This is a genomic window from Eubacterium sp. Marseille-QA0814, assembly GCF_965119675.1.
In the GTDB taxonomy this organism is placed as follows: Bacteria; Bacillota; Clostridia; order Lachnospirales; family Lachnospiraceae; genus Eubacterium_G.
The window spans coordinates 849,898-965,240 of record NZ_CBCPMG010000001.1 but is presented as its reverse complement, the minus strand read 5'-3'; the positions used below and the strand labels follow the sequence as shown (position 1 = coordinate 965,240).

Below are 115,343 nucleotides of genomic sequence, written 5' to 3'. Positions count from 1 at the left end.
CAAAAGATAAAAATAAGCAAAATAAAACGCCGGTTAAAAACCGACGTTTTATTTTGTTTGCTTAAAATTAAGCAATTGTGTTTACTAATTTTGTTAATCTAGAAACTTTTCTAGCTACGTTGTTCTTGTGGTAGATACCCTTTGAACCAGCCATTGTAATAGCCTTTGTAGCTGCCTTTAAAGCTGCTTCAGCTGCTGCCTTATCGTTAGCTGCTACTGCTGCTTCAACCTTCTTAATTGAAGTCTTAACTGCTGACTTAACGCCTTTGTTTCTTTCGTACTTTGTCTGATTAACTAAAATTCTTTTCTTTGCTGACTTAATGTTAGCCATTTTTCTTACCTCCGCGATAAATAAAAATTATAAAATTTGATTTCCGTTGAGAGAGATTGGAAATCAGTTTCATAGTCTGTATCCTTTGGAATATGCGGACTAGATACAGACATCAAGATTTATTCTAGTAAAAAAGCACAATGTTGTCAATACTATTTGTAGATAAAAACAGAATAAAAATAAAATAACAAATGACAGAACAAAAAAGGTAAAGCAAAAAGGAGATTAACCATGAAAAATATTTATACAGATTTAGCGCTGGAAGAAAGAGAAAAATTTAACAGGGATATTCAAATAGAAGGAGTTGAAAGTTATCAGAAAAAAGAAAATAGCGTAAACATGCTGACCACAGTTGTAAAAATTGTTAATGAAAAAGGAAAAGAAACCATGGGCAAACCAATTGGAAGCTATATTACAATGGAATCTCCCAAAATCAGATATTCTAAAGAAGCCCATAGAAGAGAGCTGGGAAAGTTTTTATGCAATTATTTAAAAGAGATTACATCAAAAGAAAATATCAAATCAATCCTTATAGTAGGTCTTGGAAATTCAATGGCGACCCCTGATGCATTAGGTCCCAAAACTGCAAGGGATATAATATGCACTAAGAACATATATTGTATGGCACCAGGGGTTTTATCACAAACAGGCATGGAAACTTACGACATTATAAAAGGTGTGGTGTCCCAAATTGATCCAGATTTAATTATTGCAATAGATTCTTTAGCAGCAAGAAACGTTAGAAGAATTACAACAACAATTCAAATAACAAACACAGGTATTACCCCAGGCTCAGGAATCGGAAATCACAGAAAAGGTCTAAACGAAGAAAGTCTTGGAAAAAAAGTAATAGCCATAGGCGTGCCAATGGTTGTAAGTGGTGCAACAATTGTAAATGACACAATGGAAAATTTAATAAGAATACTTTCAAAAATAGAAAACAATCCCATTGGAAATGCTTTTAAAGACTACACACCACAGGAAAAATATCAATTGTTTGAGGAACTACTGTCAGAAGAAACAGAGGACTTGTTTGTGACACCAAAAGATGTAGATGAAATTGTTGACAACTTAAGTAAAATAATTGCACATGGCATTAATGATTTTTGCAGGGAAGTGTTGTCATAACCTAAAGTTTTTCCACATATATTATATAAGTGGGACAAAGGTGGGGGAAATATGTGTAAAAGTACTTTTTTTCAAAATCTCATGAAAATAATAATCGTAATATTATGTGTATATATTGGAGTAAGGTGCGTAAGCATAATGACTAAAGAGGATATAAAAGACCAGACAGGCAATGTTATAAACGATGCATCGGACATAATTGCCAAGGAACTTGTGGAAAATGGTGATGTAATGAAACAATATATGTTATATGTTGAAAATCACAAATCTTTATCAACAGCAGCAAAGAAAAAAGTCCTTAACGAAATAGTTTCTGAGTATATTGCAAAAAGTGAGTACACTTATAATATTGATGATCCAGGTTACAAACAAGTAATTAATCTGGTGTATGAAAATGCCAAAAGCACGGAAACAGAAGAAAATCCCACAACAAAGAAAAATATAGATAAGACAAACAAAACAATAAAGAAAAACAAAAAAGATAAAGTTGTTAAAACAGCCACAAAAACAATTGTACCAAAGCCAAAAATTAATGGAAAAGTTTATACGGCAAGCAATATTGGAAGTTTCAACAACATTCTTAGCAAGTATTATATTGTAACGTCTGCCACAACATTTAAAGAAGCGGATATGCCTTTAAAATCAGCCATTAATGAAAAATTCAAAATAAAGGGAAATAATAAAAAGCCCCAGATTCTAATATATCATACTCATTCAAGGGAGGAGTTTGTAAATAGCAACGGAAATGATGACACCACAATAATCGGAGTAGGTGACAGACTTTGCAAAATCCTAAAGGAGCAGTTTGGTTATAATGTAATCCACGACAAAACTTATTATGACATTGTAAATGGAAGACTGGACAGAAATGAAGCTTATGACCAGTCAAGAGTAGGCGTAAGAAAAATTCTAAAAAAATATCCGTCTATAAGTTTGATTTTAGATGTTCATAGAGATGGTGTAAATACAGGGACAAAACTTGTAACTGAAATAAATGGTAAGTCTACAGCACAGGTTATGTTTTTTAATGGAATGTCAAGATTTAAGACAACTGGAGATATAGGATATTTATACAATCCTTATTTATATGAAAATCTAGCTTTGGCATTTCAAATGAAACTTAACGCGGAATGTTATTATCCGGGTTTTGCAAGGCATAATTATGTAAATGCATATAAATACAATTTAGATTTGTGCAAACAATCCATGCTTATAGAAGTGGGTGCACAAACTAATACATATCAGGAGGCAAAGAACGCAGCAGAACCGTTAGCCTGGTTAATAAATATCGTCATGGGAAAAAAATAAGGATAATAACTAAAAAAGTTACTATCCTTAAAAACATTATAAAATCCATATTATATATTGATTTATAAGTTATTTACTATTAATTAATAAATAGTTGATTTGATTATAAATAGTTAATAATCAAATAATCATTAATCAACTGTTATTTGTTTCCTGTAGAACCAAATCCGCCAACTCCACGAACTGTTTTTGAGAGTTCACCAACTTCTGTAAAGTCAACTTTTAAAAATGGAGCAATTACCATCTGGGCAATTCTGTCACCAGGTTCAACAGTTTTGGCCTCGTTAGAGTGATTGTATAATGCGACAGTGATTTCACCTCTATAGTCAGCATCAACAACTCCGACTTTATTTGCAGGGGCAAGTCCTTCTTTACATGAAAGACCGCTTCTGGCATATACGAAACCTGCATAGCCCATAGGAATTTCCATTGCGAGTCCTGTGCCAATGAATTCAGTTGCTCCGGGAGCAATTGTAACAGGATTATCAATTGCAGCATATAAATCTGCACCTGCTGCGTATTCAGAACCGTATGTTGGTATTACAGCGTTTTCCTTTAATTTTTTTATGTTCATAAAATACCTCGTCTATTAAATGTAAAATAATTTTTTAAACAATATTGCAAAACTACAGTTGCTTTTCCCACAAGACAATTTTCTTCTCTTTTAGAGTTTCAGGAATTTTAATTAATCTCTGATTCTCTGAGCCTCTAAATGTAAGAGAAATGTTTCGTAAGGCTTCAATGTAAGGCCCGTCAACTAAAACATCTATATAAGATAACAACTCTCTTGTTTCAGGATACTTAACATACATGTTTTCCATAATATCCTTTTCAAAAACATAACCTGTAAAACACCAGATGGTTTTGTTGGGATAGACTTCTTTTATTTTGCGTGCCAATGGTAAAAGACCACGCTGGTTTTCAATTTCCAATGGTTCGCCACCAAGAAAAGTAACGCCGGCATAAGCACCAAAACTTAAAGTGTCAATAATGTAATCAATAGTTTCCTGTGTAAACTCTTTCCCGTAATTAAAATCCCAAGCCTGTTCATTAAAGCAACCGGGACATCTATGATTGCATCCGCTGACAAAAAGGGAAAGTCTGATTCCCGGTCCATTTGCAATATCATATGTTTTTAATTCAGCGTAATTCAAAAAATCACTCCTTAAATATTGTCTCTGACAGCTTTACTTACAACATCTGCAACATCAGGATTAAATGCTTCAGGTAAAATATTTTCATCATTTAATTCATCATCAGGAACAAGTGATGCAATTGCAAGAGCAGCAGCTAATTTCATTTCTTCTGTAATCTGCTTTGCACGACCTTCTAAAGCACCCTTGAAAATTCCAGGGAATGCTACAACATTGTTTACCTGGTTAGGGAAGTCAGAACGACCAGTTCCAACAACTCTTGCACCTGCAGCCTTTGCTACATCAGGCATAATTTCAGGAACAGGGTTAGCCATTGCAAAAATAATGGCGTCCTTATTCATTGTTTTAACCATTTCTGCTGAGACTATGTTTGGAGCAGAAACACCAATGAAAATATCTGCACCAACTAAAGCGTCTGCAAGTTTTCCGTTTTGGCCTGAAAGGTTAGTAACTTCTGCCATTTCTTTCTGAGCCCAGTTTAAATCTTCAATATCTTTTGAAAGAATGCCGTATAATCCACAGATAGTAACATCCTTAAAACCGTAAGTTAAAAGAAGTTTGCAAATTGCAATTCCTGCAGAACCGTCGCCATTAATTACAACCTTGCAGTTTTCCTTTTCTTTTCCAACAACCTTAAGAGCATTAATAATTCCTGCTAAAACAACGATAGCAGTACCATGCTGATCATCGTGGAAAACAGGTATATCAAGTTTTTCCTTAAGTTTGCTTTCTATTTCAAAACATCTTGGAGCTGAAATGTCTTCTAAGTTAATGCCACCAAAGCCGGGAGCAATTCTTGCGACTGTGTGGACAATTTCATCAGGATCCTGTGTGTCAAGGCAAATAGGAACGGCATTTACACCACCAAATTCCTTAAACAAAACAGCTTTTCCTTCCATAACAGGCATTGCTGCTTCAGGACCAATATTTCCAAGACCAAGAACTGCGCTGCCGTCAGATACAACAGCTACAGTGTTTGCTTTCCATGTATATTTGTAAACATCATCAGGGTTTGCAGCGATTTTTCTGCAAGGTTCTGCAACACCTGGTGTATAAGCTAAAGATAAATCTTCGCGGGTTTTTACGTGACATTTAGCTTCTGTGCTTAATTTTCCATTTAATTCTTCATGCAATTTTAATGCTTTTTCATTAGTTGTCATGATAAACCTCCATATATATTTAATTTTACGTGTTATGAAACTACACAACTCAGATAAGTATACCATAATTTAAAAATTAACACTATGATTTTTTGGTGGTGTGTGTTAGAATATGTATCTAATGAATTTAAAAAGTCTTTAGGGAAGTCCCCTAGTGAATCCCATGTGAATTATAAATCAATATTACTTTTTATATTTACAATATGAAAATCAATTTATTTACTACGGACAGAAAATTTGGCTCTGTTTGTGAAAGGAGATTATTAGTAAAATGAGAGAAAAATTGCAATCATTACCAGTGGGAGAGTTAAGAAAAATTGCAAAAGAAAATGGCATAAAATCTGTTACAACATTAAGAAAGCAACAGTTAGTTGACATGATTTTAGAAGTTACACAGAGAAAAGAAAAAGAAGCTTCAAGCAGTGAACCGGAAACAGTTGAAAAAAATGAAGCAGAAACAGCCACAAACAGTGAAGCAGAAACAGTCACAAACAGTGAAGCAATACAGAGTGACGATAATAATGAAAAGAATATAGAAAAAGAAAGTGGAAAATCTCATCCTACAGCAGAATATGGTACGGGAGAACATAGAGTTAGAAGAAGAGTTGTTCATAAGTCAAAGGAGGAACAGATAGAACATAAAGATGAAATTCCAAATGAACAAGGCAAAATGAGAACAGGTATTTTGGAAGTTATGCCTGATGGATTCGGCTTTATAAGATGTGATAACTTTCTACCGGGAGATGATGACGTTTACGTTGCGCCATCTCAGATTAAAAGATTCAGACTTAAAACAGGAGATTATGTAACAGGTAGAGTTAGAGAAAAAAGAGAAAATGAAAAATTCGGTGCTTTATATTATTTAGAAAAGGTTAATGACGAACCACTGGATAAAGTAATGAACCGCCCTAATTTTGAAGATCTTACGCCGATTTTTCCAAATGAAAGATTACACTTAGAAACAGATGGTCACAGTACAGCAATGAGAGTTGTGGACTTGGTAAGCCCTATTGGAAAAGGACAAAGAGGAATGATAGTTGCCCCACCAAAGGCAGGTAAAACAACATTACTTAAAGAAACAGCAAAAGCTGTATTAAAAAATAATCCCGAAATGGAAATCATAATTCTTTTAATAGATGAACGTCCTGAAGAAGTAACAGATATTAAGGAAGCAATCAGAGGTGACAATGTTGATGTTATTTATTCAACATTCGATGAATTACCGGAACATCATAAGAGAGTTTCAGAAATGGTAATAGAGAGAGCTAAAAGATTAGTAGAACATGGGAAAGATGTAATTATTCTTTTAGACAGTATTACAAGACTTGCAAGAGCCTATAACATGACTGTTCCACCAAGTGGAAGAACTTTATCAGGTGGTTTGGATCCGGCAGCACTTCACATGCCAAAAAGATTTTTCGGTGCAGCTAGAAATATGAGAGAAGGTGGCAGTCTTACAATTCTTGCAACTGCGTTAGTTAATACAGGAAGTAAAATGGATGACGTAGTATATGAAGAATTTAAGGGAACAGGTAACATGGAACTTGTACTTGACAGAAAATTATCAGAGAAGAGAATATTCCCTGCAATTGATATTGCACAGTCAGGAACAAGACGTGAAGATTTATTGTTAAGCAATGACGAATTAGGTGCTTCATATATAATAAGAAAAGAAATGAACGGCATGAGAAAAGAAGATGCAGTAGAGCAGATTCTAAATTTATTTGCCAGAACCAAAAATAATGATGACTTTATTAAGCAAATCGCTAAAATTCGAGTAAGCCATAGCAGAAGATAAGGTTTTTTATAAAAAAATGAAATCTTTTTGCTAAAAGGGTTGTAAACTATGAAATGCTATGTTATAATGGCTAGGCTATTGAGTAAAAACGGATTGGCGTTGCCAATATGCATAAAAAATAATTCAAAGAGGTGAATGTAATGAGAGAAGGAATCCATCCAGATTACCAGGAAGCAACCGTTACATGTAACTGTGGTAACACATTCGTAACAGGTTCAACAAAACCAGAGCTTCATGTTGAAATTTGTTCAGCATGTCATCCATTCTACACAGGACAGCAGAAAGCTATTTCAGCTCGTGGTAGAATTGATAAGTTCAACAAGAAATATGGTATCAAATAATTTTTAAGGATAACAGGTTGAGAAGCAATTCTCAACCTATTTTCGTAATTAGATAAATTTTTGTTACAAAAGGTGAATTATATATGAGAAATAACAAACTAGGCTCTTCCGGCATTGGCGGTCAGGCTGTCATGGAAGGGATTATGATGAGAAATAAGGAACACTATGCTGTGGCAGTAAGACAGTCAGACGGTTCCATAATTGTAGATACACAGGAATATAAAGGCGTAACAGGAAAGAGTAAGAAATTTCAATTACCATTCATCAGAGGAATTTTTAGTTTTGTGGATTCTTTAGTATTGGGAATCAAGACACTAACATATTCCGCACAGTTTTTTGATGATGATGAAAACTTTGACGAGGAACCGGGACAAATTGAAAAATGGCTTTTAGGAAAAGTTGGTGATAAAGCTGAAAAAGTTATAATGGGACTTACAGTGGCGTTTTCCGTTATAATTGCAGTAGCTTTATTTATGGTTTTGCCATTATTTATTGCTGACTTAATGGAGAAATGTATTCCATGGGTTAAAACTTCTTACGTGCCAGCTATTGAAGGCGTGGTAAAGATTCTTATTTTCATAGGATATTTAATATTAATTTCTTTAATGAAGGATATTAAGAGAACGTTTATGTATCATGGAGCAGAGCATAAATGTATTAACTGTATTGAGAACGGTCATATACTAACAGTCAATAATGTAAGAAAAAGTTCACGTTTTCACAAAAGATGTGGTACAAGTTTTCTTTTAATTGTTTTGGTTATTAGTATTATATTTTTTATGATTATAAGAACAGATGTTGTTTGGTTAAGATATTTTCTTAGAATTCTGATGGTGCCTGTAATAGCAGGCGTGTCTTATGAGTTCATTAGAAAAGCAGGTACATCTGATAACAAAATCATCAATGCTTTAAGCATGCCGGGCCTTTGGATGCAGAAAATAACAACAAAAGAACCTACTGACGACATGATAGAAGTTGCCATTGAGGCTGTTGAAGCTGTATTTGATTGGGAACAGTATTTAATTGATAATGGAATTGCTGCAAGAAGACCAAGAAAAGTTAGAAAGCAGGTTTCAAAAGAAAATATAGCGGATATTGATCCGGATGTTGATAGAGTGTTAAATAAGTCAATAGATAATGCATTAAAGAGAACATATGTTGATAATTCTGTGAATCCTGAAAGGGATAACATTGGAGATAATGACTTTGAAACATACAATCAGGGAGTTAATAATCAGCAGGAAGAAAAGAAAGTTAAAACAGGTTCAGGATATAATTGGAAGTTTTAGTTATTGAACTGATAAAAGATGCCATACAACAGTTAGAAAAAGCAAACATAGCAGAAGCAACGGTTGACAGTTGGCTTTTATCAGAGGAAATATTAAATGTAAAAAAACAAAATTATTATATGAATATGGGTATTACTGTTAATGAAGAATTAGCAGCAAAATACAAAGAAGCTGTTAATAAAAGAGCAGAGCATATACCTTTACAGCATATTATTGGGTATCAGCAGTTTTTGGATTATAAGATTTTGGTTAATGAGAATGTTTTAATCCCAAGACCTGAAACAGAACTTTTGGTTGAAAAAGTTACTGATTTTATAGGTAATAATGAAATGAAAGTTCTTGATATGTGTACAGGTTCAGGTTGTATAGCAATAGCTGTTGATAAAATGTGTGACAAGGCATCAGTTGTTGGAGCAGATATTTCAAAAGATGCCTTAGAGGTTGCTGTAAAAAACAACGCCTTAAATCATGCAAATGTTGAATTCACAAAGAGTGATATGTTTTCAAACATAGAAGGAAAATATGACGTAATTGTTTCCAATCCACCGTACATTCCAACTAAAGATGTTGTGGAATTAGAACAGGAAGTAAAGGAGCATGATCCACTTCTTGCGTTAGATGGAAGTGATGACGGATTAAAATTTTATAGAATTATTAGCAAAAATGCTGTAGAATACTTAAGGGAAAAAGGAATGCTTTTTCTGGAGATTGGATATGACCAGGGAAAAACAGTTCCTGATTTGCTAAAAAACAATGGATTTACAAATATAAAAGTTTTTAAAGATTTATCGGGGCTTGACCGTATGGTTGTTGCCGGAAAGGAATAAAAATGTTTGATAAATTAGATGGTATACTTGAAAGATATGACGAAATATTAGAACAGTTAAATGATCCTAACGTTGTTAGTGATCAATCAAATTTTAGAAAACTTATGAAAGAACAAAGCGACTTGGCTCCTATTGTTGAATTGTACAAGAAATATAAAGAAGCTAAGCAAACTATTGAAGACAGCCTTGCAATTCTTGATGAAGAATCAGATGAAGATATGAGAGAACTTGCAAAGGAAGAATTAAACGAAGCAAAGGCATCTATTCCGGAAATGGAAGACCAGTTGAAAATTCTTCTTTTACCTAAAGATGAAAATGATGACAAAAACGTTATTGTTGAAATCAGAGGTGGTGCAGGTGGTGATGAAGCTGCTTTATTTGCCGCTGAATTATACAGAATGTATTGCATGTACGCTGAAAGCCAGAAGTGGAAAACAGAAATGATTTCTGTAAATGAAAATGGTCTTGGAGGTTTCAAGGAAGTTGTATTTATGATTAACGGTCAGGGAGCTTACTCAAGATTAAAATACGAAAGTGGTGTACATCGTGTACAGCGTATACCTGTTACTGAATCAGGCGGTCGTATTCATACATCAACTGCAACAGTTGCAATTATGCCTGAAGCAGAAGAAGTTGACGTAGAAATAGATATGAACGATTGCCGTTTTGATGTATTTAGAGCATCAGGTAACGGTGGACAGTGTGTAAATACAACAGACTCTGCTGTAAGACTTACACATATACCAACAGGAATTGTAATTTCATGTCAGGATGAAAAATCACAGTTAAAGAACAAGGATAAAGCTTTAAAGGTACTTCGTGCTAGACTTTACGAATTAGAATGTCAGAAGAAACAGGACGCAGAGTCAGAAGCAAGAAGAAGCCAGATTGGTACAGGAGACCGTTCTGAAAAAATCAGAACATACAATTTCCCACAGGGACGTGTAACAGATCACAGAATTAAATTTACTACACATAGACTTGAAAACATTATGAATGGTGACTTAGATGAAATCATCGATAATTGCGTAGCAGCAGATCAGGCTGCAAAATTAGCACAAGTAGAAGATGAATAAAGTGGATTGAATAATTTATCTTTTCCAGTAAAAATAGCTACAGTTAGAAATACACCTTGTTCTAACTGTAGCTATTTTTTTATTGTGAAAAGCAAATAACATAATTTTCTATACTGAATAGCATGGTGTGCCTAATATTGTTTCGTAGGATGAACAAATCTTGTCTGCCAGACTTACAATGTAGCTTTCTCTGTATTTTGGTGGCTTAATGTTTAATGGAAACATATGCTTGGCAATAATGTCCATTTCAATGTTTGTTAATTCAAAATCTTTACTTGCATTATTTAAGGCTGTTTCCGCGTGACTAAAACCATGCCATTTGTGGGAATCGTCTGCCACGTGCCAATCATAAAGGAAATAATCGTGTAGCAGTGCACCACGAATTAAACTGTTATAGTCGCATCTTAAATGCATTTTCTTTGCAATGTAAAAACTAACGTAGGCAACAGCTACACAATGATCTAAAGTTGAAGTGTCGCCATGTTGAATGTATTTATCCATTCTTTTTACTTTTTCATTTTCAATTATAGGTTTTGCAATTTCTGCAAACTCAATTCTAATAATTTCCTTATTCATATCAACCTCATTGTAAAAAACTCTAACTATTTAATTATATTGTAAAAAAACTGGATTTGCAATTGTTTACTTATTATTCTTAGGTTATAATTTAAATATGTAAAATTTGTGAAAATACTAAAGTGAATTATTTTTAAACGAAAGAGATTAGAAGGTTATTTGCCTGCTTATATGCAGACAAAGGTAAAATAAAAATTTTTAACTCTGTAGTTTAAAAAGCTTTTTTAGTATTTCAGAAAAGGAAGAATATGCCAAATATTATTGAAATACAGGATTTAAACAGTGAAGAATTAGATATATACGGAAGATTTTCAGAGAGCAGATTATTAAATTTATATGCACCTAATGGCGGGATTTTTATTGCTGAAAGCCCAAAAGTTATTGAGAGAGCATTGGATAGTGGTTACAAGCCTGTGTCTGCTTTAATTGAAAAGAAACATATTGAAACACAAGGTCAGGAAATCATAAAGAGATTAGGGGATGTACCAATTTATACAGGAGAGTTTGATTTGCTTACTAACCTAACAGGCTTCAAGCTGACCAGAGGAATGCTTTGTGCAATGAAGAGAAAAGAACTTCCTACGGTAAGTGAGGTTTGCCATAATGCAAAAAGAATAGCTGTGCTTGAAGATGTGGTAAATCCAACAAATGTGGGGGCAATTTTTCGGTCGGCGGCAGCTTTAAATATTGATGGAATAATACTTACATCAACTTGCAGCAATCCTCTGTACAGAAGAGCAATAAGAGTAAGCATGGGGACGGTTTTTCAGATAAAATGGACAATTGCCCACACTAAGAAGAAAAACATTAACGAAATTTTACACCAATTAGGCTTTAAGACGGCAGCAATGGCTTTAAAGGAAGAAAGTGTAAATATTGATAATGATGCTTTAATGAATGAAGATAGGCTTGCAATAATTCTTGGCACTGAAGGGGAAGGTCTTACAGAAGAAACAATAAATGGAAGTGACTATACAGTGTGCATACCAATGTCTAACGGCGTGGATTCGTTAAATGTTGCGGCGGCAAGTGCAGTTGCGTTTTGGCAGTTGGGAAATAAATAAAAGGTATTGATTTTATAATGAAAGAACAAAACAACAGAATAGTTCGAAAAGAAAAATATAATATAGCCGGGTTGAAAGTTTTAATGACAACTTATTATGAAGAAACATACAAAAGAGCAAAAAAATATATTGCTAAAGCTGAGAGCTGGGATGAAAAGGAGGCTGACATTGTCATAGACTTGGGTAATGAGACCTATGAAAAAATCCATGATGAATATATGCCTTATTTAAACTGTGAAGCCATAGAGTATATATATACAGGAAGTTATTTTCATCATAAATTGTTAAAATACAATGGGTGTATGCTTCATTCATCAGGTGTGGTTGTGGATGGATATGCATATTTGTTTTCGGCAAATAGCGGCACCGGGAAATCAACTCATACAGGGCTGTGGTTGGAACATTTTAAAGATAAAGCTTATATAATTAATGATGACAAACCGGTGTTGAAAAAAGAAAATGACAGTTGGTACGTTTATGGAACACCATGGAGTGGTAAATATGACATTAATGCAAATAAAAAAGAACTTCTTGGTGGGATAGTTTTTTTGGAAAGGTCCAAGACAAATTATATAGAGCCATTGCAGGTAAAAGATGCAATTCCGTTATTCTATAATCAGACAGTAAAAAGTTTCAAAAAAGTTGAAAGCATCGAGTTAGTGTTAAAAACTTTAGAACAGGTATTAACGGAAAATCCCATATACAAAATGGGCTGTGACATATCAGATAGTGCAGTGGAAATGGCTTATAATACAATCAAAATAATGGAGGCTAGGATGAAAATAAAACAGGGATTTATTTTAAGAAATGTTGCCGGGAACAATGTTGTTGTGCCTGTAGGTGAGGCAACAATAGATTTTAATGGCATGATGAGTTTAAATGAAACAGGCGCGTTTTTGTTTGAGAAAATGATAGAGGGAACAACAAAGGAGCAGTTAATTGAGCAATTAATGAGCCAGTACGAAATTGATGCAGATACTGCAAAAAATGACGTTGAAGAATTTATTGAGAAGGTAAAGAAGGAGAATTTGTTTGAATAAAATAGTTCAAATAGAAGATATAGTTCCCATTATTGAAGAACAGCTTAAATCAGGCGGCAAGGTTAGTTTTACGCCAAGAGGAACAAGTATGTTACCTTTGTTTCGGGACAATGTGGATACGGTTATTTTGGCAACACCGGAATTTACATTGAAAAAATACAATATTGTATTTTATAGAAGAAATAACGGTCAGTATATTTTACATAGAATTGTTAAAGTACAAAAAGACAGCTATAAAATACGGGGAGATAATCAGGTAGTTAATGAGTACGGCATATCAAAAGATAACATAATTGCTGTGGTTGTGGGATTTAAAAGAAATGGAAAAGAATATACAACAGCTAATATTTTATACAAAATTTACAGCATTATATGGGTTAAAACGGTTCTGCTTAGAAAATGTTATAGGAAGGGTAGAAGAATTCTGTCCAAAATAAAAAGAAAAACATTAAGAAAAGACGATTAAAACGATAAATGAAATGAGTAACAGAGATAATATGAATAAAAATTCAGGGTTAAAATGGACAATAAAAAATAGTAAAAAACAAATGCCATGGATTATTACACTAAGTGTTTCTAATATAGTGTTGGCTTTGATTGGCACTATATTAGCATTGGCAAGTAAGTTTGCAATAGATACCGCTCAAAAAGCAGCTACGTCAAAGACGAATGTAGAATTTGTGCATTACAAAAATTTAATTATTATTTATGGCATTATAATTTTCGGTATAATAGCCGGAAGAATGATATTAAGAATTTTTGCACAAAGTCTGTCTGTGAAAATACAGGCAAAATTGGAAATGAGTATGAGAGAAAGCCTATTTGCAAACATTATCAGCAAGGAATATGACAAAATAAATGTTTATCATAGTGGCGAACTAATGAACAGATTAACAGGTGATGTGGCAATTGTGGCTGGGGGAATAGCAAATATTGTCCCACAGTTTTTATATTTTGCAGCACAGTTTATGGGCGCTTTTGTTATTTTAATTATTTTTGATTGGAAATTTACACTGGTATTTTTAATAGCAGGCATAATAATCTTTGTGGTTACTTTATTTTTTAGAGGAAAATTAAAAAATCTTCACAAGAGAGTTCAGGAAACAGATGGCACTGTAAGGTCTTTTTTTCAGGAGACAATTGAGAGTATATTAGTTGTTAAAACTTTTGGCGTAGAAGAACAGTTTGAAGCAAATGGTAGAATTTTACAGCAGGAAAATTACAATACAAAAATGAAAAGACGTACCATAAGCATACTGGCAAACACAGGCTTTTCCTTTGTATTTAACGGTGGTTATTTATTAGGCTTAATATGGTGTGCCATGAAAGTTAGCATGGGGGTGATGACCTATGGAACCCTTACGGCGGTGCTACAGTTGATTTCACAGGTGCAGACACCTTTTGTAAATATTACGAAAGTCGTACCACAGTATTACTCAATGATAGCCTCAGCTGAAAGAATACAGGAAATTGAAAAAATTCCAAGTGAAGATGTGGAAGAAACAAAGATAGACACGCAGGAAATTTATAAAAAATTAAAAGAAATAAACATTAATAATATTTCATTTAGTTACGGTAGGTCTGCTATTATAGAAAGTGGCAATGGTAGGATTGCAAAAGGAGATTTCGTTGCCATTAGGGGCATATCAGGAATTGGAAAAAGTACATTAATGCGAATACTTCTAGGTGTTTTTAAGCCAACAGAAGGTTCAATTGATTTAGAGCTTGATAATAATAGTATAATGGAAATAAGTCCTAAAACAAGACCGTTGTTCTCTTATGTACCACAGGGAAACTACCTGTTTAGTGGAACTTTGCGTGAGAATATAATGTTAGCAAACAACAAAGCTACACAAGATGAAGTGGAAGAAGCTTTAAAAATTAGCTGTGTAAAGGATTTTGTAGACAAACTCCCTAAGGGATTGGATACAGTTATAGGCGAAAAGGGATTAGGCATTTCAGAAGGACAGGCACAAAGATTTGCAATAGCAAGAGCGTTAATCAGCGACGCGCCGATACTTCTGTTAGATGAAGCAACATCAGCATTAGACATTGAAACAGAAAAAGAAGTTCTAAAAGAAATAAAGAAATTAACTGAGAAAACGGTTATAATAATAACACATAAAGAGGCTGCACTGGAAGTGTGCAATAAAGAGATAATAATAAAAGATAAGATATTACATGTGAAAAATATTTAGACAAAAAAAGTCCGACATAATAAGTGTCGGACTTTTTTGGAGCTGTTTATGTATATTTCGTTGTTACTTTAGCTGTAGTTGTAAGTTGCTCCCATAGGGCATCGTGGAATAACATTGCAAGCTCCTCCCAATGTTTGTGTTGTTGCTTTTCGAAAAAAAGTTCTTTTTTCAAATTATCAACTTCCTGTTGCAACTTCATTGTTTCTTGTAATAAAGACGTATCTTCGGCAAAATTCACACTATCACCTTCCCCCAAAAGTTATATGTAATTACCCTCCACAAGATTATAGCATTTAAAGTGAAATTTGTGGAAAATTTTCATCGACTTTTAGCGACATAAAAATACAAAATAATATATATGGTCATAAAAACTATTCAAAACATTGTAAATAAATAGTTAATATTATATAATTGAAAGGATAAAATTCTGATGGAGGAATTACAAATGGGAAAATATTTTGGAACAGATGGATTTAGAGGGGAAGCAAATGTGAACCTCACAGCAATGCATGCATTTAAAGTAGGAAGATTTATTGGATGGTACTATGGAAGATTTCATAAATGTTCTGTAGCCATTGGAAAAGATACAAGAAGAAGCAGTTACATGTTTGAAGATGCTTTATCAGCAGGTTTAACATCAACAGGAGCCGACGTATACCTTTTACACGTAACAACAACACCTAGTGTTTCATACGTTGTTAAGACAGAAAACTTCGACTGTGGAATTATGATTTCTGCAAGTCACAATCCTTTCTATGATAACGGAATCAAACTTATTAATGGTAAGGGCGAAAAAATGGAACAGGAAGTTATTGATGAGGTAGAAAAATATCTTGATGATGATTTCGATTCTATACCATATGCAACAGGTGATAAGATTGGTAGAACAGTTGATTACTTTGCGGGAAGAAACAGATATATGGGTTATTTAATGACTCTTGCAAAACATTCATACAGAAACATAAAGGTTGGACTTGACTGTTCTAACGGTAGTGCATCATCAATTGCCAAAGGTGTTTTTGATGCATTAGGCGCAGAAACTCATGTAATTAACAATGAGCCAAATGGAACAAACATTAATATGGATTGTGGTTCAACACATATTGAAGTTTTACAGAAATATGTAAAGGAAAATCATTTAGACGTAGGTTTTGCATATGATGGTGATGCAGACAGATGTTTGTGCGTAGATGAGAATGGTAATTTAGTTGATGGTGACTTGATTTTATATGTTGCCGGAGTTTATTTAAAACAAAACGGAGAACTTGATAATAACACAGTTGTTACAACAATTATGTCTAACATTGGTTTATATAAGGCATTTGATGCAGTGGGAATTAATTATGAAAAGACAGATGTTGGTGACAAGTATGTATATGAATGTATGAGAAATAATGACTACAGACTTGGCGGAGAACAGTCAGGTCACATTATTTTTAGCAAACATGCTACAACAGGTGATGGTATTTTAACTTCAATTAAGTTAATGGAAGTTATGATTTCATCTAAGAAGAAAATGTCAGAACTTACAAGTCCTGTTTCAATTTATCCACAGTGCTTAAAGAATATTAAGGTTATCAGCAAACCTGAAGCAAGAGCAGATGAGGATGTACAGGCAGAAGTAAACAAGGTTGCAGAGGAACTTGGTAACGATGGAAGAATTCTTTTAAGAGAAAGTGGTACAGAACCTGTTATCAGAGTAATGGTTGAAGCAAAATCAGACTTACTTGCAGAGAAGTATGTAGACCAGGTTATTGATGTGATTAAGAAAAAAGGTCATGCGGTATAAATGAATAAGAAAAGAACACTATGGGCAGTAAGAATTATTCTTATTGCTCTTATAGTTTGCTGGATGATGACTATATTTGATTTTTCAGCTGCAAATGGTCAACAGTCCCAGTCTTATAGCGATGGGATTACAATTAAGATAATAAGACTTATAAAAAAAGACTGCAATATGTTATCTAAGGACAGGCAGCAGGAGTATTTTAATCAGGTTAGTTTTTTTGTGAGAAAGACAGGGCATTTTGGTGAATATGGAATATTATCACTTTTATGGTCAGGTTTTTTACTTTCATTTGAATCAATAAGAAAAATAAAAAAGAAAATATTTATATTAATACCAACAGCAATTTCATTGGTATATGCGGCTACTGATGAGTTTCATCAGGGATTTGTTGATGGAAGAAGTCCTGGAGTAAGGGATGTATTTATTGACACTTTAGGAGGATTTACAGCTGCAGTTTTTATAACGGTAATTACATGGCTGGTATTTAGGAGGAAAGATGAACGCTTGGGAAAAAAATGTTAGAAAGGTAACACCGTACACACCGGGAGAACAGCCAAAGGTTGATGACGTAATTAAGTTGAACACAAATGAGTGTCCTTATCCACCATCATCTAAAGTTGTGGAAGCATTGGAAAACATGAACAAGGATAAATTAAGATTATATCCTGATCCTGATGCTACAGAGTTAGTAGATGCAATTGCAGAATACTACAATGTAAACAGCAATCAGGTTTTCGTTGGAGTAGGTTCAGATGATGTAATAGGAATGGCTTTCCTTACATTTTTTAATTCTAATAAACCCATATTATTCCCGGATATTACATATTCTTTTTATGATGTGTGGGCTGATTTGTTTAAGATTAAATATGAAACAAAGAAGTTGGATGATAACTTTAATATAAAAGTTGAGGATTATTTCGAACCAAATGGTGGAGTGATTTTTCCAAATCCAAATGCACCAACATCAATTGAAATCTCTTTAGATTCCATAGAAGAAATAATAAAAAATAATCAGGATGTTGTTGTAATTGTTGATGAAGCTTATGCTGATTTTGGCAAAGTTACAGCCCTTGATTTAGTAAACAAATATAATAATCTTCTTGTAGTTAGAACATATTCAAAATCAAGAGCAATGGCAGGAATGAGAATAGGCTATGCAATTGGAAATGAAGCTTTAATAAGTGCAATGAAAGCTGTTAAATTCTCTTACAATTCATATACAATGAACATGCCAAGCATTGTTGCCGGTGTGGCTGCAATTAAGGATGATGAATATTTTAAGGAAATTGTAGGCAAGATTATAAAAACAAGAGAAAACGCTAAGGAAAAATTAGCAGATTTAGGCTTTGAATTTGCTGACTCTCAGGCAAATTTCATATTTGCAAAACATAAAAATGTTAGTGCAAATATAATTTTTGAAAAACTAAAAGAAAAGAAAATATATGTGAGATATTTTAATAAACCACGTATAGATAATTATCTTAGAATAACTATTGGAACTGATGACGAGATGGACAGGCTTTTTAAGGCGTTAGAAGAAATAGTTAAATAAAAAGTATATTCAGGAGAAGTTATGGGAGTTATTGATATCTTATTTATTGGAATAGGACTTTCCATGGATGCCTTTGCAGTGTCTATATGTAAAGGACTTAAAATGAAAGTTGTAGACCTAAAACAGTGCCTGATGATCGCTGGGTTTTTTGGAATATTTCAGGCTATTATGCCCACCATTGGTTATGTGTTAAGTTCAAAGTTTGTTGAATACATTAATGCGTATAGTCATTGGGTAGCATTTGTACTTTTAACAATTATCGGTGCAAACATGATAAGAGAATCAGTGGGAAATGAAGAAGAGGAAACTGATGGAAAACAGGTTGTAGGAATTAAGGAACTTTTTGGACTGGCTATTGCAACAAGCATTGATGCGTTGGCAGTTGGAATAACATTTGGTACAATGGGAAGTCAACTTCACTTATCCATTTGGCTGTCAGTTACATTAATAGGAATTACAACTTTTATTATTTCAATAATAGGAGTTTTTATTGGAAATATATTTGGTTCCAAATACAAAACCAAAGCTGAAATAGTAGGTGGTATAATTTTGATTCTTATAGGAATTAAGGTTGTATTAGAATATTATTTATAAAACACAATTAAGGAGGAAATATGCCATACACAGAAGCAAGTAAAAGAGCAACTCTTAAATACATGAAGAAGTTAAAGAGAATACCTCTTGATATGCAAATACCCCAGTATAGTCGACTTAAGGCATATTGCGACCATAAAGGTAAGCCGGTAAATACTGTAATTAAGGAAATTATTTTTGAAAAAATAGATTCTGAAATGGGTGAAGACTGGAAAAAATAATTAAATAACATAAATTAAGAATGTCTGAATACCGGGTGTGTTCAGACATTTTTACATAACAAAAAAGTAACAAAATATTAAATTTATGAATAATGATTTATAAAAAATAAGTTGTATATTAATAAATAGTTCAAGAAATGGACTATAATAAGTATGGAATGCCACTGAACAAAACGGGAAGGCGTTTCATACTTATATAAGGAGGTAGGTTGTATGAACATAAGTAAGTTTACACAAAAATCAATTGAGGCCATACAGAATACTGAAAAGATAGCAAATCAGTATGGTAACCAGGAAATTGATCAGGAACATTTAATATATGCGTTAGTGAATTTAGAAGATAGTTTAATTCTTAAACTTATTGAAAAAATGGAAATTCAGCCTGAACACTTTAAAAATAGAATTGAGCAGGCAATTGAAAAACGTACGAAAGTTCAGGGCGGAAACATGTACATGAGTCAGGCTTTAAATGATGTATTGATTAATGCAGAAGATGAAGCAAAAAGAATGGGTGATGAATATGTTTCAGTTGAACATTTATTCTTAATGCTTATTAAGAAACCAAACAAAGAAGTTAAGGAAATTTTTAGAGAATATGGAATTACAAGAGAGAGATTCTTAGGTGTTTTGGAACAGGTAAGAGGTAATGTAAGAGTTACATCAGATAATCCTGAAGGTACATACGATGCTTTATCAAAGTATGGTGAGGATTTGGTTGAAAAAGCAAGAAACCAGAAACTGGATCCTGTAATTGGACGTGATTCTGAAATAAGAAATGTAATTAGAATTCTTTCAAGAAAAACAAAGAATAATCCTGTACTTATTGGTGAACCCGGTGTTGGTAAAACAGCAGCAGTTGAAGGCTTGGCACAGCGAATTGTTAAAGGCGATGTGCCTGATGGCTTAAAGGACAAAAAGATTTTTGCCCTTGATTTGGGAGCCTTGGTTGCAGGTGCAAAGTACAGAGGTGAATTTGAGGAAAGATTAAAGGCTGTCCTTGAAGATGTTAAAAATAGTGAAGGTGAAATCATTTTATTTATTGATGAGCTTCACACAATAGTAGGTGCTGGAAAAACTGATGGTGCAATGGATGCAGGCAATATGTTAAAACCTATGCTTGCAAGAGGTGAATTGCATTGCATCGGCGCAACAACTTTAGATGAATATCGTCAGTATATTGAAAAGGATAAAGCTTTGGAAAGACGTTTCCAACCTGTTATGGTTAATGAACCAACAGTTGAAGACACAATTTCAATTCTTCGTGGATTAAAAGAAAGATATGAAGTTTTCCATGGTGTAAAAATTACTGATGGTGCCTTAGTTAGTGCAGCAACTTTATCTGACAGATACATTACGGACAGATTTTTACCTGATAAGGCAATTGACTTAGTAGATGAGGCGTGTGCCCTTATTAAAACTGAAATGGATTCAATGCCAACAGAGGTTGATGAATTAAGACGTAAAGTAATGCAGTTAGAAATTGAGGAAGCTGCCCTTAAGAAGGAAACAGATAATCTAAGCAAAGAAAGATTAGAAGAACTTCAAAAAGAACTTGCAGAGTTAAGAGATGATTTTAACAATAAAAAGGCAAAATGGGAAAATGAAAAGAATTCTGTAAACAGATTGCAGGAGTTAAGAGAAAAAGTTGAATCAGTTAAAAAAGAGATTGAGATGGCTCAAAACGAATACAATTTGGATAAGGCAGCTCAGTTACAGTATGGTACTTTACCTGAACTTCAGAAACAGTTAGAAGAAGAGGAAGCAAATGTTAAAAATAAAGATTTGTCACTTGTAAGGGAAAGTGTAACTGATGAAGAAATTTCAAGAATTATTTCCCGTTGGACAGGTATCCCTGTTGCAAAATTAACAGAGACAGAACGAAACAAAACATTACATCTTGATGAACAACTTCACAAGAGAGTTATAGGTCAGGACGAGGCTGTAACAAAAATTACAGAGGCAATTATACGTTCTAAGGCAGGAATTAAAGACCCAACAAAACCAATTGGTTCATTTTTATTCCTTGGACCTACAGGTGTTGGTAAAACAGAGCTTGCGAAAGCATTGGCTGAAAACATGTTTGATGATGAAAGTAATATTGTCAGAATCGATATGAGTGAATATATGGAGAAGTACAGTGTGTCAAGATTAATAGGAGCGCCTCCGGGATATGTTGGCTATGATGAAGGTGGTCAGTTAACAGAGGCAGTTAGAAGAAAACCATATTCAGTTGTGTTGTTTGATGAGGTTGAAAAAGCACATCCTGATGTATTTAATGTACTTTTACAGGTTTTAGATGATGGTCGTATTACAGACTCACAGGGTAGAACTGTAGATTTTAAGAATACAATTTTAATAATGACTTCTAACATTGGTTCACCATATTTGCTTGATGGCATTGACGACCAGGGTAATATTAAAGAAGAAAATCAGGAACTTGTAATGAATGACTTAAGAGGTCATTTCAGACCTGAATTCTTAAACAGACTAGATGAAATAGTAATGTTTAAGCCACTTACAAGAGAAAATATTGGTGGAATTGTTGATTTAATTATTAATAATTTAAATGAACGTTTAGCTGATAAAGAATTAAAGATTAGCCTGACACCGGCAGCTAAAAAGTACGTTGCTGATAACGGCTATGATCCGGTATATGGCGCAAGACCTTTAAAGAGATATTTGCAGAAAAATGTTGAAACATTGGCAGCAAAAGTAATCCTTGAAGGAAAGGTAAGCCTTGGAGATACAATTGTATTTGACGTGGAAGGTGATAAATTAGTAGTTAAATAAAATAATTGAGAATCAGATTAAAGAGAAACATTCTTATTGCTGAAAATGCAATGGGAATGTTTCTTTTTGTTTAATTGGAGATTGTTTTGAAACTAATAAAGAAAATTTAAGTATATATGAAAATAAGCCGATAAAATGACATATATTTAGATTCTATAATATGGAATTTTGAGAATTTGCAATAATTAAAAATATGTATTGACAGATTAAATATAAATGAGTATCATAAACATATGAACAATCATTCATATGTTTACGAAAGAAAGGAAGATATATGAAAAAAGAAGACAAATTAGATGTAGAAGTGAAAGAAGAAATAGACCACTGTTGTAATAAGAAACATGCAGAAGATATAGAACATTTAGATCATAATATGCCTGACGAAGGAACTTTATGTGACTTGGCGGAATTTTTCAAGGTGTTTGCAGATTCAACAAGAATTAAAATCCTATACGCATTATCTAACAAGGAATTATGTGTGTGTGATTTGTGGCAGGGATTGGGACTTACTCAATCTGCTGTATCTCATCAGCTAAGAATTTTAAAGCAGATGAGATTGGTTAAGTACAGAAAAGAAGGAAAGACTATATATTACTCATTAGATGACGATCATATCCAATCGATTTTAAATGGTGGATTAGAGCATGTAATGGAATAGTTATTCTTTTAATAAAATGCCGCTGACCAAAGGGAGGGCAATACATATTTTTTAGGAGAAAACAAAATGAACGAAGTTTATTTTTAGAATGTTTTCGACGAAATGCCGATAATCAAAGGAAAGGAACAATACATATAATAGTAGGAGGAAAAGAGATGAGATTGCAGGAGAATATAAAAAACAGAAAAATGATGCATCATGACGATACTGCAGGACATGGACATAATCATGAACATGATGGCTGCTGTTGCGGACATGAACATGATCATGAGCATCATCACGACCACGATGATTGCTGTGTAAATGACCATGACCACGATGGCTGTTGTTGCGGACATGAACATGGACACAGTCATGGACATGGATGTGATTGTTGTGAAGATGGTGTAGAAATTGAAAAGAATAAAACAATAGCGGGAGTTGCAGTATTCCTTGTGGCTTTTGTGGTTTTCCATATACCGGGACTATTTAAGTCATTTAGTGATACAACAATGGAAAACATAGAATTAGTAGCATTTTTACTTATTTACTTAGTTACAGCAAAGGACATTGTTTTAAATGCCATTAAAAACTTATTTAAGGGCAAGGCATTAGATGAACAGTTCCTTATGTCAGTTGCAAGTTTAGGTGCATTTATTGTAGGCGAATATCCTGAAGCCTGTGCCGTTATGTTGTTCTACATGGTTGGGGAATTGTTTCAGGATTATGCAGTAGATAAGTCAAGAGATTCTATTACAGAATTAATGGATATCAGACCTGATTATGCAAACATATTAAAGAAAGATGGAACTATTGAAAAGGTTGATCCTAACAAGGTAAAAGTAGGAGATACAATTATTGTAAAACCTGGTGAAAAAGTTCCACTTGATGGTGTAATTATTGAAGGTCAGGGAACGCTTGATACATCAAGTCTTACAGGAGAAAGCCTTCCAAGAGAAGTAGGCACGAAGGAAGCTGTTATTAGTGGTTCAATAAGTGTAAGCGGTGTTCTTACAATTAAAGTTACAAAAGCATTTGGAGAATCAACGGTTTCAAAGATTCTTGAATTAGTAGAAAATGCAAGTAGCAAAAAGGCAAAAACAGAAAGATTTATTACAAGATTCGCAAAAGTTTACACACCAATAGTTGTTGGCCTAGCGATTGCATTGGCAATTGCGCCACCACTTATAATGGCAACAACAGGTTCAAGCATTACTGATTTCTACGGTGTATGGAGCCCATGGATTTATAGAGCACTTACATTCTTAGTAGTTTCATGCCCTTGTGCGTTGGTTATTTCAGTTCCACTTAGTTTCTTCGCAGGAATTGGAGCCGCTTCAACAAAAGGTGTTTTAGTTAAGGGAAGCAACTATTTAGAGTTAATCTCAAAATGTGACACTGTAGTATTTGATAAGACAGGTACATTAACAAAGGGTGTTTTCAAAGTAAGTAAGATTAATGCTAATGTAGACGAAAAGAAATTCCTTGAAATGGCAGTTGTTGCTGAAATGTATTCTAATCATCCAATTGCAAAATCATTAAAGGATGAATTAATTAACAAAGACAAGAGCGTATTTGATGGCATTCAGGCAAGACAGAAAGACATTAAGATTGAAGAAATTCATGGTAGAGGAATTAAGGCAGAATTAGATGGTAGTGAAATTTTAGCCGGCAATGGCAAATTATTGGATATGTTCAAGATTCCTTACGAAAAAACCGGGGAAATAGGAACTATTGTTTATGTTGCTGTTGATAACCAGTATTTAGGATATGCCGTAATAGAAGATACAGTAAAAGAAACATCATTAGAAACAATTAGGCAGTTAAAGTCATTAGGTGTAAAAAACACTGTTATGCTTACAGGTGACAGAAAAGAAATTGCTGAAAAAATAGCAAAGGAATTAAATCTCGACAGTGTTTATTCAGAATTACTTCCTGAAGATAAGGTAAGACATGTTGAGGAACTTCTTAAAACAAGTGGAGTTTTAGCGTTTGTTGGTGATGGTGTAAATGATGCTCCTGTACTTGCAAGAGCTGATATCGGTATTGCCATGGGCGCAATGGGAAGTGATGCGGCAATTGAAGCAGCAGACATTGTTTTGATGGATGATAATCCTAAAAATATTGGCAAAGCAATTAAGATTGGCCGTAAGACAATGGGCATTGCTAAACAGAACATTATATTTGCTTTAGCTGTTAAAGTTTTAGTATTAATACTTGCAGCAGTTGGTATTGCATCAATGTGGGCAGCTGTTTTCGCAGATGTTGGTGTATGCGTGGTTGCTATTTTAAATGCAATGAGAGCAGGAAAATTAAAATAGAAAAACATATTCTGTAAGAAATGTTCATAAGATAAATAATAATATGTACAGAAGGTTTTTTATGAAAAAATTATATGTATTAGTAATTTTTGCATTAGTTGTGCTAAATGTTTTTCTTTGGGGCGTTTTGGTCATTAATAATCTAAATGAAAAAAACAACAGGCTTAATGAAACTACAACTTATAAAAAACAACCAAAAGTTAAAAACAATGGTATCAAAAAAACAGATTCAAAAATATCGAAACCAAAAGTAGCAATTACTTTTGATGATGGACCAAGCACAGTTTACACAAAAATACTTTTAGATGGTTTAAAAGAACGTGGCGTTAAAGCTACGTTCTTTTTGACAGGTCAGGAAATACAATACAGCAAAGCAGTTGTTAAAAGAATGGCAAGAGAAGGGCATATAATTGGTAATCACACCTATTCCCATATTGATTTGAAAAAGGTAAACTATGCTCAGGGAAAAGATGAAATAGAAAAAACAAATAACATTATTAAGGATTTAACAGGAAAAAAGCCGGAATATATAAGACCACCTTACGGCGACTGGGACAAAAGGCTAATGAATGAAACAGATATGTCAATTGTGTTATGGAGTGTGGATCCTGAAGACTGGAAAGACCAAAATGCCAATATAGTTGCCAACAGAGTGATTAAAAACACCTCCGATGGTGACGTGATTTTGTTACATGATATTTTTAAAACTTCAGTGGATGCAGCGTTTATTATAATTGATGATCTACGGGAAAAAGGCTATGAATTTGTTACAATAGATAAAATAGACAGTGTAAAAGTAATAAAAAATAAGAACATTAACAAATAAAATATTGTTAAAAACATACACGGATGTTATACTGTCATAGATGTAAAAAAACAAGAAAAGAGGATAGTATGATTAAGTATTTAACAATTTTTTTAATATCAATGGTACCTATTGTTGAGTTAAGAGGGGCACTACCATACGCAGCAGTATTCGGTTTGCCAATGGTTCCATCTTACATAATCTGTGTAATAGGGAATATGCTTCCGGTACCATTTATTTTCTTTTTTGCAAGAAAGGTATTAATATGGGGGGCTGATAAGAAAGTTATAGGAAAGTTTTTCACATGGTGTCTTGATAAAGGAGAACGTGGTGGAGAGAAATTAAAGTCAAAAGCAGGAAAAGGTTTATATGTGGCATTACTTCTTTTTGTAGGAATTCCACTTCCGGGAACAGGCGCCTGGACAGGAACATTAGCCGCAAGCTTTTTAGACATGGACTTTAAGAAAAGTGTTATTGCATGTATGGGAGGAGTACTACTTGCAGGTGTAATAATGGGAACATTAAGTGCATTGGGAGTAACAGCTTTTTCAGTAGCATTTTAACGTAAGAATAGAGATTACAACAATGTTTGAAGTTTTCAAACGTGGAAATTGGAGTAAATAATGAGCAAAAAACAAATGAATTATGATTATATGTATAAGGGCAAAAAGAACGGTTCCCCAATGAGAACAGGTTATGAAAAATATACACCTGGAATTGTTGGGAAAATCGCTCTTGGAATTACAGTTCCTTCAGCATTAATTGCCTTAATATCTGTTTTAATAGCAGCTTTTGGAATGATACAGGCAATAGTAGTTACATTCTTTACTTTTATTATTGCTTTCGTAGGAAGTGTTGTTATTGCCATAGATATTGTCAGATTTAACAGACAGCAGAAGAAAGCAACAGACAAAAGGGAAGGCCCAAAGGAAATGGATATTATGAGAATAGTTCATTTGCTTATTGGTGTTGCCGCAGGTGTTATTATAGGTTATTTAATCTGGGGTGTTAAACATTAATTATATGGAGGAAATATAATGAGTCAGTTACCAAAGGATCCTGTAATGCTGCTTAGCGTAGTTAATACAAATCTTAGAGATTTTTATTCAAGTCTTGATGAATTTTGCAGTGCAAAAGATGCAGATAAGAATGAAATAGTTAATGCATTATCAGCAATAGGATATGAATATAATGAGGAAAGTAATCAGTTTAAATAAAGATTACATAAAAAGTGGGTATTTATTACGAATGACTGTAATAAATACCCACTTTTTTATATCTTATAATATTAAGAAAAATTAGCTTTTTCTACGTTTGCTTAATGGAACATATTTTGTTGGTTCAGCAACGTTCTTATATGCAGGACGAATAATTTTACCTGCATTAATGATTTCTTCAATTCTATGAGCACTCCAACCTGACATTCTTGCAGCTGCAAAAAGAGGTGTATATAACTCGTCAGGAAGACCTAACATTGAATATACAAAACCACTGTAGAAGTCTACATTGGCACTTACAACTTTTTTACGTTTATGTGCTTTTGAAATTACATCAGGTGCAAGACGTTCAACATTCTTGTATAATGCTAATTCATCAGTACGACCTTTTTCAACAGCAAGCTTTTCTGTAAACTGTTTAAGAAGAATTGCTCTAGGATCAGATATGGCGTAAACTGCATGTCCAATACCGTAAATAAGACCTGACTTATCGTACAGTCTCTTATCAAGTATACCACGAAGATATTTCTTGATTTCTTCATCGTCATTCCAATCATTAACAGCTTCCTTCATGTTGTCAAACATACGCTTAACCTTTACGTTAGCACCACCATGTCTAGGACCTTTTAAAGAACCAAGAGAAGCGGCAATGGCTGAGTATGTATCAGTACCTGATGAAGATACAACGTGAGTAGTGAAAGTAGAGTTGTTACCACCACCATGCTCAGCGTGTAATACTAAAGCTAAATCTAATATTTTGGCTTCCAGTTTTGTGTATGTACTGTTTGGTCTAAGCAGTCTTAAAATATTTTCAGCTGTCGAAAGATTTGGATCCGGATTAATAATATGTAAGTCATCACCATAATGATAATGTCTCATTGCGTGATAACTGTAAACAGATATTAATGGAACTCTTGAAATAAGACTGATACACTGTCTTACAACATTTGGTATGGATGTGTCATCGGGATTGTCATCCCATGAATAAAGAGATAAAACACATCTTGCCAATTGGTTCATCATATCTGAACTTGGTGCTTTCATTATAATATCTCTAACAAAAGTAGCAGGTAACGTTCTGTATTCTGCAATTACTTTATTAAAATTTTCTAATCTGCGGGCTGTTGGTAATTCGCCAAATAAAAGAAGATATGTAACTTCTTCAAATCCAAAACGGTTTTCTTTAATAAAACCATTAACAATATCATTTATATCAATTCCACGATAAAACAACCTGCCTTCACAAGGAACCGGTTTACCATCGACAATATTAAATGAGTGAACATCACCGATTTCTGTTAGCCCTGTAAGAACACCCTGACCACCTTTTTCACGAAGACCACTTTTTACGTTGTATTTGTCATATAAAGTAGGGTCAATACATGAATTAGTTATGCATCGGTCAGCATATTTGCTTATTTGTGGCATTAATTTTTCTTCGTCTACATGTTTACGAATATTTGGCATAAAATGTGCCTCCTCTCTGTAACAATAAAATATGTAATTATGTAAAAATTAATAAAAGTAATTAATCTGCTAAATAAAATTAAATGGCAGGTTAATTAAATAAATAAACTGTAATGAGATTTGTACTTTCACAGTTTAACACTTTAATTAAGTATTTTACCATAAAATAGCATTTTTCTCAATGAGTGTTAAAAATATAGATTATTTCTTCATATTCTTATTTTTATGTGGTAGAATATGTAGGAATATGGGGTTATATACCCTAATATAAATGATTATGCAGAAGCAAGAGACGAAATCTTTTGAGAATGTAATTATTTTAATTAAAAAAATTAGAACAAAAGAGGCAAAAAATGGATATTTTTGACTATGCAAGAAATATAAATAGTGAAAAGGAATCGCCTTTGGCAAGTAGACTTAGACCAACAACTTTAGAGGAAGTAGTTGGTCAGGAACATATAATAGGCAAAGGCAAATTATTATATAGAGCAATTAAAGCCGACAAAATAAGTTCGGTTATTTTTTATGGTCCTCCGGGAACGGGAAAAACTACATTGGCGAAAGTAATTGCCAATACTACAAGTGCAGAGTTTACGCAACTTAATGCAACAGTAGCAGGTAAAAAAGACATGGAAGAAGTTGTTGAAAAAGCCAAAAACAACATGGCTATGAGTGGTAAGAAAACAATTCTTTTTGTAGATGAGATTCACAGATTTAATAAGGGACAGCAGGATTATCTGTTACCTTTTGTAGAAGATGGAACGGTAATCTTAATAGGTGCAACAACTGAAAATCCATATTTTGAAGTAAACACAGCTTTAATATCAAGATCAATTATTTTTGAACTACAACCACTTACGGCAGAAAATATTAAAACCCTGATATACAGAGCTGTTAATGATGCAGAAAAAGGTATGGGTGTATATAATGCGGTTATTGATGAGGAGGCGGTAGACTTCTTAGCAGAACTTTCAAACGGTGATGCAAGAACTGCCCTTAATGCAGTGGAACTGGGAGTTTTAACAACTGATCCAGGTGAAGACGGAAAGATTCACATAACCCTACAGGTGGCAGAACAGTGTATTCAAAAAAGAGCCCTTAGATATGACAAAGGTGGAGATAATCATTACGATACTATTTCTGCATTTATAAAAAGTATGCGAGGTTCTGATCCTGACGCAGCAGTGTATTATCTGGCAAAAATGCTTTATGCAGGAGAAAGTGTTGATTTTATAGCAAGAAGAATTATGATTTGTGCTGCCGAAGATGTAGGACTTGCAAATCCACAGGCATTAGTTGTAGCAACATCTGCGGCTGATGCAGTTCACAGAGTGGGTATGCCTGAAGCGCAGATTATTTTATCAGAAGCTGTTATTTACGTGGCAACTTCTCCAAAAAGCAATGGGGCATGCAATGCAATTTTTAGTGCCATGTCTACTGTTAAGAATACAACAACAGAGAAGGTGCCAACTCATTTAATGGATGCTCATTACAAAGGGTCGGCTAAACTTGGACATGGAATAGGTTATAAATATGCTCACGATTATCCAAATCATTATGTGGACCAGCAGTATTTACCTGATGGTCTTGTAGGAACGAAGTTTTATGAGCCCGGTGATTTAGGATACGAGCAGGAAGTAAAAGAGTATTTTAAGTTAATAGGAAAATAATTTTTGAGGTAATTTAATTGAAAGTATTAATGGAAAGACTTGCATCAGGTAATGTTTCATACGAAATTGCTGATGCTTTAATATCTGAAAATAAAATAACTGTTGAACTGGATGCTGATGAAACTATTGAAGGTGACATTGCAATTGTTGGAAAAAACTCAATGGACATAAAAGGGATTGGGTATTCTTCAGACAGCCATTTTGTGTTTAGATACAATCAGTTTAACGGTATAAAAAATAGATTACATTATATTATAAATGGGAAAAATCTTGTACCAAACAAAGTGTGTATAGGAAAAATAAATATAATAACAACAGCAGGTGAATTTGAGATACCTTTTGAAATAAAAGTAAAAGAAAGGGAAATTGTTACAGAAATAGGAGTGCTAAAAACACTTGAGGACTTTGTGGAATACGTTAGAACTAATTATGACGAAGCCTTGATTTTGTTTATTTCAAAGGATTTTTCTGAATATTTCTTAAAGGGTGATAATCATGGTATAGCTCTCTATAAGCAGTTAATGAGAAACGCAAATAGAGATGTTGCCTTAGAAGAATTCATGGTTGCAATGGGCTTAAAAGAACCTGTAAAAATATCATTAAAAAGTGAAACAAAAGAATATGAGAATTTAACAGACAATTATGGTGACACATTAATTATTACAAGAAACACATGGGGCTATGCCGAAATTGATGTGGAATTAGAGGGAGAGTTTTTCTATAACTGTAAGGAAAGAATTACAAGTGAACAGTTTAACGGAAAGATAATGGAATATTCTTACTATTTAAACACTGCAAAGCTTCATTGTGGCATGAATGAAGGAAAGATTATTTTTAAAACAGCAGGTGGAAAAGAAGAATGCAAGGTTGTTGTAAAGAATCCAAAAAATGACAACAGTGATTATATAAAGCTAAGAACAACAGACGGTTTCTTAATAAAGAATTATTTGAAATTTAGAACAGGTAACATAACAGGCAGAAAGTGGATTGATGATGCGGCAGATATTGCTGAACAGAGATTAACTGTAGATAACAGTGATATTACAGGTAATCTGTTAAAGGCGCAGGTGGCTATTCTTAATAACAACAAAGAACTTGCCAAGTTAGCATTAGATGAGTTAGCTAAATATATTCAAGACAGCAATCCTAAAAATGTAATTGCCTACTGTTATTATTTATATCTGGCAGCTTTGTACAAGAACGAATATGACTTTACAAATGAAGCTAAGAAAAAAATAGAACAGTATTATGAGGGTGGTCACGATAACTGGCAGATACTTTGGATTTTATTTAATATGGACAGCAGATATGACGAAAATCCAAGTCTTAAATACACATTAATTAAAAGAATGTTTAATAAAGGCTGTACAAGTCCTGTTATGTATTATGAAGCTGCTAAAATCATTAATAAGCAGCCTGAACTTCTTCGTGTAATGAACAGATTTGAAATTCAGGTTTTAAACTTTGCAGGAAAATATTCAATGGTAAAAGTAGAGCTTGCAAAGCAGGCAGCTGACCTTATGAATAGCGAGAGAAGTTTTAAGCCGTTATATATTGATATTTTAAGCAGAATTTATAAAGAAACTAAGGACAATGAAGTTTTAACTTCAATATGCAGTGAAATAATTAACAGCGGAAAAATCAGTAATGAATATTTTAAGTGGTTAAGAGAAGGTGTAAGAAAAGAATTAAAAATTACTAACCTTTATGAATACTACATATATTCAATAGACACTAACAGTTATGAACCACTGGAGAAAACAGCCTACAAATATTTTTCTTATGGTACAGATACATTGGTTTATAACAAGGATTATTTTTATGCCAATATGCTTGAAAACTTAGGAAAAAATGATGAACTATATCCTAAGTACAAAGCCGGCTTGGAGAAATATGTAACAGAACAGTTGCTTAAAGGAAACAACAATATACATTTAAAGAAAATATATTCGTATATATTAGATGATGAATTTTTAGATGGTAACTTAGATGAATATATGCCTGGAATTATGAACACTTATAGAATGAAGGTTAATAATCAGGACATAACAAATGTTATTGTTTCCCACAAAGAAGTGGAAAGTATACAGAGCATGCCATTAACAGATGGTGAAGCGTATATTACATTGTATACAAAAGAGCCGGTAATTGTTTTCATTAATCATAGTGGAAAAGTATTAGCAGATGTAGATTATACCATGGAAAAAATGGAGGTTACGGCACCACTTACAAAGACAGGCAATAATCTAATGACAATGCTATGTCAGTTAGAAGATGTTATGGATTCTCCTGAAAAATATGTAGGGCAGGTTGTACAGCTTAAAGAAATAGAAGAATCTGACACATTAACAGTTGAGTTTAAAAATTACTTAAAAGAGTTTATTGTTGACTATTATTACAAGGAATTTGATAAGGGACAGTTTGATGACTATATACTTGAGTTTGACATGGAAGAATTGTCAATGGCATCAAGAAACAAGTTACTTGAAATTCTAATTAAAAAAGAACTTTGGGAAAAGGTTATGCCATATTTAGATAAGTATGGTTATTTGTCAATTAACGAAGGTCTTTTAGAAAAAGTCTGCAGGCATTATGTTGCAGAACAACACTACAGTGAAAATGAATTATTAACAGAAATCTGTGGTTATGTATTTGAGAAAGGCTGTACGGATGAGGCTGTTCTTAAATACATGGCTAAATACTATAATTCAGGAACAGAGAATTTGTACAAACTTTATACTCAAATGAAAGCAATGAATATAACAGACAATGAATTTGTAGAAAAATTACTTGTACATGTTATTTTTGAAGGACAGGTTAATGACAGATTATATGAATTGTATAAAGAGTATATAAAAGGCGTAACAAGAACAGTAATAAGAAAAGCATTTTATAGTTATGTAACATACAATTATTTTGTTAAAAAAATCCAATGTCCGGATAGTGTTTGGGAGATTTTGGAACAGGAATATTTTAACGGGTTGGCAACACCTGTTATTGTTAAAATAGCTTTTGTGGAAAAAATGTCCTCGAAAACTAATATTACTGAAAGACAAATTAAAATTTGTGAAGGATTAATAAAGAGTCTTGTTAAGGATAAGATTATTTTTCAGTTTTATAAAAAGTTTAACAGATGGTTTAAAATACCATTTGACTTAATAGACAAAACAATAATTGATTATAGAACTAATCCAAAACACAGAGTTAATATTGTTTATACAATTAACAAAAACGGTGGTGAACAGGTAGAAAATACTGAAGAAATGAATAGCATTTATCCGGGGATTTTTACAAAGAATATCATTATGTTCTATGGGGAAAAAATTACTTACAAGATTTTAGAATATTCTGATGAGTATCCTTATGGAAAAGAAGTTGCAACTGACTCAATATGTATTAGTGAGAAAAATACATACAATGATGAAAGTAGATTTGGAATGATTAACAGTATGATGATATGCCGAAAAATTGGAAGAGAAGACGCAGCAAGAGAAATGATGCAGTCTTATCAATTGTGTAAGGAAGCAGGTAGAGAAATCTTCAAATTACTATAAATTATTGTAGAAAACACAGAAATATATTTGAGACACAAAAACAAGGGAGGAATGAAAGTTGGCAAAAGAAATAATTTTAGGAATTGATTTTTCAAGAGATTATTCACAACTATCATATTTAGATGATACAGGAAAACCAAAGTCGGTTAGTATAGGAACAGAAAGTAACTATCTTATACCAACTGCGGTTTGCTTTAACAGTGAACTAAAAGAGTGGTCTGCAGGAGATGAGGCAATAAACAAAAGCCACAGTGAAAACAGCAGACTGATTAAGGAACTACCTTTATTATTTAATGAGGATACAGAAGAAGATGTAGGGAAAATAATGACGGTTTTCTTTGCATATTTATTGAAACTTGCAGTTAATCAATGTAATGGAAGACTTATAAAAAATATTTTAGTAACTGTTGAGGAAGTTAATCAAAATGTACTAAAAGGCATAAAAGAAGTTTTGACTGACCTAGGTTACCAGGAAGATGATATCAGAGTAATAAGTCATTCTGAAAGTTTTGTTTATTATACACTTAATCAGAATAAAGACATTTGGATTAACAAAGTTCTGTTTTTGGAGTTAAACGAATACGAATTTGCCTGCAGACGTTTAGAGGTTGTAAGAGGTCGTGAACCACATGTTGCCGATGTGAAAGTAGAAGATTTAAGCAATCTTTTTGACTTGGAAATGGCAAAAAAAGACATTCATTCATGTGATAGAATTTTGGCAGATTACATGGATGAGTTATTAAAGAAACATGTAGTTTCAGGAATTTATTTGTCAGGTGCTGGTTTTTATCTTGATGGCTGGCAGAAGACTCTTCAGACAATCTGCAGAAACAGAAGAGTATTCAAAGGTAATAATTTAATTGTAAAAGGTGCGGCATACGGAGCAAAAGAATGTTTCCTGCCACCTACTCTTGATAAATATCTTATTTCATGTAAAGGAAGAACAAGAGTAAAGATAACAATGGCTGTAGAATACAAAGGTAAGGACAGTAACATAACCTTATCAAACATTGGAGATTACTGGTATGATGCAACATCGAAAATGGAATGCATTATGGAAAAGCCAACAAAAGCAGTTTTTGAAATTCAGGATTTAATTAATCATTCTAACGATACATTCAAAATTGACTTAAGGGATTTTCCTGAAAGAGAGCCCAACACCACAAGAATAGAAGTTGATTTCAGATATGTGGAAGAAAACAAATTTGAAATAACAATAAAAGATTTAGGCTTCGGTGACTTTTTTGAAAGTTCAGGTATGACTGTCACAAGAGAAGTGACTTTACAGTAAATCATGGAAAGGCAAGGTACAAAACGTGAACTATATTAGATTATGTACAACTCATTGTGATAAACCTTTTTACATAAAAGAAGTAAATAAAAATATTTATTCAATTGAGGAATTAAGTTATTATCTGTACAATTATCTGTATTTAATTGATGACAAATTTTTCAGTGATGAGTTAATAGATTACATCGACAAGGATTTAAAGCAGCATAATATTGCAGCAGGCATCAAACAGATAATTGCTAATGAAGGTGAAATTGGTGAGAAGATTGCTTATGTTATAAAAAACTCAGAGTATTTTACAGATAAAATGGCTGAAAAGCTGGGTAATCATTTAGAGGCTCTTTGCTCAAAAACAGCAGCAGAAAGATGGAAGGCAAAAGCTGACATTCTAATGGATACTGAAAAATATAACATGGCAATAACTTATTATAACAACATATTAAGTAAGGCAATTAACAATGATTTGCCAGAGAGATTTTATGGTGATGTGTACAACAACTTAGGTGTTGCCTATGCAAGACTTTTTGAGTATGAACAGGCAGCAGCAGCTTTTAGAAGTGCTTACAGATTAAACAAAACCAACGAATCTTTAGAATCAATTATTATGTGTGATCTTATTACAGATAACGACAAAAGATTGAAAATAGACCAAAACAAATATTCAGTAACTGACACTGTTGTAAACAGACTTCGTTCCGAACTTATAAAAATGAAAGTAGAAATTCAGTCAGATTGGGATAAGGAAAAAGAAGAAGATTTTATAAGAAAATGTCAGAAAGAATATATTGTAGAAATTAATAGTTAAAATAAATATCCGGTAATTATAATTGCAGTATTGCTTGCAATAAGTCTTGCTTTATCAATAATTATCGAATTGATGAAAAAGTATTTGGGATATAATAAAATGACTGATAAAATCAGAGAAAAAGTTGACAAACATAAATAAAATTTATATTATATTTCTATATGTCAAATGCGATGATGAAAAGGAGTAGCAAATAACCTTTGACAGAGAGAAGGGAATGGTGGAAGCCCTTTAGAGAAGTGTTTGTGAAGGTAGTTTCTAAGCAGTTGTGGTGAGAAAGAGTTTATTAGCCACAATCGGTTCGTCTCCGTTATAGGATAAGAGAAGAGATAAATGAAGGTGGTACCGCGAATTTATTCGCCCTTTAGTGCTACCATTGGAATACAGAAGAAAAAGAGTAGCGTTGCTGCTCTTTTTTCTTATATGTGTACTAATTGACAAAAATAGACACACATTGCCACCAGCCGAAGGCAGGGCAAAGTTACAGGAGGAAAAAATGAAGGAAATTGAGAAGAATTACAATCCCGCAGAGATTGAAGACAGACTTTATGAGAAGTGGCAGGAGAAGAAATACTTCCATGCAGAAGTAGACAGAAGTAAGAAACCATTTACTATTGTTATGCCACCTCCAAATATTACAGGACAGCTCCACATGGGACATGCCCTTGATAATACAATGCAGGATATTTTAATTAGATTTAAAAGAATGCAGGGCTATGAAGCTTTATGGCTTCCTGGAACTGACCATGCATCAATTGCTACAGAAGCAAAGATTGTAGAAAAGATGCGTGAAGAAGGCGTAAAAAAAGAAGATATTGGAAGAGAAGCTTTTCTTGACAGAGCATGGGAATGGAAGAAACAGTATGGTGGACGTATTGTTTCACAGCTTAAGAAGATTGGTTCTTCATGTGACTGGGACAGAGAAAGATTCACAATGGATGAAGGCTGCTCAAAGGCCGTAAAAGAAGTATTTGTTAATTTATATAATAAGAAACAGATTTATCGTGGTGAAAGAATCATCAACTGGTGTCCACACTGCTTAACATCAATTTCTGATGCAGAAGTAGAATATGAAGATCAGGCTGGTAAGTTCTGGCATTTAAGATATCCTTTAACAGATGGTTCAGGCTATATTCAGCTTGCTACAACAAGACCTGAAACATTACTTGGTGATACAGCAGTAGCAGTAAACCCAAATGATGACAGATATAAAGATTTAGTAGGAAAGACTCTTACACTTCCTTTAGTTGGAAGAGAAATTCCTATTATTGCTGATGACTATGTAGGTATTGATTTTGGTACAGGTGTAGTTAAGATTACACCAGCCCATGACCCTAACGATTTTGAAGTTGGACTTCGTCATAACTTACCTGTCATTAATGTATTAACAGATGATGCTAAGATTGTTGATGATTATCCAAAGTACGCAGGTATGGACAGGTATGAAGCAAGAAAAGCAATTGTTGAAGACTTAGACAAAGAAGGCTTCCTTGTTAAGATTGAAGACCATGAACACAACGTTGGTACATGCTACAGATGTCATACAACTATTGAACCTAGAGTATCAAAACAGTGGTTTGTAAAAATGGACGAACTTGCAAAACCTGCAATTGACGCTGTTAAGAATGGCGATACAAAATTTGTACCACCACACTTTGACAAAACATATTTCCACTGGCTTGAAAATATTCGTGACTGGTGTATTTCGCGTCAGTTATGGTGGGGACACAGAATTCCTGCGTTCTACTGTGATGACTGTGGAGAAATGGTTGTAACAAAAGAAGACCATGCTACATGTCCATGCTGTGGTAAAGAAATGAGACAGGACCCTGATACACTTGATACATGGTTCTCATCAGCATTGTGGCCATTTAGTACACTTGGTTGGCCTGACAAGACAGAAGAGTTAGATTATTTCTATCCTACAAATGTTTTAGTAACAGGATATGATATTATTTTCTTCTGGGTAATCAGAATGATGTTCTCAGGACTTGAACATATGGGAGAAGTTCCTTTTAATACAGTATTAATACATGGTTTGGTTCGTGATTCTCAGGGACGTAAAATGAGTAAGTCTCTTGGAAACGGTATTGATCCACTTGAAGTAATTGATAAATACGGTGCAGATGCATTAAGATTTACACTTATTACAGGTAATGCACCAGGTAACGACATGAGATTCTACTGGGAAAGAGTAGAAGCATCAAGAAACTTTGCTAACAAAGTATGGAATGCTTCAAGATTTATTCAGATGAATCTTCCTGAAGAAAATATTGATTTAAGTAAGAAACCTGAAAATCTTACAGATGCAGATAAGTGGATTTTATCAAAAGTTAACACTTTAGCCAAAGATGTGACAGAAAATCTTGATAAATTTGAACTTGGTATAGCAGCCGACAAAATTTACAACTTTATTTGGGAAGAATTTTGTGACTGGTATATTGAAATGGTTAAGCCAAGATTGTACAATGATAGCGATGATACAAAACAGGCTGCATTATGGACACTTAAGAAAGTATTAATTGATTCATTAAAACTTTTACATCCATATATGCCATTTGTTACAGAAGAAATATTCTGTACAATTCAGGACGAAGAAGAATCAATCATGATTTCAGCATGGCCTGAATATACAGAAGAAAATACTTTTGCAAAAGAAGAAGCTGCAGTTGAAACAATCAAGGAAGCTGTACGTTCAATTAGAAATATCAGATCAGAAATGAATGTTGCACCTAGCAAGAAAGCAAAAGTATTTGTTGTATCAGATGATGCTAACATAAGAGAAATTTTTGAGAAGGGTAATGTTTTCTTTGCAACACTTGGATATGCAAGTCAGGTAATTATACAGGAAGACAAGACAGGTATTGAAGATGATGCAGTATCAGTTGTTATTCCTAAGGCAACAATTTACATGCCATTTGCTGAACTTGTAGATATTGAAAAAGAAAAGGAACGTCTTGAAAAAGAAGTAACAAGACTTGAAAAGGAACTAGCACGTGTTAATGGAATGCTTTCAAATCCTAACTTTGTAAGTAAGGCTCCTGAAAAGAAGATTAACGAAGAAAAGGAAAAGAAAGCTAAATACCAGCAGATGATGGAACAGGTTAAAGAGCAGTTATTAAGATTATCTTAATGACTATAACCTAAGGAGGTTATTATGATTAATTTTGATGAGGAAATAAAGAAATTTCATCCTAGTCTTGAAATAGAAGAGGCAGAAGATGCCATATATAACAATAATATTTCAGACATAACAGATGTTATGATACAGATGATTAACGAGTTAAAATCAGAAGAATAACAGTGAAGGATGGAAAAATAAATGATTTGCTACAATTGTGGAAATGTACTTACCAACAGTGACTACTGTAGTCATTGTGGTATGGATGTTAGTGTATACAAAAGAATAGTAAGATTGTCTAACACATATTACAATGCCGGTCTGACAAAAGCAAGAAACAGAGACTTATCCGGTGCTGCTGATACACTTAGACGATGTGTAAAATTAAATAAGCGAAACATTGATGCCAGAAACCTGCTTGGGCTTGTTTATTTTGAAATGGGTGAAACTGTACAGGCATTCTCAGAATGGGTTATGAGTACAAATATACAGCCAAATAACAATCCGGCAGATAAATATCTTCTTGCAATCCAGCAGGAAAAAGGCAAGGTAGATGAGTTAAACCATACAATTAAGAAGTTTAACGTGGCTTTAGACTATGCCAGAAACGGCACAGATGATATGGCTATAATACAGCTTAAAAAGGTTCTTAATCAGAATCCTAACTTTATTAAGGCATATCAGTTACTGACTCTTTTATATACAAAGAATGGTCAATATGAAAGAGCCAAAAGAACAATAAAGAAATCTATGAAAATAGATAAATGTAATCCCTTAAGTATCAGATATTTACGTGAAATAAATGAATACATTGAGGATGAAAAGAAAAATGATCCTGATAAGAGAATGGAGAGAAGAAGAAGTTTAAGAGGTGTTATGGTGGACAGACCATATTTAAGTGGTAATGACACAATAATGCCAAAGGAAAACTTCAAGGATGCATTAACAGGTGCCCAGAGCATTATGTATGTAATCGTTGGTATCTTATTAGGAGCAGCCCTAGTTTACTTTATAGTTACACCTGCAAGAATATCCAGTGTAACAAGTAAGGTAAATGACACAAAGGTTGAATATAATCAGAAGATTGCAATAAAGAATTCAACAATATCTGAGTTACAGAATCAGGTTGAAACTCTTAAGTCAGACAAGAAGAAGTTGAAAACAAGTCTTGCACAGTATACAGGCACAGGAAATACAATTAGTTCAAACTATAGTAACCTGTTAGAAGCTGTTCAGTATTTTATTGCAAAAGATTATACAAAGAGTGCCACAGCTTTAGAAAATGTAGACAGCAAGATGAAGATGGATTCAGAATCATTTACATCTGTTTATAATACTTTAAACAGCAATTTGTCATCTAAAGTGGAACAGTTAGCATTCAATGCAGGTATGGATGCCTATGAAAGTGCTAACTATAATGAGGCAATAAAACAGTTTACAAAAGCTCTTGACGCCAACTCTGAAAATGATGAGGCTATGTACTACTTAGGATATTCTTATAGAAGAAAAGGTGATTCTAAAAATGCTAAAAAGTGGTTCAAGGAAATTGTTGATAAGCATCAGGATTCAGATTTTTATTCAAGAGCACAGAATCTGTTAAATGACAGTGGAACAGAATAAATTAATATTAATTTACTAAAGAGAAGAACAAAAAAGTTCTTCTCTTTTTCTTTTGCAAAACAGTATTCTAAAGAATACTTTATTAATAAAAAATAAGGAGGACAGTATGGAAGTTTTATATGAAGTGAGAGGAGACAATTTGTTTATTTATTTACCGGAGGAGTTGGATCATCATAATGCCAAAATAATAACAGAACAGTCAGACTGGTACATAATATCAAACCAGATAAAAAATATTGTATTTAATTTTTCTAATACGAATTTTATGGACAGTTCAGGTGTTGGCGTAATTATGGGCAGATACAAGCTTATAAAGCCAAGAGGGGGCAATGTTACGGTAACTAACATAAACAAGGCAATTGACAGAATTTTAACGATTTCAGGGCTATATAAAATCGTAAGTAAGACTGAGACATCAAGTTTAGCACAATTATAGGAGGTTAAGATGGAAAATAATATGAGTATGGTGTTTGATGCAAAATCAGAAAATGAAGGATTGGCAAGAATGGTAATAGCAGCTTTTATTACGGAACTTGATCCTACAATTGAAGAGTTAAATGACGTCAAAACAGCAGTTTCCGAAGCTGTGACAAACTCAATAATTCATGGTTATAACGGCACAGAGGGAAAAGTGTACATGGATTGCAGTTTGGATATGGAAGAAAATGAAAATCATGGCACATTAAAAATAACTGTAAAAGATAAGGGCGTTGGCATCGAAAATGTAGAGAAGGCTAAAGAACCGCTTTTTACAACTAAACCGGAACTTGAGCGTTCCGGTATGGGATTTATGTTTATGGAAATGTTTATGGATGATTTATATGTGGAATCAAAATTACATAATGGAACAACTGTGTGCATGACTAAGAAAATAAAAAATAATAGAAAATAAGATAGAGGGAGTATGGATACAATAAATCTAATAAAACAAGCTCACATGGGAGACAAAAATTCCAGAGATCAGATTCTCATTGAAAATACTCCGCTAATATGGAGTATTGTGAAAAGATTTCTTGGGAGAGGCTACGAAGGAGAGGATTTATTTCAGATAGGGTGTATTGGTATGTTAAAGGCAATTGACAGATTTGACTTAAGTCTTAATTTGTCTTTTTCAACTTATGCAGTACCTTTAATTACAGGAGAAATCAGAAGATTTTTAAGGGATGACGGAATTATAAAAATAAGTCGGACAATAAAAGAAAATCAAAACAAAATCCTGCTGGAAAAAGGACAAATTGAAGAAAAAGAAAACAGAGAGCCTACAATAGAGGAACTCTCTGTTAAATGCGATATATCAAAAGAAGACGTAGTTATTGCTTTAAATGCAATGGGCGCTGTTCAATCCATAGACAAAGAAATTGCTTATGGAAACAGTGAGAAAAAAATAACCTTAGGGGAAAAAATAGAAGATAAGACACAGAGTCAGGAAAAAGTAATTAATAAACTGTTTGTAAAACAAATATTAGAAACGTTAGAGGAAAAAGAGAAAACAATAATTGTTTTAAGATATTTTAAAAATAAAACACAGTCGGAAATTGCTAGTAAGCTGGGACTGACTCAGGTTCAGATTTCCAGATTAGAAAAGAAAATTCTAAAAAAATTAAGAGCACAAGTAAATTTTTAAAAAAATGGAATATTCCACAACTTACTGGAGATAATGTTATAAAACAATTAACTAACAATTTCTATAAGTTTTGGTTAATGAAAGAAATTGAGGAACATTGATTTATTTTTAGTAAGAGGTGGAATATGAAATTTGTAAAAATTATTTTAATAGTAGCAGTTGCTTTGACCATGGCATTGGGAGGCATTTATTTAATGTCGGAAAAAAAGGAAACAACAGAAATTAAGGCGGCAGTTTTAATTTAAAAATGAGTGATACATTATATATCAAAATGGATCAATGTGTGGAAGTAACTAAAAGTTACGTGACAATAGGTGACCTTGGAAAATTAGAGTGCAAAAATAAAACAGTTGTAAACAGACTAAAACCAATCAAACTTCTAAATGACAATTCTAATGGTAAAAAACGATATATTGTTTCGATTATGAAGATATTTGAAATAGTAGATAAAGAATTTGAAAATGTAGATGTACAAAGCATAGGAGAAACAGACTGTATAATTGAATTTAAAAAAGCAAACAGTGATAATAAAGCCTTTGAAATCTTAAAAGTCATAGGTATATGTATAATATTATTTTTTGGTGCAGGCTTTTCCATTATGTCTTTTAACAACGATATTACCATCGGAGCAATGTTTGAAAAAATATGCAAGCTGGTTGCCGGCAGCAAAAATACAGGTAAGACTGTTATGGAAGTATCGTATTCCATTGGCTTAGCAGTTGGAATACTTGTATTTTATAATCATTTCGGACCTAAAAAACTCTCAAAAGATCCTACACCTATTGAGGTAGAAATGAGAAAATATGAAACTGAAATCAATCAGGCATTAATTGACGGTCATAACAGACAGGACGGAAAAATGGATGTTAAATAATAGCTATAAGATTAACATTTAAACAACTATTAAAAGGAAAGATTATGATATTAAAATATATAATTTTAGCACTAATTGCTTTTGGCGGTGGAGCAGTCATTTCCGGAGCTGTCTTTGCGTTAATTACATCAACAGGTGTAGTTACAAGGATGGCTGACACTTCAAGAACTGCAAAGCATGTTAGAGCGTATGAAAGTGCAATTGTTTTTGGCGGTGCATGGTGGAATTTATTTTGGACATTCTCAATAAGTCTACCTTTTGCTCATAATATAGCACAGGGATTCCAACTGATAATGGGGCTGACACAGGGAATCTTTGTTGGTTGCCTCGCAGTTTCATTGGCAGAAGCACTTAACGGAACAGCAATTTTTTCAAGAAGAGTAAAACTGAAATACGGTTTAAACTTTATAATTTTGTCAGTGGCTTTGGGAAAAATGATGGCATCGTTAATACAGTTTGCAAACGACATGGCAAAAAAATAACAGCAAGATAAATAATATAAGCTAAGAAAGACTAACATAAGCAAGATAATTTTGGATAGAAGAGGATAATATAAAAAAGGCAATTTAAGATTGGAAAGGATAATTTATGGCTAGTGAAGAAAAGAAAAAAGCCTACAATGAATATGTAGAAAGAATAACTCCTAATAATAATTTGTTTAAGGATATGTGGAATGCATTCTGGATTGGAGGTTTAATATGTTTAATGGGACAGGTTATAAATGAAATTTTTATGAATTTCGGTATGGGAAAAGAGAATGCAGCAGCTTTTACAACGTTGGTTCTAATATTAGAAAGTGTTATTTTAACAGGAATTGGTCTATATCCTAAAATTGCAAAAGTAGGCGGGGCCGGCTGTCTTGTACCTATTACGGGATTTGCCAATGGTGTAGCTTCACCGGCAATTGAATTTCAGGCAGAAGGGCAGGTTTTCGGTGTAGGTGCCAAAATTTTTACCATTGCAGGACCTGTAATACTATATGGGATTTTTAGCAGTTGGCTTGCAGGAATTGTATATTGGATATTAAAATTACTGAATGTAATATAGTGGAATAATTAGAATATAAAATTATTAAATTATATGTTAGACAAGTTTTTAGTTTTAAATTATTGAGCATTTTTTAGATAGTGACAAATATCAAGCGAAAAAATAGTGGAAAAAAGAGATAGTGAAAAAAACGAAATAATTTGTAACATTTTTATATTTGCCAATTGTAGAACCTTTATGTATTATAAAAAAAGCAGTAATAAATTAACGAAAGTAATACAGGAAAAGGGGAACAATGGAATTATCAAAAGAAAAGAAAAAGTATCTTACATTGTTGGCTGAAAAATATCCAACAAAAGAACATGTATCAAGAGAGATTATTAACTTAAAGGCAATCCTAAATTTGCCAAAAGGAACAGAGCATTTTATGAGCGACATACATGGTGAGTATGAAGCTTTTTATCATATTTTAAATAATTGTTCCGGGGTAATTAGAGAAAAAGTTCAAATGGTTTTTAAGGATACATTAAGTACAAAAGAACAACAGGATTTATGTACTTTGATTTATTATCCCAAAGAGAAATTAAAACTTTTGAAAAAGCAGGACGTCATTAATGATGACTGGTATACAATGACGCTTAGAAATCTTATAAAACTGGCAGGTTTTCTTTCATCAAAATATACCCGTTCCAAAGTTAGAAAAGCAATGCCTGAAGAGTACGCTTATATTATAGACGAGTTACTTCATGCACAGCCTGATGAAGACAATAATCAATTAGTTTATCATCAGAAAATCATTGAAACAATTATAGGAATTGACAGTGCAGAAGACTTTATTATTGAGCTTACTTCTTTAATTAAAAGACTGGCTGTGGACAGACTACATATTGTTGGCGACATTTTTGACAGAGGTGAGAGGGCAGACGAAATAATTGATATGTTAATGAAATATCATACACTGGATATTGAATGGGGCAATCACGATATTTTGTGGATGGGGGCTGCAGCAGGTTCGGAAGCCTGTATTGCAAATGTTGTAAGAAATAATATTAAATATCAGAACATGTCTGTATTGGAAAACGGATACGGAATAAGTTTAAGAAGACTTCTTTTATTTGCCCAGGAAACATATCCGCATATGGAATTGTCAGATGCAGTTTACTATTCAATTACGGTGATTTTGCTTAAATTAGAAGGGCAGATTATAAAAAGACATCCTGAATATAACATGGATGACAGACTGCTTTTACATAAAATTAATAAAGAAAAGAATATAGTTGAAATAAATGGAAATGAATATGAAATAAAAGGCGAACTTTTTCCAACAGTTACAAAAGAGAATCCATACGAACTTTCTATTGGAGAAGAAGATGTTGTGAACGAATTGAAATTCTCATTTTTAAATAGTAACAGATTAAAAGAGCATGTGGAATTTTTGTATTCAAAAGGGGCAATATATGTTTGTTGTAATAACAATCTTTTATTCCATGGCTGTATTCCTTTAGATAAAGATGGAAACTTCCAGATAGTTGAGTTTGATGGCAAACTGTATAAGGGCAAAAAACTTTTAGACTATGCAGATACCGTTGCAAGAAAGGCATATTTTGGCAAGCATAATCAAAATAATTTGGATTTTATGTGGTATCTTTGGAGAGGAAAAAAATCACCTTTATGTGGTCGAAACATAAAAACTTTTGAGCGAACATTTCTAGATAATGAAGAGTTGGCTTTTGAGGAGAAGGATCCTTACTATAGTTATTATGAAGAAGAAAAAACAGCAGGTATGATTCTAATTGAGTTTGGTCTGTTTTCTCCATTATCACATATAATTAACGGTCATACACCAATTAAGGTGGGACAGGGTGAGACACCGCTAAAAGCAAATGGCAAGGTTATAGTTATTGATGGAGGTTTCTGTAAGGCTTATCAGAAAACCACAGGAATAGCAGGGTACACATTGATTTATAATTCCCATGGTATGAGAATTAAGGCACACCAGCCTTTTGAGTCAATAGAGAAAGTGCTAAATGAAAACAAGGACATAGAGTCAAGCTCTGATTCCTTTGAAACGGAACCTTATAGAGTGATGGTTGAAAACACAGATGATGGAAAAGAAATCACTGAAAATATTAAGGATTTAGAAATGCTCCTAATGGCATATAGAGAAGGAATAATTATATAAACAGAAATAAATAACGGTTTATAACCAATCTACAAGCAATCTATAAGCAATCTGAGTTAACAGACTTAATTACAGATTTTAAAAAGAACAGTAACATAAAAGAGTAGTAACAAAACAATAATAATAACAAAAAAGAGATGTTATCATATCATTATCAATGTGTTGACAGCATCTCTTTTTTATGTGAAAAATTATATTATTTTCTATATTTCCATCACTTTGCTTAAAGGAAATGATGAAGTAGTTTTATATTTATTAAATAGTTAAATAATTACATTTAAGCATTTTTTACTGAATCAAATTCATCAATAATTTCCTGTTCAGGTGCCTTTGTAAGTAAACTTATAACAATAATGAATACGCAGGCAATAATAAATGCAGGAAGTAATTCATAAATATCCCAGGCACCGCCTAATGGTCGAACGACAAATTTCCAAATAAATACCATTGCACCGCCGGCTACCATACCTGAAATAGCACCGTATTTGTTTGAACGTTTCCAGAATAAGGCAAATAACATTACAGGTCCAAAGGTTGAACCAAAACCTGCCCAGGCAAAAGAAACAATCTGGAATACTGAGCTGTCAGGATTTGATGCTAAGAATATGGCAACAATTGCAATACCAATAACTGTACATCTTGCCACGATTACTTTTGCTTTTTCTGATAATTTAATTCCTAAAACTCCGTCCATTAAGTTTTCAGTTACACTTGATGAAGCAGCAAGGAGCTGTGAATCTGAAGTTGACATTGTTGATGCCAAAATACCTGCAAGGATTACACCGGCAATTATTGCAAATAAAATACCATGTGAACTTAAAACATTTGCAATCTGAACAATAATTGTTTCTGAATCTTTTAAGTTATCAATAACGCCAACCTGTGACATTGTGTGACCGATAACACCAATGAAGATTGCTATAGCCATTGCAATAACAACCCAAACGCTGGCGATTCTTCTTGATAATTTGATTTTATTTTTATCTTCAATAGCCATAAATCTTAAAAGAATATGTGGCATACCGAAATATCCAAGTCCCCAAGCCAATGTTGAGAAAATAGTTATTATTCCATAAGGTGAAGATGAGTTAGTTGTTGCATCAAAGGTTGCGTTAAGATTAATGTAACCTGGTAAATCTTTTACATTAGAAGCAACAACATCAATACCACCTACTGAATATACTCCGTATCCAATAACAATTATTAATGCGACAGACATTACAATACTTTGGATAAAATCACTTGTACTTGCAGCCCAGAAACCACCAAGAGTAGTATAAGCAACAATTACGATTGCGCTAATAACCATGGCAGCCATATAGTCAACTCCAAATAATGAATGGAATAACTTACCACAGGCAGCAAAACCTGAAGCTGTATATGGTACAAAGAATATAATAATCATAAGAGCTGATACGCATTTAAGAACTTTTTTGTCTCTGTATCTGTTAGCAAAAAAGTCAGGAACTGTAATTGCATCTCCACAGATAACAGAATATTTTCTAAGTCTCTTTGCAACGATTAACCAGTTTACGTATGTACCAATGCCAAGACCTACAGCAGTCCAGAAAGCATTACAAATACCTGTAAGGTAGGCAACGCCCGGTAGTCCCATAAGAAGCCAGCTACTCATGTCTGAAGCTTCGGCACTCATTGCAGTAACGAAAGGTCCTAATTTTCTTCCGCCTAAATAAAAATCTTCGGTACTATTATTTACTTTTGAATAATAAACACCAATTCCAATAATTGCTACCATATAAACAATGATGGAAATTAAAATACCAATTTCTGATGTTGTCATAAAATTCTCCCCTCATAACAAAATTCTTCTATATTCTATAAAAAAAAAGAAATTTAATCAAGTAAAAAACAAAATAGTGACAAATAAAATATTAAAAAGCAACTAATAAAATATTAAAATAGCAACTAAAATAACATTAAAATAGCAACTAAAAAAGTAATTAATAAAAATAGTAAATAGGAATAAATTGAAAAATTAAGTGCAAAATAATAGTAAAAATTAAAGTGAGGATGGAAATATGGGTAGAATAATGGGAAAACAAAGCATAGCTTTTGATAATCCACCATATATTTTGGAAGGCGCTTCCATTGTAGGACAAAAAGAAGGTGAAGGACCCATGGGAAAGTTATTTGATGTGGTAGAACAGGATCCAATGCTTGGTCAGGATACATGGGAAGATGCAGAGAGTCTTTTACAAAAAGAAGTAATACAGAAACTTCTTTTTAAGTCTAATTTAAGTAAGGAAGACATCAGATACATTTTTGCAGGGGATTTGTTAGGACAACTTATAGCTACTACATTTGGCATACTGGATTTTGAAATACCTTTCTTTGGTCTGTATGGTGCCTGTTCCACAATTGGTGAAGCGTTAAGTATTGCGGCAATAACGGTAGACGGTGAAAATGCAGAAAACGTAATTGCCATAGCTTCAAGTCATTTTGCAAGTGCAGAAAGACAGTTTAGATTTCCACTTGCCTATGGAAATCAAAGACCTTATGCTGCAACCTGGACGGTAACCGGAGCTGGCGCAGTGGTGGTAAGTAAAAACAAAGGTTTTGCAAAAATCACAGGAATAACTACCGGCATAATTGTGGATTATGGTGTAAAAGATGCACAAAATATGGGGGCCTGCATGGCACCGGCAGCAGCAGATACCTTGTACAGACATTTTAAGGATTTCAACACCACACCTGAAGATTACGACAAAATAATAACCGGTGATTTAGGCATAGTTGGAAAGACAATTCTAATGGATTTATTAAGAGAAAAAGGATATGACATATCCAAAAAGCATATGGACTGTGGCGTGGAAATGTTTGATGGTAGTAGTCAGGACACACATGCAGGAGGAAGTGGCTGTGGTTGTGCTGCCACAATTCTAACATCATACATTTTTAAACAGTTAAAAAAGAAGGTCTGGAAAAAGATATTGTTTGTGCCTACAGGTGCTTTAATGTCTCCGGTAAGTTTTAATGAAGGAAACAGCGTTCCGGGAATTGCACATTTAGTACAAATAGAGGCAGATTAAAATGGCAATTAATATATATGTTTTAACTATAATCTCATAAGTAAATGAAATTGGTTAATAAGATGAATAAAATAAGATTAAATAAGATAAAAATAGAAGATTAAATAAGTACAGGTTAGTGACAATAAAAAAGTATATAATAAATAAAATTTAATTAAATATAAGAAGGATTAGAAATGATATTTATAAAAAGTTTTTTGGTAGGTGGAATTATTTGTGCCATTGTGCAAATATTTATTGATAAAACAAAACTAACTCCCGGAAGAATTATGGTAGGTTTAGTTTGCTTGGGAGTAATTTTAGGGGCAATAGGAATTTATGAACCTTTTTCAAAGTGGGCAGGCTGTGGCGCAACAGTGCCATTACTAGGCTTTGGAAATAATCTGTGGAAGGGAATGAAAGAAGCCATAGAAGAATCAGGTTTTTTAGGATTGTTTAAAGGCGGTTTTACTTCCAGTGCAGTTGGAATTTCTGGGGCGTTAATTTTCGGATATTTAGCATCTTTGATTTTTAAACCCAAAATAAAATAAAAGGTGACAAAATAGTAAAAAAACATTAAAAAAATAGCAGATGAAATAGTGAAAAAATTAACAAAATAAAAGAAAAAGTTTGCTCATAAAAGTGAAAAATAAAGTACGCTTAAAAGTATTAAGTAATCGCTATAAAAATTCAGTCCACACTTAATAAAATAAAGCTCTAAAACAAAACACTTTACAATATTAAGTTTAATGTTTGAAATACTTGATAAAGTAAAGAAATTAATATATAATTCTCTTTAGTGTGTTAAAGTGTAAAAAAAGTAATACACGAGATTAAGAAAAATATATTAAGGAGGGCTACAAATATGTCATATGTAGACGAGGTATTAGCTAAGGTTCATGAAAAGAACGCTAGCGAACCAGAATTTTTACAGGCAGTTGATGAAGTATTAGAATCACTTAGACCTGTAATCGAAAAGAACGAGGAAAAATTTAAGAGGGAAGCATTACTTGAAAGAATTTGCGAACCTGAAAGACAGATTAAGTTTAGAGTTCCTTGGGTTGATGATAATGGACAGGTACAGGTAAATACAGGATACAGAGTACAGTTCAACTCAGCTATTGGACCATACAAGGGTGGTTTGAGACTTCACCCATCAGTAAACATTGGTATTATTAAATTCTTAGGATTTGAACAGGTTTTCAAAAACTCACTTACAGGACTTCCAATCGGTGGTGGTAAAGGTGGTTCTGACTTTGATCCTAAGGGAAAATCAGATAGAGAAGTTATGGCATTCTGCCAGAGCTTTATGACAGAACTTTGCAAATATATCGGAGCAGACACAGACGTACCAGCCGGTGATATTGGAACAGGTGCAAGAGAAATCGGATATTTGTTCGGACAGTATAAGAGAATTCGTGGATTATATGAAGGTGTTCTAACAGGTAAGGGACTTACATACGGTGGTTCTTTAGCTAGAACAGAAGCTACAGGATACGGATTACTTTACTTAACACAGGAATTAATGAAAGATCATGGGGAAACAATGGAAGGCAAGACAGTAGTTGTATCAGGTGCTGGTAACGTTGCTATCTATGCTATTCAGAAAGCTCATCAGATGGGAGCTAAGGTTGTTACATGTTCTGATTCAACAGGATGGATTTATGATCCAGAAGGAATCGATGTAGATCTTCTTAAAGAAGTTAAGGAAGTTAAGAGAGCAAGACTTACAGAATATGCTGCAGCAAGACCTTCAGCTGAATATCATGAAGGACGTGGAGTATGGCAGATTAAGTGTGATATCGCTCTTCCATGTGCTACACAGAATGAATTACTTATTGATGATGCTAAGCAGTTAGTTGCAAACGGATGTAAAGCTGTTTGTGAAGGTGCTAACATGCCTACAACAATTGATGCAACAGAATACTTACAGGAAAACGGAGTTTGGTTCGTTGGTGGTAAGGCTGCTAATGCAGGTGGTGTTGCTACATCAGCTCTTGAAATGTCACAGAACTCAGAAAGACTTTCATGGACATTTGAAGAAGTTGACGCTAAATTACAGACAATCATGGTAAATATTTATCGTAACATCAGTGATGCTGCTAAGAGATACGGATTTGAAGGCAACTATGTAGCAGGTGCTAACATCGCCGGATTCGAAAAGGTTGCAGAAGCTATGGAAGCACAGGGTGTTTGCTAATTATTGTAATCAAATATAATAACATAAATAAAGGCGTGTTACTGTATGGTAGCACGTCTTTTTTTTATTGTTACATTTTCAATTATTATAGGAATGAAAGACTTAAAAAGGAGAAAAGTGAACATTCAATCCTGGTGTCAGGTGGATATGGAGGCTGACGGTGAGCAAGAGGTAGTATTACAGACAGATTCGGGAAATGAGCTTGTATTAACTTATAAAGATGGAAAAGTGTATTCTTATGCATTCCCATTTAGAGGCATGAAGAATATAAAGACAGATGGGACTTTTGAAAGTTACAAAGGAGATATAAAAAGATCAAAGCAGAAAAATAAAATTATCTTAAGGATGAAAAGATAGCTTCTATAAAAGTAATGAGATAGACGAAATATTACAAAAAATAAAAGGCTCTAGCCGTTTGGCTAGAGCCTTTTGTAGTGGGAATCTATTCTTCAGAAGTATTTTTCTTTGATGAATTACCTGAAGTTTTTGACTTTGTATCAGCTTTGGCTTTTGCAGTTGTTTTTTTATTGTTTTCTTTTGTAGAACCTTTAGAATCTGAATCGCTTTTAGCCTTAGCTGTTGTTTTACTTCCTGATTTAGCAGTTGTCTGATTCTCACTGGCGTTTGTAGTAGTAGAACTGTAATATTTTTTCTTTGTGTAGTAATTATTGCTGTTACTGTATGATTTTGTGTAACTGTTTGAATGATAATTACATTTTGCCGGTTCACTACCTTTTTTGTAATATTCAACATGAGTTTCAGGACAAACACCGTCAATGGCAACTTTTCCTGAAGAATCGCATATATCGTATGCTTTTACATTTTTTCCCTGTTTAAAGTTTGTCTTTTTGTATTTTTTTACTTTATCAATTTTGCTAACAATCTTTGACCACATTCTTTCATGGAATGCCTGATCACCTGATAATGACTTATTTTCATCATATCCTGTCCATATTGAGGCTGTAAGATATGGTGTGTAACCACAGAACCATAAGTCATATTCACTTGAAGTAGTACCTGTTTTTCCAGCTACAGGCATGTCGTCGTCAAGCTGGCAGGATGTACCTGTACCGGAAGTAACAACGCTTTCCATTGCTTCTGTTAAAAGAACCGCTGTAGATTCTTTTAAAACTGTGTGAGTAGTAGGAGTAGTTCTGTCAAGAAGAACACGTCCGTTTTCGTCAATTACCTGTGAATAAAAAGCAGGTTGTGTATATGTTCCTAAGTTAGCAATGGTTGCGTAAGCGGCAGTCATTTCTAAGTTAGTAACACCATCTGTAATACCGCCTAAAGCTAAAGGCTGATGTATATCAGATGTAACTGAACCATCTTTTTCAACACGATTATCAACAAGAGTTGTTATTCCAAAATTACATAAGTAATCGTAACCAAGTTGTGGTGTAATTGCTGTAATTGTTTTTACTGCACATACATTCATTGAGTCAGCGATGGCTTTCTTAACAGTTACTGTTCCACGATAACCACTGTACCAGTTATTAACTGAACGACCATTTGCATATCTATATGGCTCATCAACAATAGTAGTTGAAAGAGTATAGCCCATTGTGTCAATTGCAGGTGCATAAGCAGATAATACCTTAAAAGTAGAACCCGGCTGACGGGTTGAATCCGTTGCTCTGTTTAGAGAAAGGTTTACATTTTTCTTTCCACGTCCACCAACAATGGCTTTAACATAGCCTGTATTCTGATCCATTACTGTAAATGAAACCTGAGGTTGTGGATTATAGTACAATGTTTCAGCCTGAATGTAGCCTAATTTTTTCTTTACACCTTTTTTGTAATACTTTCGTTTTAAATGTTTCTTGTAAGCGTCAACTTCAGCCTTGGCTGATTCTTTTGATGAAAAGATTAACTGATAATTGCTTTCGCCTAAAACTTTTCTGTGGTAGGTACTAATATCACTTTCATCATAATTATCAACTGTGCCGTCAGGATTTTGAACTGTCCATGCCCAGTTAATTGAGTAATAAATTGAGTATGGATAATTTGCATCATTAGATGTTTCTTCGTCACAAATCTTCTGAATGTCACTATCCTGTGTTGAGTAAATTTTTAATCCGCCACTGTACACTGCGTTGTAAGCCTGAGTGTATGAGTAGCCTTTGATGGACTGTAAATCATCCATAACCTGATTAATAACTTCATCTACAAAATATGAATTAATTGAATTACTGTTTTTTTCAATTTTGTTATTAACCTTCTGAATTCTTGAGTAAACATCATCTTTTAAAGCCTGTTTATATTCCTTCTTAGTAATATGACCTGCGGCTTTCATATTCTTAAGAATCTTTTTACGTCTTTTAGCATTATGCTTAGGATTCAAAATCGGATCATAGTAAGAAGGATTCTGTGTAATAGAAGCAATTACTGCTGATTCAGAAATTGTTAATTTCTTTGCCTTCTTATTAAAATATCTTCTTGAGGCTGCCTCAACTCCTAAAGTATTAGAACCTAAGTTAATAGTATTTAGGTATGTTTCTAATATTTTGTCTTTTGATGTGACTTTTTCTAATTGAACTGCAAGATACTGTTCCTGAATCTTTCGTTTAAAAGAAGCGAGGAAAGAACTTTCATTTGTCCAGTTAGTAAAGACATTATTCTTCAAAACCTGCTGAGTTAAGGTACTGGCACCTTCTGACGGATTCATTGTTGTAAGTGCAATGAAAGCAGCTCGACCGATACCCTGTACATCAATACCGTTGTGTTCGTAGAAACGAGAGTCCTCAGTATCAATAAAAGCCCATTTCAAATGATCAGGAACCTGATCCAGACTTATCTTGATTCTGTTAGAACCGGATGTTACAAGGGTACTGATTTTTTTATTATTAGAATCATAAACAGTAGTAGCTGATGCCGAAGGCGTGATGGAAATATCATCTACCGATGGGGCACTTTTGATAATTCCATGTAAAAGTCCTAAGCCCAGAAATCCTACTGTAATAATAAGGAGAACTAAAAGATAAAGAAATACTTTTAATACTCCAACTAATGATTTTGAAACCACTTTTCTTTGTACAGAAACTAAATCTTTTTGTTTGTCAATGGTCTCTCTGTATCCAAAATTCATAGAAAACCTCCTATTCCGTTCAATTATATCAAAAGACATACATTAAATAAAGGGGAAGTTTGTCGCCAAAAATCGAATGCAAATATTAGTTTTTATAATAAAAAAGATTTGCAATATTTGTCAGTGTGGATATGGAGAAAAAAGTATGTTAAAATGGCAGAGATAAATTTTAGTTAAAGTAAAAGGAAAAAGTACATTAATGGAAGAATTTTACATGGTTGACGGTCCGGCTCAGGTAGAAATCGTAGAGAAAAAATCAAGGTTTATTGCCAATGTTTTTCCCGTTGATTCTGAGGAGCAGGCATTAGAAATAATAGAGAAAACTAAGAAACAGTATTGGGATGCAAGGCATAACTGTTTCGCTTTTGTAATAGGAAAGAACAATGAAGTGCAGAGATTCAGTGATGATGGAGAGCCCCAGGGAACAGCAGGTAAACCGATTTTGGAAGTGCTGACAAAAGGTAATATCCATAACACCCTTATAATTGTTACAAGATATTTTGGTGGTACATTGCTTGGCACAGGTGGGCTTGTAAGAGCGTACGGTCAAAGCTCTAAGGCAGCAATAGAAAACAGTCGGCTTTTGAGAGTTTGCGAAGGTGTTAGTTTTTCAGTTGAGTGTGATTACAATAGCATTGGAAAAATAAAATATATAATTGCACAAATGAATATAGAAGCAAAAGAAGAGTACGGCGCAAATGTTAAATTAGATATTGAAATGCCAAAAGAAAATTTTGAAAAATTTAAAAGTCAGGTGGTAGAGGCTACTAACGGACAGGCGGTATTTAGCAGAGTTGATGATATTGAATATAAGCAAAAATGTACTGATTAACTTCACTATATAAATACAAAATAGAAATAATGGAAAAAACGCTAGTTGTAAACGTAATAAAATACAAATAAATCCATTATAATATAATAGGAAAAGATTGAAAAAAATTAAGTTTGTGATAAAATAAATAAGGTTATGCCTATGCGCAGATTAGTGAAAGTGAGTTTTGAAATTACTTTTGAAAAAGTATATAGCGTAGGTTTATTATAGAAACTAACAATTAACACATATTATAAAAAGCAGATTAATAAATACAAATAAGGAGATAAAAGATGATTAGAGAAGATGTTAGAAACATTGCCATTATTGCCCATGTAGACCATGGTAAAACAACTTTAGTAGATGAACTTTTAAAGCAAAGTGGTGTTTTTAGAGAAAATCAGGAAGTTGCTGAAAGAGTAATGGATTCAAATGATATTGAAAGAGAAAGAGGTATTACAATTCTTTCTAAGAATACAGCAGTAACTTATAAGAATACAAAGATTAACATTATTGATACACCGGGCCATGCTGATTTTGGTGGAGAAGTAGAACGTGTTCTTAAAATGGTAAACGGTGTTGTTTTAGTTGTTGATGCTTTTGAAGGTGCAATGCCTCAAACAAGATTCGTTTTAAAGAAAGCATTAGAATTAAGCTTACCTGTTATTGTATGTATCAACAAGATTGACAGACCGGAAGCAAGACCTAGCGAAGTAATTGATGAAGTATTAGAGTTATTTATCGACTTAGATGCTAACGAAGATCAGCTTGAATGTCCTTTTGTATTTGCATCAGCAAAGCAGGGATTTGCCAAATTAGATATGGAAGATCCTGATGTAGACATGAAGCCTTTATTTGAAACAATTATTGATTATATACCTGCTCCAGAAGGTGATCCTGAAGCGGATACACAGGTTCTTATTAGTACAATTGACTACAACGATTATGTAGGTAGAATCGGTGTTGGTAAGGTTGATAATGGTACAATCAAAGTAAATCAGGATGTAGTTTTAGCAAACTATCATGATCCTGAAAACACAAAGAGAGTAAAAATCAGCAAACTTTATGAATTTGAAGGATTAAATAAAGTAGAAGTTAATGAAGCAACAGTTGGTTCAATTGTAGCTATTTCAGGTATTGCGGATATTAGTATTGGGGATACAATCTGCTCAATCGAAAATCCAAAGCCAATACCATTCCAGAAGATTTCTGACCCAACAATTTCTATGCAGTTTATGGTAAATGACAGCCCATTAGCAGGTCAGGAAGGTAAGTTTGTTACATCTCGTCATTTAAGAGACAGACTTATGAGAGAATTAAACACTGATGTTTCTTTAAGAGTTGAAGAAACAGATGAGAAGAACTCATTTAAAGTATCAGGTCGTGGAGAACTTCATTTATCTGTACTTATTGAAAACATGAGACGTGAAGGTTACGAATTTGCAGTAAGTAAAGCAGAAGTAATTTACAAGGAAGATGAACGGGGCAAGAAGTTAGAGCCAATGGAAATTTGTTACATTGATGTACCTGAAGAATTCTCAGGAGCAATTATTGAAAAATTAAGTAACAGAAAAGGTGAATTACAGGGAATGGCACCAACAGGTGACGGATTTACAAGACTTGAATTCTCAATTCCATCAAGAGGTCTTATTGGATACAGAGGTCAGTTTATGACTGACACAAAGGGTAACGGTATCATGAACGCAATGTTCGATGAATACGGTCCTTATAAGGGAGAAATCCAGTACAGAAAACAGGGTTCACTTATTGCTTTTGAAGCAGGTGAAGCGATTACTTACGGCTTATTTAATGCTCAGGAGCGTGGTACATTATTTATAGGACCTGGCGAAAAAGTATATTCAGGTATGATTGTAGGTCAGACAGGTAGAGCTGAAGACATCGAAGTAAATGTTTGTAAGACAAAGCATTTATCAAACACAAGAACATCAAGTTCTGATGAAGCTTTAAGATTAGTGCCTAAGAAGGAATTAAGTCTTGAGCAGGCATTAGAGTATATTGATACAGATGAATTACTTGAAATTACACCTGAAAGCTTAAGAATCAGAAAGAAAATATTAGATCCAACATTAAGAAAGAGAGCTAATATTAGAAAACAGAATCAATAATACTTGATTTTTATCAGGTATGTGGAAAGCATAAAATCGTGTGTGAGTTTTAATCGCACACGATTTTTGCGTTATTATTGAAAATTAATTGCACAAAAAAGTTATTTTTGACACATTCTTAAAAATAAAATCAATTACTAAATTCCTAAAGTAAAATGTAAGAGTAGCATTTAGCTGACAATATTTTAATATTTACCGGAGGAAGAATAGTAATGAATTATGAGAAGTTTGTAAAGGAAGTTAAAAGAGGGGTTGAAGACATTGTTGAAAAGGAATTAGGTGAGGGAGTAGTTGTAGTACGAAATGTTTTAAAGAACAACAATGTTAGAAGAAAAGCCATTAGTATTGTAAGGAAAGAAGAGGTGGCTACACCTACGATATATTTAAGAAATTATTTTGTAGATTTTAAGCATGGAAGAGACATGACAAATATATGTACTGAGATTTTTAACATGTATTTATATAGTATGGATAGCTTTAATGCAGATATAGATTTAAGAGACATAGCAGATTTTGAGAAAGTAAAGACCATGATACATTATAAGTTGATTAATTATGAAATGAATAAAGAATTGCTGAAAAAAGTACCCCATTTAAAGTTTTTAGATTTGGCAATTGTATTTTATATCATGGTTTCGGAAGATGGGGAAGGTCAGGCAACTGCATTAATTCATAAAGAACATTTGGAAGGCTGGGGAATTTCCAGAAAAGAACTTAGGGATATTGCGTTCAAAAATACATGGGATAAATTCCCTGTTGTAGTTACACCAATGGAAGATATTATTTCAGATATGATATTAAAAGATATATTAGGAGATGAAGACTGGGTGGAAGATGAGTTTGGAAGTAATTATGGAAATGGATACGGAGACGAATTTGGAGAAAATTTTGAGGGTGATGAAGGCGAAATAATAAGCGAAGATACAATGTACGGAGATTACACTTACGGAGAACTTAAGACTTTAGTAAGAGAAGAAGTTAATAATATGAAAATAGAAGATATTAATATGTATGTTATGTCCAATACCATGAAATTAAATGGGGCAACCTGCATTACATATCCACACGCAATAGAGAATTTTGCCAATGAACATGACAGTGATGTTTACATTATTCCAAGCTCAATACATGAAGTGATTTTAATTCCTGATATTAGCTGTTCAAGAGAATATATTGATGAAATGATAAGGGATGTAAATCGAAGACAGTTAGATCCGGTAGACGTGTTATCAGACCATGTTTATATGTATAGAAGAGATATTGGTGAGATAGAATAAAATGCATCTGGCCAGAATCGAACTGGCATTATCGCCTCCGGAGGGCGACGTTCTATCCATTAGACTACAGATGCATAGCTTTTATTTTACATTAGAATTAAGAAGGGTTCAATACCTGCTAAGTTGAATTTTAGTTTTATTTTTGATATTATGAGAGAAATTGTTGAATAAAGGAGATGTGAAACGTGGATAATCCAAAGGATTTCGAAGAAGATGAAAATAAATTATCCAAGGAAGAGCTTGATGCACTTCTAAAGGAAGTAGAAAACGATAGCAGACAGGTAGTAAGAAGAGAACAACCTGTAAAAAAGAAAAATATTAGATTTGATATGATAATTGCAGCAGTTATAGCATTTGTTATTGTAGTTGGAGGTGTTTTATTAGTAAGACATTTTGTTGTTAATACTCCATCAAAGGCAGAGAAAGCTGTAGCTGAGAATCCACTACAGGACGACAAGTATCCTGAAATAACTGACGTTGTAAAAAATTATCTCAATGCTTTTTTAATTGAAGATGACGCAAAGAGAGCTGAGACAATTGCACAGTATGTTGGAAACTTATATGACATTAACAGCGTGAAGCAAAGAACTTATGTATCGGAATATAGTGACGTTGAATGTTACACAAAGAAAGGTCCTTATGATGACACGTATGTAGTTTATGCATATTATCAGATGGGACTTAAGAATATTGACACAACAGTTCCTGCAATTACCAGATTATATGTTGTTAGGGATAAGAAAACAGGAAATGTTTATATTCAAAATGATAGTGGTGATGATATTCAAAAATACATGAATAAAGTTACAAAAGATTCTGATGTTCAGGATTTATTAAAAGATGTTCAGGAAGAATTTGAAAGTGTTAAGGCATCAGATCCTAAGGTTAAGGCTTATTATGATGCTATTAATGCTAAAGCAAATGAAAAGAAAAATGGGACTACTACAGGAACTTCAAACAATAAGAATGAAACAACTGCATCTCATACATCTAACAATGCAACAACAAAAGCATCTGTGACAACACAGGCACCTACTACAAAGGTGAATAGTGCAACAAAGCCACAGACAACAGCTTCAAAAAATAACAAAAACAAATAGAAATTAGTAGGTCAAATAAATGGAAAACGTATGTTATATAGTTGGTGCCGGAGATAACTCCGGTACCAATTTTACTAAAAAAGAAAATGATTTTGTAATAGCGGCAGATGGCGGTTTTGAAAAAATACACCAACTTGGAATAGAACCTGATTTGGTAATAGGTGATTTTGACTCTTTAGGATATGTTCCTGTTGGTGACAATGTGGAAAAGCACAAAGTAATGAAAAACGAAACAGATATGATGATTTGTGTTAAGACAGCATTGCACAAAGGCTTTAATATCATTGTGATTTTCGGAGGAACCGGTGGAAGGATAGACCATACTTTTGCCAATATACAAACACTTTTATATGCATCACAATTAGGAGCCAACATTAAGATGGTTGATGGTAATAACACATATACAGTTGTTTCAGATGGTTCGATTTCAATAACAGGAAAAGAAAAAAATATATTTTCGGTTTTTGCGATAAACGGAGTTGCTCATAATGTTACAATAAAAAATGCATTATATAATATAGAAAGCTATAAGCTTGAGGAAAACAGACCTTTAGGGGTAAGCAATCAGTTTGTAAATGCAAATCCTGTTATATCAGTTGGAAAAGGAAGTCTTCTAATTGTATATTAAACTAATCAGATATGTATACAATACTTTGCCAACTTGACAAAAAATGTTAAAGAATATAGAATAAATAATGAAAAATATGTCGCTAGGGGTGCCGGATGGCTGAGAGATGTATATCGACCCTCACTACTTGATATGGTTAGTACCATCGTAAGGAAGCATTTAGTTATGTATAGGTTCTCTGGTGATATTATATTCTAAAGAGGACTTTTTTTATGGAAAAAACAAAGAAAACAGGAACATTGGTAGAATGTTCAGTTTTGATTGCTATGGCTTTTGTGTTAAGCTTTATTAAGATTATCGACATGCCATACGGTGGAGCAGTAACAGCGGCAAGTATGTTGCCTATTATAATTGCAGGTTACAGACATGGATTGAAATGGGGACTTATTACAAGTTTTACATATAGTATTTTGCAATTATTAACAGGTCTATCAAATGTTTCTTATGCTACATCAACAACAGCTATGATTGCCATAATTCTTTTAGACTACATTGTGGCTTTTACAGTGCTTGGTTTACTTGGTGTTGTTAAGAAAAATAAACATCAGACAGGTGCCTTAGTTTTAGGAACATTGATTGTTTGTTTATTAAGATATTTATGTCATTTTATTACAGGTTGTACAGTATGGGCAGGTGTATCAATTCCAACAGCTGATGGAGCATTATATTCTTTAGTATACAATGGAGCATACATGATTCCTGAAACTGTAGTTACAGTATATGTTATGGCGCTTGTTTCAAATTCAATTGATTTAAGAGCAGCAAAACCTGTAACAAGAGAAAAGTCAAAGAACATTATGGCTGTTTTAAATGGCGTATTAGTATGTGGTATAGCAATAATTGTTGACTTCCTAATTATATTTAGACAAATCCAGACAGAAGACGGATTTAAGATAACACTTATCGCAAATACAAACTGGATGTTAGTAGGTGTGATTTTATTAGTAGGTGTTATTGTTGGTGGCTTAACTTATGTAATTACTAAATTAGTAGTTTCAAAAAAGAAAACTGTTTTGCCTAGAAGAGAAAATTAATAAATCAGAAACAAACCTTGAAAGAAAATAAAGCTGATTAATAAGCAAATTAATTACCAAAGCGAATTAATTACCAAAACTAATTAATTGCAAAAACGAATAATTAATCATGCTGAAAAATAAATAATAATATTTATAGATATGTATTTGTGTGAATGTAAAATATAAATAAGGGTATTAGAAATAAATTAAACTATAAACTATTAGAGGGAGAGTACATGTTCTATAAATTTGTTAGCTGAAGCTGTAACAAAATGTTGCAGCTTCTTTTTAGCATTTTGTAGCTGAAGTTTAATTTGTTTTAGTTTGAGTTAAAAGTTTTATTGCTTTATATATTAGTTAAGGTTTTTGCTAATATACAGCTTCTCTTATCTTATTTTTGTTGACGTTGTTTCTAGTATCATTTATCATTATTAAGATGTATAATTTAGAAGGATTTATTTAGAATAAATTAAGTTAAAAATACTAAAATAAGGTATGTATATGGATAATAAAAGATTAAAAGAACAGAAAAGTAATACAGAAGAAATAAGATTAAATAAATTTTTAAGTGATGCAGGTTTTTGCTCAAGAAGACAGGCTGACAGATTAATAGAAGAAGGGCATGTTAAGGTAAACAACGAAACTGCTTTGATGGGGCAGAAAGTAACTTTGTTAGACAAAGTTACTGTTGATGGAAAAGAAGTTTCAAGAGAAGAAGAACAGATTGTTATAGCTTTTAATAAGCCTGTTGGAGTAGAATGTACAACTGACAAAAATAATCCCGATAATATTGTAGATTATATTAACTATAAGAAGAGAATTTATCCTATTGGAAGATTGGACAAGAATTCTCAAGGGTTAATATTGTTAACGAATGACGGGGCGTTGGTTAATAACATTTTAAAAGCTTCCAATTATCATGAAAAGGAATATGTTGTAACTGTTGATAAACCCATTACAGAGGAGTTTATCAAACAAATGTCCAAAGGAGTAAAAATATTAGACCAGGTTACAAGACCTTGCGTTGTTAAAAAAGTTAATAAACATACATTTAATATTATTTTAACTCAGGGCTTAAACAGACAGATTAGAAGAATGTGCGAAACTCTTGGCTTTAAAGTTCAGAAATTAAAAAGAGTCAGAATTATGGGAGTGCATTTGGATAATTTACCAATTGGAAATTATAGAAACTTAACAAATAGTGAATTAGATTCATTAAAGAAAAATTAAAGCGGTTTATCAAAATATGTAAGTGAGGATTAGATTTAAAGTGGATAAAAAAGAAAGAATCAAAGAGTTAGTAGATATATTAAATAAGGCGAGTAAAGCATACTATCAGGATGCAAAGGAAATAATGAGCAACTTTGAATATGATGCTTTATATGATGAATTAGTACAGTTAGAAAAAGATACAGGAATTGTTTTGGCGAACAGCCCCACAGTTAATGTAGGCTATGAGGTTGTAAGTGAACTTCCTAAAGAACAGCATGAAAGTCCAATGTTATCTTTGGACAAAACTAAGGAAGTAAATGTGCTGGCTGATTTCGCGGGAGACAAAAAATCATTATTGTCTTGGAAACTTGATGGCCTTACAGTGGTTTTAACATACGAGCAGGGAAAACTTTTTAAGGCTGTTACAAGAGGTAATGGTGAAATTGGTGAAGTTATAACAAATAATGCAAAAACATTCAAAAACATTCCTTTAAGCATTCCTTATGAGGGAAGATTGGTGTTACGTGGAGAAGCCATTATAAAATATTCTGATTTTGAAAAAATCAACAGGGAAATTGAGGATGCTCAGGCAAAATATAAGAACCCAAGAAATTTATGCTCAGGTTCCGTAAGACAATTAAACAGTGAAATTACTGCTAAAAGAAATGTAAACTTTATAGCTTTTGCCTTGATTAGTGCAGAAAATGTTGATTTTAAAAATTCAATTGAGCACCAATACTTATGGCTTGAACAACAGGGATTTGAAGTTGTTGAAAGAAAAGAAGTAACATCTTCAAATATGGAAGAAACTGTAAAGTATTTTGCAGAAAAAATCAAAGAATACGATTATCCTTCAGATGGTTTGGTTTTAATGTATGATGATATTGAATATGGTTTATCTTTAGGCAGAACTGCGAAGTTCCCAAGAAACGGAATTGCTTTTAAATGGGAAGATGAACAGGCTGAGACAACTTTAGAATATATCGAATGGAGTCCAAGCAGAACAGGTTTGATTAATCCTGTTGCAGTTTTTAAACCGGTAGAACTTGAAGGGACTACAGTTACAAGAGCAAGTGTTCACAATATCAGCATAATGGAGGAACTTAAATTAGGAGATGGGGATACAATTAAAGTGTACAAGGCTAATATGATTATCCCTCAAATTTCCGAAAACGTAACTAAATCAGGCAAGTGCATTATACCTGAAATTTGTCCGGCATGTGGAGAAAGAACAGAAATAAAAAATGACAACGGAGTAAAAACTTTATATTGTCCGAACAAACAATGCCCCGCAAAGCATGTTAAATTATATTCATTATTTGTTTCAAGAAATGCAATGAACATAGATGGATTATCAGAGGAAACTTTAGAGAAATTTATCGATGCAGGATACATTCACGAATTTGCGGATATATTTAATTTAAGCAGATATCAGAAAGAAATTGTGGAAACACCTGGATTTGGCCAAAAGTCTTACGACAATTTAATTGATTCCTTAAACAAGGCAAGAGAGGTAGAATTACATGCTCTTTTATATAGCCTGGGAATTCCGAATATCGGTGTGGCAAATGCCAAGCTTATTTGCAAATACTTTAATAATGATATTGAAAAAATCACACATGCTACAGCAGAAGAGTTAGTTAAAATAGATGGCATTGGTGACAAGATGGCTGTTAAATTTGTGGAGTATTTTTCTGATAAAGAAAATATTAAAAAGTTTAACAACCTATTAAATGAATTAACAATTATAAAAGAAGAAAACAACGAAGAACAAAACATGGCAGGTCTTAACTTTGTGGTTACAGGAAGTGTGGAAAGGTTTGCCAATCGTAATGAAGTAAAAGATTATATTGAAAAAAGAGGTGGCAAGGTTACAGGCTCAGTAACTTCAAAAACTAATTATTTAATTAATAATGATTTACTATCAAATTCTTCTAAAAACAAAAAAGCCAAGGAACTGGGTATAGAAATCATTAATGAAGAACAGTTTTTAGAGCGTTGGAAATAAAAAATAATATCTTAAGTATACACAGAAAAGCAGTTGACAATACAACTGCTTTTTATTTATAATTGGATTGTATTACACCAAGTAGTACAAATGAAAAAGAAAGGGGTAAGGAATGCTTACTGTAAATTTCAGTTCCAGAACACCGGTATATCAGCAGCTATACGATGATGTAATAAGACTGGTATCTTTAGGTGTTTTGAAAAGTGATACAAAATTACCACCGGTTAGAATTTTGGCTACAGAATTGGGAATTAATCCAAATACTGTTCAGAAGGCTTACAAAATGCTTGAAAAAGATGGATATATATATTCTACAGTAGGAAGAGGAAGTTTTGTTTCTAACAAGTTGGATCAAAACCAGGCAGAAAAAATCCAGGCGAAAAATGATTTGAAAGAATCAATAGATAAAGCATATAAAAAGGGGATTACCAAGGATGAAATGATTGAGTTGGTAGATGAAATTACAAGCGGAGGAAGAGTGAATGATTGAAATAAAAAATCTCACAAAAAGATTTGAAAAAACAGTCGCAATAAATAATTTAAACTGCGAAATATCAGAAGGAATGATATTCGGTTTGGCAGGTAGCAACGGCAGTGGAAAAAGTACATTACTTAGAACATTGTCTGGAGTTTATGAACCTAACCAGGGACAGGTTATAATTGACGGTCAGAATGCCTTTGATAACCATGTTATAAAAGAAAGATGTGCATACATTGCTGACTATCCGTATTTCTTTAATGATAGTACAGTTGATAAAATGGCAGACTTGTACAGAAAAATGTATTCAAACTGGAGCGAGGAACGTTATTTGAAATTATGTTCAATGTTTCCAATTGCAACAAACAAAAAAATTGTAAACATGAGTAAAGGTATGCAACGTCAGGCGTCTGTTATTTTGGCGTTTGCAACAAATCCTAAATATTTATTTTTAGATGAAATTTTTGACGGCCTTGATCCTGTAATAAGAAATACATTGAAAACATTGATAATTGAGGATGTAACAGACAGAGAGATGACATGTATTATAGCATCTCATAATCTTAGAGAAATAGATGATATTTGTGACAAAATCGTACTTTTACATAAAGGTACATTGGTAACTAATGAAGAGACCGATGAACTAAAAAGCCAGATGCATAAAATACAGCTTGCTTTTAATAAGTCAATTGACAGAAAAGTGTTTAGACAAATTGGGGCTGACATAATGAGACAGGTTGGAAATTATTATGTACTTATGGTAAAGGGAGATATTGAGGAAATCATGAAAGAATTAAATGAATTGGAACCTGCATTTATTGAGGTTATGCCTTCTACATTAGAAGAAGTATTTATAAGCAAAATGGAGGGGGTAGGATATGGCAAGTAATATACCGACAGCTTTCAGTCAAAGGAAGAAAGCTTTAAACTTATTTAGATGGACTAACAAAAGATACAGAGGCATATTAATTGCATATATTCTTTTATTATCAGTATCATCTCCTTTAATGGAACTTATTATTAAATTAAAAAACAGAAACATAGAAGAAGTTGTAAATGCGGCACCGGTGCTTATTGGAACAACATTTACATTAGTGGCAATGATTTTTTCTACAGTCTTTGCCTTTGTGTCATTTTCATACATACATAATAAAAGATGTGTGGATATGTTTGGTAGCTTTCCTGTAGATAGGGCGACAATGTTATTTACAAGATTGTTTTCTGTAATATTCCAGACAGTTATACCAATATTTATAGTTGGCTTAATTAGTGCAATGATGACTTTTGACTTGGATGGATTTTTGCACGTGTCAAGAAATGTATTGTTTGTTGCAATTGCTGTTGTAGGCAACGTGACATTTATTTCAGCAGTTTCACTTTGCTGTGGAACAGTTGTGGATACAGTTGTAAGTTATATAGCCATAAACGGAATTTATCCGGTATGCGTTTTGATTTGCTACCTGTTCCCAAATTCAATACTTCCGGGATACAGCGTAAAGTCAATGAATAACTACGAAATTTACACATTATTAAGTCCTTTCCTTGCACCGTTTGCAGGGGCTTTCGGAAAACACAATCTGCTCTATGTATTATGGTGGGTAGGTTTTAGTGTAGCATTACTTATTGCAAGTTACTATCTCGTTAAGAAAAGAAAAGTTGAAGTTGCACAGAACTCATCAATTCATATAGGACTTGAGCAGACTATAAAAGTATTTGCCGGTTTTGCAGTTGGTTTCTGTTTCGGCTGGATACTTGTTGCTATTTCTGGAAAAGAATCAACAGGGGTACAGTTTATATGGTTTACTGTTGGAATTTTAATTGGCACAATTGCAACAGTTATAATACTCCATTTAATTTATAACAGAAGTCTGTCTGACATTAGAAAAAGTGTTTTAGTAATAGGAATCGATATAGTTTTTGTATTCATTTTTTTAATTTCAATTGCCAGAGGCGGTTTAGGATTTGACAAGAGAATACCTAATGAAAAAGATGTAGAGGCAGTTGCAGTCTCAATGGACAGCAGTTCAAGCTTCATTGTAAACGGCGTTAATATTAGTGAGTATTACATTAAGGATAAGAACGCAATTGAGGCAACTTTAAATGCACATAGAGCTGTTGTTAAACAGGCACTTGAAGATAAGAGTATAATATATCCTATTTACGGAAGTAAAGATGTATCATTCGCAAAAGAAGGTGTGGATGAAATAACAAAGGATTATTATAGATTAAACATTTCATATAAGCTGAAAAATGGTTCTTATATAAACAGAACTTATGATGGATGTTTTTATGGGGATGAGTTTGACAGATTGTCAAAAATCGTTAAGAAACAAAATAATATAGTTGGTAATCTTATGAAAATACCTGCTTCCTATCTGTCGTATGTTGAGATAACTGACACTGTTAATGACAGAAGTACAGGTTTAGATGAATTTACTGAAAAAGGAAAGAAGGAAATTTACGAAGAACTGAGAAATGCAGCAAAGAAAGATTACGACCAAATGGGCGAAAAATTCTTTAGTACAAAGAACATGAAATGGCAGTTGTCATTATCCTTTATGGAGGATACTTATAACGGAGACGGCAATCAGATATACATAACCTTCAACATAAGTAAGAAGCACAAGAATCTATATAAATTCTTATTAGATAAAGGATATGAAAATGTTGAATTAATTAACTTAAAACAGGAAATGTATAGAGGTCAGGATAATAATTACGGCACAATGACCGGAAAAGAACGACGAACTGTTTATTTTAAAGTTCCAAAGTATTGGGACAATGCTAAGGAGATAAGAGCCTTTTTATATGACAGTGATGAATATAATTTCTACACAACATCTTTCAGTGTGAAAGAATCACAATGTGAGAGAGTGAAGGGAAATCTTTGGAAATATACATATTCTTTAGGTAGTAACATGGAAACAGGCACTTTAGATAAGGTGTTTGATAAAATTATGTTCTGTCAGGTAGAAGAGAATGGCGTACAGACTACAGGATGTGTAACATTACCTAAAAATAGGGAAAAGAAATGCCTGAAATTAAAAAACGGTAAGTTTGGTCTTAATGGTGATGGCATTAGAGATTCTTTATATAACTATAAGTGGGAAAAATTAAAGTAGTCTTATTGACCGAGAAGAAAATAGTGATATAATTGAATAAGGTTTTGACTTAAATGCACATATGTCAAAATATTATGACAAATTAATAATACGGAGGAATAAAAGATGGACAAGAAAAATATTGACTGGGCAAATCTTGGTTTTGGTTATGTAGATACTGACAAGAGATTTGTGGCAAATTTCAAAGATGGCAAGTGGGATGATGGAGTATTAACAGAGGACTCAAACGTAGTCATTAACGAATGTGCCGGAGTATTACAGTATGCTCAGACTATTTTCGAAGGAATGAAGGCGTACACAACAGAGGATGGACGCATAGTCACATTCCGTCCTGACTTAAACGCATCTCGTTTCGCTGATTCAGCAAGAAGATTAGAGATGCCTGTATTCCCAGAGGATAAATTCGTAAAAGCTATTAAGGAAACAGTAAAGGCTAACGCAGCATACGTTCCACCTTATGGTTCAGGAGCTACATTATATGTAAGACCTTATATGTTCGCAAGCTCAGCAGTAATTGGTGTTAAGCCTGCAGAAGAATATCAGTTCAGAGTTCTTACAACACCTGTAGGACCTTACTTTAAGGGCGGCGCAAAGCCAATTACAATTAAGGTTAGTGATTTTGATAGAGCAGCTCCTCATGGAACAGGACATATCAAAGCAGGTCTTAACTATGCAATGAGCTTACATGCAATTGTTACTGCACATGCAGAAGGTTTTGATGAGAACATGTACCTTGATGCAGCAACAAGAACAAAGGTAGAAGAAACAGGTGGTGCAAACTTCATTTTCGTAACAAAAGATAATAAAGTTGTTACTCCAAAGTCAAACAGTATTTTACCTTCAATTACACGTCGTTCAATTATGCATGTTGCAAAAGAATATCTTGGACTTGAAGTTGAAGAAAGAGAAGTATTCATCGATGAAGTTAAAGATTTTGCAGAATGTGGTTTATGTGGAACAGCAGCAGTTATTTCACCTGTTGGTAAGATTGTAAATCATGGCGAAGAAATCTGCTTCCCAAGTGGAATGGATGAAATGGGACCTATTACAAAGAAATTATATGAAACATTAACAGGTATCCAGATGGGCAGAATTGAAGCTCCAGAAGGCTGGTTAGTAGAAATTAAGTAATGACAATAAAAAGTCCGCTTATGTAACAGTAGGCGGGCTTATTTATTAATTGTGATTTCTTTGAAATCACAATTAATAAATAACGTTCCACTAGGGATGCACACTGGCGCAAAAGGAAAAATGTTGCTGAAGCAACATGCGCTCGGTGCGTAGAATGTCCCAAGGGACATTCTTAATTATATAATTGTGATTTCAAAGAAATCCCAATTAATTTGTTGTAGCTATTACTATTATGAAGGAGAAAAATATATATGTGGACAAGAGCAGAATTAAAAAGTACAGCCAGACAGATACTACAGAAGAATTACTGGAGTGGGGTACTTGTAACTTTGATATTATCCATTGTTATTGGTAATTTTAGTTTTGGAACATCAGTTAATTTTAATGACGTAACAGATTCCATAACTAACACGGGAAATTCTATTTTAACAGACAACTCTTATATGGGATATACAGATCAAAGTGTGAATTTACAGTTTAATATTTTAAGAACAAGATTACTGGGAATTATGAAAAATATTTCATACACACAGATTTCCATGGTGTTAATACTTGGAATAATCATTTTCCTAGCAGGTCTTGCTTTAGCTTTCTTAGTTTTTGCACAGTTAGAGGTTGGCTGTAAGAGATGGTTAATTAAAAACAGAACAGTGAATCCTCAATTTAGTGAAATGACAGAAGGGTTCAGAAATGGGTATTTAAACATTGCAAAAACAATGTTTTTAAAATCATTATATACATCATTATGGTCACTGTTATTTATTATACCCGGTATAGTTAAAATGTACGAATACAGAATGATACCATATTTGCTTGCTGAAAATCCTAATATGAGTTCCAGCGAAGCTTTTAGAAGAAGCAGACAAATGATGATGGGGAATAAAATGAATGCGTTTGTCCTTGACTTATCATTTATTGGTTGGAATATTTTGGCAGCGTTTACATGTGGTATACTTAACATATTCTATGTTGTACCATATAAATGTTTAACAGATGTAGAATTATACGTGACTCTATGTGGTTATCCTAAGCAGAATAATCAGCAACAGCATGATAATTTTAATACAAATTATGACAGTTACGAAGAAGTTTAGAAAAAAGTCACTTTTTGGAAACAAAATTCGATTATTATACTAGACAAAGGAATTATAATTTGTTAAAATTATAACAAAGTTGAAAATCTTTTTAAAAATTATATATATGGAGGATTAATATTATGTCAAAAAAAGTAGTTATTGCAGGCGCATGTCGTACAGCAATCGGTAAGATGGGTGGAGCTTTAAGCACAACTCCAGCACCAGTTTTAGGATCTATTGTTATTGAAGAAGCTCTTAAGAGAGCAGGCGTACCAAAGGACGCTGTTGATCACGTATACATGGGATGCGTTATCCAGGCTGGTCTTGGACAGAACGTAGCTCGTCAGGCTTCAATCAAGGCAGGTCTTCCAATTGAAACACCAGCAGTTACAGTAAACGTTGTTTGTGGATCAGGTCTTAACTGTGTAAACATGGCTGCGCAGATGATTAAAGCAGGAGATGCTGATATTGTTGTTGCAGGTGGTATGGAAAATATGTCAATGGCACCATACGCACTTCCAAAGGCAAGATTTGGTTACAGAATGAACAATGGTACAATCATTGATACAATGGTAAATGATGCTTTAACAGATGCATTCAACAACTACCACATGATGATTACTGCTGAAAACGTAGCTGAACAGTGGGGAATCTCAAGAGAAGAATTAGATGAATTCTCAGCAAACTCACAGCAGAAATGCGAAAAGGCTATGGCTGACGGTAAGTTCAAAGATGAAATCGTACCTGTTGTTGTTAAGAATAGAAAGGGCGATATCGTTGTAGATACAGATGAAGGACCAAGAGCTGGTACAACAGCTGAATCACTTGGTAAACTAAGATGCTGTTCAGGAAAGCCTGATGGTGTTATTACAGCAGGAAATGCTTCAGGTATTAACGATGGAGCTGCAGCAGTTGTAGTTATGAGCGAAGAAAAAGCTAAAGAATTAGGTGTTACACCTATGGCTACATTTGTTGCCGGAGCACTTGGTGGTGTTGCACCTGAAATCATGGGTGTTGGACCAGTTGCTTCAACAAAGAAAGTTATGGAAAAAACTGGCTTAACAGTTGATGATATGGACTTAATCGAAGCTAACGAAGCTTTCGCAGCACAGTCAGTAGCAGTTGCTAGAGACTTAAAGTTCGATATGAGCAAAGTAAACGTAAACGGTGGTGCTATCGCACTTGGACATCCGGTAGGAGCTTCAGGTTGCCGTATCCTTGTTACATTACTTCATGAAATGCAGAAGAGAGATGCTAAGAAGGGTCTCGCTACTTTATGTATCGGTGGCGGAATGGGTTGCTCAACAATCGTTGAAAGAGACTAATTGAATACATAAAAAGCTGGTGGCAATTTTTTACTACCAGCTTTTAGTGTGTTTTTCTACCATAAGAGTTTATCCAAACTCTTAATACAATTATAATTTTTTAAGGAGAAGTGATATGGAATTTATTACTTATGAACAGGATGGATTTGTTGGAGTAATTACAATCAACCGTCCAAAGGCATTAAATGCATTAAACAGCCAGGTTCTTGATGAATTAAATGCAACTCTAGATGCAGTTAATTTAGATGAAACAAGAGCATTAGTTTTAACAGGTGCAGGAGAAAAATCATTTGTAGCCGGTGCTGATATTGGAGAAATGTCAACATTAACAAAGGCTGAAGGTGAAGCATTTGGTAAAAAAGGAAACGATGTATTTAGAAAGTTAGAAACATTTGACATTCCTGTAATCGCTGCCGTAAACGGATTTGCTTTAGGTGGTGGATGCGAAATCTCAATGAGTTGTGATATTAGACTTTGTTCTGAAAATGCAATTTTCGGACAGCCTGAAGTAGGTCTTGGAATCACACCTGGATTTGGTGGAACACAAAGACTTGCAAGATTAGTTGGTCCTGGAATGGCTAAGCAGATGATTTACACAGCTAGAAACATTAAGGCTGATGAAGCTTACAGAATCGGTCTTGTAAATGCTGTATATCCACAGGAAGAATTATTAGATGCTGCAAAGAAGTTAGCTGCAACAATTGCTAAGCAGGCTCCTATCGCAGTTAGAGCTTGTAAGAAAGCTATCAACGATGGCCTTGATGCAAGCATGGATGATGCTATCGTTATTGAAGAAAAATTATTTGGAAGCTGCTTCGAAACAGAAGATCAGAAGGCAGGAATGGGTAACTTTCTTGAAAAAGATAAAGAAAAGAAGTTAAAAGTTGTTCCTTTCCAGAACAAATAATTAAATAAGGAAAACACCACATGGATTTAATTTCATTGTGGATACAATTTAAATTTTATAAAAATATTTTTGGAGGAAAATAAGATGAAAGTTGGAGTAATTGGTGCTGGTACAATGGGCCAGGGAATCGCAAAGGCTTTTGCTATGGTTGATGGTTACACAGTAGCTTTATGTGACATCAAGCAGGAATGGGCAGAAGGCGGAAAAGACAAGATTGCTAAAGGATATGCAAGACTTGTTGCAAAAGGAAAAATGACACAGGAACAGGTTGATGGTATTCTTGATAGCATCACACCAGGTCTTAAGGAAGACTTATGTGCAGATTGTGACTTAATCGTTGAAGCTGCATTTGAAAACATGGAAGTTAAGAAAACTACATTTAGTGAATTAGATAAGATTTGCAAGCCTGAATGTATCTTTGCTTCAAATACATCATCACTTTCTATCACAGAAATCGGAAATGGTCTTACACGTCCTATGATTGGTATGCATTTCTTCAACCCTGCTGATAGAATGAAATTAGTAGAAGTTATCGCAGGCGTTAATACACCTGACGAAACAGTAGAAGAAATCATTAAGATTTCAAAAGAAATTGGAAAGACACCTGTACAGGTAAATGAAGCTGCAGGATTTGTAGTAAACAGAATTTTAATTCCAATGATTAACGAAGCTGCTTTCATTAAGATGGAAGGTGTTTCAGATATCGCTGGTATTGATGCAGCTATGAAGCTTGGTGCTAACCACCCAATGGGACCACTTGAATTAGGTGATTTCGTTGGTTTAGATATCTGCCTTGCAATTATGGATGTACTTTATAATGAGACAGGAGATAGCAAATATCGTGCATGTCCATTAATCCGTAAGATGGTTAGAGGTGGAAATCTTGGTGTTAAATCAGGTAAGGGATTCTACGTTTATAACGCAGACCGTACAAAGACACCAGTAGATGCTCAGTAATTTAGAGCAAACTATAAATATGGAGGAAAGATAAATGGATTTTACTTTAAGCAAAAAACATGAAATGGCTAGAACTCTTTTCAAAGAATTCGCTGAAAATGAAGTTAAACCTCTTGCTCAGGAAACAGATGAAAATGAACAGTTTCCAGTAGAGACAGTTGAAAAGATGGCAAAATATGGTTTCCTTGGTATACCGGTTCCTAAGGAATACGGCGGACAGGGATGTGACGTTTTAACATATGTAATGTGTGTTGAAGAATTATCAAAAGTATGTGGTACAACAGGTGTTATCGTATCTGCACATACATCACTTTGTATCGATCCTATTATGACATTCGGTACAGAAGAACAGAAGAAGAAATATGTTCCAGATCTTGCAAGTGGTAAGAAGCTTGGAGCTTTCGGTCTTACAGAACCTGGTGCCGGTACAGACGCACAGGGACAGCAGACAAAGGCTGTATTTGATGAAGCTACAAATGAATGAGTATTAAACGGTTCTAAGTGCTTCATTACAAATGGTAAGTACGCAGATGTTTACATTGTAATCGCTGTAACAGGTAAAGTTGAAAAACGTGGTAGAATGATGAAAGAAATTTCAGCATTTATCGTTGAAAAAGGAACACCTGGATTTACATTTGGTACAAAAGAAAAGAAGATGGGTATCCGTGGTTCAGCTACATACGAATTAATCTTTGAAGATTGCCGTATCCCAGCTGAAAACTTACTTGGTAAGAAGGGTAAAGGTTTCGGTATCGCTATGCATACACTTGATGGTGGACGTATTGGTATCGCTTCACAGGCTCTTGGTCTTGCTGAAGGTGCTCTTGAAACAACAATCGAATATGTTAAGGAAAGAAAACAGTTCGGTAGAGCAATTGGTCAGTTCCAGAATACTCAGTTCCAGTTAGCAGATATGGCTACTAAGGTAGAAGCTGCTAAGATGTTAGTATACAAAGCTGCAAGAGCTAAAGATACTCAGAAGGAATATGGTTTCGAAGCTGCTCAGGCTAAATTATATGCAGCAGAAGTTGCAATGGAAGTTACAACTAAGGCTGTTCAGTTACACGGTGGTTATGGTTATATCAGAGAATATGACGTTGAAAGAATGATGAGAGATGCTAAGATTACAGAAATCTACGAAGGTACTTCAGAAGTTCAGCGTATGGTAATCTCTGCAAACTTATTAAAGTAATAGGAGGTACTAATCGTGAAAATTATCGTTTGTGTAAAACAGGTACCTGATACAAAGGGTGGAGTTAAATTTAACCCAGATGGTACATTAGATAGAGGTGCAATGCTTACAATTATGAACCCTGATGATAAGGCAGGCCTTGAAGCTGCACTTAGATTAAAAGATCAGTACGGTGCTGAAGTAACAGTTCTTACAATGGGACTTCCAAAGGCTGAAGACGTTCTTCGTGAAGCTATGGCTATGGGTGCTGACAACGGAATCTTAGTAACAGATAGAGTTTTAGGTGGTGCTGATACTTGGGCTACATCTACAACAATTGCTGGTGCTATTAGAAACATTAAGGATTATGACATTATTATTACAGGACGTCAGGCTATCGATGGTGATACAGCTCAGGTTGGACCACAGATTGCTGAACATCTTGGAATCCCTGTTATTTCATACGCTGAAGGTATTGAAGTTGACGGAGATAGCGTAATTGTTAAGAGACAGTATGAAGATAGACATCATATGCTTAAAGCTAAAATGCCTGTATTAATTACAGCTCTTTCAGAATTAAATGATCCTCGTTACATGACTCCAGGTGGAATTTTTGATGCTGTTGATGCTGAAATCACAACTTGGGGAAGAGCAGATTTAGTAGATGTAAACGATGGAGACCTTGGTCTTAAGGGTTCACCTACAAAGATTGCTAAGGCATCAGATAAGGTTCGTAAGGGTGCTGGAGAAAAGGTTGCTCCTGATTCACCTGATGAAGCAGTTGAGTACATCATGGACAAATTATTAACAAAGCACGTTATTTAGTAGAGAGGAGATTATAATTATGCAGAACATTAATTTAGAAGATTATAAAGGCGTATATGTCTTCGCTCAGCAGGTAGATAACGAATTAAGCGGTATCGCATTCGAGTTACTTGGAGAAGCAGGAAGACTTGCAAAACCATTAAATACAGAAGTAACAGCCGTACTTCTTGGATCAAACGTTGGAAATTTAGTTGATCAGTTAGCTGAATATGGCGCTGATAAGGTTATCGTTGTTGATAATCCTGAACTTGAAACATACAGAACAGAACCATATGCTCAGGCTTTAACAGCAGTTATTAATGAATTCAAGCCTGAAATTATGTTAGTTGGTGCTACAGCAATCGGTAGAGATTTAGGTCCTACAGTTTCAGCTAGAGTAGCAACAGGTCTTACAGCTGACTGTACAGTTCTTGAAATTGGTGATTTCCCAATCAACCCAATTCCAGGTAGAGAACAGAAACATAATCAGCTTCTTATGACTCGTCCTGCATTCGGTGGTAATACAATTGCTACTATTGCATGTCCAGATCATAGACCACAGATGGCTACTGTTCGTGCCGGTGTTATGCAGAAGGCAGAACCAAAGGCAGGTGCAAAGGCAGAAGTTATTAACTTTGACGCTAAGTTAGAAAAGAACAGCAAATATGTTGAAATTCAAGAAGTAATTAAGTCTGTAACAGAAACAGTTGACATTATGGACGCTAAGATTTTAGTATCAGGTGGACGTGGTGTTGGTTCAGCAGAAAACTTCAAACTTCTTGAAGATTTAGCAGAAGCTCTTGGTGGTGAAGTAGCATGCTCAAGAGCAGTAACAGATAACGGTTGGTTACCAGTTGACAGACAGGTAGGACAGACAGGTAAGACAGTTCGTCCACAGGTTTACTTTGCAATTGGTATTTCAGGTGCTATCCAGCACGTTGCCGGTATGGAAGAATCAGACCTTATTATCGCAATCAACAAAGACGAAGATGCTCCAATCTTTGACGTAGCTGATTACGGTATCGTAGGTGATTTAAACAAGATCGTACCACAGCTTACAGCAGCAATTAAGGCAACAACAAGTGAAAAATAATCGCGAAGCTTTGAGTAAAGCGACGTAAACATAAAAAGCGAGAAGGTGGAATCGTGCTTGCACGAATGAAACCTTCTCGCTTTTTATGTTATACGGGGCATTTTACGAATGCCGCGTGCTTCTAGATTTGTTTTACAAATCTAGAAGAAACGTCGCTTCAAAGAAATGAAAATATTTCATGGAAGTAAAAAAATAATTGAAAAACAACAATTTGGCGTAGGAAAAATTCATAATGATTATGGCAGAGGCTTCTATTGTACAGAATCATTAGAAATAGCCAAGGAATGGGCGTGTGATTATTTGGAAGGTGGATTTGCCAATGTATACGAATTAGATTGTGAAGAGTTGAAAATTTTGAATTTAAATGATAAAAAATAATATTTTACATTGGCTATCAATACTAATTCAAAATCGTACATTTAGCAGCAATAGTGTAATGGAAATAATGTCAAAAAAATTTCTTATGGAAAAATATAATATTGATATTAGTGAATATGATTTGATAATGGGTATAGAGCAGATGATTCTTATTTCAGATTTGCAGAAGACTTTTTAAATAATTCAATAAGTGTTGAAAAATTAGAAAGAGCAAAGGATATTAACATAGCCAGTGTGGGAACAGTAAAAAATATTGCTGAAACTTTAGGATGTAATATTGAAGAAATAATTTAATAAAGTTAAAAATGATTTTGCATGATTAAATAATTTTAGAAAAATGGTAGAAAATAATAGTAAATGTTAAAAAAATGAAAAAACACTGTAAAAACGTTTAAAAATCTGTTAATATTATAAGGCAATAGCAAATAATAAGAAAGGAAAGTATAGCTAGGCTATACAAAAGAGGAGAATGTTAGAAAAAATATTTAAACTCAAACAGAACAATACTTCTGTTAAGACAGAAGTAATTGCGGGTCTTACAACATTTATGACTATGGCATATATTCTTGCTGTAAACCCAAACATTTTAAGTGATGGTACAAATATGGATAAGGAAGCCATCCTTATTGCTACATGTTTAGCTTCATTTATTGGTACAATGTGTATGGCGTTTATGGCAAATCTTCCATTTGCTTTATCAGCAGGTCTTGGACTTAATGCATATTTTGCATACACAGTTTGTGGTGAAATGGGATACTCATGGCAGATAGCATTATTTGCAGTATTTGTTGAAGGTATTATTTTTATAATTCTTTCTTTAACAAATGTACGTGAAGCTATTTTTGATGCAATTCCATTTAATCTTAAGAAGGCAGTATCAGTTGGTATTGGTTTATTTATTGCTTTCATTGGTTTACAGAATGCAGGACTTGTTCAGAATTCTGATTCAACACTTGTTACTATTACAGACTTTACAAAGAATTTCCATACAGCAGGCATTACAGCATTATTAGCTGTTATTGGTGTATTTATTACAGCTATACTCTATATTAAGAGAGTAAAAGGATCAATTCTTATTGGTATCGTATCAACATGGATTCTTGGAATTATCAGTGAATTAGTAGGATTATATGTTCCTAACGCAAAAGAAGGAGTATTTTCAGTTATTCCAACTAATTTTGTAAGTTTTGATTTTTCAGCATTAGGAAAAACATTTGGTCAGTGCTTCAACCTTGACTTCAAGGCTGTTGGTCTTATTAACTTCATCATTGTTGTATTTGCATTCCTTTTTGTAGACTTATTCGATACATTAGGAACAATCATTGGTGTAAGTACAAAAGCAGGTATGCTTGATGAAGATGGTAAGTTACCAAAGATTAAACCTGCACTGTTATCTGATGCTATCGCTACATCAGCAGGTGCTATTCTTGGTACATCAACTACAACAACATTCGTTGAATCATCAGCAGGTGTAGCTGAAGGTGGTCGTACAGGTCTTACAGCAGTTGTTACAGGATTATTATTCTTAGTAGCTGTAATCTTTTCACCTTTATTTATTACAATTCCATCATTTGCAACAGCTCCTGCACTTATCATGGTTGGATTCCTTATGTTTGGAGCTATTACAGATATTAAGTTTACAGATGATAATTTAACAGAAGCTATTCCAGCTTACCTTTGCGTAATCGCAATGCCATTATTCTACAGCATTTCAGAAGGTATTTCTGTAGGAATTATCTCATATGTATTAATTAACTTAGTATGTGGAAAAGGTAAGAAGGTTAAACCTTTATTATATGTTTTAGCTGTATTATTTATTTTAAAATATATATTCTTATAAAATAATATAACTATAAGATTTGAAAATTGAATATTAACTGTATATATAATGTTATATGCAGACAAAATAAAGGTTATGGTACTAACTTGGTAGTTGGTATCATAACCTTTTATGTTATATATATATTTACCATTTTAGTCAAAGCAGTTATAATGTTAAAGAAGAAAAATGTATATATGAAAATATGTAAATAAGAAAATATATAGTGCTAATTAAAAATAGATAATGGAAAAAGCTAGGCGGAAGCATTGTATATAATGTAACATTCTTCCAAGGTATATTTACATAGACAATATATAAAATAGTTATATAGGAGAAATTTATGAATATAAAAATTGAGTGGAAACAGTGTTTGAAAATTGGAATAAGTATATTCGCACTTTTTTTGTGTATTAACTACTGGAATGCGGTAGCTAATACGATAAGTGTGTTTATTAGTGGTGTTACTCCGATTTTAATAGGGTGCGTGGTTGCGTATATGGTTAATATTTTTATGTCAGGACTTGAAAAAAGATATTTTCCTAACAGCACCAAAGAAGGTGTTATAAAAAGCAGAAGACCTGTATGCATGGTACTGGCAATCGTTATTGTTTTAGGTGTGATAGCACTTTTGATTTATATGATTATACCAGAATTAATCAGATGTATTGAGACTTTTATTAATGGCATGCCGAATTTAATAAAAGAAATTTCTCAAAATAAATATGTTAAAAGAATGGTTTCTCCGGAAACATTAGACCAACTAAAAAACATGAAATGGGATAGCTATTGGGAAAAAATAGGCGGCTTTCTGTTTTCAGGAATTGGTGGTGCGGTAAATGCAGTGGCTGCTGTTGCAAGTTCTGTCATATCTGTTGTGGCAACTATTTTAATTGGAATTATTTTTTCTATATATTTTCTAACAGGAAAAGAAAGATTAATTAATCAAACAAAAAGAGTAATAAAAGTTGTTTTTAAGGAAAAATGGTATAACAAAATAATGCATTATATTTATATTTTTGATGATTGTTTTCATGGTTATATTGTGGGCAAATTAATTGATGCAGTTGTCCTTGGTGGGATGTGTATGTTTACCATGTTTATTTTAAGATTGCCATATGCGGTTATGATTGGAACACTAATAGGTTTTACTGCATTAATACCGGTTGTTGGTGCATATGTAGGAACTGCTGTTGGAGCAATTATGGTATTAACTGAGTCACCAATGCAGGCTATTATATTTGTAATTATTATTTTGGTAATTCAGTTAGTAGAGGGAAATATAATTTATCCAAAAATCATGGGCAATTCAATAGGTCTTCCCGGAATTTGGGTTTTGGCAGCTGTAACTGTAGGCGGTAGTTTGTTTGGAATAATTGGTATGTTAATTGGTGTTCCAATTATTGCGGGATTCTATAAGATAGCATCTGAAAGTATTCATAAAAGGGAAGAAAAACTAAAATAAATCCTTTTAAAAAAGTGCAAAAACAACCCTAGAAATATTATTGAAAAAATACTACAAAAGGAGTATTATATATTTCGTAGAACTAACAAAAGTTAGTAAGGACAAACAACTAAGGAGGAAAAGAAAATGGATGTATTAAAGAAAGTAGGAATGTTCGCAGCTGGAACATTATTTGGAACAGCAGGAATTAAGGTTTTAACAAGCAAGGATGCAAAGAAAGTATATGCTAACTGTACAGCAGCAGTTTTAAGAGCTAAGGACTGTGTAATGGATACAGTTACAGCAGTACAGGAAAACGCAGAAGATATTTATTCAGAAGCACAGCAGATTAATGAAGAAAGAGCTGCTGAAGAAGATATTTTTGAAGATGAAGATGTAGTGGAAGACGAAGAAGGCGAAGAAGAATAATGAAATTTGTTATTAAACACGATATAAAAGGAAGAATTCGTGTACATTTCATTAATGGAAAAATGTCTTACAGAGACGCTGATATTGTTCAGTATTATTTTGAAAATCTGGATTGTATAGAAGCGTGTAAAGTGTTTAATAGAACAAATGACGTTGTACTTAATTATACATGTACACGAAATAACGTACTGAAACTTTTACAGACTTTTTCTTATAAAAAAGTTAATGTGCCTGATACATATTTAGAGAATACAGGTAGAGAACTAAACGAATATTATAAGGAAAAGCTTATTGACAGGGTAATGGTACGCTATGGATGTAAGTTTTTACTTCCAACAAGTGTAAAGATAGCATTGACAGTTTATAATGCTACAAAATATATCGTCAAAGGCATAAAGGTTTTGGCAAAAGGCAAACTGGAAGTGCCTGTTTTAGATGCTACAGCCATAGGTGTATCTGTATTCAGAGGAGATACATCTACAGCAGGCTCTATTATGTTTTTACTTGGTATAGGCGAGTTACTTGAAGAGTGGACTCATAAGAAATCTGTTAGTGACTTAGCAAAGAGCATGTCACTTAACATTGAAAAAGTCTGGGTTAAGCATGGTGAAATTGAAGAGCAGATTGAATATAACAAAGTTAAACCTGATGATATTGTAATTGCAAGAATCGGCGAGATGGTTCCTTTTGACGGAGTTGTAGTTTCCGGTGAAGCAATGATTAACCAGTCATCAATGACAGGAGAATCAATACCTGTAAGAAAGATTACTGATAATTATGTATATGCAGGAACTGTTATTGAAGAAGGTCAGATAGAAGTTAGAGTTAAACAGACAGGTGGAACAGGTAAGTTTGATCAGATTGTTACAATGATAGAAGAATCTGAAAAATTAAAATCTTCAATAGAAGGAAAAGCTGAACACTTAGCTGACAAACTTGTTCCATTTTCATTAGGTGGAACACTTTTAACATATCTGTTTACAAGAAATGCTACCAAGGCAATTTCTATACTTATGGTTGATTATTCCTGTGCATTGAAATTGGCTATGCCTGTTTCTGTGCTGGCAGCCATAAGACAGGCAAGAGAACATAATATTACAGTAAAAGGTGGTAAGTTCCTTGAAAAAGTTGCAGTAGCAGATACTATTGTGTTTGACAAAACCGGTACATTAACAAAATCTGAACCGGTTGTTGTGGATGTGGTGCCTTTTAACGGTTATTCAAAAGATGAACTTTTAAGAATAGCAGCCTGTTTAGAAGAACATTTTCCACATTCTATTGCAAACGCAGTGGTGAATAAAGCAATAGAAAGAAATTTAGTTCACGAAGAACTTCATAGCAAAGTTGAATATATAGTTGCCCATGGAATAGCTACAACTATTTCCGGAAAACGTGCAGTTATTGGAAGTTATCATTTTGTTATGGAAGATGAAGGCTGTGTTGTACCTGAAGGCAAGCAGGAATTATTTGATAGTTTACCTAATGAATATTCACATTTATATCTTGCAATTGAAGGCAAACTTGAAGCAGTAATATTAATTGAAGATCCTTTACGCGAAGATGCAAAGGACACAATTAAAAAGTTAAAGAAGAATGGCATTAAGAAAGTTGTTATGATGACTGGTGACAGTGACAGAACAGCAAAAGCCATTGCAAAAAAAGTCGGTATAGATGAATACTATTCAGAAGTTTTGCCGGAAGATAAGGCAAAGTTCGTAGACAAAGAAATTGCAATGGGACATTCTGTGATTATGATTGGAGATGGCATTAATGACTCACCTGCATTATCTAAAGCAGATGTTGGAATAGCCATGAACCATGGAGCACAGGTTGCAAAGGAAATTGCAGACATAACTATTGATGGCGAGGATTTAGGCCAGATAGTAACATTACTTAAAATAAGCAAATCATTAATGAAAAGAATTAATAGAAATTATCGGACAATTGTTTCCTTTAATAGCGGTTTGATTGTAATGGGAGTTGTAGGAATCATTGCACCTACAACATCAGCGCTGTTACATAATGCGTCTACTTTGGCAATTGGTTTAAGTAGCATGAAGGATTTAGATTTGGAAAGATAATAGTTGTGGTATAACACAAATAGTTGAGTGGAATATCATAGACAACAACTTGAAAATAAAGAATCAAAAGAGGACTATAGTTTGGATGTAGAAACATTCAGACTATGGTCTTTTTTTGCGCAATACGAAAAAAAGTTATTGAGGGGGAAATTCCTTTATTCCTACTAATTTTCTATGAAAAAATGAAAAAATTAAAAAAAACACTTGATTTTTTACTATAGTTAGAATATTATAACTGTAGTTAGATGTAACTAACTTCTTTTGAATAGACATTTGGACTCCGAAGAAAGCCCGGAGGGAGTAGCTACCCTCCCTTCGGAATCCTCCAAAAACAACCAGAAAGGTAAGAGAGGAGACACAATGAATTTTTTAGAAATTGAAAAAGTTATTGGAAGAGAGATTAAGTAAGGGAATTGAACTAAACTGTGGTAATTCGATTTTAATTAAGTTAAATCAAATCGGTTCGGTTTCTGAAACATTAGAAGCCATTAAGATGGCACATAAAGCAGGATATACAGCAATATCTTCGCACCGTTCAGGAGAAACAGAAGATACAACAATCGCAGATTTAGCCGTAGCACTTAATACTTGTCAGATTAAAACAGGAGCACCAAGTAGAAGTGAAAGGGTTGCAAAATACAACCAGCTTTTAAGAATAGAAGAACAGTTAGGAGATGCGGCTGTTTATCCTGGAATTAAAGCTTTTAATATTGAAAAAATATAAAAAAGTATTTTAAGAGGAAAAAATATGGTTGAAAAATATTTAATTGAATGGTGTTCATCCACTTTGGCGTCGTTAAAGACTGCAAGCCTTTTTAATTGGCACTACGTTCACGACAATATTACTTTAGAACAAGTGAAAAGCAGTATTGATGAAATGAATGAAAAATTCAAAGAAAAAGGAATTCAGATTGAAATACTTCGTGAAGAAGAAACCTGGGCGCTTATTTATGTGTACAGAGTAAAAAAACTTGAAGAAGACTTAAAGAAAAATGAGGTTAGTAAATTTTTAAGAGAAAATGGGTACAAAGAGACTTGTGTAAATTATGCGATAAGCTTACTTAAAAAAAGACTAATGGATTTAAAAGCGTTCCCGCATGAAATAGGAGTGTTTTTAGGATATCCAATAGAAGATGTTATAGGGTTTATTAATAATAAAGGGTGCAATTTTAAATGTTGCGGGTATTGGAAAGTTTACGGGGATAAAGAGAAAGCAATCAAAGAATTTGCAAGGTATGATAAGTGCAGAATGATTTATACAAAGTTATGGAATCAGGGGAGAAGCATATTGAAATTAACGGTGGCAGCATAACTGTTTAAAATATATTTTTCAACAATATTTATTTCATGTTTTGAAATAATAAGGGGTTAGATGGAAAATAAAACTATGAAATGGGAAAGAGTAAAAATAACGAAAAATAAAAATATGTACTTTAATGAAGAATGTGAAGTATAAGAACTATGGAAACTACAGAATTAAACACAAAAAAGACTAAATAAATAATGTAATTATTATAGTAGAAAGAAGGAAAAAAATGAGTAAAATAGCAGTAGTATTTTGGAGTGGAACAGGAAATACAGGAGTAATGGCTACTAATGTTGCAGAAGGTGCAAAAGAAGCCGGAGCAGAAGTTGATGTAATATATGTATCAGACTTTAGTGCTGATAAGATGGATGATTATGACGCAATCGCATTTGGTTGTCCTTCAATGGGAGCTGAGCAGTTAGAAGAAAGTGAATTCGAACCTGTATTCTTAGCTTGCGAACCAAAATTAAACGGCAAGAAGATTGCTTTATTTGGTTCATACGGCTGGGGCGATGGCGAATGGATGAGAAACTGGGAAGAAACATGCAAAAACGACGGTGCAGTTTTAGCAACAGATTTTGTAATCTGTAATGAAGCACCTGACGATGATGCAATTGAACAGTGTAAAGCTTTAGGAAAAGCATTAGTTTAGGTTACTATTTTAAATATCTATATAAGGGCAATTAAAAATATAGGTATTTAATTTAATAATACATACACGATACTTACATATATTTTGTAATTTTAATCTTAATCCAAAAAAGGCCGAAGCATTAGTGCTTCGGTTCTTTTTTTCTTGACCGAATTATGTGTAAGTGCTATTATTTAAGATAGTTTATAACGGATTACTATGTTATATATATTAAATAAAAAAATGTGAGGTATACGAAGATGACAAAGAGTTTTGACGATTTACTAGCAAAGGTTTCACAGTGTTCAAAGAAGACTGTAGCAGTTGCCTGTGCACAGGATGATGCGGTACTTGAAGCTGTAAAGGCTGCAAAAGAAAGAGGAATTGCAGATGCAATTTTAGTAGGCAATGAAGCTGAAATTAAAACTATTGCAAGAACATTAAAAATGCATATAAATGAATATAAGATTATTAACGTAGAGGATCCTGTTGAGGCAGCAAGAACAGCAGTAAAGTTAGTTCATGATGGCGAAGCAGACATGTACATGAAGGGACTTATTGATACTAAGACATTCTTAAAGAGTGTACTTGATAAGGAAGTTGGTCTTAGAACAGATAAAACATTATCACACGTTTGTGTATTTGAAATCAAAGGTGTTGATCACTTATTATTCTTATCAGATGTTGCTTTTGTACCATATCCTGATTTAGCTACAAAAGCAAATATTATTAAGAATACAGTAGAAATTGCTCACGCATGTGGAGTTGAATGCCCTAAGGTTGCACCAATTGCAGCAGTTGAAGTTGTTAATCCAAAGATGCCATGTACAGTAGAGGCTGATGAGTTAACAAAGATGAATGAAAATGGTGAAATCACAGGTTGCATCGTTGATGGACCACTTTCACTTGACTTAGCAATTGAACCACAGGCAGCTTTCCATAAGGGAACAACAGACAGAAAGATTGTTGGTGATGCTGATGTATTATTATTCCCTGACATTCATGCAGGAAACATTACATACAAGTGCTTAGTTCATACAGCTGAATGTAAGAACGGTAACATCTTAACAGGTACAAGCGCACCTGTTATCTTAACATCACGTTCAGATGAATTTGAAGTAAAGGTAAATTCTATTGCTTTAGCAGCGATTGTAGCTGAAGCAATGAACAAATAAATATGACTTTTTATTCGCCCGTTAATTGCGGGCGATAATCTATATATTAAAAATAAGGAGATTTTAAAATGGCTTATAAGATTTTAATTATCAATCCTGGTTCAACATCAACAAAGATTGGTGTATACGAAGATGAAACACAGGTAATGGAAGAAACACTTAGACATTCAACAGAAGAGATTGCAAAATATGAAACAATTTATGCACAGAAAGATTTCCGTAAGGAAGTTATTTTAAATGTACTTAAAGAAAAGAATGTTGACTTAAACGATATAGATGTAGTAGTTGGACGTGGTGGTTTGTTAAAACCAATTCCAGGTGGTACATACGCAACAACACCTGAATTATTAGAAGACCTTAAGATTGGAAAACAGGGACAGCACGCATCAAACCTTGGTGGTATTTTAGCACATGAAATCGCTGCTGAAATTAATGTACCATCATATATCGTTGATCCTGTAGTAGTTGACGAACTTCAGGATGTAGCAAGATTATCAGGACATCCTTTATTCCCACGTATTTCAATTTTCCATGCATTAAATCAGAAGGCTGTTGCTAAGAGATATGCAAAGGAAGTTGGAAAGGCTTATGAAGACCTTAACTTAATCGTTGTACATATGGGTGGTGGTGTTTCAGTTGGAGCACATAAGAATGGTAAAGTTGTTGATGTTGCAAACGCATTAGACGGAGACGGCCCATTCTCACCTGAAAGATCAGGTGGTCTTCCATCAGGTTCATTAATGAAACTTTGCTTTAGTGGTAAATACACAAAAGAAGAAGTTGGCAAGATGATTAACGGTAATGGTGGATTTAACGCATACGTTGGAACAAATGATATGAGAGATCTTTTAAAGATGGCTGAAAATAATGATGAAAAGGCTCAGTTAGTAATGGACGCTTTCCATTATCAGCTAGAAAAAGAAATCGGTGCAATGGCAGTTGTTCTTGGCGGAAAAGTTGACCAGATTATCTTAACAGGTGGTATTGCATATAGTGCAAATACTCAGAATCACATGAAGAATGCCGTAGAATGGATTGCTCCAGTTACAATTTATCCTGGAGAAGATGAACTTCTTGCATTAGCTCAGGGTGCTCTTAGAGTTATGAAGGGTGAAGAAGAAGCTAAAGTATACTAGGAGAAATTAATGAAGAAAAAACTTATAAGATCATCAAGTGACAGAATGTTATGTGGTGTATGTGGCGGTCTTGGAATTTATTTTAATATAGACTCAACAATGGTAAGGCTTATTTGGGCAGTAGTTACTTTATGTTCCTGTGGTACAGGAATTTTAGCCTATATAATTGCCACATTAATAATTCCTAATGATGATATAATACAGTAGTGAATATATTTCAGATTTTAAGGAAGAATATATAATATAAATAAAGGCTATGGAGATTTAGAGAATTTGTCTCTAATATTCATAGTCTTTATTTTTAAGAGGAAAATTATGTTTAAGTTATTAAAATATTTAAAAGATTACAAAAAAGAATCATTATTCGCTCCATTATTTAAAATGTTGGAAGCGTGTTTTGATTTGCTTGTTCCATTAGTTGTGGCAGCAATAATTGATAATGGTATAGCAGAAAATGACATAGCCTACATTTTGAAAATGGGTGGTGTATTGCTTTTATTAGCTGCAATAGGTCTCACATTTTCAATAACAGCACAATATTTTGCGGCAAAAGCAGCAGCAGGTTTTGGTAGAGGGTTAAGACATGATTTGTTTAAACACATTGGCGGTTTATCTTATACACAAATTGATCAGTACGGACCATCTACTTTTATTACCAGAATGACTGCTGACGTAAACCAAATACAGAATCAGGTGAACATGATGCTAAGGCTTTTATTACGTTCACCTTTTATAGTAATTGGTGCTATGATTATGGCATTTACAGTAGATGTAAAAACAGCAGTGGTTTTTGCAGTGGCAATTCCAGGACTTTCAGTGATTGTATTTGGAATAATGTTAATCACAATACCTATGTACAAAGTTGTGCAGAATTCTCTTGATGTTGTAATGGGGCATACAAGAGAAAATTTAAGTGGTACAAGAGTTATAAGGGCTTTTAACAGGGAAGCTCAGGAAGTAAAAGAATACAATGAAGAAACTCAGGTTTTAAACAGATTTCAAATTATTGCAGGTAGAATTTCAACACTTATGAATCCGGCTACTTTTATTATTATAAATGTTGCTATCATAGCAATTTTGTGGTACGGCGGAATTAGAGTAAATGTTGGTGGACTTTCTCAGGGACAGGTTGTTGCGTTAGTCAACTATATGTCACAGATTTTAGTTGAGCTAATAAAACTTGCCAGTCTTATTATTAATCTGACAAAAGCCTTTGCCTGCGCAAATCGTGTAAATGAAATATTTGATATTCCTTGTGAGGAAGATATGGGTACATTAGATAATGGACCTGACTTAGATACAAAAGTTGAATTTGATAATGTTTCATTAACCTATGATGGAGCAGGGGAAAGCTCCATTGAAGGTGTTAATCTGAAAGTAAAATCAGGAGAAACAATAGGTGTCATTGGTGGTACAGGTTCAGGAAAAACAACTTTAGTAAATATGATACCGGGATTTTATTATTCAACAGAAGGAACCTTGAGCATTGAGGGCGCAGATATTAAAAAATTCAAAAAATCAGCCTTACAGAAAAAAATATCAATAGTTCCTCAGAAGGCTTTATTGTTTAAAGGAACAATTAGAAGTAACTTATTGTGGGGCAATGAAGATGCAACTGAAGAAGAATTGATAGATGCACTAAAGAAATCACAAAGTTATGATTTTGTAATGGAAAAAGAGAATGGAATTGACTCGTATGTTACTCAAACCGGAAAGAATTTTTCAGGGGGGCAGAAACAAAGATTAACCATTGCAAGAGCCTTAGTTAAGAAACCTGAAATATTAATTTTAGATGACAGCTCATCGGCACTTGATTTTGCAACAGAGGCAAAATTAAGAAAAGCTATAAGAAGCTTAGAGAACGTTACAACATTTATAGTTTCCCAGCGAACATCATCTATTATGGATGCAGACCAGATAGTTGTATTAGACGACGGAAAAGTAGTAGGTGTTGGAAAACACGAACAATTATTGGAAAATTGTGAAGTTTACAAAGAGATATACCAATCACAGTTTAAAAATTCAGAGAAGGAGGGCAGATAAATGAATAATATGACACAAAAAGATGCCCTAAAAGAACTTCTTAAGAGAATAAAAAAATACTGGTACATGTTGTTACTGTCAGTGGTTTTTGCTACAGCTTATGTAATATTGTCTTTGTATATTCCAAAACTAATCGGACTTGGAACAGACAGAATTATTGGTCAGGGAAAAGTTGATTTTGTAGGATTAAAGGGCGTTATTCTTCAAATTGTTGTATGTACAATGATTGCCGCAGTAGGTTGGTGGATAATGGGATTATGTAACAACAAAATAACTTACAACGTTATACGTGACATTAGAAAAGAAGCTTTTGATAAAATTCAAAAATTACCTGTAAGTTATATTGACTCAAAATCAAGTGGTGACATTGTAAATAACGTTATTACAGATGTAGACCAGCTTGCAGATGGTCTTTTAATGGGCTTTTCAAATTTATTTACAGGTGTAATCACAATACTGTTTACTTTGATTTTTATGATACAGATTGATTTGAAAATTGCTTTAGTAGTAATTTGCGTGACACCTTTATCATTTTTTGTGGCAAGCTTTATTGCCAAGAGAACATATTCCATGTTTAGAGTTCAGTCAGAAATAAGAGGTGAACAGACAGGAATTGTAGATGAAACATTAAGTGGTCTGAAGGTTGTGAAGGCGTTTGGTCAGGAAGACAGCATATTAGAGGACTTTGATGACACAAATGACAGATTGTGGAAGGTAAATGTTAAGGCAACATTCTTTTCTTCAATTACTAACCCAAGTACAAGATTTGTAAATAACATTGTATATGCGTTAGTAGCAATATTCGGTGGTTTGGAGGCTGTGATAGCAAAAGGAATAACTGTTGGTGGTTTAATGACTATTTTAAGTTATGCAAATCAGTATACTAAGCCTTTTAACGAAATTTCAGGAGTTATTACAGAATTACAAAATGCAATTGCATGTAGTGCAAGAGTTTTTTCTTTAATAAACGAAGAGGAAATTGTGGATGTAAAAGAATCAGAAGAAACTGTCTTAAAAAATGTTGATGGAAGCATTGGTATAGACAATGTGAACTTTTCATACGACAAAGATAAAGAATTAATAAAAGACCTTAATTTGCATGTAAAACCGGGACAAAGAGTTGCCATTGTCGGACCAACCGGATGTGGAAAGACAACAATTATTAATTTGTTAATGAGATTCTATGATGCTGATTCAGGTAAAATAACTGTGGATAATAGAAATATAACTGATATCACACGAAAAAGTTTGCGTGAAAATTACGGTATGGTTCTTCAGGAAACATGGCTGCAAAAAGAAACAATTGCAGATAATATTGCTTTTGGAAAACCTGATGCAACAAGGGAAGAAATAATAGAAGCAGCAAAACAAAGTCATGCCCACAGTTTTATTAAACGTTTGCCGAAGGGATATGATACGGTAATTGGTGAAGATGGTGGTATCTTATCACAGGGACAAAAACAGTTGTTATGTATTGCAAGAGTAATGCTTGCCTTACCACCAATGCTCATCTTGGACGAAGCAACATCTTCAATTGACACAAGAACAGAAATAAGAATCCAAAAAGCGTTTAATAAAATGATGAAAGGCAGAACTACATTCATAGTAGCCCATCGTCTTTCAACAATAAAAGAAGCGGACATAATTCTTGTAATGAATAACGGAAAAATAATTGAGCAGGGAAATCATCAGCAATTGCTTGAACAAAAAGGATTTTACTATAATTTATATAATAGTCAGTACCAATAAAGTAAAAGTAATGTTGCATAATATTTACATAAATGGTAGAATAGACGGTAAGAAAATAGAATGAAAAACTAACAAAACAAAAGATTGTATTGAAAAACATTAACAAAAACACATAAACTCTCACATAACCATAATGTAAGTATAATCAAATGTATTTGTGGTTATGTGGGAGTTTTTTTATAGTGAGTTGTAAAAAATCTGTTGTTCGAAAACAACTTTGTGTTTAATGTTAGGGGAGAAAAAGTAATGAAGATAGCAGTGATAGATAATGATGAGAAATTTGCTAATGAAATGGCGAAATACATAAAGAGGATGTATGAAAATGAAGAGAAAATAGTTGTTGATTATTATTCGTCAGGGAAAAAATATATACATAGCAAAAAGAGTTATGAAATAGCTTTTTTTGAACTTGATTTAAAAGGAGAAGAACCGTTTAGAATAATTAACATTTCAAGAAATATAAGAAAAGAAACATTGAATGTAATTATAACAACAAAGATTGAATTGTGTAGGAAAGGATATTTGGTAAACGCTTTTAGATTTATATACAAAAATGAATATAAAAAATATATAGAAGAGACTATAGAATCGGCAAAAAAAGTTTTGAAATATAATCATGAAATAGAAATAGGGGGAGTGGGAATTGGAGGAAGAAAAGTACTAACAAAAGATATTGTATATATAGAATATGTGAATCATAGTGTAATTGTTCATTTAAAGGAAGAAGATATAAGATGCAATTGTTCAATGGCTTCAATAGAAAGCAAATTAGATGAAAATTTGTTTTTTAGATGTCATAGTTCATATATAGTAAATATTAGTAAAATAGACAAAATTGATGATAAAAATTATTTGGCTTATGTTTCAGGTGGAGAAAAAATAAATATAACGCAAAGAAAAGTATGGAAAATGAAAAAAAGTTAAGAGAATTTTTAAACAATGTCAATTATGAAAAAATACCTATCAATTAAGTAAAAAACATTGTGTTAAATACTGAATATGCTATTCTAAATTTGTATTTGATCAAATATATAGTAATTTATACAAAAAAGAAAATACAAAGAGGAGTAGCGTATGAAGAAAAAAATTAAGAAGATTATTTGTTGCATGACAGTATTGAGTTTGATTGGAGGAACAATACCTAATATTTATGCTAAGGAAAGCAATATGGGTGAGAACGAATATATTGTAATGTCGAAAGGAAAAAATACAATTAATAGTATTAAAGAGAAATACGAAAATGGAAAAGAAGAAGATATTGATTTATCTAACAAAAACAAGATAACAGTGTGTAAATTGTCAAAAGATGAAAAACAAACTGTAGCTGACAAGCAGGATGTAGTAGCTGTTGAAAAGAATTTCAAGATTAAAGCATCAGAAACTAATATTCAGATTGATCCGGATAAGATTTCCGATGATTGGAATTATAAAATGATAAATACAGATGAGACAAATAGAAAAGAGTTTAAATCTAAAATAAAGGTGGCAGTAATTGATTCTGGAATTGATGAATGTGGAGAAATAAATGTTGTTAAAAGATTTAATTTAGTTCCTAGTGAAAATGATGTTTTACCAGTATATGATGATATTTCAGGACATGGAACAGAAGTGGCTAGTATTATTGCAAATGAAACAAATAATAATGCGGATATATATTCTATAAAAGTAATGGACAGTGATAATACGGCACCGGTAAGTAGAATTATAGAGGCAATTTATACGGCAATTGATGAAAATGTTGATGTTATTAATATGAGTTTTGGTTCGTTAGAAAACTCTAAAATTTTACATAAAGCTATTAAAGATGCATATGGTAAAGGAATTCTTTTGATAGCAGCAGCAGGAAACAGAGGTGAGATAGACGGAAAAGTTGAATATCCGGCAGCATATAATGAGGTAATGAGTGTAGGTGCAATAGATTCAAATGGTGATATAACTGAAAATAGTTCAGTTGGAGAAGATGTTGATGTTAATGCACCAGGTGAGTTTGTTAAAACAACAACAAATTTTGGATTAGAAACTGTTTCATCAGGAACAAGTATTGCCGCACCACATATAACAGGTATGGCTTGTATGTTATGGCAAATGAACAAAGAAAAAAGTGCAGACTTTATTAGAACATTGATTGAAAAATCTTCGAAAACAGTAGAAAATGAAGAAACGTATAAAGTTGCAGATTTGGAATATGCTTTAGACAATTACAAAACATATAGTGAAAATTATGCGGAAAATAAAAAAGTAATACCTTTGAATCAATCAGACGTAGAAGCAGATGATTCCATGAAAAGAGTTACTGCATTATGGTCAAAGGCAAATCACGAAGCATTAGTGTCAAATGCTAATGGGGGTAAATTAACCAAGAAACAATTAAATTTAGTAAAAACGGGAATCAGATATAATGATGAATATCTGAGGTCAAATGCTTCAAACATGGATAGGAAAATATGGCATGCATTATGTAGAGAAGAGGAGTCAAATGGACAAAAGGTAAAGGTCCCTACGGATTATATAGCTGGTACATGTTTTGTTCAAAAGGTTATTAAAAGAAGTGATTTAAATCCTACTAATGTTGAGAAAGTATCAGGAATGACTCAAAACGAATATAAGCAAATGAAAAAGGATATAAAAAATATACAATGGAAAAATGTCTTAAAAATAAAAGGCCTGAAAAGCGAAGATTATCCAGACAATAAGGAGAATAGAAGATTTGTTTTACTTGGAATGAGTTTTCATATTATAACTGACACATTTGCACATAGAGCATTTGCAAAGATTGCACAATATGGAAGATGGAATGGTTGGGTATACATAGAAAATGTCCCACCTTATGGTGGTGAAGCAGATGATATTGACAATTTCCCGGGAAGATATAAAGCGGCTGGAAATGTTTTAAAGAATTATATAAAGAATAGTGTTAATGGTGACGCAATTAAAAGTATTAAGACTATTAAGAGCAGAGAGATTATAAAAGATAATGACGTTTTAGATTGTGCAATACAGGAATTGATGTTTTTTGCAAAGAACAATGTAGCAAATGACGAGACTTACTCTACTTGGGAGAAAAAATTGGCAATGTATACCTATACAAGTAACGCGAATAATAGAAAAATTATAGATGCTATAGAAGCAAAAAAATAGATTAATATAAGTACATTTAATTTATATTTATGAATTTGGAGTTTAGGAAAACAATTAAAAACAAATTACTTAAATGAATTTAAAAACTTTTGCAATATTTTTTTTATGCAATACGTTTAAAAAGTATAAATAAAAGGAGGTACTGTGATATGAAAAATAAGAAAGCAGTAAAACTATTAGCAACTATTAATGTTTTAGCAATGTTGACTATGTTAGGGCAGCCGGTTGTAAAGGCACAACAACCAAAAGAGGAGTATTTAGTAGAAATTAATGAAACTAATTTTCCAGATAATTTACTTAGAAGATACATGAATTTGGTTGTTGACTCAAATCAAAATGGAAAGATTGAACAAGATGAAGTTCAAAAAATAAAATATCTGAAATTAGGTGAATATGAAGGTGAAGGCGAGCTGGAAAAATTTACTAATTTAGGTGATGAAGGTGTAGTAAGAGATTTTAAAGGCATAGAATATCTGACTAATCTTGAGGAAATGAAGATAGCGATTCCAACTAAAATGACAAATAAAGAATCTCTTTATAAACTTACTAATTTAAAAAGTGTAACAATGCTTGGTGGATTGGGAAAAACAGATTTAAAGACTTTTGATTTTTCAAATTACAGAAAATTAAATAAAATTCAAATTGTTCAATTGAACAACCTGAAGAAAATCAACATATCAAAGAATAGTAATTTAAAAAGCTTCGAGTGTTGGGCAGGTGGTAAATTAAATAAAGTAGATTTTTCAAAATGTAAAAAAGTATCAAATATAAAAATCGTAGATACTAATATTAAAAAAATTAACATTGGAAAAAATAAAAAGTTAAAAAGCATTACCATAAAAAATGACAACAGTTTAAAAAAGATTGATATTTCCAAAGCAGGAAAAATTAAGTCTTTAAAAATTGTAAATGCTCCAAAGCTGAAGAAAATTATTACATCTAAAAAACAAAAGATTAAAAGTGTAATAGTAAAAGGATGTAAAAACATCTCAAAAAAGGACATAAGGAAAATAAAGAAAAAATAGAAAATAAACAAAAAGTAAATAGAAATACTATAGTAAAACAGGATGGAAGTTGAAAAGCTTTCATCCTGTTTTTGTAATGGAAAATTTTTTAACTAGAGGCATACTTAGCGCGTAGAATATCATAAGTCATATTTACTGATTAAAACACATTTAAAACTGCTTAATATTTTTCCAGTAAGTATAAAAGAAAAATGAAAATACACCGGCTAAAACTACTGCGCATACTCCGTTAGAAAAGTAACTATACAAACGTGTTTCTGAATTACAAAAAGAAAAAATATATCTGATAAGATAACAGCAAAGCATACTTATACTTAGCCAAATTACAGGCTTGATTATAAAGTCCATGCAATTAAGTTTGTGTCCAATATTCTTTTTTATACAATAATTATGCAGTAAAGTAGTTATAAGATTGCTGCCAAGAAGTCCCCATAAATATCCTTTAATACCGATTGTAGGAACCAAAAACCATAAGCAGAAAAGGCGAATAACAGTTCCAACAACATTATGTATAAAAGCCTGATTAGTTTTGCCAAGTCCATGTAATATGGCACCCATGGTAATGGACAAATACATAAAAGGGCATATCCAGGCAAGAATTTTTATATAATCACCAGCCTGTCTGTGACCGAAAATTTCGCCACCAATAAAATCTCCAAAATACAGGAAAAATCCAATAAAGAAAATCCCCATAATTATAGAAAAACAAATAGAAGTTTCTGTAGCTTTTTTAACCTGATTGTTTTTACCGCTGGTGTTAGCGTCTGCAATGGCAGGCAAAATCATGGTTGAGACAGAGGTATTAATTGCCGAGGGAAAAGTTATAACAGGAACTGCCATGCCTGTTAAAATTCCATAGACACTAAGAGCATTGTCCTTTGACAAACCACTTTTAACCAAAACAATAGGCACTAAAATTGCTTCAAAGCATTGGAGAAAAGTTATCATGATTTTGTTAATTGTAAGCACATAGGAAACAGAAAAAAGTTTCTTCATTGATACAAACAAATCTTTAATTTTAAAAGAGTATTTTGGTTCTCCTGTCAAAGCAATAACACAGAAAATCACACCAATAAATTCTGAAATAATCATGGAATAAACTGCAACCATAGGTGTAATTTCGATTTTGTTTGTTATGACAACCATACCAATAATATAGACAGATGCTACTTTTGCAAGTTGTTCAAGCACTGTAGAAAAAGCAGGAACAAAAGTCTTTTTCATGCCAAGATAATAACCGGTTATACAGGAGTGAAAAGCTGCAAGGGGGACAGTAAGAGACGCATATTTTATCATTTCATAACACTGGCTGTTTTTTATAATATTAACAGAAATAGGCAGAGCAAATTTATACAAAATAAAAGCCGTAAAAGCAGACAGAACAGCAGACATTACAAGGCTACTTATTAAAATCATAAATTTACTGTTTTTGTTTTTGCTTTCGGCAACAAATCTTGAAACAGCTATTTGGATGCCACCGCAACTTACAGAGATGGCAAATCCCAGAACCGGAAAAATTAATTGAAAAAGGCCCATTCCTTTTGCACCCATTAAGTTTGAAAGGAATATTCTATATAAAAAACCAAGAATTCTACTTAATAAAGTGGCAGATGTAAGGACAATAGTTCCTTGAATAATTTGCTTTTTTACAGACATAGTACCACCGAAAAACACTTTATTATAATTTATTCTTAACATTAAAAAAAATGCTATTAATATTATTAAGGAGAAACCATGATTTATTTGGACAATGGGGCAACAACAAAAATATGCAAAGAAGCAGCAGAAGCCATGGAACCATATTTAAATGACATGTATGGAAATCCGTCAGGCATATATACATTATCAAAAAAATCAAGAAAGATTATAGAGGAAACAAGGGAGAAAATAGCCGGAGTTTTAAACTGCAAAGGGGAAAATATTATTTTTACGTCAGGAGGAACTGAGTCGGATAATTGGGTTTTGGAAAACGCAAAACAGTGGGGAAATCATATTGTTACTTCAAAAATAGAACACCACGCTGTTTTAAATAAATGCAGTGAGCTAGAACAAAAAGGTATGCATGTTTCCTACATTGGAACAGACAGAGAAGGGCTGATAAATCCCTACGAAATTGAAAGTTACATTAGGAATGATAAAACAATAAAAACAGGGCTAATTTCCATAATGTATGCAAATAACGAAATTGGCACAATACAGGAAATAGGAAAAATTGCGCAGATTGCTAAAAAACATAATATACTGTTTCATACAGATGCTGTGCAGGCTTTTTGCCATGTACCAATTGATGTGGAAAAATTGCAGGTGGATATGTTAAGTGCCAGCGCTCACAAGTTTTACGGCCCTAAAGGAATAGGCTTTTTGTATATAAAAGAGCCGAAAAAAATGAATCCACTGGTGTATGGTGGAAGTCAGGAATTTGGCAAAAGAGCAGGCACTGAAAATGTGGCAGCTATTGTGGGCATGGGGGTGGCGGTAGAAACTGCCAAAAATAAAATAACCAAAAGATTGGAAAAAGAGAGCAGACTGAGAGATTATCTAATTAACAGAATGTTAAGAGAAATTCCATACGTGAGATTAAACGGCCATCAGATAAAACGACTACCGGGAAATGCTAATTTTACAATAGCAGGAATTGATGGAACATCACTTGTAATACTAATGGATAATGAAGGTGTGTGTATTTCAGCCGGTTCAGCATGTTCTTCTTCATCAGATAAGCCGTCTCATGTTATAACCGCAATTGGTGTGCCGGATAAATTTGCATACGGAACCATTAGAATTACATTATCCTACGAAAACACAAAAGAAGAGATTGATTACACAGTAAATACACTGAAAGAAAATATTTTGAAAATGAGAAAAGCGGGAAATTAGAAAAGGAGCTGTGCGCCGGTGATTAGATATCTTTAAGGCGACAGCTCTATGTTTAAATTAAAGGGTAAATATTTTTAAATCAAAAGAATTAGCAATTTCGTATGCTTTATCAAAACCGTAACCAATGTATTCAGCTTTATGAGCGTCAGAACCAAGGGTAACGTATTTCCCACCTAATTCCTTATATCTTTTAATAATATCAGTATGTGGATTAAAAAAGTCAAAACCTTTAGATAAGTTAGAAGTGTTAATTTCCAATTTAATATCTTTTTCTATAATGAATTTTAAAATCTCATCAATAACATCCTGATAATCACGTGGTGAATAGTTTGAGTCTCTGTTTGGACTGTATCTTACAACATAGTCTAAATGACCTAAAGTATCAATTTGGCTGAATTCTAATAAGCCTTCCAAAAGAGTTTTAAAATAAAGTTCAAAAGCATCCCTGTCCTGTCTGTTTTTCCAAAAATCTGTATAATATGGGTCCATGTTGTCCACAATATGACAGGAGCCAATTATAAAATCCAACGCTGATGCATTTATAAGCTCCAGGCATTGAGTACCTGTACCTTTCATAAGCCCCAACTCAATGCCTTTAAAAAGTTTAATTTTATTTTTGTATTGTTCTTTTTTTTTAGATAAAACCAAATTATATTTAGGAAGGTCAATAAGAGGAGTTTCCCCTTCAACAGGCCAGTTAAAATCCTCATGGTCGGTTATGACAATTTGGTTCATTTTTAACTCAATTGCTTTTGAAATAATATTGTCGATTTTTTCTTCTGAGTCAAAAGAAAATTTGCTATGAACATGATAATCTGAAATCATAATATTAGTCCTTTTTATTTTTTTGTAAAATTCACGTTAAAATTTAACTTAGAATTTTAAATAAAATATAGCAAAAACAACAATAAAAATCTACAATAACGTTTCATTATCAAAAAATTGACAAAAATTTAACAAAAAACCAAGAAAAACCGTAAAAACACCTTGATATTTACAGAGTAATTATGTAAAATAATCAATAGGTTAATGAAAATTAACAATAAAAATTAAAAATTTTTCAGGAGGAAAAATCAAATGGCAGTTAAAGTTGCAATTAACGGATTTGGACGTATTGGACGTCTTGCTTTCAGACAGATGTTTGGTGCTGAAGGTTATGAAGTAGTAGCTATCAACGACTTAACAAGTCCTAAAATGTTAGCTCACTTATTAAAGTATGATTCATCACAGGGTAAATATGAAAAGGCTGATACAGTTTCAGCTACAGAAGATTCTATCATCGTTGATGGTAAGGAAATCAAGATTTATGCAGAAGCTGATGCTTCAAATTGCCCTTGGGGAGAATTAAACGTAGACGTAGTATTAGAATGTACAGGATTCTATACATCAAAGGACAAAGCACAGGCTCATATCAAAGCTGGTGCTCGTAAGGTTGTTATTTCAGCTCCAGCTGGAAATGATCTTCCTACAATCGTTTACAATACAAACCACAATACATTAAAGCCAGAAGATACAATTATCTCAGCTGCTTCATGTACAACAAACTGTTTAGCACCTATGGCTGATGCTCTTAACAAGTACGCTCCAATCCAGAGTGGTATCATGTTAACAATTCATGCTTACACAGGTGATCAGATGACTCTTGATGGTCCTCAGAGAAAGGGTGACTTAAGAAGATCAAGAGCTGCTGCAGTTAACATCGTTCCTAACTCAACAGGTGCTGCAAAAGCTATCGGATTAGTAATTCCAGAATTAAACGGAAAATTAATCGGATCTGCACAGAGAGTTCCAGTTCCAACAGGATCAACAACAGTTCTTACTGCTGTAGTTAAAGGAAAAGATATCACAGTTGAAGGTATCAACGCAGCTATGAAGGCAGCTTCAAACGAATCATACGGATACAATGAAGACGAAATCGTTTCTTCAGATATCGTAGGTATGAGATATGGTTCATTATTTGATGCTACACAGACAATGGTATCAAAGGTTGACGAAGACACATATGAAGTACAGGTTGTTTCATGGTATGACAACGAAAATTCATACACAAGCCAGATGGTTAGAACAATCAAATACTTCTCAGAACTTGCATAAGTTTAAGAATATTAAGATCCAAAAGGGTCCGGCTTTAATGGGCCGGGCCCTTTGTTTATGTATGGGTTTTTAGTTTATACAGTATGGATTTTTAAATATGAAAATTAGAAAGGAAAGTTAATATGCTTAACAAAAAATCAGTTGATGATATCAATGTAAAAGGATTAAAGGTATTAGTTCGTTGTGATTTCAACGTACCTTTAAAGGAAGGCGTTATTACAGATGAAAACCGTCTTGTAGCAGCTCTTCCAACAATCAAAAAATTAATTAATGATGGTGGTAAGGTTATCCTTTGCTCACATCTTGGAAAGCCAAAGGGAGAACCAAAGCCTGAATTATCACTTGCACCAGTTGCAGTAAGACTTTCAGAATTATTAGGACAGGAAGTTAAGTTTGCAGCAGATGATAATGTTGTAGGTGAAAATGCAAAAGCAGCAGTAGCAGCTATGCAGGATGGTGATGTAGTATTACTTCAGAATACACGTTACAGAGCAGAAGAAACAAAGAATGGAGAAGCTTTCTCAAAAGAACTTGCTTCACTTTGTGATGTATTTGTAAATGATGCATTTGGTACAGCTCATAGAGCACACTGTTCAAACGTTGGTGTAACAGAATATGTTGACACAGCAGTAGTTGGATACTTAATGCAGAAAGAAATTGATTTCTTAGGAAATGCAGTAAACAATCCTGTAAGACCTTTCGTAGCTATTCTTGGTGGTGCTAAGGTTGCTGACAAATTAAATGTTATCAATAACTTACTTGAAAAGTGCGATACTTTAATTATCGGTGGTGGTATGGCATACACATTCGTTAAGGCTCAGGGCGGAAATGTTGGTATCTCTTTAGTAGATGACAGCAAGCTTGATTACTGTAATGACATGCTTAAGAAAGCAGAAGAATTAGGAAAGAAGATTTTACTTCCAATCGATACAGTTGCAGCTGATGGATTCCCAGATCCAATTGATGCAGAAATCGAAACAATGATAGTTCCAACTAATGCAATTCCTGATGACAAAGAAGGACTTGATATTGGACCTAAGACAAGAGAATTATTTGCTGATGCAGTAAAGAATGCTAAGACAGTAGTATGGAACGGACCTATGGGTGTTTCAGAAAATCCATGTCTTGCAGCAGGTACTATTGCAGTAGCTCAGGCTTTAGCTGATACAGATGCTACAACAATTATCGGTGGTGGTGATTCAGCAGCAGCAGTAAACAACCTTGGATTTGGTGATAAGATGACTCACATCTCAACAGGTGGTGGAGCAAGCTTAGAATTCTTAGAAGGAAAAGACTTACCAGGCGTTGTAGCAGCAAACGACAAATAACGCTAAGGCAAATGAGTCCATTTACACAAAAACAAATCAAGAACAATGAATGCTTGCATTCAGTTGTTCGTAGATTGGTTTTTGTGAAGCTGGCGAATGCCAGCGTGCTTATTGATGCTTTGCATCAATAAGAAAACGGCGAAAGAATAAAGGAGATTTCATAATGAGAAAGAAAATTATTGCAGGCAACTGGAAAATGAACAAGACTCCAAGTGAGGCAGTTGCATTAATTAATGAATTAAAACCATTAGTAGCTAATGATGAAGTTGACGTAGTATTCTGCGTACCAGCAATCGATTTAGTTCCAGCTATGGAAGCTACTAAGGGAACAAATATTAATATTGGTGCTGAAAACATGTATTTTGAAGAAAGCGGTGCTTACACAGGTGAAATCGCTCCTAACATGCTTACAGACATTGGTGTAAAATATGTTATCATCGGACATTCAGAAAGAAGAGAATACTTTGCTGAAACTGATGAAACAGTAAACAAAAAAGTTCTTAAGGCTTTCGAACATGGTATTACACCAATTATCTGCTGTGGTGAAACTCTTGAACAGAGAGAACAGGGAATCGCAATTGATTTCATTCGTCAGCAGATTAAGGTTGCATTTAACAATGTAACAGCAGATCAGGCTAAGGAAGCAGTTATTGCTTACGAACCAATTTGGGCAATCGGAACAGGTAAGACAGCTACATCTGATCAGGCTGAAGAAGTATGTGCAGCTATTAGAGCTTGCATCGCTGAAGTATATGATGATGCTACAGCAGCAGCTATCAGAATCCAGTATGGTGGATCAATGAATGCAGGAAATGCTGCAGAATTACTTGCTAAACCTGACATTGATGGTGGTTTAGTTGGTGGAGCCAGCCTTAAGGTTGACTTTGGACAGATCGTTAATTACAACAAATAATATATAACCCACAGGACACTGTTCCGCAGTGTCCTGTTTTAGTAAAAAAAAGGGGATAAGATAATTATGAGAACAGGTAGAATAAAAGCATTATTATCAATAGCTGCCGTATTGTTTATGTGTACAATGTTTAATTGTAATGCACAGGCAAAAATGAATGTGACAGTGTCACCGGCCAAATTAGTTCAAAATGCAAAAAAACACCCAACAGTATATGATAGCTCAGTTGCTCATTGTATGGCTTTAAATGAATATACAGAGAGAATGAGAAAAGCAGGAGGAGGAAAACTTACATTAAAAAAAGGAACATATAGATTCCAGTATTCTGTATGTATACCATCTAATGTAACAGTTGTTTTTGAAGATGGTGTTGTTATTGAGAATATATTTGATACAAAAGCACATATTAAACCTGCAACAGCTATGTGGCAGTTGGTTCCAAAGAACATGACTTACAAGAATAAGGCAATTGGTAAATATAATGGAACATCGAATGCAAAAATGATAGCTAAAGGCAAGGTTGTATTCGATATGAAGTATATTAAAGGTTTATCCATTATAGCAGTTCATTGTAAGAATATTGAAATTTCAGGTATTACTTTCAAAGGTATGAATGGAAATCACTACATTGAAGTAAATGGTGCTAAAAATGTAAAAATTAACAAGTGCAAATTCAACAAAGCAAAGAAAGGTTCACCACAAAAAGCTTATGTTAAAGAAGCAATTAACATTGATATGGCTGATGAAATAACAGGTGGTGTTGGTTGTACTTGGGCAAAACAGGACAAAACACCATGTGTAAACATTAAAGTTACTAATAGTGTATTTCAGGGAATGAGCAGAGGTGTAGGAACACATAACTATTCTCAAACAAAGAAAAAGAAAAATATTTATCATTCAAAGATTTTAATTAAAGGAAATACTTTTAAAAATCTTTATGATGCAGGTGTTTATCTGATGAATTGGAAAAACACAAAGATATTAAATAACAGATTTATTAAAAATGGAAAAGGAAACAATCTAACAAGCACTAACACAGGTCATGCAATTTCAGGAAGTGGCGTTAAGAATATTACAATAACAGGAAATCATTTTAAACAAATTAAAAAGAATCCTATTAATTTTAACGGTCAGGAAAATGTAGGAAATGGTGTAGGTGCATATACTAGAATTTATGTATATATAACTAAAAAAGAAGCTGAAAAAATGCTTGATAATACTTCCGAAAAATGTGGTAACGATCCAAAGTTCCCAGGCTACGATGTAGTTTATTTTAGAAATGACGGAAGAAGAACAAAAGAAAACGCAGTGGGCATTAATTTTGCTAAACAAAAAGTAAATTTTAACATAGAATAAGGAGAAAAGAAAATGGCAAAGAAACCAGTAGTATTAATGGTCTTAGATGGCTATGGATTAAATGAAAAGACAGAAGGAAATGCTATTGCAATGGCAAACACACCTGTTATGGACAAATTAATGGCAGAATATCCTTTTGTAAAAGGAAATGCGTCAGGTTTGGCAGTAGGACTTCCTGATGGTCAGATGGGTAACTCAGAAGTAGGTCATATGAATATTGGTGCAGGAAGAATTATATATCAGGATCTTACAAGAATTACAAAAGATATTGAAGATGGTACATTCTTCGAAAACAAAGTATTATTACAGGCAATTGAAAACTGTAAGAAAAACAATTCAGACTTACATTTGTGGGGCTTGTTATCAGATGGTGGTGTACACAGCCATAACTCACATTTATATGGCTTATTGGAAATGGCAAAAAAGAATGGTCTTGAAAACGTGTATGTACACGCATTCTTAGATGGTAGAGATACACCTCCTGCATCAGGAAAAGATTATGTACAGCAGTTAGAAGACAAAATGAAGGAAATCGGAGTAGGAAAGATTGCTTCATTATCAGGCCGTTACTATGCAATGGATAGAGATAACAACTGGGATCGTGTAAAATTAGCTTACGATTCATTAGTTACAGGAGAAGGTGTTAAGGCTACAGATGCTGTTAAGGCTGTAGAAGATTCATACGCAAATGACAAGACAGACGAATTTGTATTACCAACAGTTATTACAGATGAAAATGGTCAGCCATTATCATTAGTAAAAGATGGTGATTCAGTTATCTTCTTTAACTTTAGACCTGATAGAGCAAGAGAAATCACAAGAGCATTCTGTGATGACAAATTTACAGGCTTTGATAGAGATTTCTTAAAATTAACATATGTATGCTTCAAGGATTACGATGAAACAATTCCTAACAAGCTTGTTGCATTTGAAAAAGAAGAAATTAAAAATACATTTGGTGAATTTTTAGCAGCACATGGAAAGAAACAGTTACGTTTAGCAGAGACAGAAAAGTATGCTCATGTTACATTCTTCTTTAACGGTGGTGTTGAAGATCCTAACGTGGATGAATTCAGATTATTAGTAAATTCTCCAAAGGATGTTGCTACTTATGACTTAAAACCAGAAATGAGTGCACCTGAAGTAGGTATGGACTTAGTTGAAGCTATTAAATCAGATAAGTATGATGTAATCGTTATTAACTTTGCAAATCCTGACATGGTAGGTCATACAGGTGTAATTCCTGCAGCAGTAAAGGCTGTTGAAAGAGTTGACAGTCTTGTTGGAGATGCTGTTCAGGCAGTAAAAGACGTAGATGGTGTATTATTTATTTGCGCTGACCATGGAAATGCTGAAAAGATGATTGATTACGAAACAGGTGCTCCACATACAGCACATACAACAAATCCAGTTCCATTTATTTTAGTAAATGCAGATCCTTCATGGAAATTAAGAGAAGGTGGATGTTTAGCAGACATTGCCCCAACACTTATTGAAGTAATGGGAATGGAACAGCCAAAAGAAATGACAGGAAAGTCATTGATAATCAAATAATAGCAATTAAAATAGTCATCAGACAAACTAATGTAAGTTAGAATTGTTTGATGACTATATTTGAAAAAGGGAAATTATGACAAACAGAAGAAGAAAAGTACGCAAAAATTATAATAAGTATCATTCAATATACCACAGACATAGAAGATTAAACGTTAAACGTATAGTAATAAGTGTGGGCACATTAATTGTTTTAGGTGTATTAATGGTTATAGGAATAACGACCTTAGTATCAAACAACAAATCAGTTAAGGTTGTTCAAAATAATATAGAATTGCCAACAAAAGTAGCAGATAAAAAAGTAAAAAATACAGTTAAAAATGTAACCCAAAATATTAAACCCACAGAAGTTTCTATAGTTGCAGTAGGGGATAATCTGGTTAGTGACTCGGTTCTTTATACTGCCAAACGTTATGGTGGTGGCAAATATGATTTTTCAGAAGTATTTGAAAAAATGAAATCTGATTTTAAGGCAGCAGATATTGCCATAATTAACCAGGAAACAATGCTGGGCGGAAAGCAGTTTGAATATCAGGGTTTTCCGTTATTTAACACACCTGATTCTATGGGAAGGGCTGTAATAGATGCCGGATTTGATATAGTTCAGTGTGCTTCAAATCATTCTTTGGATACCAAAGTTGAAGGTATGCAACATGCAATTAAGTTTTGGAAGAAACATAAGAATGAAATAATGATGGTTGGCTTAAATGAAAATGAGGAAGAATATAATAGTATACCAATTTACGAATGTAAGGGTATAAAATTCGCAGTTCTAAATTATACGTATGGACTTAATGGTTTAAAACTTCCACAGGAGTATTCATATATAGTTAATTTAATGGACAAACAACATAAAGAAAAAGTAAAATCCGATATTGAAAGAGCAGAAAAAGAAGCTGATTTTACAATTGTCCTACCACACTGGGGGCAGGAATATGTACAGCCTGAACCAATTAAGGAACAGGTGCAGTGGGCGAAACTTATGGTAGAAGCCGGAGCTGATTTGATTATTGGAACTCATCCCCATGTATGTGAAAAGATTCAGTGGATTAAAACAGACAATGGAAATAAGGCGTTGTGCTATTATTCTTTAGGTAACTACACATCAGGTCAACAGCAGTGGGAAACACTTATGGGTGGAATGGCAACTCTTACAGTTAGAAAAGACAATAAAGGAACAAGAATTATAAAGAAAACAGCTGGAGTTGTGCCTACAATCAATCATTATGTTTGGGGCAAATCTGAAAATGTTATAAGAAAACAATATACCTACAGACTAACTGATTATAATGACTCAATGTTAAGAGAACATAGTATTCAATGGTATGATCCTGTAAAATATCAGGACTACGTTGATTTGTCCAAAAGAGTGTTTGGCAAATATATAAAAAAATAAAAGGATAAAAATCTCCTAGATGTGCAAAATAAGAAAAAGCATGTTAGGAGGTTTTTTATGTATAAATTTTTAAAAATTGTTAATGTAAAAGGCAGAGAAGTAATGGATTCAAGAGGAAATCCAACAGTTGAAGCAGAAGTTACTGTTAAGGTTGACGGTAAGGCAGGAGAGTTATATACAGGTTGTGCCATTGTGCCATCAGGGGCTTCAACAGGAAAGTTTGAGGCAGTGGAACTACGTGATAGTGGTGAAAGATATAATGGAAATGGCGTGAAAAAAGCCGTAAAAAATGTAAATGAAATTATTTATCCTGCATTAGAAGGCATCAATGGCTTAAATCAGAATAAAGTAGACAGCATAATGTTAAAGCTTGATGGAACATCTAACAAGGAAAATCTTGGAGCTAATAGTATTCTTGCAGTATCAATGGCAAATATGAAAGCCTGTGCAAAAGCATTAAAGCTTCCTGATTATAAATATATTGGTGGTATTTGTGGAAGAAAAATGCCTATACCAATGATGAATATTTTAAATGGTGGTGCTCATGCGTCAAATAATGTGGATATACAGGAGTTTATGATATTACCTGTAGGGGCAAAATCTTTTAAGGAAGGGCTTAGATGGTGCAGTGAGGTCTATCATTGCCTTAAAGGGCTGTTAAAAGAACGTAATTTGTCAGTAGCTGTTGGAGATGAAGGTGGCTTTGCACCGGATTTAGAAACCGAAGAACAGGTTCTGGATATTATAGTTGAAGCAGTAGAAAAGAGTGGCTTTCAAAAAGGAAAGGACTTTAAGATTTCTTTGGATGTGGCAGCATCTGAATGGAAAGGAAGTTCAGTTGGAAAATATAATATGCCAAAGAAAAATAAAAATGTAACATCAGATGAATTAATTGAGATGTGGGAAAATATAGTTAATAAATATCCTATTTTTTCAATTGAAGACCCATTGGACGAAGAAGACTGGGATGGTTGGAAGAAACTAACGCAGAGAATAGGAAGTAAAATAAGATTAGTAGGTGATGATTTATTTGTCACAAATGTAAACAGACTGCAAAAAGGCATTAAAGAGAAAAGCGCCAATGCAATACTGATTAAACCAAATCAGATAGGCTCAATTACTGAAACTATAAAGGCAGTACAATTGGCACAGAAAAATGGCATGATAGCCATAATGTCTCATCGCTCAGGAGAAAGCGAGGATACAACAATAGCAGATTTGGCAGTGGCACTTAATACAGGCTATATAAAAACCGGTGCCCCATGCAGAGGAGAGAGAACTGCCAAATATAATCAATTACTACGAATTGAGGAAATGTTGTAAAAATCCTTAACACAAACTGCTGTAAAAATACTCTTGATTTAGAGAGCATAATATGATAATATTGTCTTTGCGTGATACGAAATATTAAGGATTGGTATCCTTGTAATAGATAGAGGAGGAAAAAACTAATGACATTACTTAGAGTATTAACAGTAGTATTTATGATCGTATGTTTAATTATTACAGTAGTAATCTTACTTCAAGAAGGAAAACAGGCAGGACTTACTGGTGCAATCAGTGGTGCAGCTGACACATATTGGGGAAAGAACAAGGGCCGTTCAATGGAAGGTAAACTTGAGAAGGCTACAAAGATTTGCGTTGTATTATTCTTTGTACTTTCAGTAATTCTCAATATGGGATTTATCGGATATTAAGATAAAATAAAATGTTGACTGATTAAGGTGTAGATTTCTACACCTTTTTTCTTTGTAAAAAAATACCAAATAAGTATAAACAGTTTGGACAGATTAATGTATAATGTTTTTGGATATTATTTAAGAAGAAAACGGAATTTATGATAGACAAATAGATAAAGGGAGATTTGAATGGATTTAATAGAAGAAAAGAAAAAAATAATACTTCAGTTAATGAATGACAAACATTATGTACCAATGAAATTTAAAGAGTTGGTTGTTATTTTAAATGTTAGAAAAGAAGACAGAGGGTTGCTTGACATTGTTTTAACTGAATTACTAAACGAAGGGAAAATAACAATATCAAAAAAAGGAAAATATAGTATTCCACAGGAAGAGTACAGACAGGGACTTTTTATTGGAAATGAAAAAGGTTTTGGCTTTGTAGAAGTTGAAGGCGAGGAAGAGGATTATTTTATACCAAAAGGAAATGTTAATGGTGCCTTTCATCATGATATGGTATTGATTGCGGTAGATCCTATCCAAACAGGAAAGAGAAAAGAAGGCAAAGTTATCAAGATTATTTCTCACGAAATCAGAGAAGTAGTAGGTTATTTTCAGAAAAATAAAAGTTTTGGTTATGTTATTCCTGACAATAAGAAAATTTTCAGTGATATTTATATTGCAGGGAAAGATACAAAAGGGGCAGTAGATGGTCATAAAGTTGTTGCAAAAATTAAAACTTATGGCACAAAGGATAGAAAACCTGAAGGTGTTGTAACGGAAATTCTAGGTCACGTAAATGATCCAGGTGTAGATATTTTATCAATTGTGAAAAATTACGACATACCTTGTGAGTTTCCTGAAGAAGTAATGGAACAGATTGAAAATATTCCATCTGAAGTGGCAGAAGAAGATAAGGTAGGCAGATTTGATATTCGAGGCCTTCAGACCGTAACTATTGACGGTGAGGATGCTAAGGATTTAGATGATGCTATTACTTTGACAAAAGAAGATGGGATTTACACTTTAGGTGTTCATATTGCAGATGTATCGCACTATGTTACTGAAAATTCACCATTAGATAAAGAGGCTGTGAAAAGAGGAACAAGCGTATACTTAGTAGACAGAGTTATTCCAATGTTACCTCATAAATTATCCAATGGAATTTGTTCACTTAATCAGGGTGAGGACAGGCTTGCCCTTAGCTGTATAATGAAAATTAATGAAAAAGGTGAAATCGTAGACCATCAGGTCAAAGAAACTTTAATAAATGTTGATAGACGAATGACATATACAGCAGTAAATGATATTATAACAAATAAGGATGAAGCCACAATTAAGCAGTATGAGGATTTTGTGCCAATGTTTAATTTAATGGCTGAGTTATCAAAAATACTTAGAGATAAAAGATACAAAAGAGGTGCCATTGATTTTGATTTTCCAGAGTGTAAAATCAAACTTGACGAAAAAGGTTATCCTATATCAATTGAACCTTATGATAGAAATGCAGCTACAAAAATTATTGAAGATTTTATGTTGGCAGCTAATGAGACAATAGCCGAATATTTTTATTGGCAGCAGGTGCCTTTTGTATACAGAAATCACGAAAAGCCGGATAGTGACAGAATGAAAGCTTTGGCAACATTTATTACCAACTTTGGTTATTCTGTAAAATTATCAGGAGAGGAAGTACATCCAAAAGAAATACAAAAATTGTTAAACAACATTGAAGGAACACCGGAAGAGGCTATGATAAGCAGGGTAACTCTTCGCTCAATGAAAAGAGCAGAGTATACACCTGAATGTTTGGGACATTTTGGCTTGGCTGCAAAATATTATACGCATTTTACATCGCCTATTAGAAGATATCCTGATTTGCAGATACATCGTATTATAAAAGAATGTATTAACGGGAAGATGACAGATAAGCATGCTGAACATTACAAGAGCATACTACCTGAAGTGACAAAGAATTGTAGCACAAATGAAAGACGTGCAGATGATGCAGAAAGAGACACAGAAAAGCTAAAGCAGGCAGAATATATGCGTGGACAAATTGGCGAAGAATTTGTGGGTGTGATTTCAGGTGTTACAAACTTTGGTTTGTATGTAGAATTGCCTAATACAATAGAAGGTTTGGTGCATGTTTCAAATATGTGTGACGACCATTATATATATGATGAGGATTCTTTCTCAATGACAGGTGAAGCCACTAAGAAGACATATAAGTTGGGCCAGCCTGTAAGAATACGTGTTGAGGCGGCAGACAAATTAACAAGAACGATTGATTTTAGTCTGGTGTAAATTATTTGAAACAGATTATATTTTGTATGAATTATTTAAAATGAATTAAAGCCGGTATAAAAAATTCGAAACAGATTAGTTCTGATTTAAACAATTTGAAACAGATTATATCCGGTATGGTAATATAAAATATTATTGGTGATTAACTTTAAAGAAAGGAAAGAGTATGGCTTCAGGAAAATTAATTGCAAGCAATAAGAAAGCAAGACATGATTATTTTATAGAAGATACTTATGAGGCAGGAATTGTTTTACATGGAACAGAAGTTAAGTCTTTACGTGCAGGCCATTGCAGTATAAAAGAGTCATTTGTAAGAATCGAAAATGGCGAAGTTATAATATACGGAATGCATATTAATCCTTATGAAAAGGGAAACATTTTCAACAAAGATCCTTTAAGACCAAAGAAATTAATGCTTCATAAATATGAAATTAATAAATTAGTTGGAAAACTAAATGAAAAAGGGTTGACCTTAGTACCTTTAAGAGTTTATTTTAAAGGAAGTCTGGTAAAGGTTGAAATAGGACTTGCCAGAGGTAAAAAACTATATGACAAGAGAGCAGACATTAAAAAGCGTGATTTGAAGAGAGAGCACGAAAAAGAGTTTAAGATTCATATGCGCTAGTTATAAATAAGGAGGATAAAATGTATACAGAATCATTAGTAAAGTTAGGAAAAGTACGTTCAGAAATCAGAGAAATTTTTGAATATGGTAATAAGAGAAAGGCTGAAATCGGAGCAGAGAATGTTTTTGATTTTAGTATTGGTAATCCAAGTGTACCTGCACCAAAAAGTGTAGATGATGCCATTATTGATTTAGTTAATAATTTTGATTCAGTAGCCCTTCATGGATATACATCAGCTCAGGGTGATGCACATGTTAGGGAAACAATTGCAAATTATATTAATGACAAATTTGGGACGAATGTTACAGCAAACAATATTTACATGACATGTGGAGCAGCAGCATCACTTACAATTGTAATGAATGCAATTTTACAAAAAGATGACGAGTGTATTGTATTTACTCCTTATTTTCCTGAATACGGGGTGTTTATTGAAAGAACAGGCGCTAAATTAGTAGAAGTTAAGTCACAGGAAAAGACTTTCCAGATTGACATGGATAATTTCGAAAAAGCCATTAATGAAAAAACAAAGGCAGTAATAATTAATTCACCTAACAATCCATCAGGTGTTGTTTATACTGTAGAAACAATTGAAAAAATGTGTCAGTTATTAAAAAAGAAAGAAGAGGAATATGGACATCCTATTTTCCTTATTACTGATGAACCATATAGAGAGTTAGTTTATGATGATACAGAAGTACCATATGTTATTAATTATTATGACAATACTTTTGTCTGCTATTCATATAGTAAGGCATTATCTCTTCCGGGAGAAAGAATTGGATACATAGTAGTATCACCAAAGATGATTGATGAAGAAGATGCTTACGCAGCAGTTTGTGGAGCCGGAAGAGCTTTAGGCTATGTATGTGCCCCAAGTATGCTTCAAAGAGTAATTGAAAAGTGCATAAGTGATACATCTGATATTTCAATTTATAAAGAAAACAGAGATTTATTATATAATGCTTTAACAAAAATGGGCTTTGAATGTGTTTACCCTGATGGTGCATTTTACTTATTTGTAAAAGCCATGGGAGAGGACGCTTACGAATTTTGTGAAAAGGCAAAAGAATACGAATTATTACTTGTACCTGCTGACAGTTTTGGAGCACCGGGATATGTAAGAGTTTCTTATTGTGTTCAGACAAAGCAGATTGAAGATGCGCTTCCTGCATTTGAAAAGTTAGCAGAAAGTTATAAGTAAACAGGAGTTTAACAATGAGTGATCAATATAGTTGTGAATTTTGTAGCAATTATGTATATGACGAAGAATATGAAGAATACGGCTGTGTTGTAAATATGGATGAAGATGATTTAGCCATGTTAATGCAGTTTAAGAGAGCAACATGTCCGTATTTCTCCTATGGTGATGAATACAGAATTGCAAGAAAACAGTAGAATTATTTCGGAGAAAAAATGAAACAGGAAAGCTATATAAAAATAACAGAAGCTGTTAGAAAAAAGAAAAACGGAGTTAAAATAGTTACAGGAATAAACAGGATAGTTACAATAATGATTTATGTTTTATTTGCTGTAATTATTTTAATGTCTGCGTTTATGCAGTATCAAAACAATAGTGGTACCTGTGTAAGAGTTGTGCTTGTATGTAGCATATCTTTTGTGGCAGTTACAATATTCAGATATATTATTGACGAAAAAAGACCTTATGTTGTATATGATTTTACACCGTTGATTGTAAAAGAAAAAAAAGGTCAGTCAATGCCAAGTCGTCATGTTTTTTCTGCCTTTGTAATTGCTATGTCAGCTTTGTATATTTGTATCCCTTTGGGGATTTTTATGATGCTTCTTGCTGTTATTATGGCATTTGAGAGAGTAATTTGTGGAGTTCATTTTCCAAAGGATGTAATAGCAGGGGCAGTTATAGGAATTGTATCAGGAATAATTGGATTTTATTTAATTTAACAATTACATTGTCAAAAGGTTTTATACCATCTGTACAGCATGAGTGGATAACCTTAGGACAAGCTAAAGGATGAGGAAAATTATGTCAAAAGAAAATAAGTTTTTAAAGGACATGACAAAGGGCACACCTTGGAAATTGCTTTTGCAGTTTGCAGTACCTTTGTTTATTGGAAACATATTCCAGCAATTGTATAACATGGTGGATTCCATAATTGTTGGAAATTTTGTTGGACCTAATGCGTTAGGCGCAATCGGAACAACAAACTCACTTAATTTTTTATTCTTTTCCTTAGTAGCAGGTTTATCTGTTGGAATAGGAATAATTGTCGCACAGTTTTTTGGCTCAAATAATGAAGAGAAGGTAAAAGACACAATAGGAAATGCAATATGGATTGTGCTTATAAGTTCAGTAATAATGGCTTGTATAGGCTTTTTTGTAGCAAAACCAGTATTAGTGTTACTTAGAACAGATAAGGTTATTTTAGGTGACGCAACAGCTTATTTAAAAGTTACATCCATAGGTATTTGCTGTACAGGTTTATACAACGGAGTATCAAGTATACTTAGAGCCTTAGGAGACAGTAAAACACCTTTAATATTTTTAATATTGGCAAGTCTTGTTAATGTTGTGCTTGATTTTTGGTTTGTATTAGGACTTGGCTGGGGAGTTGTAGGCGCAGGTGTTGCCACAGCATTTTCACAGTTTTTATCAGCAGTTACATGTATTTTTTATGCATATAAGAGCAATACTTATTTTAGGCTAAAAAAGAAGAATTTAAAACTTAACAGTTATATTGTAGATAAGAGTTTAAGACTGGGTATACCTGTAGCATTACAGAATTCATTAATAGCCTTTTCATTAATAGTATTACAGGCTATTGTTAATGGTTATGGAGCAACATTTACTACAGCTTTTACAGTTATCTCAAGAATAGAAACATTAGTTCAGCAGCCATTCATGTCACTAGGAGCAGCAGTTTCTACATATACAGGTCAGAATCTTGGTGCAGGAAAGACAGACAGAGTTGTGAAAGGATTTAATTCTTCAAATGTTATGAATGTAATATTTTCAGCAGTAGTCCTTGTTCTGTTTTGGACTTTCACATCACCGATTGTGTCAATATTCGGAAAAGATGCTGAAGTTTTACGGATAGCTTCAGATGGTCTTAGAATAACAAGTTGTTTCTATGTATTTTTAGGTCTCATTTATACAACACGAAATGTATTAAATGGTGCCGGGGATGCAATGTTTTCTCTTTTTACGGGCATAGTGGAATGTATAGGAAGAGTTGGATTTGCATATCCATTAACATTAATTCCATTTTTAGGTAGTTATGGTGTATTTGTTGCAACAGGAATTACATGGATGCTAAACGGGTTATTTAGTTTAATAAGATACAAACGTGGAAAGTGGAAAACTATTAATTTAGTTGTACATAAAGAATAGAGTGTGAAGTTGGTTAAGGAGGCAGAATGTACGAAAACAAAGAAGAATTGGAAAAAGTAATTCTGGTGGCTGTTTCCACAGGTAATGAGGAAGATGCACAGGAATCATTAGATGAATTAGAAGAATTAGTAAGTACAGCCGGGGCTGTTGTAGTTGGAAGAGTTGTACAGAATCTTGAACATATAAATAATACAACCTATGTTGGAACAGGTAAAGTAAAGGAAATTAAAGATTTAATTTGGGAAACAGATGCAGATGCCATTGTATGTGACGATGAACTATCACCTGCCCAGTATAAGAACCTTGAAGATGAATTGGAAGTTAAGGTTATGGACAGAACCCTTATTATATTAGATATTTTCGCAGGTAGGGCAAAAACTGCTGAAGGTAAGATTCAGGTAGAATTGGCACAGCTTAGATACCGTTCAACAAGACTTATTGGTATGAGAAATCTATCAAGACAGGGTGGTGGAATCGGTACAAGAGGACCTGGTGAAAAGAAACTTGAAGTTGACAGACGTT

101 protein-coding genes, 1 tRNA gene, 2 pseudogenes, 1 riboswitch and 1 other annotated feature (1 of these 106 running past the window's edge) are annotated in these 115,343 nt (G+C 33.4%); of the genes and pseudogenes, 92 read left to right on the top strand and 12 right to left on the bottom strand.

Annotation, left to right across the window (positions count from 1 at the left end):
- Positions 1-67: 67 nt before the first annotated feature.
- Positions 68-331, bottom strand: a complete 264-nt coding sequence (gene rpsT, locus ACQY63_RS04545) for a 30S ribosomal protein S20 (RefSeq protein ID WP_022164808.1) — start codon at positions 329-331, stop codon at positions 68-70.
- A gap of 231 nt (positions 332-562) precedes the next feature.
- On the opposite strand from rpsT, the gene gpr reads away from it, so the two are divergent.
- Both gpr and spoIIP read left to right on the top strand, forming a co-directional pair.
- Complete coding sequence (gene gpr, locus ACQY63_RS04540) at positions 563-1,459, top strand: GPR endopeptidase (protein ID WP_299056354.1); 897 nt, start codon at positions 563-565, stop codon at positions 1,457-1,459.
- A 138-nt stretch (positions 1,460-1,597) separates the two neighbouring features.
- Positions 1,598-2,767 carry a stage II sporulation protein P gene (gene spoIIP, locus ACQY63_RS04535; RefSeq protein WP_428244793.1) on the top strand — a complete coding sequence of 390 codons (1,170 nt, stop codon included), beginning with the start codon at positions 1,598-1,600 and terminating at the stop codon, positions 2,765-2,767.
- Positions 2,768-2,909: 142 nt separating this feature from the next.
- On the opposite strand, the gene dut is transcribed toward spoIIP, so the two are convergent.
- The 3 genes from dut to ACQY63_RS04520 are packed head-to-tail and all read right to left on the bottom strand — an operon-like array spanning position 2,910 to position 5,081.
- On the bottom strand, positions 2,910-3,341 hold the full coding sequence (gene dut, locus ACQY63_RS04530; protein ID WP_290988320.1) for a dUTP diphosphatase: 432 nt from the start codon (positions 3,339-3,341) through the stop codon (positions 2,910-2,912).
- A gap of 52 nt (positions 3,342-3,393) precedes the next feature.
- Positions 3,394-3,921 (bottom strand): anaerobic ribonucleoside-triphosphate reductase activating protein, encoded by a 528-nt coding sequence (gene nrdG / locus ACQY63_RS04525; RefSeq protein WP_022165811.1) that lies wholly within the window; start codon positions 3,919-3,921, stop codon positions 3,394-3,396.
- A gap of 11 nt (positions 3,922-3,932) precedes the next feature.
- Complete coding sequence (locus ACQY63_RS04520; RefSeq protein WP_022165812.1) at positions 3,933-5,081, bottom strand: NAD(P)-dependent malic enzyme; 1,149 nt, start codon at positions 5,079-5,081, stop codon at positions 3,933-3,935.
- A gap of 271 nt (positions 5,082-5,352) precedes the next feature.
- Here ACQY63_RS04520 and rho point away from each other — a divergent pair, with 271 nt between their 5' ends.
- The 5 genes from rho (at position 5,353) to prfA (ending at position 10,412) form a co-directional block, all read left to right on the top strand.
- Positions 5,353-6,879 carry a transcription termination factor Rho gene (gene rho, locus ACQY63_RS04515; RefSeq protein ID WP_428244792.1) on the top strand — a complete coding sequence of 509 codons (1,527 nt, stop codon included), beginning with the start codon at positions 5,353-5,355 and terminating at the stop codon, positions 6,877-6,879.
- Positions 6,880-7,019: 140 nt separating this feature from the next.
- Positions 7,020-7,220: a 50S ribosomal protein L31 gene (gene rpmE / locus ACQY63_RS04510; protein WP_022165814.1), complete on the top strand. Its 201-nt coding sequence runs from the start codon at positions 7,020-7,022 to the stop codon at positions 7,218-7,220.
- A gap of 83 nt (positions 7,221-7,303) precedes the next feature.
- A complete protein-coding gene (locus ACQY63_RS04505) occupies positions 7,304-8,509 on the top strand; it encodes a DUF1385 domain-containing protein (RefSeq protein WP_022165815.1) in 1,206 nt (401 codons plus the stop codon).
- A complete protein-coding gene (gene prmC, locus ACQY63_RS04500; protein ID WP_428244791.1) occupies positions 8,497-9,336 on the top strand; it encodes a peptide chain release factor N(5)-glutamine methyltransferase in 840 nt (279 codons plus the stop codon). Before ACQY63_RS04505 ends, prmC begins: the two co-directional genes overlap by 13 nt.
- A gap of 2 nt (positions 9,337-9,338) precedes the next feature.
- Positions 9,339-10,412 carry a peptide chain release factor 1 gene (gene prfA, locus ACQY63_RS04495; RefSeq protein ID WP_299056377.1) on the top strand — a complete coding sequence of 358 codons (1,074 nt, stop codon included), beginning with the start codon at positions 9,339-9,341 and terminating at the stop codon, positions 10,410-10,412.
- Between the two features lie 108 nt (positions 10,413-10,520).
- Here prfA and ACQY63_RS04490 read toward each other — a convergent pair whose 3' ends face one another.
- A complete protein-coding gene (locus ACQY63_RS04490; RefSeq protein WP_022165818.1) occupies positions 10,521-10,988 on the bottom strand; it encodes an HD domain-containing protein in 468 nt (155 codons plus the stop codon).
- Between the two features lie 248 nt (positions 10,989-11,236).
- Between ACQY63_RS04490 and ACQY63_RS04485 the strand changes: the two genes are divergently transcribed.
- Genes ACQY63_RS04485 through ACQY63_RS04470 form a run of 4 tightly spaced genes read left to right on the top strand, consistent with a single transcriptional unit; the run spans position 11,237 to position 15,290 of the window.
- On the top strand, positions 11,237-12,052 hold the full coding sequence (locus ACQY63_RS04485) for a TrmH family RNA methyltransferase (RefSeq protein WP_022165819.1): 816 nt from the start codon (positions 11,237-11,239) through the stop codon (positions 12,050-12,052).
- Positions 12,053-12,069: 17 nt separating this feature from the next.
- Entirely contained in the window at positions 12,070-13,092 is a 1,023-nt protein-coding gene (locus tag ACQY63_RS04480) for a PqqD family peptide modification chaperone (RefSeq protein WP_022165820.1), read from the top strand.
- Positions 13,085-13,558, top strand: coding sequence for a S24/S26 family peptidase (locus ACQY63_RS04475; protein ID WP_022165821.1), 474 nt, complete (start codon positions 13,085-13,087; stop codon positions 13,556-13,558). The genes ACQY63_RS04480 and ACQY63_RS04475 overlap by 8 nt, the downstream gene beginning before the upstream one ends.
- Before the next feature lie 31 nt (positions 13,559-13,589).
- Positions 13,590-15,290, top strand: coding sequence for an ABC transporter ATP-binding protein (locus ACQY63_RS04470; protein WP_302689765.1), 1,701 nt, complete (start codon positions 13,590-13,592; stop codon positions 15,288-15,290).
- 46 nt (positions 15,291-15,336) lie between these two features.
- On the opposite strand, the gene ACQY63_RS04465 is transcribed toward ACQY63_RS04470, so the two are convergent.
- A complete protein-coding gene (locus tag ACQY63_RS04465) occupies positions 15,337-15,528 on the bottom strand; it encodes a hypothetical protein (protein ID WP_117998888.1) in 192 nt (63 codons plus the stop codon).
- A gap of 207 nt (positions 15,529-15,735) precedes the next feature.
- Here ACQY63_RS04465 and glmM point away from each other — a divergent pair, with 207 nt between their 5' ends.
- The 12 genes from glmM (at position 15,736) to ACQY63_RS04405 (ending at position 27,216) form a co-directional block, all read left to right on the top strand.
- Entirely contained in the window at positions 15,736-17,079 is a 1,344-nt protein-coding gene (gene glmM, locus ACQY63_RS04460; RefSeq protein WP_022165823.1) for a phosphoglucosamine mutase, read from the top strand.
- Entirely contained in the window at positions 17,080-17,601 is a 522-nt protein-coding gene (locus tag ACQY63_RS04455; protein ID WP_022165824.1) for a VanZ family protein, read from the top strand.
- The gene (gene hisC, locus ACQY63_RS04450) at positions 17,576-18,631 is read left to right on the top strand and encodes a histidinol-phosphate transaminase (RefSeq protein ID WP_022165825.1); all 1,056 of its coding nucleotides are present in this window, start codon (positions 17,576-17,578) and stop codon (positions 18,629-18,631) included. The genes ACQY63_RS04455 and hisC overlap by 26 nt, the downstream gene beginning before the upstream one ends.
- A 21-nt stretch (positions 18,632-18,652) precedes the next feature.
- Complete coding sequence (locus ACQY63_RS04445; RefSeq protein WP_428244790.1) at positions 18,653-19,225, top strand: manganese efflux pump MntP family protein; 573 nt, start codon at positions 18,653-18,655, stop codon at positions 19,223-19,225.
- A gap of 20 nt (positions 19,226-19,245) precedes the next feature.
- On the top strand, positions 19,246-19,446 hold the full coding sequence (locus tag ACQY63_RS04440) for a hypothetical protein (RefSeq protein ID WP_303000924.1): 201 nt from the start codon (positions 19,246-19,248) through the stop codon (positions 19,444-19,446).
- Positions 19,447-19,659: 213 nt separating this feature from the next.
- A complete protein-coding gene (gene clpB / locus ACQY63_RS04435) occupies positions 19,660-22,236 on the top strand; it encodes an ATP-dependent chaperone ClpB (RefSeq protein ID WP_302689768.1) in 2,577 nt (858 codons plus the stop codon).
- 274 nt (positions 22,237-22,510) lie between these two features.
- A complete protein-coding gene (locus ACQY63_RS04430; RefSeq protein ID WP_022165829.1) occupies positions 22,511-22,894 on the top strand; it encodes an ArsR/SmtB family transcription factor in 384 nt (127 codons plus the stop codon).
- 155 nt (positions 22,895-23,049) lie between these two features.
- A complete protein-coding gene (locus ACQY63_RS04425) occupies positions 23,050-25,194 on the top strand; it encodes a heavy metal translocating P-type ATPase (protein WP_428244789.1) in 2,145 nt (714 codons plus the stop codon).
- Between the two features lie 61 nt (positions 25,195-25,255).
- Positions 25,256-26,020 carry a polysaccharide deacetylase family protein gene (locus tag ACQY63_RS04420; protein ID WP_412622225.1) on the top strand — a complete coding sequence of 255 codons (765 nt, stop codon included), beginning with the start codon at positions 25,256-25,258 and terminating at the stop codon, positions 26,018-26,020.
- Between the two features lie 68 nt (positions 26,021-26,088).
- Positions 26,089-26,562: a COG2426 family protein gene (locus tag ACQY63_RS04415; protein ID WP_302689772.1), complete on the top strand. Its 474-nt coding sequence runs from the start codon at positions 26,089-26,091 to the stop codon at positions 26,560-26,562.
- 60 nt (positions 26,563-26,622) lie between these two features.
- Complete coding sequence (locus tag ACQY63_RS04410; protein ID WP_022165833.1) at positions 26,623-27,018, top strand: hypothetical protein; 396 nt, start codon at positions 26,623-26,625, stop codon at positions 27,016-27,018.
- Positions 27,019-27,036: 18 nt separating this feature from the next.
- Positions 27,037-27,216, top strand: a complete 180-nt coding sequence (locus tag ACQY63_RS04405; protein WP_412622223.1) for a DUF4250 domain-containing protein — start codon at positions 27,037-27,039, stop codon at positions 27,214-27,216.
- 81 nt (positions 27,217-27,297) lie between these two features.
- On the opposite strand, the gene ACQY63_RS04400 is transcribed toward ACQY63_RS04405, so the two are convergent.
- Positions 27,298-28,683 (bottom strand): citrate/2-methylcitrate synthase, encoded by a 1,386-nt coding sequence (locus ACQY63_RS04400; RefSeq protein ID WP_428244788.1) that lies wholly within the window; start codon positions 28,681-28,683, stop codon positions 27,298-27,300.
- 353 nt (positions 28,684-29,036) lie between these two features.
- On the opposite strand from ACQY63_RS04400, the gene ACQY63_RS04395 reads away from it, so the two are divergent.
- The 14 genes from ACQY63_RS04395 (at position 29,037) to ACQY63_RS04330 (ending at position 46,411) form a co-directional block, all read left to right on the top strand.
- Positions 29,037-30,353, top strand: a complete 1,317-nt coding sequence (locus ACQY63_RS04395) for a replication-associated recombination protein A (protein WP_022165836.1) — start codon at positions 29,037-29,039, stop codon at positions 30,351-30,353.
- A 17-nt stretch (positions 30,354-30,370) separates the two neighbouring features.
- Entirely contained in the window at positions 30,371-33,907 is a 3,537-nt protein-coding gene (locus ACQY63_RS04390; protein WP_428244787.1) for a DUF5717 family protein, read from the top strand.
- A gap of 58 nt (positions 33,908-33,965) precedes the next feature.
- The gene (locus tag ACQY63_RS04385) at positions 33,966-35,198 is read left to right on the top strand and encodes a DUF5716 family protein (protein ID WP_022165837.1); all 1,233 of its coding nucleotides are present in this window, start codon (positions 33,966-33,968) and stop codon (positions 35,196-35,198) included.
- Positions 35,199-35,223: 25 nt separating this feature from the next.
- Complete coding sequence (locus ACQY63_RS04380; protein WP_117998904.1) at positions 35,224-36,003, top strand: tetratricopeptide repeat protein; 780 nt, start codon at positions 35,224-35,226, stop codon at positions 36,001-36,003.
- Positions 36,004-36,167: 164 nt separating this feature from the next.
- Positions 36,168-36,371: a binding site (T-box leader), on the top strand.
- Positions 36,372-36,499: 128 nt separating this feature from the next.
- Positions 36,500-39,136 carry a valine--tRNA ligase gene (locus ACQY63_RS04375; protein ID WP_428244786.1) on the top strand — a complete coding sequence of 879 codons (2,637 nt, stop codon included), beginning with the start codon at positions 36,500-36,502 and terminating at the stop codon, positions 39,134-39,136.
- Between the two features lie 24 nt (positions 39,137-39,160).
- The gene (locus ACQY63_RS04370) at positions 39,161-39,304 is read left to right on the top strand and encodes a hypothetical protein (protein WP_022165840.1); all 144 of its coding nucleotides are present in this window, start codon (positions 39,161-39,163) and stop codon (positions 39,302-39,304) included.
- A gap of 21 nt (positions 39,305-39,325) precedes the next feature.
- Entirely contained in the window at positions 39,326-40,744 is a 1,419-nt protein-coding gene (locus ACQY63_RS04365) for a tetratricopeptide repeat protein (RefSeq protein ID WP_428244785.1), read from the top strand.
- Positions 40,745-40,850: 106 nt separating this feature from the next.
- Positions 40,851-41,180 (top strand): STAS domain-containing protein, encoded by a 330-nt coding sequence (locus ACQY63_RS04360; protein WP_022165841.1) that lies wholly within the window; start codon positions 40,851-40,853, stop codon positions 41,178-41,180.
- Positions 41,181-41,189: 9 nt separating this feature from the next.
- Positions 41,190-41,636, top strand: a complete 447-nt coding sequence (gene spoIIAB, locus ACQY63_RS04355) for an anti-sigma F factor (RefSeq protein WP_022165842.1) — start codon at positions 41,190-41,192, stop codon at positions 41,634-41,636.
- 12 nt (positions 41,637-41,648) lie between these two features.
- Complete coding sequence (locus tag ACQY63_RS04350; RefSeq protein WP_022165843.1) at positions 41,649-42,368, top strand: SigB/SigF/SigG family RNA polymerase sigma factor; 720 nt, start codon at positions 41,649-41,651, stop codon at positions 42,366-42,368.
- A 247-nt stretch (positions 42,369-42,615) separates the two neighbouring features.
- On the top strand, positions 42,616-43,242 hold the full coding sequence (locus ACQY63_RS04345; RefSeq protein WP_022165845.1) for a stage V sporulation protein AA: 627 nt from the start codon (positions 42,616-42,618) through the stop codon (positions 43,240-43,242).
- A 44-nt stretch (positions 43,243-43,286) separates the two neighbouring features.
- Positions 43,287-43,724: a stage V sporulation protein AB gene (locus ACQY63_RS04340; protein WP_022165846.1), complete on the top strand. Its 438-nt coding sequence runs from the start codon at positions 43,287-43,289 to the stop codon at positions 43,722-43,724.
- Between the two features lie 106 nt (positions 43,725-43,830).
- Positions 43,831-44,289 (top strand): SpoVA/SpoVAEb family sporulation membrane protein, encoded by a 459-nt coding sequence (locus tag ACQY63_RS04335; RefSeq protein WP_022165847.1) that lies wholly within the window; start codon positions 43,831-43,833, stop codon positions 44,287-44,289.
- A 235-nt stretch (positions 44,290-44,524) separates the two neighbouring features.
- Entirely contained in the window at positions 44,525-46,411 is a 1,887-nt protein-coding gene (locus ACQY63_RS04330) for a fructose-1,6-bisphosphatase (protein WP_428244784.1), read from the top strand.
- A 277-nt stretch (positions 46,412-46,688) separates the two neighbouring features.
- Here ACQY63_RS04330 and ACQY63_RS04325 read toward each other — a convergent pair whose 3' ends face one another.
- Positions 46,689-48,212 (bottom strand): sodium/proline symporter, encoded by a 1,524-nt coding sequence (locus ACQY63_RS04325; RefSeq protein WP_428244783.1) that lies wholly within the window; start codon positions 48,210-48,212, stop codon positions 46,689-46,691.
- Positions 48,213-48,450: 238 nt separating this feature from the next.
- On the opposite strand from ACQY63_RS04325, the gene spoVAD reads away from it, so the two are divergent.
- The 4 genes from spoVAD (at position 48,451) to ACQY63_RS04305 (ending at position 51,997) form a co-directional block, all read left to right on the top strand.
- A complete protein-coding gene (gene spoVAD, locus ACQY63_RS04320; RefSeq protein ID WP_117998916.1) occupies positions 48,451-49,461 on the top strand; it encodes a stage V sporulation protein AD in 1,011 nt (336 codons plus the stop codon).
- Positions 49,462-49,637: 176 nt separating this feature from the next.
- Positions 49,638-49,991, top strand: coding sequence for a stage V sporulation protein AE (gene spoVAE, locus ACQY63_RS04315; protein ID WP_302690070.1), 354 nt, complete (start codon positions 49,638-49,640; stop codon positions 49,989-49,991).
- Positions 49,992-50,305: 314 nt separating this feature from the next.
- Positions 50,306-51,640, top strand: a complete 1,335-nt coding sequence (gdhA, locus tag ACQY63_RS04310) for an NADP-specific glutamate dehydrogenase (protein ID WP_022164632.1) — start codon at positions 50,306-50,308, stop codon at positions 51,638-51,640.
- A gap of 45 nt (positions 51,641-51,685) precedes the next feature.
- Entirely contained in the window at positions 51,686-51,997 is a 312-nt protein-coding gene (locus ACQY63_RS04305) for a hypothetical protein (RefSeq protein WP_022164631.1), read from the top strand.
- Positions 51,998-52,082: 85 nt separating this feature from the next.
- Here the strand turns inward: ACQY63_RS04305 and ACQY63_RS04300 are convergent, their stop codons facing one another.
- Entirely contained in the window at positions 52,083-54,728 is a 2,646-nt protein-coding gene (locus tag ACQY63_RS04300) for a transglycosylase domain-containing protein (RefSeq protein ID WP_022164630.1), read from the bottom strand.
- Between the two features lie 199 nt (positions 54,729-54,927).
- Here ACQY63_RS04300 and ACQY63_RS04295 point away from each other — a divergent pair, with 199 nt between their 5' ends.
- The 3 genes from ACQY63_RS04295 to ACQY63_RS04285 all read left to right on the top strand — a co-directional run bounded on the left by ACQY63_RS04295 (position 54,928) and on the right by ACQY63_RS04285 (position 58,942).
- Positions 54,928-55,560 carry a YigZ family protein gene (locus ACQY63_RS04295; protein ID WP_428244782.1) on the top strand — a complete coding sequence of 211 codons (633 nt, stop codon included), beginning with the start codon at positions 54,928-54,930 and terminating at the stop codon, positions 55,558-55,560.
- A 272-nt stretch (positions 55,561-55,832) separates the two neighbouring features.
- Positions 55,833-57,665, top strand: coding sequence for a translational GTPase TypA (typA, locus tag ACQY63_RS04290; RefSeq protein WP_302690067.1), 1,833 nt, complete (start codon positions 55,833-55,835; stop codon positions 57,663-57,665).
- 212 nt (positions 57,666-57,877) lie between these two features.
- The gene (locus tag ACQY63_RS04285; RefSeq protein WP_428244781.1) at positions 57,878-58,942 is read left to right on the top strand and encodes a DUF5688 family protein; all 1,065 of its coding nucleotides are present in this window, start codon (positions 57,878-57,880) and stop codon (positions 58,940-58,942) included.
- Between the two features lie 2 nt (positions 58,943-58,944).
- On the opposite strand, the gene ACQY63_RS04280 is transcribed toward ACQY63_RS04285, so the two are convergent.
- Positions 58,945-59,016, bottom strand: a tRNA-Arg gene (locus tag ACQY63_RS04280).
- 111 nt (positions 59,017-59,127) lie between these two features.
- Between ACQY63_RS04280 and ACQY63_RS04275 the strand changes: the two genes are divergently transcribed.
- From ACQY63_RS04275 to ACQY63_RS04120, 32 genes and pseudogenes are all read left to right on the top strand, one after another.
- Entirely contained in the window at positions 59,128-60,042 is a 915-nt protein-coding gene (locus ACQY63_RS04275; protein ID WP_022165366.1) for a hypothetical protein, read from the top strand.
- Between the two features lie 19 nt (positions 60,043-60,061).
- On the top strand, positions 60,062-60,670 hold the full coding sequence (locus ACQY63_RS04270) for a thiamine diphosphokinase (protein WP_022165365.1): 609 nt from the start codon (positions 60,062-60,064) through the stop codon (positions 60,668-60,670).
- A 74-nt stretch (positions 60,671-60,744) separates the two neighbouring features.
- A riboswitch (TPP riboswitch) is annotated at positions 60,745-60,841 on the top strand.
- Positions 60,842-60,882: 41 nt separating this feature from the next.
- Positions 60,883-61,704 carry an energy-coupled thiamine transporter ThiT gene (locus ACQY63_RS04265; protein WP_022165364.1) on the top strand — a complete coding sequence of 274 codons (822 nt, stop codon included), beginning with the start codon at positions 60,883-60,885 and terminating at the stop codon, positions 61,702-61,704.
- Between the two features lie 483 nt (positions 61,705-62,187).
- Positions 62,188-62,916 (top strand): pseudouridine synthase, encoded by a 729-nt coding sequence (locus ACQY63_RS04260; RefSeq protein WP_302690061.1) that lies wholly within the window; start codon positions 62,188-62,190, stop codon positions 62,914-62,916.
- A 40-nt stretch (positions 62,917-62,956) separates the two neighbouring features.
- Entirely contained in the window at positions 62,957-64,906 is a 1,950-nt protein-coding gene (gene ligA / locus ACQY63_RS04255) for an NAD-dependent DNA ligase LigA (protein WP_022165363.1), read from the top strand.
- 112 nt (positions 64,907-65,018) lie between these two features.
- Positions 65,019-65,396 carry a GntR family transcriptional regulator gene (locus tag ACQY63_RS04250; RefSeq protein WP_022165362.1) on the top strand — a complete coding sequence of 126 codons (378 nt, stop codon included), beginning with the start codon at positions 65,019-65,021 and terminating at the stop codon, positions 65,394-65,396.
- Entirely contained in the window at positions 65,389-66,273 is an 885-nt protein-coding gene (locus ACQY63_RS04245) for an ABC transporter ATP-binding protein (RefSeq protein ID WP_022165361.1), read from the top strand. The genes ACQY63_RS04250 and ACQY63_RS04245 overlap by 8 nt, the downstream gene beginning before the upstream one ends.
- Positions 66,263-68,506, top strand: a complete 2,244-nt coding sequence (locus ACQY63_RS04240) for a hypothetical protein (protein WP_428244780.1) — start codon at positions 66,263-66,265, stop codon at positions 68,504-68,506. The genes ACQY63_RS04245 and ACQY63_RS04240 overlap by 11 nt, the downstream gene beginning before the upstream one ends.
- Positions 68,507-68,611: 105 nt before the next feature.
- Positions 68,612-69,637, top strand: coding sequence for a branched-chain amino acid aminotransferase (locus tag ACQY63_RS04235; protein WP_022165359.1), 1,026 nt, complete (start codon positions 68,612-68,614; stop codon positions 69,635-69,637).
- Between the two features lie 251 nt (positions 69,638-69,888).
- The gene (locus ACQY63_RS04230) at positions 69,889-70,731 is read left to right on the top strand and encodes a DUF975 family protein (RefSeq protein ID WP_022165358.1); all 843 of its coding nucleotides are present in this window, start codon (positions 69,889-69,891) and stop codon (positions 70,729-70,731) included.
- 122 nt (positions 70,732-70,853) lie between these two features.
- The gene (locus ACQY63_RS04225) at positions 70,854-72,038 is read left to right on the top strand and encodes an acetyl-CoA C-acetyltransferase (RefSeq protein WP_022165357.1); all 1,185 of its coding nucleotides are present in this window, start codon (positions 70,854-70,856) and stop codon (positions 72,036-72,038) included.
- Between the two features lie 115 nt (positions 72,039-72,153).
- The gene (locus ACQY63_RS04220) at positions 72,154-72,945 is read left to right on the top strand and encodes an enoyl-CoA hydratase-related protein (protein WP_022165356.1); all 792 of its coding nucleotides are present in this window, start codon (positions 72,154-72,156) and stop codon (positions 72,943-72,945) included.
- Positions 72,946-73,029: 84 nt separating this feature from the next.
- A complete protein-coding gene (locus ACQY63_RS04215) occupies positions 73,030-73,902 on the top strand; it encodes a 3-hydroxyacyl-CoA dehydrogenase family protein (protein ID WP_022165355.1) in 873 nt (290 codons plus the stop codon).
- 34 nt (positions 73,903-73,936) lie between these two features.
- Positions 73,937-75,094 (top strand): annotated as a pseudogene (locus ACQY63_RS04210) (acyl-CoA dehydrogenase).
- Between the two features lie 15 nt (positions 75,095-75,109).
- Positions 75,110-75,898 (top strand): electron transfer flavoprotein subunit beta/FixA family protein, encoded by a 789-nt coding sequence (locus tag ACQY63_RS04205; protein WP_022165353.1) that lies wholly within the window; start codon positions 75,110-75,112, stop codon positions 75,896-75,898.
- A 28-nt stretch (positions 75,899-75,926) separates the two neighbouring features.
- Positions 75,927-76,970 carry an electron transfer flavoprotein subunit alpha/FixB family protein gene (locus ACQY63_RS04200; RefSeq protein WP_428245277.1) on the top strand — a complete coding sequence of 348 codons (1,044 nt, stop codon included), beginning with the start codon at positions 75,927-75,929 and terminating at the stop codon, positions 76,968-76,970.
- Between the two features lie 165 nt (positions 76,971-77,135).
- Complete coding sequence (locus ACQY63_RS04195; protein ID WP_022166033.1) at positions 77,136-77,348, top strand: DUF3990 domain-containing protein; 213 nt, start codon at positions 77,136-77,138, stop codon at positions 77,346-77,348.
- Positions 77,349-77,817: 469 nt separating this feature from the next.
- Complete coding sequence (locus tag ACQY63_RS04190) at positions 77,818-79,188, top strand: NCS2 family permease (protein WP_022166032.1); 1,371 nt, start codon at positions 77,818-77,820, stop codon at positions 79,186-79,188.
- 322 nt (positions 79,189-79,510) lie between these two features.
- On the top strand, positions 79,511-80,632 hold the full coding sequence (locus ACQY63_RS04185) for an AI-2E family transporter (protein WP_428244779.1): 1,122 nt from the start codon (positions 79,511-79,513) through the stop codon (positions 80,630-80,632).
- A gap of 126 nt (positions 80,633-80,758) precedes the next feature.
- The gene (locus ACQY63_RS04180) at positions 80,759-81,040 is read left to right on the top strand and encodes a DUF6110 family protein (protein ID WP_022166031.1); all 282 of its coding nucleotides are present in this window, start codon (positions 80,759-80,761) and stop codon (positions 81,038-81,040) included.
- The gene (locus tag ACQY63_RS04175) at positions 81,040-83,121 is read left to right on the top strand and encodes a heavy metal translocating P-type ATPase (protein WP_022166030.1); all 2,082 of its coding nucleotides are present in this window, start codon (positions 81,040-81,042) and stop codon (positions 83,119-83,121) included. Before ACQY63_RS04180 ends, ACQY63_RS04175 begins: the two co-directional genes overlap by 1 nt.
- Positions 83,122-83,515: 394 nt before the next feature.
- A pseudogene (gene eno / locus ACQY63_RS04170) lies at positions 83,516-83,845 on the top strand (phosphopyruvate hydratase); the annotation flags it as partial.
- A gap of 24 nt (positions 83,846-83,869) precedes the next feature.
- A complete protein-coding gene (locus tag ACQY63_RS04165; RefSeq protein WP_022166028.1) occupies positions 83,870-84,433 on the top strand; it encodes a DUF3793 family protein in 564 nt (187 codons plus the stop codon).
- Positions 84,434-84,656: 223 nt separating this feature from the next.
- The gene (locus tag ACQY63_RS04160; protein WP_302690264.1) at positions 84,657-85,079 is read left to right on the top strand and encodes a flavodoxin; all 423 of its coding nucleotides are present in this window, start codon (positions 84,657-84,659) and stop codon (positions 85,077-85,079) included.
- Between the two features lie 239 nt (positions 85,080-85,318).
- Positions 85,319-86,233, top strand: a complete 915-nt coding sequence (gene ptb / locus ACQY63_RS04155) for a phosphate butyryltransferase (protein WP_022166026.1) — start codon at positions 85,319-85,321, stop codon at positions 86,231-86,233.
- A gap of 68 nt (positions 86,234-86,301) precedes the next feature.
- Entirely contained in the window at positions 86,302-87,369 is a 1,068-nt protein-coding gene (buk, locus tag ACQY63_RS04150) for a butyrate kinase (protein WP_022166025.1), read from the top strand.
- Positions 87,370-87,378: 9 nt separating this feature from the next.
- Entirely contained in the window at positions 87,379-87,576 is a 198-nt protein-coding gene (locus tag ACQY63_RS04145; RefSeq protein ID WP_022166024.1) for a PspC domain-containing protein, read from the top strand.
- Positions 87,577-87,684: 108 nt separating this feature from the next.
- Entirely contained in the window at positions 87,685-89,412 is a 1,728-nt protein-coding gene (locus tag ACQY63_RS04140) for an ABC transporter ATP-binding protein (protein ID WP_428244778.1), read from the top strand.
- Positions 89,413-91,161: an ABC transporter ATP-binding protein gene (locus ACQY63_RS04135; protein WP_412334591.1), complete on the top strand. Its 1,749-nt coding sequence runs from the start codon at positions 89,413-89,415 to the stop codon at positions 91,159-91,161.
- Between the two features lie 246 nt (positions 91,162-91,407).
- The gene (locus ACQY63_RS04130) at positions 91,408-92,085 is read left to right on the top strand and encodes a LytR/AlgR family response regulator transcription factor (protein WP_428244777.1); all 678 of its coding nucleotides are present in this window, start codon (positions 91,408-91,410) and stop codon (positions 92,083-92,085) included.
- Positions 92,086-92,235: 150 nt separating this feature from the next.
- A complete protein-coding gene (locus ACQY63_RS04125; protein ID WP_428244776.1) occupies positions 92,236-94,299 on the top strand; it encodes a S8 family serine peptidase in 2,064 nt (687 codons plus the stop codon).
- 149 nt (positions 94,300-94,448) lie between these two features.
- Entirely contained in the window at positions 94,449-95,324 is an 876-nt protein-coding gene (locus ACQY63_RS04120) for a hypothetical protein (RefSeq protein WP_022164629.1), read from the top strand.
- A 150-nt stretch (positions 95,325-95,474) separates the two neighbouring features.
- Here the strand turns inward: ACQY63_RS04120 and ACQY63_RS04115 are convergent, their stop codons facing one another.
- Entirely contained in the window at positions 95,475-96,980 is a 1,506-nt protein-coding gene (locus tag ACQY63_RS04115) for an oligosaccharide flippase family protein (RefSeq protein ID WP_428244775.1), read from the bottom strand.
- A gap of 78 nt (positions 96,981-97,058) precedes the next feature.
- On the opposite strand from ACQY63_RS04115, the gene ACQY63_RS04110 reads away from it, so the two are divergent.
- Positions 97,059-98,201 carry a cysteine desulfurase family protein gene (locus tag ACQY63_RS04110; RefSeq protein ID WP_428244774.1) on the top strand — a complete coding sequence of 381 codons (1,143 nt, stop codon included), beginning with the start codon at positions 97,059-97,061 and terminating at the stop codon, positions 98,199-98,201.
- Between the two features lie 57 nt (positions 98,202-98,258).
- Here the strand turns inward: ACQY63_RS04110 and ACQY63_RS04105 are convergent, their stop codons facing one another.
- On the bottom strand, positions 98,259-99,026 hold the full coding sequence (locus tag ACQY63_RS04105; protein WP_428244773.1) for a histidinol-phosphatase HisJ family protein: 768 nt from the start codon (positions 99,024-99,026) through the stop codon (positions 98,259-98,261).
- A 252-nt stretch (positions 99,027-99,278) separates the two neighbouring features.
- Here ACQY63_RS04105 and gap point away from each other — a divergent pair, with 252 nt between their 5' ends.
- The 15 genes from gap to hflX form a co-directional block, all read left to right on the top strand.
- Positions 99,279-100,295: a type I glyceraldehyde-3-phosphate dehydrogenase gene (gene gap, locus ACQY63_RS04100; RefSeq protein WP_117998953.1), complete on the top strand. Its 1,017-nt coding sequence runs from the start codon at positions 99,279-99,281 to the stop codon at positions 100,293-100,295.
- A 122-nt stretch (positions 100,296-100,417) separates the two neighbouring features.
- Entirely contained in the window at positions 100,418-101,623 is a 1,206-nt protein-coding gene (locus tag ACQY63_RS04095) for a phosphoglycerate kinase (protein WP_117998954.1), read from the top strand.
- Between the two features lie 160 nt (positions 101,624-101,783).
- The gene (tpiA, locus tag ACQY63_RS04090; protein ID WP_302690381.1) at positions 101,784-102,536 is read left to right on the top strand and encodes a triose-phosphate isomerase; all 753 of its coding nucleotides are present in this window, start codon (positions 101,784-101,786) and stop codon (positions 102,534-102,536) included.
- 66 nt (positions 102,537-102,602) lie between these two features.
- Complete coding sequence (locus ACQY63_RS04085; RefSeq protein WP_022165938.1) at positions 102,603-103,892, top strand: hypothetical protein; 1,290 nt, start codon at positions 102,603-102,605, stop codon at positions 103,890-103,892.
- Positions 103,893-103,904: 12 nt separating this feature from the next.
- Positions 103,905-105,446, top strand: a complete 1,542-nt coding sequence (gene gpmI / locus ACQY63_RS04080) for a 2,3-bisphosphoglycerate-independent phosphoglycerate mutase (RefSeq protein WP_022165939.1) — start codon at positions 103,905-103,907, stop codon at positions 105,444-105,446.
- Positions 105,447-105,522: 76 nt separating this feature from the next.
- Positions 105,523-106,842, top strand: a complete 1,320-nt coding sequence (locus ACQY63_RS04075) for a CapA family protein (protein WP_428244772.1) — start codon at positions 105,523-105,525, stop codon at positions 106,840-106,842.
- A gap of 57 nt (positions 106,843-106,899) precedes the next feature.
- The gene (gene eno / locus ACQY63_RS04070) at positions 106,900-108,165 is read left to right on the top strand and encodes a phosphopyruvate hydratase (protein ID WP_022165940.1); all 1,266 of its coding nucleotides are present in this window, start codon (positions 106,900-106,902) and stop codon (positions 108,163-108,165) included.
- 128 nt (positions 108,166-108,293) lie between these two features.
- Complete coding sequence (secG, locus tag ACQY63_RS04065) at positions 108,294-108,539, top strand: preprotein translocase subunit SecG (RefSeq protein ID WP_022165941.1); 246 nt, start codon at positions 108,294-108,296, stop codon at positions 108,537-108,539.
- Positions 108,540-108,710: 171 nt separating this feature from the next.
- On the top strand, positions 108,711-110,825 hold the full coding sequence (gene rnr, locus ACQY63_RS04060) for a ribonuclease R (RefSeq protein ID WP_302690031.1): 2,115 nt from the start codon (positions 108,711-108,713) through the stop codon (positions 110,823-110,825).
- Positions 110,826-110,991: 166 nt separating this feature from the next.
- Positions 110,992-111,450, top strand: coding sequence for an SsrA-binding protein SmpB (gene smpB, locus ACQY63_RS04055; RefSeq protein ID WP_022165943.1), 459 nt, complete (start codon positions 110,992-110,994; stop codon positions 111,448-111,450).
- Positions 111,451-111,470: 20 nt separating this feature from the next.
- Entirely contained in the window at positions 111,471-112,655 is a 1,185-nt protein-coding gene (locus ACQY63_RS04050; protein ID WP_022165944.1) for a pyridoxal phosphate-dependent aminotransferase, read from the top strand.
- A 14-nt stretch (positions 112,656-112,669) separates the two neighbouring features.
- Positions 112,670-112,849, top strand: coding sequence for a DUF6472 family protein (locus ACQY63_RS04045; protein ID WP_022165945.1), 180 nt, complete (start codon positions 112,670-112,672; stop codon positions 112,847-112,849).
- Between the two features lie 18 nt (positions 112,850-112,867).
- The gene (locus tag ACQY63_RS04040; protein ID WP_022165946.1) at positions 112,868-113,374 is read left to right on the top strand and encodes a phosphatase PAP2 family protein; all 507 of its coding nucleotides are present in this window, start codon (positions 112,868-112,870) and stop codon (positions 113,372-113,374) included.
- 82 nt (positions 113,375-113,456) lie between these two features.
- The gene (locus ACQY63_RS04035; protein ID WP_022165947.1) at positions 113,457-114,821 is read left to right on the top strand and encodes an MATE family efflux transporter; all 1,365 of its coding nucleotides are present in this window, start codon (positions 113,457-113,459) and stop codon (positions 114,819-114,821) included.
- Between the two features lie 26 nt (positions 114,822-114,847).
- Positions 114,848-115,343, top strand: partial view of a GTPase HflX gene (hflX, locus tag ACQY63_RS04030; RefSeq protein ID WP_022165948.1) — the 5' end (the start) only. The gene runs 740 nt beyond the window's last position; 496 of the gene's 1,236 nt are visible here — the first part of the coding sequence; it begins with the start codon at positions 114,848-114,850; its stop codon lies off the right edge, out of view.

What these genes read in the sequence shown, in the direction of transcription:
- ACQY63_RS04520 (WP_022165812.1), bottom strand. Translation starts at nt 5,081, where the DNA reads ATGACAACTAATGAAAAAGCATTAAAATTGCATGAAGAATTAAATGGA.
- ACQY63_RS04270 (WP_022165365.1), top strand. Translation starts at nt 60,062, where the DNA reads ATGGAAAACGTATGTTATATAGTTGGTGCCGGAGATAACTCCGGTACC.
- ACQY63_RS04235 (WP_022165359.1), top strand. Translation starts at nt 68,612, where the DNA reads ATGGACAAGAAAAATATTGACTGGGCAAATCTTGGTTTTGGTTATGTA.
- rpmE (WP_022165814.1), top strand. Translation starts at nt 7,020, where the DNA reads ATGAGAGAAGGAATCCATCCAGATTACCAGGAAGCAACCGTTACATGT.
- hisC (WP_022165825.1), top strand. Translation starts at nt 17,576, where the DNA reads ATGAACGCTTGGGAAAAAAATGTTAGAAAGGTAACACCGTACACACCG.
- dut (WP_290988320.1), bottom strand. Translation starts at nt 3,341, where the DNA reads ATGAACATAAAAAAATTAAAGGAAAACGCTGTAATACCAACATACGGT.
- ACQY63_RS04125 (WP_428244776.1), top strand. Translation starts at nt 92,236, where the DNA reads ATGAAGAAAAAAATTAAGAAGATTATTTGTTGCATGACAGTATTGAGT.
- ACQY63_RS04455 (WP_022165824.1), top strand. Translation starts at nt 17,080, where the DNA reads ATGAATAAGAAAAGAACACTATGGGCAGTAAGAATTATTCTTATTGCT.
- gpmI (WP_022165939.1), top strand. Translation starts at nt 103,905, where the DNA reads ATGGCAAAGAAACCAGTAGTATTAATGGTCTTAGATGGCTATGGATTA.
- ACQY63_RS04260 (WP_302690061.1), top strand. Translation starts at nt 62,188, where the DNA reads ATGGATAATAAAAGATTAAAAGAACAGAAAAGTAATACAGAAGAAATA.
- ACQY63_RS04095 (WP_117998954.1), top strand. Translation starts at nt 100,418, where the DNA reads ATGCTTAACAAAAAATCAGTTGATGATATCAATGTAAAAGGATTAAAG.
- ACQY63_RS04240 (WP_428244780.1), top strand. Translation starts at nt 66,263, where the DNA reads ATGGCAAGTAATATACCGACAGCTTTCAGTCAAAGGAAGAAAGCTTTA.
- ACQY63_RS04370 (WP_022165840.1), top strand. Translation starts at nt 39,161, where the DNA reads ATGATTAATTTTGATGAGGAAATAAAGAAATTTCATCCTAGTCTTGAA.
- ACQY63_RS04365 (WP_428244785.1), top strand. Translation starts at nt 39,326, where the DNA reads ATGATTTGCTACAATTGTGGAAATGTACTTACCAACAGTGACTACTGT.
- spoVAE (WP_302690070.1), top strand. Translation starts at nt 49,638, where the DNA reads ATGATATTTATAAAAAGTTTTTTGGTAGGTGGAATTATTTGTGCCATT.
- ACQY63_RS04505 (WP_022165815.1), top strand. Translation starts at nt 7,304, where the DNA reads ATGAGAAATAACAAACTAGGCTCTTCCGGCATTGGCGGTCAGGCTGTC.
- rpsT (WP_022164808.1), bottom strand. Translation starts at nt 331, where the DNA reads ATGGCTAACATTAAGTCAGCAAAGAAAAGAATTTTAGTTAATCAGACA.
- ACQY63_RS04330 (WP_428244784.1), top strand. Translation starts at nt 44,525, where the DNA reads ATGGAATTATCAAAAGAAAAGAAAAAGTATCTTACATTGTTGGCTGAA.
- ACQY63_RS04035 (WP_022165947.1), top strand. Translation starts at nt 113,457, where the DNA reads ATGTCAAAAGAAAATAAGTTTTTAAAGGACATGACAAAGGGCACACCT.
- ptb (WP_022166026.1), top strand. Translation starts at nt 85,319, where the DNA reads ATGACAAAGAGTTTTGACGATTTACTAGCAAAGGTTTCACAGTGTTCA.
- gpr (WP_299056354.1), top strand. Translation starts at nt 563, where the DNA reads ATGAAAAATATTTATACAGATTTAGCGCTGGAAGAAAGAGAAAAATTT.
- ACQY63_RS04300 (WP_022164630.1), bottom strand. Translation starts at nt 54,728, where the DNA reads ATGAATTTTGGATACAGAGAGACCATTGACAAACAAAAAGATTTAGTT.
- ACQY63_RS04175 (WP_022166030.1), top strand. Translation starts at nt 81,040, where the DNA reads ATGAAATTTGTTATTAAACACGATATAAAAGGAAGAATTCGTGTACAT.
- ACQY63_RS04410 (WP_022165833.1), top strand. Translation starts at nt 26,623, where the DNA reads ATGAGCAAAAAACAAATGAATTATGATTATATGTATAAGGGCAAAAAG.
- ACQY63_RS04220 (WP_022165356.1), top strand. Translation starts at nt 72,154, where the DNA reads ATGGAATTTATTACTTATGAACAGGATGGATTTGTTGGAGTAATTACA.
- ACQY63_RS04420 (WP_412622225.1), top strand. Translation starts at nt 25,256, where the DNA reads ATGAAAAAATTATATGTATTAGTAATTTTTGCATTAGTTGTGCTAAAT.
- ACQY63_RS04045 (WP_022165945.1), top strand. Translation starts at nt 112,670, where the DNA reads ATGAGTGATCAATATAGTTGTGAATTTTGTAGCAATTATGTATATGAC.
- ACQY63_RS04340 (WP_022165846.1), top strand. Translation starts at nt 43,287, where the DNA reads ATGATATTAAAATATATAATTTTAGCACTAATTGCTTTTGGCGGTGGA.
- ACQY63_RS04400 (WP_428244788.1), bottom strand. Translation starts at nt 28,683, where the DNA reads ATGCCAAATATTCGTAAACATGTAGACGAAGAAAAATTAATGCCACAA.
- ACQY63_RS04430 (WP_022165829.1), top strand. Translation starts at nt 22,511, where the DNA reads ATGAAAAAAGAAGACAAATTAGATGTAGAAGTGAAAGAAGAAATAGAC.
- gdhA (WP_022164632.1), top strand. Translation starts at nt 50,306, where the DNA reads ATGTCATATGTAGACGAGGTATTAGCTAAGGTTCATGAAAAGAACGCT.
- ACQY63_RS04085 (WP_022165938.1), top strand. Translation starts at nt 102,603, where the DNA reads ATGAGAACAGGTAGAATAAAAGCATTATTATCAATAGCTGCCGTATTG.
- ACQY63_RS04265 (WP_022165364.1), top strand. Translation starts at nt 60,883, where the DNA reads ATGGAAAAAACAAAGAAAACAGGAACATTGGTAGAATGTTCAGTTTTG.
- ACQY63_RS04140 (WP_428244778.1), top strand. Translation starts at nt 87,685, where the DNA reads ATGTTTAAGTTATTAAAATATTTAAAAGATTACAAAAAAGAATCATTA.
- prfA (WP_299056377.1), top strand. Translation starts at nt 9,339, where the DNA reads ATGTTTGATAAATTAGATGGTATACTTGAAAGATATGACGAAATATTA.
- ACQY63_RS04105 (WP_428244773.1), bottom strand. Translation starts at nt 99,026, where the DNA reads ATGATTTCAGATTATCATGTTCATAGCAAATTTTCTTTTGACTCAGAA.
- ACQY63_RS04305 (WP_022164631.1), top strand. Translation starts at nt 51,686, where the DNA reads ATGGTAGCACGTCTTTTTTTTATTGTTACATTTTCAATTATTATAGGA.
- ACQY63_RS04245 (WP_022165361.1), top strand. Translation starts at nt 65,389, where the DNA reads ATGATTGAAATAAAAAATCTCACAAAAAGATTTGAAAAAACAGTCGCA.
- ACQY63_RS04405 (WP_412622223.1), top strand. Translation starts at nt 27,037, where the DNA reads ATGAGTCAGTTACCAAAGGATCCTGTAATGCTGCTTAGCGTAGTTAAT.
- ACQY63_RS04110 (WP_428244774.1), top strand. Translation starts at nt 97,059, where the DNA reads ATGATTTATTTGGACAATGGGGCAACAACAAAAATATGCAAAGAAGCA.
- ACQY63_RS04345 (WP_022165845.1), top strand. Translation starts at nt 42,616, where the DNA reads ATGAGTGATACATTATATATCAAAATGGATCAATGTGTGGAAGTAACT.
- typA (WP_302690067.1), top strand. Translation starts at nt 55,833, where the DNA reads ATGATTAGAGAAGATGTTAGAAACATTGCCATTATTGCCCATGTAGAC.
- ACQY63_RS04185 (WP_428244779.1), top strand. Translation starts at nt 79,511, where the DNA reads ATGAATATAAAAATTGAGTGGAAACAGTGTTTGAAAATTGGAATAAGT.
- spoIIAB (WP_022165842.1), top strand. Translation starts at nt 41,190, where the DNA reads ATGGAAAATAATATGAGTATGGTGTTTGATGCAAAATCAGAAAATGAA.
- ACQY63_RS04190 (WP_022166032.1), top strand. Translation starts at nt 77,818, where the DNA reads ATGTTAGAAAAAATATTTAAACTCAAACAGAACAATACTTCTGTTAAG.
- smpB (WP_022165943.1), top strand. Translation starts at nt 110,992, where the DNA reads ATGGCTTCAGGAAAATTAATTGCAAGCAATAAGAAAGCAAGACATGAT.
- ACQY63_RS04395 (WP_022165836.1), top strand. Translation starts at nt 29,037, where the DNA reads ATGGATATTTTTGACTATGCAAGAAATATAAATAGTGAAAAGGAATCG.
- ACQY63_RS04285 (WP_428244781.1), top strand. Translation starts at nt 57,878, where the DNA reads ATGAATTATGAGAAGTTTGTAAAGGAAGTTAAAAGAGGGGTTGAAGAC.
- ACQY63_RS04225 (WP_022165357.1), top strand. Translation starts at nt 70,854, where the DNA reads ATGTCAAAAAAAGTAGTTATTGCAGGCGCATGTCGTACAGCAATCGGT.
- ACQY63_RS04180 (WP_022166031.1), top strand. Translation starts at nt 80,759, where the DNA reads ATGGATGTATTAAAGAAAGTAGGAATGTTCGCAGCTGGAACATTATTT.
- ACQY63_RS04445 (WP_428244790.1), top strand. Translation starts at nt 18,653, where the DNA reads ATGGGAGTTATTGATATCTTATTTATTGGAATAGGACTTTCCATGGAT.
- ACQY63_RS04230 (WP_022165358.1), top strand. Translation starts at nt 69,889, where the DNA reads ATGTGGACAAGAGCAGAATTAAAAAGTACAGCCAGACAGATACTACAG.
- eno (WP_022165940.1), top strand. Translation starts at nt 106,900, where the DNA reads ATGTATAAATTTTTAAAAATTGTTAATGTAAAAGGCAGAGAAGTAATG.
- ACQY63_RS04490 (WP_022165818.1), bottom strand. Translation starts at nt 10,988, where the DNA reads ATGAATAAGGAAATTATTAGAATTGAGTTTGCAGAAATTGCAAAACCT.
- ACQY63_RS04295 (WP_428244782.1), top strand. Translation starts at nt 54,928, where the DNA reads ATGGAAGAATTTTACATGGTTGACGGTCCGGCTCAGGTAGAAATCGTA.
- gap (WP_117998953.1), top strand. Translation starts at nt 99,279, where the DNA reads ATGGCAGTTAAAGTTGCAATTAACGGATTTGGACGTATTGGACGTCTT.
- ACQY63_RS04360 (WP_022165841.1), top strand. Translation starts at nt 40,851, where the DNA reads ATGGAAGTTTTATATGAAGTGAGAGGAGACAATTTGTTTATTTATTTA.
- rho (WP_428244792.1), top strand. Translation starts at nt 5,353, where the DNA reads ATGAGAGAAAAATTGCAATCATTACCAGTGGGAGAGTTAAGAAAAATT.
- ACQY63_RS04350 (WP_022165843.1), top strand. Translation starts at nt 41,649, where the DNA reads ATGGATACAATAAATCTAATAAAACAAGCTCACATGGGAGACAAAAAT.
- ACQY63_RS04215 (WP_022165355.1), top strand. Translation starts at nt 73,030, where the DNA reads ATGAAAGTTGGAGTAATTGGTGCTGGTACAATGGGCCAGGGAATCGCA.
- glmM (WP_022165823.1), top strand. Translation starts at nt 15,736, where the DNA reads ATGGGAAAATATTTTGGAACAGATGGATTTAGAGGGGAAGCAAATGTG.
- ACQY63_RS04325 (WP_428244783.1), bottom strand. Translation starts at nt 48,212, where the DNA reads ATGACAACATCAGAAATTGGTATTTTAATTTCCATCATTGTTTATATG.
- ACQY63_RS04195 (WP_022166033.1), top strand. Translation starts at nt 77,136, where the DNA reads ATGAAAATATTTCATGGAAGTAAAAAAATAATTGAAAAACAACAATTT.
- ACQY63_RS04415 (WP_302689772.1), top strand. Translation starts at nt 26,089, where the DNA reads ATGATTAAGTATTTAACAATTTTTTTAATATCAATGGTACCTATTGTT.
- ACQY63_RS04130 (WP_428244777.1), top strand. Translation starts at nt 91,408, where the DNA reads ATGAAGATAGCAGTGATAGATAATGATGAGAAATTTGCTAATGAAATG.
- ACQY63_RS04115 (WP_428244775.1), bottom strand. Translation starts at nt 96,980, where the DNA reads ATGTCTGTAAAAAAGCAAATTATTCAAGGAACTATTGTCCTTACATCT.
- ACQY63_RS04480 (WP_022165820.1), top strand. Translation starts at nt 12,070, where the DNA reads ATGAAAGAACAAAACAACAGAATAGTTCGAAAAGAAAAATATAATATA.
- buk (WP_022166025.1), top strand. Translation starts at nt 86,302, where the DNA reads ATGGCTTATAAGATTTTAATTATCAATCCTGGTTCAACATCAACAAAG.
- ACQY63_RS04120 (WP_022164629.1), top strand. Translation starts at nt 94,449, where the DNA reads ATGAAAAATAAGAAAGCAGTAAAACTATTAGCAACTATTAATGTTTTA.
- ACQY63_RS04075 (WP_428244772.1), top strand. Translation starts at nt 105,523, where the DNA reads ATGACAAACAGAAGAAGAAAAGTACGCAAAAATTATAATAAGTATCAT.
- rnr (WP_302690031.1), top strand. Translation starts at nt 108,711, where the DNA reads ATGGATTTAATAGAAGAAAAGAAAAAAATAATACTTCAGTTAATGAAT.
- ACQY63_RS04135 (WP_412334591.1), top strand. Translation starts at nt 89,413, where the DNA reads ATGAATAATATGACACAAAAAGATGCCCTAAAAGAACTTCTTAAGAGA.
- ACQY63_RS04335 (WP_022165847.1), top strand. Translation starts at nt 43,831, where the DNA reads ATGGCTAGTGAAGAAAAGAAAAAAGCCTACAATGAATATGTAGAAAGA.
- ACQY63_RS04375 (WP_428244786.1), top strand. Translation starts at nt 36,500, where the DNA reads ATGAAGGAAATTGAGAAGAATTACAATCCCGCAGAGATTGAAGACAGA.
- spoIIP (WP_428244793.1), top strand. Translation starts at nt 1,598, where the DNA reads ATGACTAAAGAGGATATAAAAGACCAGACAGGCAATGTTATAAACGAT.
- ACQY63_RS04425 (WP_428244789.1), top strand. Translation starts at nt 23,050, where the DNA reads ATGAGATTGCAGGAGAATATAAAAAACAGAAAAATGATGCATCATGAC.
- ACQY63_RS04485 (WP_022165819.1), top strand. Translation starts at nt 11,237, where the DNA reads ATGCCAAATATTATTGAAATACAGGATTTAAACAGTGAAGAATTAGAT.
- ACQY63_RS04440 (WP_303000924.1), top strand. Translation starts at nt 19,246, where the DNA reads ATGCCATACACAGAAGCAAGTAAAAGAGCAACTCTTAAATACATGAAG.
- ACQY63_RS04165 (WP_022166028.1), top strand. Translation starts at nt 83,870, where the DNA reads ATGGTTGAAAAATATTTAATTGAATGGTGTTCATCCACTTTGGCGTCG.
- spoVAD (WP_117998916.1), top strand. Translation starts at nt 48,451, where the DNA reads ATGGGTAGAATAATGGGAAAACAAAGCATAGCTTTTGATAATCCACCA.
- secG (WP_022165941.1), top strand. Translation starts at nt 108,294, where the DNA reads ATGACATTACTTAGAGTATTAACAGTAGTATTTATGATCGTATGTTTA.
- ACQY63_RS04050 (WP_022165944.1), top strand. Translation starts at nt 111,471, where the DNA reads ATGTATACAGAATCATTAGTAAAGTTAGGAAAAGTACGTTCAGAAATC.
- ACQY63_RS04250 (WP_022165362.1), top strand. Translation starts at nt 65,019, where the DNA reads ATGCTTACTGTAAATTTCAGTTCCAGAACACCGGTATATCAGCAGCTA.
- ACQY63_RS04160 (WP_302690264.1), top strand. Translation starts at nt 84,657, where the DNA reads ATGAGTAAAATAGCAGTAGTATTTTGGAGTGGAACAGGAAATACAGGA.
- ACQY63_RS04470 (WP_302689765.1), top strand. Translation starts at nt 13,590, where the DNA reads ATGAATAAAAATTCAGGGTTAAAATGGACAATAAAAAATAGTAAAAAA.
- clpB (WP_302689768.1), top strand. Translation starts at nt 19,660, where the DNA reads ATGAACATAAGTAAGTTTACACAAAAATCAATTGAGGCCATACAGAAT.
- ACQY63_RS04040 (WP_022165946.1), top strand. Translation starts at nt 112,868, where the DNA reads ATGAAACAGGAAAGCTATATAAAAATAACAGAAGCTGTTAGAAAAAAG.
- ACQY63_RS04145 (WP_022166024.1), top strand. Translation starts at nt 87,379, where the DNA reads ATGAAGAAAAAACTTATAAGATCATCAAGTGACAGAATGTTATGTGGT.